General features: G+C 58.0%; 97 protein-coding genes and 10 pseudogenes (1 of these 107 running past the window's edge). 65 read left to right on the top strand and 42 right to left on the bottom strand.

Going from position 1 to position 115,343, the window contains the following annotated elements:
• Positions 1 to 2,666, bottom strand: the 5' portion of a protein-coding gene (locus FIV03_RS28340; protein ID WP_173014025.1) for an AMP-binding protein. 424 nt of this gene lie to the left of the window's left edge; the window shows 2,666 of its 3,090 coding nt (coding positions 1-2,666); its start codon is at positions 2,664 to 2,666; its stop codon lies off the left edge, out of view.
• A gap of 16 nt (positions 2,667 to 2,682) precedes the next feature.
• Positions 2,683 to 4,341, bottom strand: a complete 1,659-nt coding sequence (locus FIV03_RS28335) for a condensation domain-containing protein (RefSeq protein ID WP_152512172.1) — start codon at positions 4,339 to 4,341, stop codon at positions 2,683 to 2,685.
• Positions 4,342 to 4,442: 101 nt separating this feature from the next.
• On the opposite strand from FIV03_RS28335, the gene FIV03_RS28330 reads away from it, so the two are divergent.
• The 5 genes from FIV03_RS28330 to FIV03_RS28310 all read left to right on the top strand — a co-directional run bounded on the left by FIV03_RS28330 (position 4,443) and on the right by FIV03_RS28310 (position 10,037).
• Positions 4,443 to 5,603: an isochorismate synthase gene (locus FIV03_RS28330; protein ID WP_286202351.1), complete on the top strand. Its 1,161-nt coding sequence runs from the start codon at positions 4,443 to 4,445 to the stop codon at positions 5,601 to 5,603.
• Between the two features lie 32 nt (positions 5,604 to 5,635).
• A complete protein-coding gene (locus tag FIV03_RS28325) occupies positions 5,636 to 7,270 on the top strand; it encodes a (2,3-dihydroxybenzoyl)adenylate synthase (RefSeq protein WP_152512170.1) in 1,635 nt (544 codons plus the stop codon).
• 9 nt (positions 7,271 to 7,279) lie between these two features.
• Positions 7,280 to 8,146: an isochorismatase family protein gene (locus FIV03_RS28320; protein ID WP_152512169.1), complete on the top strand. Its 867-nt coding sequence runs from the start codon at positions 7,280 to 7,282 to the stop codon at positions 8,144 to 8,146.
• Between the two features lie 19 nt (positions 8,147 to 8,165).
• Entirely contained in the window at positions 8,166 to 8,921 is a 756-nt protein-coding gene (dhbA, locus tag FIV03_RS28315) for a 2,3-dihydro-2,3-dihydroxybenzoate dehydrogenase (RefSeq protein ID WP_152512168.1), read from the top strand.
• 72 nt (positions 8,922 to 8,993) lie between these two features.
• The gene (locus FIV03_RS28310; protein ID WP_152512167.1) at positions 8,994 to 10,037 is read left to right on the top strand and encodes a methyltransferase; all 1,044 of its coding nucleotides are present in this window, start codon (positions 8,994 to 8,996) and stop codon (positions 10,035 to 10,037) included.
• A gap of 144 nt (positions 10,038 to 10,181) precedes the next feature.
• Here FIV03_RS28310 and FIV03_RS28305 read toward each other — a convergent pair whose 3' ends face one another.
• Complete coding sequence (locus FIV03_RS28305) at positions 10,182 to 12,284, bottom strand: TonB-dependent receptor (protein WP_152512166.1); 2,103 nt, start codon at positions 12,282 to 12,284, stop codon at positions 10,182 to 10,184.
• 372 nt (positions 12,285 to 12,656) lie between these two features.
• Between FIV03_RS28305 and FIV03_RS28300 the strand changes: the two genes are divergently transcribed.
• Positions 12,657 to 13,451 (top strand): IclR family transcriptional regulator, encoded by a 795-nt coding sequence (locus tag FIV03_RS28300; RefSeq protein WP_152512165.1) that lies wholly within the window; start codon positions 12,657 to 12,659, stop codon positions 13,449 to 13,451.
• Positions 13,452 to 15,635: 2,184 nt separating this feature from the next.
• Here the strand turns inward: FIV03_RS28300 and FIV03_RS28295 are convergent.
• Positions 15,636 to 17,204 carry an MFS transporter gene (locus FIV03_RS28295; protein ID WP_152512469.1) on the bottom strand — a complete coding sequence of 523 codons (1,569 nt, stop codon included), beginning with the start codon at positions 17,202 to 17,204 and terminating at the stop codon, positions 15,636 to 15,638.
• Between the two features lie 331 nt (positions 17,205 to 17,535).
• Between FIV03_RS28295 and FIV03_RS28290 the strand changes: the two genes are divergently transcribed.
• Positions 17,536 to 18,114, top strand: a complete 579-nt coding sequence (locus FIV03_RS28290; protein WP_353622192.1) for a transcriptional regulator — start codon at positions 17,536 to 17,538, stop codon at positions 18,112 to 18,114.
• A gap of 33 nt (positions 18,115 to 18,147) precedes the next feature.
• On the opposite strand, the gene FIV03_RS28285 is transcribed toward FIV03_RS28290, so the two are convergent.
• Positions 18,148 to 19,329, bottom strand: a complete 1,182-nt coding sequence (locus FIV03_RS28285) for a tyrosine-type recombinase/integrase (RefSeq protein ID WP_152512164.1) — start codon at positions 19,327 to 19,329, stop codon at positions 18,148 to 18,150.
• A 267-nt stretch (positions 19,330 to 19,596) separates the two neighbouring features.
• On the opposite strand from FIV03_RS28285, the gene FIV03_RS28280 reads away from it, so the two are divergent.
• Complete coding sequence (locus FIV03_RS28280) at positions 19,597 to 20,748, top strand: RHE_PE00001 family protein (protein ID WP_286202335.1); 1,152 nt, start codon at positions 19,597 to 19,599, stop codon at positions 20,746 to 20,748.
• A 95-nt stretch (positions 20,749 to 20,843) separates the two neighbouring features.
• Here FIV03_RS28280 and FIV03_RS28275 read toward each other — a convergent pair whose 3' ends face one another.
• The 8 genes and pseudogenes from FIV03_RS28275 to FIV03_RS28240 all read right to left on the bottom strand — a co-directional run bounded on the left by FIV03_RS28275 (position 20,844) and on the right by FIV03_RS28240 (position 27,424).
• Positions 20,844 to 21,086: a WGR domain-containing protein gene (locus FIV03_RS28275; RefSeq protein WP_055661600.1), complete on the bottom strand. Its 243-nt coding sequence runs from the start codon at positions 21,084 to 21,086 to the stop codon at positions 20,844 to 20,846.
• A gap of 217 nt (positions 21,087 to 21,303) precedes the next feature.
• Positions 21,304 to 21,474 (bottom strand): annotated as a pseudogene (locus FIV03_RS28270) (fumarylacetoacetate hydrolase family protein); the annotation flags it as partial.
• 66 nt (positions 21,475 to 21,540) lie between these two features.
• Positions 21,541 to 22,344 carry a BtpA/SgcQ family protein gene (locus FIV03_RS28265; RefSeq protein WP_152512161.1) on the bottom strand — a complete coding sequence of 268 codons (804 nt, stop codon included), beginning with the start codon at positions 22,342 to 22,344 and terminating at the stop codon, positions 21,541 to 21,543.
• Positions 22,345 to 22,406: 62 nt separating this feature from the next.
• Positions 22,407 to 23,282: a sugar ABC transporter permease gene (locus FIV03_RS28260; RefSeq protein WP_286202334.1), complete on the bottom strand. Its 876-nt coding sequence runs from the start codon at positions 23,280 to 23,282 to the stop codon at positions 22,407 to 22,409.
• A 68-nt stretch (positions 23,283 to 23,350) separates the two neighbouring features.
• A complete protein-coding gene (locus tag FIV03_RS28255) occupies positions 23,351 to 24,622 on the bottom strand; it encodes an extracellular solute-binding protein (RefSeq protein WP_023000261.1) in 1,272 nt (423 codons plus the stop codon).
• A gap of 42 nt (positions 24,623 to 24,664) precedes the next feature.
• Complete coding sequence (locus tag FIV03_RS28250; RefSeq protein ID WP_152512160.1) at positions 24,665 to 25,465, bottom strand: carbohydrate ABC transporter permease; 801 nt, start codon at positions 25,463 to 25,465, stop codon at positions 24,665 to 24,667.
• Between the two features lies 1 nt (position 25,466).
• The gene (locus tag FIV03_RS28245) at positions 25,467 to 26,567 is read right to left on the bottom strand and encodes an ABC transporter ATP-binding protein (RefSeq protein ID WP_152512159.1); all 1,101 of its coding nucleotides are present in this window, start codon (positions 26,565 to 26,567) and stop codon (positions 25,467 to 25,469) included.
• Between the two features lie 56 nt (positions 26,568 to 26,623).
• Complete coding sequence (locus FIV03_RS28240; RefSeq protein WP_152512158.1) at positions 26,624 to 27,424, bottom strand: SDR family NAD(P)-dependent oxidoreductase; 801 nt, start codon at positions 27,422 to 27,424, stop codon at positions 26,624 to 26,626.
• Positions 27,425 to 27,562: 138 nt separating this feature from the next.
• Here FIV03_RS28240 and FIV03_RS28235 point away from each other — a divergent pair, with 138 nt between their 5' ends.
• From FIV03_RS28235 to FIV03_RS28185, 11 genes and pseudogenes are all read left to right on the top strand, one after another.
• Complete coding sequence (locus FIV03_RS28235; protein WP_023000265.1) at positions 27,563 to 28,399, top strand: DeoR/GlpR family DNA-binding transcription regulator; 837 nt, start codon at positions 27,563 to 27,565, stop codon at positions 28,397 to 28,399.
• Positions 28,400 to 28,415: 16 nt separating this feature from the next.
• Positions 28,416 to 29,900 carry an FGGY-family carbohydrate kinase gene (locus FIV03_RS28230; RefSeq protein ID WP_152512157.1) on the top strand — a complete coding sequence of 495 codons (1,485 nt, stop codon included), beginning with the start codon at positions 28,416 to 28,418 and terminating at the stop codon, positions 29,898 to 29,900.
• Positions 29,897 to 30,529 (top strand): HAD family phosphatase, encoded by a 633-nt coding sequence (locus FIV03_RS28225; protein ID WP_023000267.1) that lies wholly within the window; start codon positions 29,897 to 29,899, stop codon positions 30,527 to 30,529. Before FIV03_RS28230 ends, FIV03_RS28225 begins: the two co-directional genes overlap by 4 nt.
• 862 nt (positions 30,530 to 31,391) lie before the next feature.
• Positions 31,392 to 32,092 (top strand): annotated as a pseudogene (locus tag FIV03_RS28220) (IS6 family transposase).
• A 355-nt stretch (positions 32,093 to 32,447) separates the two neighbouring features.
• A complete protein-coding gene (locus FIV03_RS28215) occupies positions 32,448 to 33,197 on the top strand; it encodes a GntR family transcriptional regulator (RefSeq protein ID WP_152512156.1) in 750 nt (249 codons plus the stop codon).
• 7 nt (positions 33,198 to 33,204) lie between these two features.
• The gene (locus FIV03_RS28210; protein ID WP_152512155.1) at positions 33,205 to 34,821 is read left to right on the top strand and encodes an arylsulfatase; all 1,617 of its coding nucleotides are present in this window, start codon (positions 33,205 to 33,207) and stop codon (positions 34,819 to 34,821) included.
• Positions 34,822 to 34,859: 38 nt separating this feature from the next.
• On the top strand, positions 34,860 to 35,924 hold the full coding sequence (locus FIV03_RS28205) for a TRAP transporter substrate-binding protein (protein WP_152512154.1): 1,065 nt from the start codon (positions 34,860 to 34,862) through the stop codon (positions 35,922 to 35,924).
• Between the two features lie 150 nt (positions 35,925 to 36,074).
• On the top strand, positions 36,075 to 36,542 hold the full coding sequence (locus FIV03_RS28200; protein ID WP_173014026.1) for a TRAP transporter small permease subunit: 468 nt from the start codon (positions 36,075 to 36,077) through the stop codon (positions 36,540 to 36,542).
• 3 nt (positions 36,543 to 36,545) lie between these two features.
• The gene (locus FIV03_RS28195; RefSeq protein WP_152512152.1) at positions 36,546 to 37,826 is read left to right on the top strand and encodes a TRAP transporter large permease; all 1,281 of its coding nucleotides are present in this window, start codon (positions 36,546 to 36,548) and stop codon (positions 37,824 to 37,826) included.
• Positions 37,816 to 38,769: a formylglycine-generating enzyme family protein gene (locus tag FIV03_RS28190; RefSeq protein WP_200863768.1), complete on the top strand. Its 954-nt coding sequence runs from the start codon at positions 37,816 to 37,818 to the stop codon at positions 38,767 to 38,769. The genes FIV03_RS28195 and FIV03_RS28190 overlap by 11 nt, the downstream gene beginning before the upstream one ends.
• On the top strand, positions 38,766 to 39,464 hold the full coding sequence (locus FIV03_RS28185; RefSeq protein WP_051990158.1) for a DUF2270 domain-containing protein: 699 nt from the start codon (positions 38,766 to 38,768) through the stop codon (positions 39,462 to 39,464). Before FIV03_RS28190 ends, FIV03_RS28185 begins: the two co-directional genes overlap by 4 nt.
• A 426-nt stretch (positions 39,465 to 39,890) precedes the next feature.
• Here FIV03_RS28185 and FIV03_RS28180 read toward each other — a convergent pair.
• The 6 genes and pseudogenes from FIV03_RS28180 to FIV03_RS28155 all read right to left on the bottom strand — a co-directional run bounded on the left by FIV03_RS28180 (position 39,891) and on the right by FIV03_RS28155 (position 46,283).
• Positions 39,891 to 40,643 (bottom strand): annotated as a pseudogene (locus tag FIV03_RS28180) (IS6 family transposase).
• Positions 40,644 to 40,977: 334 nt separating this feature from the next.
• Positions 40,978 to 41,907, bottom strand: a pseudogene (locus FIV03_RS28175) (IS110 family transposase).
• Positions 41,908 to 42,167: 260 nt separating this feature from the next.
• Entirely contained in the window at positions 42,168 to 43,214 is a 1,047-nt protein-coding gene (gene ugpC / locus FIV03_RS28170; protein WP_023000287.1) for a sn-glycerol-3-phosphate ABC transporter ATP-binding protein UgpC, read from the bottom strand.
• Positions 43,215 to 43,217: 3 nt separating this feature from the next.
• Positions 43,218 to 44,075 carry a carbohydrate ABC transporter permease gene (locus tag FIV03_RS28165; protein ID WP_152512151.1) on the bottom strand — a complete coding sequence of 286 codons (858 nt, stop codon included), beginning with the start codon at positions 44,073 to 44,075 and terminating at the stop codon, positions 43,218 to 43,220.
• Positions 44,068 to 44,949 carry a sugar ABC transporter permease gene (locus FIV03_RS28160; protein ID WP_152512150.1) on the bottom strand — a complete coding sequence of 294 codons (882 nt, stop codon included), beginning with the start codon at positions 44,947 to 44,949 and terminating at the stop codon, positions 44,068 to 44,070. The genes FIV03_RS28165 and FIV03_RS28160 overlap by 8 nt, the downstream gene beginning before the upstream one ends.
• Before the next feature lie 59 nt (positions 44,950 to 45,008).
• Complete coding sequence (locus tag FIV03_RS28155) at positions 45,009 to 46,283, bottom strand: extracellular solute-binding protein (RefSeq protein ID WP_152512149.1); 1,275 nt, start codon at positions 46,281 to 46,283, stop codon at positions 45,009 to 45,011.
• A gap of 228 nt (positions 46,284 to 46,511) precedes the next feature.
• Here FIV03_RS28155 and FIV03_RS28150 point away from each other — a divergent pair, with 228 nt between their 5' ends.
• The 6 genes and pseudogenes from FIV03_RS28150 (at position 46,512) to FIV03_RS28125 (ending at position 55,156) form a co-directional block, all read left to right on the top strand.
• The gene (locus tag FIV03_RS28150) at positions 46,512 to 47,246 is read left to right on the top strand and encodes an IclR family transcriptional regulator (protein ID WP_031269047.1); all 735 of its coding nucleotides are present in this window, start codon (positions 46,512 to 46,514) and stop codon (positions 47,244 to 47,246) included.
• Between the two features lies 1 nt (position 47,247).
• The gene (locus tag FIV03_RS28145; RefSeq protein ID WP_152512148.1) at positions 47,248 to 48,327 is read left to right on the top strand and encodes a Gfo/Idh/MocA family oxidoreductase; all 1,080 of its coding nucleotides are present in this window, start codon (positions 47,248 to 47,250) and stop codon (positions 48,325 to 48,327) included.
• Positions 48,327 to 50,192, top strand: coding sequence for a thiamine pyrophosphate-dependent enzyme (locus FIV03_RS28140; RefSeq protein ID WP_173014027.1), 1,866 nt, complete (start codon positions 48,327 to 48,329; stop codon positions 50,190 to 50,192). The genes FIV03_RS28145 and FIV03_RS28140 overlap by 1 nt, the downstream gene beginning before the upstream one ends.
• 19 nt (positions 50,193 to 50,211) lie before the next feature.
• Positions 50,212 to 51,669 (top strand): NAD-dependent succinate-semialdehyde dehydrogenase, encoded by a 1,458-nt coding sequence (locus FIV03_RS28135; RefSeq protein WP_152512146.1) that lies wholly within the window; start codon positions 50,212 to 50,214, stop codon positions 51,667 to 51,669.
• The gene (locus FIV03_RS28130; protein ID WP_023000295.1) at positions 51,662 to 53,377 is read left to right on the top strand and encodes a dihydroxy-acid dehydratase; all 1,716 of its coding nucleotides are present in this window, start codon (positions 51,662 to 51,664) and stop codon (positions 53,375 to 53,377) included. Before FIV03_RS28135 ends, FIV03_RS28130 begins: the two co-directional genes overlap by 8 nt.
• A 279-nt stretch (positions 53,378 to 53,656) precedes the next feature.
• Positions 53,657 to 55,156: pseudogene (locus FIV03_RS28125) on the top strand (ISL3 family transposase).
• A gap of 99 nt (positions 55,157 to 55,255) precedes the next feature.
• Here the strand turns inward: FIV03_RS28125 and FIV03_RS28120 are convergent.
• Positions 55,256 to 55,498 (bottom strand): annotated as a pseudogene (locus tag FIV03_RS28120) (PIN domain-containing protein); the annotation flags it as partial.
• An 88-nt stretch (positions 55,499 to 55,586) separates the two neighbouring features.
• Here FIV03_RS28120 and FIV03_RS28115 point away from each other — a divergent pair.
• The 7 genes from FIV03_RS28115 (at position 55,587) to FIV03_RS28085 (ending at position 62,791) form a co-directional block, all read left to right on the top strand.
• The gene (locus tag FIV03_RS28115; RefSeq protein WP_152512145.1) at positions 55,587 to 57,071 is read left to right on the top strand and encodes a M81 family metallopeptidase; all 1,485 of its coding nucleotides are present in this window, start codon (positions 55,587 to 55,589) and stop codon (positions 57,069 to 57,071) included.
• The gene (locus tag FIV03_RS28110; RefSeq protein WP_023000301.1) at positions 57,068 to 58,183 is read left to right on the top strand and encodes a C4-dicarboxylate TRAP transporter substrate-binding protein; all 1,116 of its coding nucleotides are present in this window, start codon (positions 57,068 to 57,070) and stop codon (positions 58,181 to 58,183) included. The genes FIV03_RS28115 and FIV03_RS28110 overlap by 4 nt, the downstream gene beginning before the upstream one ends.
• Positions 58,184 to 58,248: 65 nt before the next feature.
• Positions 58,249 to 58,767 (top strand): TRAP transporter small permease, encoded by a 519-nt coding sequence (locus tag FIV03_RS28105; RefSeq protein WP_081713155.1) that lies wholly within the window; start codon positions 58,249 to 58,251, stop codon positions 58,765 to 58,767.
• 9 nt (positions 58,768 to 58,776) lie between these two features.
• On the top strand, positions 58,777 to 60,081 hold the full coding sequence (locus tag FIV03_RS28100) for a TRAP transporter large permease (protein WP_023000303.1): 1,305 nt from the start codon (positions 58,777 to 58,779) through the stop codon (positions 60,079 to 60,081).
• 4 nt (positions 60,082 to 60,085) lie between these two features.
• On the top strand, positions 60,086 to 60,970 hold the full coding sequence (locus tag FIV03_RS28095; RefSeq protein ID WP_023000304.1) for a MurR/RpiR family transcriptional regulator: 885 nt from the start codon (positions 60,086 to 60,088) through the stop codon (positions 60,968 to 60,970).
• Between the two features lie 13 nt (positions 60,971 to 60,983).
• Positions 60,984 to 62,309, top strand: a complete 1,326-nt coding sequence (locus tag FIV03_RS28090; protein ID WP_031269051.1) for an aspartate aminotransferase family protein — start codon at positions 60,984 to 60,986, stop codon at positions 62,307 to 62,309.
• 188 nt (positions 62,310 to 62,497) lie between these two features.
• Complete coding sequence (locus FIV03_RS28085; RefSeq protein WP_023000306.1) at positions 62,498 to 62,791, top strand: hypothetical protein; 294 nt, start codon at positions 62,498 to 62,500, stop codon at positions 62,789 to 62,791.
• A gap of 136 nt (positions 62,792 to 62,927) precedes the next feature.
• Here the strand turns inward: FIV03_RS28085 and FIV03_RS28080 are convergent, their stop codons facing one another.
• Positions 62,928 to 63,131, bottom strand: a complete 204-nt coding sequence (locus FIV03_RS28080) for an integrase core domain-containing protein (RefSeq protein WP_353622327.1) — start codon at positions 63,129 to 63,131, stop codon at positions 62,928 to 62,930.
• A 1-nt stretch (position 63,132) separates the two neighbouring features.
• Positions 63,133 to 63,470: pseudogene (locus FIV03_RS28075) on the bottom strand (hypothetical protein).
• A gap of 65 nt (positions 63,471 to 63,535) precedes the next feature.
• Between FIV03_RS28075 and FIV03_RS31965 the strand changes: the two are divergent.
• Positions 63,536 to 63,744, top strand: a pseudogene (locus FIV03_RS31965) (DDE-type integrase/transposase/recombinase); the annotation flags it as partial.
• Between the two features lie 432 nt (positions 63,745 to 64,176).
• On the opposite strand, the gene FIV03_RS28065 reads toward FIV03_RS31965, so the two are convergent.
• A complete protein-coding gene (locus tag FIV03_RS28065) occupies positions 64,177 to 65,034 on the bottom strand; it encodes a LysR family transcriptional regulator (RefSeq protein ID WP_152512144.1) in 858 nt (285 codons plus the stop codon).
• A 98-nt stretch (positions 65,035 to 65,132) separates the two neighbouring features.
• Between FIV03_RS28065 and FIV03_RS28060 the strand changes: the two genes are divergently transcribed.
• From FIV03_RS28060 to FIV03_RS28050, 3 genes are read left to right on the top strand one after another with little or no spacing between them, the layout of a single operon-like run.
• Positions 65,133 to 66,284, top strand: coding sequence for a TauD/TfdA family dioxygenase (locus tag FIV03_RS28060; protein ID WP_152512143.1), 1,152 nt, complete (start codon positions 65,133 to 65,135; stop codon positions 66,282 to 66,284).
• Positions 66,281 to 66,874: an HD domain-containing protein gene (locus FIV03_RS28055; RefSeq protein WP_152512142.1), complete on the top strand. Its 594-nt coding sequence runs from the start codon at positions 66,281 to 66,283 to the stop codon at positions 66,872 to 66,874. Before FIV03_RS28060 ends, FIV03_RS28055 begins: the two co-directional genes overlap by 4 nt.
• Positions 66,871 to 67,716 (top strand): alkaline phosphatase family protein, encoded by an 846-nt coding sequence (locus tag FIV03_RS28050; RefSeq protein WP_152512141.1) that lies wholly within the window; start codon positions 66,871 to 66,873, stop codon positions 67,714 to 67,716. Before FIV03_RS28055 ends, FIV03_RS28050 begins: the two co-directional genes overlap by 4 nt.
• A gap of 150 nt (positions 67,717 to 67,866) precedes the next feature.
• Here the strand turns inward: FIV03_RS28050 and FIV03_RS28045 are convergent.
• Positions 67,867 to 68,356: pseudogene (locus tag FIV03_RS28045) on the bottom strand (recombinase family protein); the annotation flags it as partial.
• A 169-nt stretch (positions 68,357 to 68,525) separates the two neighbouring features.
• On the opposite strand from FIV03_RS28045, the gene FIV03_RS28040 reads away from it, so the two are divergent.
• Positions 68,526 to 68,756 (top strand): ribbon-helix-helix protein, CopG family, encoded by a 231-nt coding sequence (locus FIV03_RS28040; RefSeq protein ID WP_152512140.1) that lies wholly within the window; start codon positions 68,526 to 68,528, stop codon positions 68,754 to 68,756.
• Positions 68,757 to 68,785: 29 nt separating this feature from the next.
• Positions 68,786 to 69,100, top strand: coding sequence for a type II toxin-antitoxin system RelE/ParE family toxin (locus FIV03_RS28035; RefSeq protein ID WP_081713154.1), 315 nt, complete (start codon positions 68,786 to 68,788; stop codon positions 69,098 to 69,100).
• A gap of 307 nt (positions 69,101 to 69,407) precedes the next feature.
• Here FIV03_RS28035 and FIV03_RS31960 read toward each other — a convergent pair.
• Both FIV03_RS31960 and FIV03_RS28025 read right to left on the bottom strand, forming a co-directional pair.
• A pseudogene (locus FIV03_RS31960) lies at positions 69,408 to 69,578 on the bottom strand (IS6 family transposase); the annotation flags it as partial.
• A 70-nt stretch (positions 69,579 to 69,648) separates the two neighbouring features.
• Complete coding sequence (locus FIV03_RS28025) at positions 69,649 to 70,245, bottom strand: XRE family transcriptional regulator (RefSeq protein WP_051990042.1); 597 nt, start codon at positions 70,243 to 70,245, stop codon at positions 69,649 to 69,651.
• A 281-nt stretch (positions 70,246 to 70,526) separates the two neighbouring features.
• On the opposite strand from FIV03_RS28025, the gene FIV03_RS28020 reads away from it, so the two are divergent.
• The 7 genes from FIV03_RS28020 (at position 70,527) to FIV03_RS27990 (ending at position 78,153) form a co-directional block, all read left to right on the top strand.
• Entirely contained in the window at positions 70,527 to 72,125 is a 1,599-nt protein-coding gene (locus FIV03_RS28020) for an ABC transporter substrate-binding protein (RefSeq protein WP_152512139.1), read from the top strand.
• Between the two features lie 146 nt (positions 72,126 to 72,271).
• Positions 72,272 to 73,213, top strand: a complete 942-nt coding sequence (locus FIV03_RS28015; RefSeq protein WP_152512138.1) for an ABC transporter permease — start codon at positions 72,272 to 72,274, stop codon at positions 73,211 to 73,213.
• On the top strand, positions 73,210 to 74,076 hold the full coding sequence (locus tag FIV03_RS28010; protein ID WP_173014028.1) for an ABC transporter permease: 867 nt from the start codon (positions 73,210 to 73,212) through the stop codon (positions 74,074 to 74,076). The genes FIV03_RS28015 and FIV03_RS28010 overlap by 4 nt, the downstream gene beginning before the upstream one ends.
• A gap of 2 nt (positions 74,077 to 74,078) precedes the next feature.
• Entirely contained in the window at positions 74,079 to 75,074 is a 996-nt protein-coding gene (locus tag FIV03_RS28005) for an ABC transporter ATP-binding protein (protein WP_286202350.1), read from the top strand.
• On the top strand, positions 75,071 to 76,066 hold the full coding sequence (locus tag FIV03_RS28000; protein WP_152512136.1) for an oligopeptide/dipeptide ABC transporter ATP-binding protein: 996 nt from the start codon (positions 75,071 to 75,073) through the stop codon (positions 76,064 to 76,066). Before FIV03_RS28005 ends, FIV03_RS28000 begins: the two co-directional genes overlap by 4 nt.
• Entirely contained in the window at positions 76,059 to 77,906 is a 1,848-nt protein-coding gene (locus FIV03_RS27995) for an aminopeptidase P family protein (protein WP_152512135.1), read from the top strand. Before FIV03_RS28000 ends, FIV03_RS27995 begins: the two co-directional genes overlap by 8 nt.
• A 112-nt stretch (positions 77,907 to 78,018) precedes the next feature.
• Positions 78,019 to 78,153 (top strand): helix-turn-helix domain-containing protein, encoded by a 135-nt coding sequence (locus tag FIV03_RS27990; RefSeq protein ID WP_286202333.1) that lies wholly within the window; start codon positions 78,019 to 78,021, stop codon positions 78,151 to 78,153.
• A gap of 80 nt (positions 78,154 to 78,233) precedes the next feature.
• Here FIV03_RS27990 and FIV03_RS27985 read toward each other — a convergent pair whose 3' ends face one another.
• Together FIV03_RS27985 and hydA are read right to left on the bottom strand one after the other, a co-directional pair.
• The gene (locus FIV03_RS27985) at positions 78,234 to 78,476 is read right to left on the bottom strand and encodes a WGR domain-containing protein (protein ID WP_152512134.1); all 243 of its coding nucleotides are present in this window, start codon (positions 78,474 to 78,476) and stop codon (positions 78,234 to 78,236) included.
• 377 nt (positions 78,477 to 78,853) lie between these two features.
• Positions 78,854 to 80,236, bottom strand: coding sequence for a dihydropyrimidinase (gene hydA / locus FIV03_RS27980; protein WP_152512133.1), 1,383 nt, complete (start codon positions 80,234 to 80,236; stop codon positions 78,854 to 78,856).
• A 3-nt stretch (positions 80,237 to 80,239) separates the two neighbouring features.
• Here hydA and FIV03_RS27975 point away from each other — a divergent pair, with 3 nt between their 5' ends.
• The 15 genes from FIV03_RS27975 (at position 80,240) to FIV03_RS27905 (ending at position 94,948) form a co-directional block, all read left to right on the top strand.
• Complete coding sequence (locus FIV03_RS27975; protein ID WP_286202332.1) at positions 80,240 to 80,983, top strand: GntR family transcriptional regulator; 744 nt, start codon at positions 80,240 to 80,242, stop codon at positions 80,981 to 80,983.
• Between the two features lie 126 nt (positions 80,984 to 81,109).
• Positions 81,110 to 81,499, top strand: a complete 390-nt coding sequence (locus FIV03_RS27970; RefSeq protein ID WP_286202331.1) for a VOC family protein — start codon at positions 81,110 to 81,112, stop codon at positions 81,497 to 81,499.
• A 56-nt stretch (positions 81,500 to 81,555) separates the two neighbouring features.
• The gene (locus tag FIV03_RS27965; RefSeq protein WP_152512131.1) at positions 81,556 to 83,109 is read left to right on the top strand and encodes an ABC transporter substrate-binding protein; all 1,554 of its coding nucleotides are present in this window, start codon (positions 81,556 to 81,558) and stop codon (positions 83,107 to 83,109) included.
• Positions 83,110 to 83,173: 64 nt separating this feature from the next.
• A complete protein-coding gene (locus tag FIV03_RS27960; protein WP_152512130.1) occupies positions 83,174 to 84,139 on the top strand; it encodes an ABC transporter permease in 966 nt (321 codons plus the stop codon).
• A 4-nt stretch (positions 84,140 to 84,143) separates the two neighbouring features.
• Positions 84,144 to 85,016 carry an ABC transporter permease gene (locus FIV03_RS27955; RefSeq protein ID WP_055661077.1) on the top strand — a complete coding sequence of 291 codons (873 nt, stop codon included), beginning with the start codon at positions 84,144 to 84,146 and terminating at the stop codon, positions 85,014 to 85,016.
• Positions 85,016 to 86,005 (top strand): ABC transporter ATP-binding protein, encoded by a 990-nt coding sequence (locus tag FIV03_RS27950; protein WP_152512129.1) that lies wholly within the window; start codon positions 85,016 to 85,018, stop codon positions 86,003 to 86,005. The genes FIV03_RS27955 and FIV03_RS27950 overlap by 1 nt, the downstream gene beginning before the upstream one ends.
• Positions 86,002 to 87,015 (top strand): dipeptide ABC transporter ATP-binding protein, encoded by a 1,014-nt coding sequence (locus tag FIV03_RS27945; RefSeq protein WP_152512128.1) that lies wholly within the window; start codon positions 86,002 to 86,004, stop codon positions 87,013 to 87,015. The genes FIV03_RS27950 and FIV03_RS27945 overlap by 4 nt, the downstream gene beginning before the upstream one ends.
• Complete coding sequence (locus FIV03_RS27940; protein WP_152512127.1) at positions 87,012 to 88,463, top strand: ABC transporter substrate-binding protein; 1,452 nt, start codon at positions 87,012 to 87,014, stop codon at positions 88,461 to 88,463. The genes FIV03_RS27945 and FIV03_RS27940 overlap by 4 nt, the downstream gene beginning before the upstream one ends.
• Positions 88,456 to 89,895 (top strand): amidohydrolase family protein, encoded by a 1,440-nt coding sequence (locus tag FIV03_RS27935; protein ID WP_152512126.1) that lies wholly within the window; start codon positions 88,456 to 88,458, stop codon positions 89,893 to 89,895. Before FIV03_RS27940 ends, FIV03_RS27935 begins: the two co-directional genes overlap by 8 nt.
• The gene (locus tag FIV03_RS27930) at positions 89,892 to 91,316 is read left to right on the top strand and encodes an amidohydrolase family protein (RefSeq protein ID WP_152512125.1); all 1,425 of its coding nucleotides are present in this window, start codon (positions 89,892 to 89,894) and stop codon (positions 91,314 to 91,316) included. The genes FIV03_RS27935 and FIV03_RS27930 overlap by 4 nt, the downstream gene beginning before the upstream one ends.
• Positions 91,313 to 91,993: an aspartate/glutamate racemase family protein gene (locus FIV03_RS27925; protein ID WP_152512124.1), complete on the top strand. Its 681-nt coding sequence runs from the start codon at positions 91,313 to 91,315 to the stop codon at positions 91,991 to 91,993. The genes FIV03_RS27930 and FIV03_RS27925 overlap by 4 nt, the downstream gene beginning before the upstream one ends.
• A complete protein-coding gene (locus FIV03_RS27920) occupies positions 91,990 to 92,913 on the top strand; it encodes a dihydrodipicolinate synthase family protein (RefSeq protein WP_152512123.1) in 924 nt (307 codons plus the stop codon). The genes FIV03_RS27925 and FIV03_RS27920 overlap by 4 nt, the downstream gene beginning before the upstream one ends.
• Positions 92,913 to 93,686: an SDR family oxidoreductase gene (locus FIV03_RS27915; RefSeq protein WP_152512122.1), complete on the top strand. Its 774-nt coding sequence runs from the start codon at positions 92,913 to 92,915 to the stop codon at positions 93,684 to 93,686. Before FIV03_RS27920 ends, FIV03_RS27915 begins: the two co-directional genes overlap by 1 nt.
• Before the next feature lie 543 nt (positions 93,687 to 94,229).
• Complete coding sequence (locus FIV03_RS27910; protein ID WP_152512121.1) at positions 94,230 to 94,508, top strand: hypothetical protein; 279 nt, start codon at positions 94,230 to 94,232, stop codon at positions 94,506 to 94,508.
• Between the two features lie 23 nt (positions 94,509 to 94,531).
• Positions 94,532 to 94,948, top strand: a complete 417-nt coding sequence (locus tag FIV03_RS27905; protein ID WP_152512120.1) for a hypothetical protein — start codon at positions 94,532 to 94,534, stop codon at positions 94,946 to 94,948.
• A gap of 256 nt (positions 94,949 to 95,204) precedes the next feature.
• On the opposite strand, the gene FIV03_RS27900 is transcribed toward FIV03_RS27905, so the two are convergent.
• The 6 genes from FIV03_RS27900 to FIV03_RS27875 form a co-directional block, all read right to left on the bottom strand.
• Positions 95,205 to 96,053, bottom strand: a complete 849-nt coding sequence (locus FIV03_RS27900; protein ID WP_152512119.1) for a fumarylacetoacetate hydrolase family protein — start codon at positions 96,051 to 96,053, stop codon at positions 95,205 to 95,207.
• A gap of 38 nt (positions 96,054 to 96,091) precedes the next feature.
• Positions 96,092 to 97,699 (bottom strand): GMC family oxidoreductase, encoded by a 1,608-nt coding sequence (locus FIV03_RS27895; protein ID WP_152512118.1) that lies wholly within the window; start codon positions 97,697 to 97,699, stop codon positions 96,092 to 96,094.
• 36 nt (positions 97,700 to 97,735) lie between these two features.
• Entirely contained in the window at positions 97,736 to 99,064 is a 1,329-nt protein-coding gene (locus tag FIV03_RS27890; protein WP_152512117.1) for a TRAP transporter large permease subunit, read from the bottom strand.
• Positions 99,057 to 99,653, bottom strand: a complete 597-nt coding sequence (locus tag FIV03_RS27885; RefSeq protein WP_152512116.1) for a TRAP transporter small permease subunit — start codon at positions 99,651 to 99,653, stop codon at positions 99,057 to 99,059. Before FIV03_RS27885 ends, FIV03_RS27890 begins: the two co-directional genes overlap by 8 nt.
• 231 nt (positions 99,654 to 99,884) lie before the next feature.
• Positions 99,885 to 100,901: a TRAP transporter substrate-binding protein gene (locus FIV03_RS27880; protein ID WP_022999513.1), complete on the bottom strand. Its 1,017-nt coding sequence runs from the start codon at positions 100,899 to 100,901 to the stop codon at positions 99,885 to 99,887.
• A gap of 84 nt (positions 100,902 to 100,985) precedes the next feature.
• Positions 100,986 to 102,023 carry a C-terminal binding protein gene (locus FIV03_RS27875; protein WP_152512115.1) on the bottom strand — a complete coding sequence of 346 codons (1,038 nt, stop codon included), beginning with the start codon at positions 102,021 to 102,023 and terminating at the stop codon, positions 100,986 to 100,988.
• A 175-nt stretch (positions 102,024 to 102,198) separates the two neighbouring features.
• Here FIV03_RS27875 and FIV03_RS27870 point away from each other — a divergent pair, with 175 nt between their 5' ends.
• Complete coding sequence (locus FIV03_RS27870) at positions 102,199 to 102,906, top strand: GntR family transcriptional regulator (protein ID WP_152512114.1); 708 nt, start codon at positions 102,199 to 102,201, stop codon at positions 102,904 to 102,906.
• A 107-nt stretch (positions 102,907 to 103,013) separates the two neighbouring features.
• Here the strand turns inward: FIV03_RS27870 and FIV03_RS27865 are convergent, their stop codons facing one another.
• Both FIV03_RS27865 and FIV03_RS27860 read right to left on the bottom strand, forming a co-directional pair.
• Positions 103,014 to 103,658: a glutamine cyclotransferase gene (locus tag FIV03_RS27865; RefSeq protein WP_152512113.1), complete on the bottom strand. Its 645-nt coding sequence runs from the start codon at positions 103,656 to 103,658 to the stop codon at positions 103,014 to 103,016.
• 9 nt (positions 103,659 to 103,667) lie between these two features.
• Entirely contained in the window at positions 103,668 to 104,888 is a 1,221-nt protein-coding gene (locus FIV03_RS27860) for a helix-turn-helix domain-containing protein (protein ID WP_152512112.1), read from the bottom strand.
• A 104-nt stretch (positions 104,889 to 104,992) separates the two neighbouring features.
• On the opposite strand from FIV03_RS27860, the gene FIV03_RS27855 reads away from it, so the two are divergent.
• From FIV03_RS27855 to FIV03_RS27840, 4 genes are all read left to right on the top strand, one after another.
• On the top strand, positions 104,993 to 105,286 hold the full coding sequence (locus tag FIV03_RS27855) for a hypothetical protein (RefSeq protein WP_286202330.1): 294 nt from the start codon (positions 104,993 to 104,995) through the stop codon (positions 105,284 to 105,286).
• A gap of 2 nt (positions 105,287 to 105,288) precedes the next feature.
• Positions 105,289 to 105,996: a thioredoxin family protein gene (locus FIV03_RS27850; protein WP_152512111.1), complete on the top strand. Its 708-nt coding sequence runs from the start codon at positions 105,289 to 105,291 to the stop codon at positions 105,994 to 105,996.
• Between the two features lie 360 nt (positions 105,997 to 106,356).
• Positions 106,357 to 106,839, top strand: coding sequence for a hypothetical protein (locus FIV03_RS27845; protein ID WP_152512110.1), 483 nt, complete (start codon positions 106,357 to 106,359; stop codon positions 106,837 to 106,839).
• Complete coding sequence (locus FIV03_RS27840; protein WP_152512109.1) at positions 106,836 to 108,047, top strand: biotin/lipoyl-binding protein; 1,212 nt, start codon at positions 106,836 to 106,838, stop codon at positions 108,045 to 108,047. The genes FIV03_RS27845 and FIV03_RS27840 overlap by 4 nt, the downstream gene beginning before the upstream one ends.
• A gap of 221 nt (positions 108,048 to 108,268) precedes the next feature.
• On the opposite strand, the gene FIV03_RS27835 is transcribed toward FIV03_RS27840, so the two are convergent.
• From FIV03_RS27835 to FIV03_RS27810, 6 genes are all read right to left on the bottom strand, one after another.
• Positions 108,269 to 109,021, bottom strand: coding sequence for a transcriptional regulator NanR (locus FIV03_RS27835; protein WP_228148160.1), 753 nt, complete (start codon positions 109,019 to 109,021; stop codon positions 108,269 to 108,271).
• A 72-nt stretch (positions 109,022 to 109,093) separates the two neighbouring features.
• Positions 109,094 to 110,923 carry a hypothetical protein gene (locus FIV03_RS27830; protein WP_152512108.1) on the bottom strand — a complete coding sequence of 610 codons (1,830 nt, stop codon included), beginning with the start codon at positions 110,921 to 110,923 and terminating at the stop codon, positions 109,094 to 109,096.
• Position 110,924: 1 nt separating this feature from the next.
• Positions 110,925 to 111,950 carry a Gfo/Idh/MocA family oxidoreductase gene (locus FIV03_RS27825; RefSeq protein ID WP_152512107.1) on the bottom strand — a complete coding sequence of 342 codons (1,026 nt, stop codon included), beginning with the start codon at positions 111,948 to 111,950 and terminating at the stop codon, positions 110,925 to 110,927.
• A 10-nt stretch (positions 111,951 to 111,960) separates the two neighbouring features.
• A complete protein-coding gene (locus tag FIV03_RS27820; protein ID WP_077293981.1) occupies positions 111,961 to 113,025 on the bottom strand; it encodes an ABC transporter permease in 1,065 nt (354 codons plus the stop codon).
• Complete coding sequence (locus FIV03_RS27815) at positions 113,022 to 114,584, bottom strand: sugar ABC transporter ATP-binding protein (protein ID WP_152512106.1); 1,563 nt, start codon at positions 114,582 to 114,584, stop codon at positions 113,022 to 113,024. Before FIV03_RS27815 ends, FIV03_RS27820 begins: the two co-directional genes overlap by 4 nt.
• A complete protein-coding gene (locus tag FIV03_RS27810) occupies positions 114,581 to 115,249 on the bottom strand; it encodes a DUF2291 domain-containing protein (protein ID WP_152512105.1) in 669 nt (222 codons plus the stop codon). Before FIV03_RS27810 ends, FIV03_RS27815 begins: the two co-directional genes overlap by 4 nt.
• Positions 115,250 to 115,343: the final 94 nt, after the last annotated feature.

Raw genomic sequence — 115,343 nt, 5'->3', positions numbered from 1 at the left:
GGAACCGGTTCATAAAGGGCGCCCAATTCGGTTTCCCCACGGCGTTCGTCTCCAAGATCCGTCAGTAGAACGCGGGCGACGTCAGGGTGTTTCACAAGTTCATTCTCGACGTCAGGCATGGAAATGCGGACGCCGCGCACCTTGACGTAGCCCTGAACGCGGCTGTCGAACAGGATCAGGCCGTCGCGCCTGTATCGCCCCCGGTCTCCGGACCGGAATGCGCGAACCGGCTCTCCGTGCTCATCCCGGATCATGACGAAGTCATGCTGCCGCAACTCGCCGCCTTCCAGATATCCGAGCGCCGTGTTCACACCCGAAGAATGGATACGGCCAACAACACCGACAGGGCAGTGCTCGCCTTTCTCGTTGAGCACGAAATACCGGTTTGCCGGCAGCGGGCGGCCATAAGGTATGTTGCCCGTGTCTTCCGGGCAGATCCTGTGCCAGATACTCCAGATCGTGGTTTCGGTCGGTCCGCCGATTGAACTCAGTCGGATGGCCGGGTTGCTGCGCCTGACATCTGCGATCACCGCCGGTTTGAGGTAGTCACCGCCCTGGTTAATCAGGCGCAGGTTGGCAAGTTCCGGCTTTTGGCGGCAGGAAAGCAGCATCTCGAAGATTGTCGGAACCGACGACCAGATCGTTACGCCGTGCGCGTCAATCAGCTGGTTCCACCGAACCGCATCCTTCTCCTCGCCTTCAGCAGGTTGAACCAGCGTTCCGCCAGCGGTCAGACACCCGAAGACCTCATAGACAGACATGTCGTGATGCAATGGACTGACTGAAATGAAGACGTCATCTGAAGTGACTTCCCACTCCGCATTGGTGCTGCCGATGACGTTGTCGGTCGATCGGTTGGACAGCACGACGCATTTCGGTTTCCCGGTCGTACCTGAGGTATAAAGATAGTACGCAGCCTCCGGACTGGACGAAAGCTCCTGAAGCGGTGGCATGAAGTCAAATACGTCGCCGGAGGGGTCTCCCTGCAGCAGCGTCTCGGCAGAAACGACGTCGTAGCCCTCAACCGGCTGCGTTCCGACGACCAGGTCTGGCTTGCAATTGTCGCAGAGAAATTTTCTGCGCTCTTCTGGGGCAGAAGCATCCACTGGAACCCAGATTACCCCACGCAGCGCACAGGCCAGCGTCACCATTGTCTGCTCAGGAGAACGCGGCAGCGCAAGAACCGCAACATTTCCCTTTTGAAGGTTTCGGGCTGCGAGAGACGCCAGCACCTTGTGCACGCCCCTGCCGAGCTCTGCATAGGAGACCCGACGTGCACCGCAGACGAGCGCGTCGTTTTCCGGCGGTGCTGAAAACATGTTGTCGGCAATGCGCCTCAGGAACCCGCAGGCGGCATAAGTCTCCTCCCGCATGTTGAACCGATAGTGGTCGAAATCCAGCACGTTTCGCGCTTCGACCTGAAGCTCATCGCTTTCGCAGATGGCGGTCACGGCCCTGTCGATGGCTGCAAGAATGTCATCAACGACGGTGCGCTCGATAGCTTCGACGGCATGATCGATATCGATCGCCAGGCCTCCGTCGGCCAACGCACCCAGGCGAATGTCCAATGCGACCTGCGGTGTCTGTGTCAGGCCGTCATGCAGGCGAACGTGCGCATCGGAGGAGAGCACTGGCCAGGACAGCCCGTTCGTGAGGACAACCGGCAGGGCGACACCACTTGCACCACCTCCGAGATCCATCAGGAACCGGCTGATGTCGACGCCGGAAAACGACAGGTGATCCAGCCCCTCCAGAACGTCGTCCTGCAAGGCCCTTGCCCTGGCAACAAAATCGTCTGTTCCCTGCCCGTCCCAGGCGACGGCAAAGAACGTCGACCCGTTTTGGTATCCCCCTTCCGTTCGCGGGGCCGCCGGTACTCCGACATGAAGGCTCCCTTCGCTCAACCAGTGCGACAGAACTTCCAGGATTACGGCCGACAGCATCGTATTTCGAAAGAGGCTCGCCTTTGCCCCCATGCGCGTGAGCTTGCGGAATCGCGCTGTATCGATTGTCAAACCGGCGCGCGCATAGCGAGAGGTTCCAATGGTCTCCAGAGATTTCGCCCAGGGAAGCTTCGGCACGCCTTCGTAAGACCGGAGCTTGGCCTTCCAGTAGTTTGCATCAGCCTCGTTCTGGCTCTTGATCGGCTCTATGGCAGAAGGAACAGGCAAGCTTGTCGCGGATTCGATCTGTCGATCCTCAAACAGTTCAACCATCAGCGCAGCTATGGAAAAACCGTCCAGGATCAGCGCATCGAACCGGAAGAAGATTGCACAGTCATCTCCGGTCTCGCCGCCCGTTTCGGGCAGCTGGAACGCGACGACCCGCCAGGGCGGTGCTGTCAGGTCGAACAGCTCATGGGAAAACCCCTGCTTCAACTCGGCGATCTTTTGCTCAGCACTTTCCGGCGTCTGGTCGGACAGATCGATGCGGAGGAAATCGACCTGCGGCGTTGCCAGGACCTGTCTCGATTGGCTTTGGCCGTCGACAACCGTCCGCAGGCTGTCATATCGCTCCGCCAGATGGAGCAGCCGGCGCTCCAGAAGAGCGAGGTTGAAGCGACCGCGATACTCGCGAAACTCCTGCATCGCGACACCGCCGAGAGGCACATATTCGCTTCTGCCAAGGAGGTACGCGCGCTGCAGCGACGTCAGTTCGGATGTCATGATGTCTCCAGCGGATCTATTCGGCAGGTTGAGCTGCAAGCGAAATCCGGCTACTTGCGCCAACCGCCTGCAGAAAAGCTCGTGCGATGCTGTCCGACGCCTTGCCGGAGCGATCATTGATCAGGGATGCCAGGGCAGCAGTTGTGCTCGCAGGCCCAATGTCCTCCGGTGCAATGGCTGCAGACGGAATGTAACGATTGAGAAAGGTGACGAAGTCCGCAAGATCGCCCTCGCCCAGTCCGAAATCTCGGATAGGGAGATACATGTCAGCGTCACTGCCAGTCACCCTGCCCGGCGCCAGCCGGTTCAACAGTTCCAGAAGCATGTCTTCGGTGTATGTGGCGGGCCGTCTTGCAGAGCCGCACGTCATGACGCTGCAAACTGCCTGTTCGCCAAGTGACCGCGGGTCGGCCGCAACTTTCCTCGCGAGCCGCTCATAGCTCTTGAACGCGGCATCGACCCAGGCTTCGGGCAGTGCGTCATATCGGATATCCCAGTTGAGCAGGATACCGCCGTCCAGTTCCGCAACTTGAGCATCCAGGGCAACTTGCGGCCCTTGTGACACGGCCCAGTTCATCGATCCGAAATGCTGGCGGACACGTTCGGAGAAGAGGCCTCCCATAGGCAGACCGAGGCCGGAGGTAAACACGATGGGCGCAGACTGCAGGGACCGTTGATGGCGCGACAGATCACGCATCACGCTGACACCCGGATAGGCAGAATGGGCGAGCAGGTCCAGCATTCTGCCGGCCAGAGATTTGCAAACCTCTTCGTAGGTCTCCCCGGGCCGTAGATCGACCGCCAGAATGAGGGTGTTGGAAAAGTCTCCGACAAGCCGCTCGACACCGGCGGTGTAAGGCGCGCGCCAGAACATTGGCACGTTGAGACGAAAACGGCCGCTGCCGGTGGCCCCTCCCACAACAGCGGCGAACAACCCCAGCATCAATGCCGACACTGTCACGCGCAGCCGGCGTGCGGTCCCTTCCAGTGACCTGCGTTCGCCAGGCGACAGATAGGCGGCGAGCCTGCCGCTTTTGACCCGTTGGCCAGCGGCAACGACCGGCAGATCGGGCGCCGGCGGCATGTCATCCAGACGCTCTTGCCACCAGCGCTTGTCTTCCCGCTGACGCCTGTGCAAATCCACATCATCGGCTTTGGCGTCCAGCCAGTCGAAAAAGCTGCTTTCCCCGGGTTCCACCGGCAATGAGGGCTTTTCGTAGTACCGGGCAAGGTCCTCCATGAGGAGGCAGAAACTCGGCGGGTCGATCGCCGCCATATCCGTGTCGACATGCAAGCGGCCGGCCCCATCGGGCAGCAGGCTAAGTCCGAATGCCGACGTCTCACCGCTGGCAAGGTCCAGCGATCGACTGGTCCAGCTCTCCCGCTTTTCCGCCAATCGATGGGCGAGTGCTTGCGGTTTGAGACGGCTCAGGTCCTCAACCTCGAAAGACAGGCTTTCTTCTGTTTTTCCAATGATTTGCCGGCCATCCGCCGTGATTTGCATGCGAAGCATGGCATGCGTCTCATAGAGTTTGCGAACCGCCTCCTCCAGCCGGGTCGGATCGATGTTGCTGCCATCGAATTCCACATAAAGATGAGCTGATACATTTCCGAGGAAGCTCTTGGCTTCGCGCCCGGTCCAGTAAGCGGCCTGCATGGGTGTAAGATTTTTCATTGCGACTTTTGGTGTTGACAAAACATGAGTATCATACTCAAGTATTGAAGCAGGTCAACCATTCATATAGGAGATGCTCCATGGCAACCGGAGCGAGAGTGATGCGTCACGAAGACGTGGCCATCCAGCCTGATCCCAAGCGAAAATTTCTGTTCACTTCAGGCAGAAACGAACTGCATGCCGACGGAATTCGTGAGCGGATTGCCGTCCCGGCCCGGACCGGAAAAACTTCGGGCGACCTGTTTCAAGCCACGGTTGGCGCAGCCCTGGAACGCGCCCGCAATGCTGGCCAGAAAAACCCGATTGTCGTTGGTGCCATTCCGTTCGATCTCGGTGAGGTGTCCTGCCTCTACGTGCCTGAACGCCATGAATGGCGCACCTGCAAGGAGCCGAACGGAGGCGCCGTCACCAAACGCATCATGCCGGAGCTGCTCGCGCAGCGGAGTTATCCGGATGAGGCCGGCTTCAAACGGGCCGTCCAACACGCCATCGTCAACTTCCAGCACAGTGATGTCCGCAAGGCCGTCCTTTCTGTCATACGGGAACTGCAATTTGCAGAGCCTGTCGATGTCGACCGGCTCATGACAAGCCTGCGGGCCCAGAACACCGACGGCTATCAGTTCCAGGTGCCACTTCCGGATGGCAGCGAGCTGATCGGCGTCAGTCCGGAATTGCTCATTCGCAAGAACGGACGTTCGTTTACGTCAAACCCGCTAGCGGGGTCGACCAGACGCCTGCCCGAACTCTCCGCCGACAAGGACGCCGGCACTGAATTGCTTCGCTCCGAAAAGGATCGCTACGAGCACAGGCTGGTCGTCGAGGACATTCACCGATTGCTGCAACCCTATTGCTCACAGATCGATGTGCCGGATCAGCCGTCGCTTCTTGGCACAGCGGCTTTGTGGCATTTGTCCACCAGGATCGAGGGACAGCTGAACGACCCGTCGATGACCGTGTTGCAGCTAGCATGCCTCCTGCATCCGACGCCGGCTGTCTGCGGATATCCAACCGAGTTGGCTCACCGTCTCATCCGGTTTGTCGAACCGTTCGAGCGCGGGCTTTTCACCGGAATTGTCGGCTGGTGCGACGCCCAGGGCAACGGCGAATGGGCCATCACCATCCGCTGCGGCATCGTAGAGCGTGACGTGGTGCGGCTTTTTGCAGGCGCCGGCATCGTTGAGGCCTCTCAACCGGACTGCGAATGGGCCGAAGTCCAGACCAAACTGGGTACCATGCTCAAGGCTTGCGGCCTCGCCGCCTGAGCCCCTGACCTTACCAAACAATCAGGTTTCCAATGAACGTCGAATTTCAGCGCTGGCCAGAGGATCTGGCAGCGCATTACCGCTCCTGTGCCTACTGGATCGATCAGCCTTTGACCCGAATTCTGGATCAACAAAGGCAAACGCGCCCCTCCGCGCCGGCGATCGTGTGCAGCGAACGAACCCTTTCCTATGACGCACTCGACCGACTGTCCTCCAATCTGGCTGCAAGATTGGCGGCAAAAGGGTTGGGCCACGGTGACACCGCACTGGTACAGCTGCCAAACCTCGCCGAGTTCTACATCGCCTTTTTTGCGTTGCTGAAGGCCGGCATTGCACCGGTCAACGCGCTTTACAGCCATCGGCGTCACGAGATGACGGCCTATGCCCGGCAGATCGAACCGAAACTTCTGATCGCCAGCCGCCAACATGAGCTGTTCAGGACGGAAGACTTCATCGGCACCCTGCAGGAAATGCAGGACGGTGCTCTCACTGTTCTTCTTATGGACGAAGCAGATCCCGCCTCCAGCCTGTCACACTGGATCGAAAGTGCTCCGGACGGCGTTGCCCCCGATTACAGCCAGACACCCCCAGGCGAAGTCGCCTTCTTCCAGCTGTCCGGCGGCAGCACGGGTACACCGAAGCTGATCCCACGCACGCACAACGACTACGACTACAGCGTCAGGGCCAGCGCGGAAATTTGCGACCTGACACCCGAAACGCGGTTTCTTTGCGCGTTGCCGGCCGGGCATAACTTTCCGCTCAGTTCACCTGGCGCACTCGGAGTGTTCCATGCCGGAGGCTGCGTCGTGCTCGCCCCCAATCCGGAACCTCTTGCCTGTTTCGAGCTTATTCGCAAACACAAGGTGACCATGGCCGGTCTTGTGCCTTCCGCCGTCAATCTCTGGCTTCAGGCAGCGCCTGATCATCGCAAGGCGCTGGAGAGCCTGAAACTCCTGCAGGTGGGCGGCGCGCACTTTCCAGAGTCCCATGCGCGTCTGGTCCCTCAGATACTTGGCTGCAAGCTGCAACAGGTCTTCGGAATGGCGGAAGGACTGGTGAATTACACCCGTCTGAATGATCCGGATGAGCTTGTCTTCACGACACAGGGACGCCCGATCAGCCCTGACGACGAAATCAAGATTGTCGGAGAAGACGGGCAACCTGTTCCCGACGGCGAAACGGGCAGACTCGCGACGCGTGGTCCTTACACCTTCCGCGGCTACTTTCGAAGCCCGGAACACAATGCCGATGTCTTCGATGAGGACGGGTTCTACTATTCCGGTGACCTGGTGTGCCGGACCGTTGAAGGCTATCTGCGGGTAGTTGGACGGGTAAAGGACCAGATCAACCGGGGCGGCGAGAAGATAGCCGCGGAAGAAGTGGAAAGCCTGCTTCTGCTTCATCCTGATGTCCGAGAAGCGGCCCTTGTCGCCATCCAGGATCCGGCACTCGGCGAGAAAAGCTGTGCTGTCATCGTCTCGGACAACTCCTGCATCAAGCCGCTTGCTCTTCGCAGGCACCTGATGTCGCTCGGAGTCGCCGACTACAAGCTGCCTGACCGCTTCAGTTTTGCGGACGCCATTCCCCTCACAGCCTTCGGCAAACCCGACAAGAAGAAGCTGCGCATGGATCTCGCGCAGAAATTCACTCCCGCTCTGACACAGTAGAGGTTCCCAATGACCATCCCGACAATTTCCGACTACCCGATGCCGAAGGACTTTCCGGCGAACAAGACCGGCTGGAAACCGGATGCCGCGCGTGCGGTCTTCCTGATCCATGACATGCAGGATTACTTCCTGCGGTATTACAACGCCGATGGTGAACTGATGACGCAGTTGATCGCCAACCTGCAGCGCGTTCGCAACTGGGCCTATGCAAACAATGTCCCGGTCATCTACACGGCTCAGCCTCATGACCAGCCGCCGGAAGACCGGGCACTCCTGAACGACATGTGGGGTCCGGGCCTGACCGTGGCCGACCCGGCCCTGCAGCAGGTGGTCAAGGGACTGGAGCCAGGCGAAAACGACGTGGTTCTGACGAAATGGCGCTACAGTGCATTTCAACGATCCGACCTCAAGGCCCGCATGGCATCCCTTGGCCGCGATCAACTGATCGTCGGTGGCATCTACGCACACATCGGCTGCCTGATGACTGTTGCGGATGCGTTCATGAACGACATTCAGGCCTTCATGATTGGCGATGCGGTTGCCGATTTTTCCGAGGCCGAACACAAGATGGCCCTGAAATATGTCGCCACCCGCTGTGGTGCGGTCACAGATACGGCAAGCCTCACAGGTGCAGCCCAGAGGTCTGAGCCGATGCGGGACTGGCTGCACAGCCGCGTGTTGGAGCTCATCGAAGACGACGCCGATCTCGATCCGGAAGAAAACCTGATTTTCTATGGTCTCGATTCCATTCAGGTCATGAAACTCGCCAGTGAACTGAAGGAACGCGGCATTGTGGTCGGCTTTGACGAACTTGCGCGTGTCCCAACCCTGAACGGCTGGTGGGCACTCATTGAAAGCAAGCGCCTTGCAGCCTGACACAGCAGAGCGCTCCGACATGTCAACTCGGCAGTTCGCAGGCAAGCGCGTGTTCGTAACCGGTGCCGCAAGCGGCATCGGTCGGCGCATCGCAGAAAGGTTTTGTGACGAGGGTGCCATGGTGCTTGGTCTGGACAGACAGGCCGGCGACAACACCCTGCCATTTCGCATTCTTACTGCGGACCTTGCCGATGCCCGTCAGGTTGAAAAGATCTCTACCGGGCTCATGGCGGACCGGTGGTACCCGGACATCCTGGTGAATGCCGCCGGTGTCCTGCGAACCGGGGCGGCGGAGGACCTGTCGCTAGAGGATTGGCAGGCCTGTATGAACGTCAACGTCAGCGGACCGTTCTACCTGCTGCGCCAATGGATACCGGTGTTCAAGGAACGGCAAGGCGGAGCGATCGTGAACATTGCCTCCAACGCGGCGCATGTGCCTCGCACGGGCATGACTGCCTATTGCGCGTCCAAGGCGGCGATGGCGAGCCTCAGCCACTGCATCGGGCTGGAACTCGCGCCCTTCGGCATCCGCTGTAACCTTGTCTCGCCGGGTTCGACCGATACGCCGATGTTGCGCGAAATGGCGGGTGTAGCATCCGGCTACAGGCAGCTCGTTGCAGGCCAACAGGATCGGTTCAAACTCGGCATTCCACTGCAAAAGGTAGCCACGACGGACGATATTGCCGAGACCGTGCTGTTCCTTGCGTCCGACAAGGCCGGGCACATCACGCTGCAGGACATCGTGGTCGATGGAGGCGCGACCCTGGGCGCCTGACAGCCAGCCCCCTCCCCTGCCCTCCATCGAGCCGGACCCTCCGGCAAATTTTCATTTACAAGGATTGCAAAATTGACAGCACCAGCTCCCACACCTTCCGAACACCCGGCAGCCGTTCCGCCCTTCAAGCTGATGGCACAGATCACGGCATATCGTACGTCTCAATGTATTCGTGCTCTTGTCGAACTCGGGATACCCGCCCTTCTGGTCGAGCGGGCGAGATCGCTGGGAGAGCTTGCGGAAATCACAGGAACAAAGCCCCGTCTCCTGGAACGAGTGCTCAGGCACCTGGTCAATGAAGAGGTGATTTCCCTGGATGAGCAGGGGCACTACCTCCCCTCCCCTGTCACCCGCCACCTCGTGCCGGGGCATCCGCAGAGCCTGCGCAACTGGGTGGCTTGTGAACTCGACCCGTTGCTCTGGCGAAGCTGGGAAAACCTGCCCGAACAACTGCGAACCGGCAAGACCGCCTTCGATCTGGCCCATGGCTCCGCGTTTTTCGATTGGCACGCGCAGGATGAGGCAGCGCAAAAACGGTTCGACGACCAGATGAACGGGGCCTCAAAAGGCATCGGTGCTGTCGTCGTCGACAAACTGGCATTCGCACCAGGCACCAGGATTATGGATGTCGGCGGTGGCAACGGGTCGTTTCTGGCGCAAATTCTGGACAGGAACCCTGAAACCACGGGAACTCTGTTCGAGCTTCCGCGCGGTGTCGAAGACCACGACCCGCTGTTCGAGCAGATGCGGTCGAACGGCCGGGCGACTACCCAAAACGGATCCTTCTTCGAGCATGTACCAGGTGGGGCCGATGTTTATCTGTTCAGCCGGGTCTTCCATGACTTTGACGATGAAGCTGCGATCACCATCCTGCAGAACACCAGCCAATCCCTGACGGGAAAAGAGCGCCTTTACCTGATCGACATGATGACCAGCGACGCTGCTGCCGGCGCCCGCGGATCGTCCCAGGATATCTTCATGATGACGCAGCTCGGCGGCAGGGAGCGGACGGCGGACGAGTTTATCGAACTGTTGGCGAAGGCAGGCTTTGAGACTTCTTCCATTACTCCGACGTCTAGCCCCGTCAGCATTCTGGAATTCAGGCTGGCAGGTTGATGCAGCCACTCCCCTCGCCTCTCGCTCGGAAAATCGATTCGCGCCAGGCTGATATTTAGACGGCTAATTTTCTCAAGCAATCAATGTTCTGCCGGCGGCTGGGGAAGCCCGTGCCGCCGGCAGAATTGTGTCGTGGAGCCTGATTTAGAACGTTGCCTTCGCACCAATGCCGAACATGCGCGGTGCCGTCATGGTGGCGAAGGAAGCAACTCCCGGCCGGTTCTCGAGATAGGTCGGAACACGCTCGTCGAAGATATTGTTCACGTAGCCATAGAGCTGGAAATGATCGTGAACCTGGTAGGTCGCCCGTGCATTCGCGATTGTATAGGGATCGACCTGGAAAGCAGGCGTGTTGAGATCGTCCGAAAAGTACCCGTCGAAATGCTCGACATTTGCCGAGAGGGTCAGGTTTTCCAGCACGCTCCAGTCCACACCAAAGCCCAGCATATAGCCCGGCGCCTTGCCGAATTCATTGCCTTCGACCGACGGCAGCGTGTCAAATTCGGAGATTTCGCTCTGAAGCACACCGGCATTGGCATTCACACGCAGATTGTCCAGGACCTGGTAGCTCATCGCCACTTCAAGACCATAAGCGTGGGCCCGTTCTGCGTTCAACGTGAGGAGCTGAGTCACACTGCTGCCAGGCAACACCGTTTGGAAGTAACGCTGGGAGTCGTGATAGTCGGTGTAGAACAGGTTTGCGGACACAAACAGTTTGTCGTCCAGAAGATTGGCACGGCCGAAAATTTCGTAGTTCCAGGACGTCTCCGCCTTGAACGGCAGGGCTTGTCCGTTCAGGAAGTCGAAGGCGACACCACCTGGATTGAAACCCCGATTGACAAGGCCGCCTACGGTAACGTCCGGCGTGATGTTGTAGGCGAGCGCAATCTTCGGCAGAAGCGCGTTGAAGGTCTCGTCGTAATCGAAATCCACGGGCCTGGGCGCAACCGTCGACGACAGGCCCGTACGCTTGATCCGGTCGCTCTCGAACCTCAGACCGCCTGTCAGGGTCCAGGCATCGCTGATCCGGTAATCGATCTCGGTGAATACACCCAGATTGGTCTTGGAATCCTCGAAATCCGGCGAACCATTGAAAGGCAAAAGCAGGGTTTCGTCTGACTGTGTATGAGCTGCATAAAGGCCGGCAACACCACTGAAGGTGCTGTCTTGCGTTCCGAAATTCACCAGGGTTTCGTTCGACCAGTTCTGCTGGTCGATGGTCGCATCGCCGTTGCCGACGGTTTCGACGCTCCGCTTCACTTCCAGATCGGTGTATTGGGTGACGTTGCTGACGACAATTCCGTTTTCGAACTCATAGGAAAGGTCGGCGATCCCGGTGTGTGAACGGGAATAGAAGCTCGGCACGTTTGCCTGGCTGTTTTCAAGCCGGTCGTAGGGCTGGACTGTCGCAGCTTCATATGTCGGCTGATTGTTCTGAGCGGTCGCATAGGTGAGCTTTGCCGTCAGACCCGGAATGGCGTCCGGTGTATAGAGCAACTTAGCCCGTCCATTGAAGGACATGATATCGAGGTTGGTCTCGTCATCCGTGAAGCTTGAATTGATGTAGTCGATGAACGTGTCGCGGCCGTAGTAGTCCAGCGCGACACGGGCGGCGAGCTGGCTGCTCAGCGGTCCGCTTAGCATGCCCGACACACGGTGAGTGTTGTAGCTGCCGTATTCAGCCTGCAGCGCACCTTCCGGCGTGAACGTGGGATCCTTGGTCTTGACGATGATCGCACCGGCGATGCTGTTCGCACCTTGAGACGTTGTCTGTGGGCCCCGGAACACTTCGATCTGGTCCACATCCCAGATCGATGTCGCACCGAACACAGTTTCGAAATAGGTCTGGTAGTGTCCGTCTATGTTGATGGACGCCCGAGGAACGGTACCTGAATAAAACGCGACCGCGCCAGTGTTTGGCCCTTGCGTATCCTGCCCGCGGATAATGGGCGCAACGCCTGCCGTGCCGGGATAGTAGACGTTGGGAACGTCCTGAATGGCACTCTGGACATTCTCCTCATCCGGCCGTGTCGCCAGATCCTCCCCCGTTATGATTTCGACCGAGCTGGCCGTCTCCTGAAGGCTGCGCGAAATCTTCTCGCCGCTCACGAGAATCGTATCGAGGACAGTTACGTCTGCAGCAGTTCCGGTTCCTGCATCTTGAGCCCATGCGATGCTGGTAACCATCTGTGAAACGGTGAACACGGCGGTGCTGCCAAGCATCGTCGCAATACGAGTCGGTTTCATCTCTTGATCCTGATGACTTTGTGACTGCGCGAGCTGGAAAAGCCTTGCCCACGAGCGGTTGGGGAGAGACGACCCTGTCACCGGTTGCGGCTCATGCTTGCCCCAGCCGCCGGTGACCGGATCAACTGAATTTCACTATACAGAACTCGTTACACATTTCAACATGAGTATAAAACTCATAAATAAATGTGGCGAACTGGCAACACCTTCAGTCAACAAACTGAAATTCAACGGAAAATCTGCTGCATTCGCGATTGAACTTGCAACGGTTGCCAAATACCCTGTCGGTGAGACGGGAGGGGTGTGCGTTGTCGAAATATTCAGATTGGTTGCACGACGAATCCAGGCATCAGCCGATTAAGGTGCCAGGCAATGAGTGAAAACGCAGATGGTGAAATGACCGGGCAATCACCCAAACGCTCCGGCAACATTCAATCCGTTTCCATTGCCACGCGATTTTTGAACATCCTGGCCAATGGCTCCGAAGCCATGGCTCTTGGCGTCATCGCCAAACAGGCCGGCACCGGCAGCCCGACTGCACACCGATACCTTCAAAGCCTGGTGAAGGAGGGGCTCGTCATGCAAGACCCCCAGACCGGGCACTACGATCTTGGCCCAACCGCGCTGAGTATCGGCATTGGCGCCTTGAAACGCGTAAACCCTGTAGAGATCGCGGCAAGGCACACGAAGCAACTCGCCAGTGGGTACGCCGCAAGCGCGGGCATTGCCATCTGGACCGAGCGTGGCCCAACAGTCGTGCGCTGGTATCGCAGCGCACTTTTTTCGATCAGCTCCGTCGGGCTTGGTGACGTCCTGCCGGTCGACAATTCCGCGTGCGGTCTGGTCTTCCAGGCATTCCTTCCCGAAAGCCAGATCAACGTTGCCAGGAAATTACAGCCACCTCATTTCCGAGGCAAACCACCCTCGCGCAAGATCCTCGAGACCGTTCGCGCCGAGTGCTGGGCCGAACTGACCGACCACCTGCTGCCAGGTATTACGGGACAGGCTGTACCGGTGTTTGATGCACAGCAGGAGATTGCCTGCGTGATGACAACAGTCACAAATCTTGGCCTCATGCACAAGCCCGAGGACAGAAAGGCTCTATTTGACTGTGCCCGGCAAGCTGCCCGGGAAACTGGTGGCCTGGATGCGTTCACGGGTTTGTAAGCCCCCTCCCCTCTCCGAGCACCCGCAATACAGCAGGCGTGCAAAAAGGCTATTAGCCGGAACGGGTCCAGCCAGAAGGCCAGCGACCATCTAACGACCCGCCAGGCGCTCGCCGCCCCATCAACCAAAAAAGCCTCGGGATTGAGGACAGGCCCTGACATCTGGTGCCCAGCCCTCACAGGTCGCCCACCCAGTTTTTTGTTGCGCATTTTAGCCACAAGGACCGCAGGACTTTTTCGCCTGGAACCCTTGCATTACAAACCATGATCATCGCCGGACAATCGCCAAAATTGGCGTCTGGTTCTTCGCGCCTCTACGAACACTCGGCACGGCACCGCCCCCAATATAGCAATTGCTATAATTTCCAGCGAAGCGACTTTTGTCGCCGAGGGGTCACAACCTACACCCGGAAAAATCAGCTGATATAGCAATTGCTATATTCACAACGTTTTGCCCATGGCAGTGCCTGAAACGTTTACTAACGTTATGAGGCGTCGGCGACTGTGAACCTGAAACTTCCGAAAATTCTGAACAGGCATCACATTGCAGATGGCCATTTAAATCCCCCAGGCCTTGGACAATCCGTAGACAGCACTTTCAAAGAAATACCGCTCAGCTTCCTGAGAGCATTCTCAGAACCAGAACATCGCGCCATCCAACGCTAAAAAAGAAGAGATCAGAAAACACCTCAAATCGGACAAGGTATCGAAAAAAAATTGCTCCCTGACACAACGAGTTCCGGTTCGCACGGGCTGTCGAGATATTCGTTCTTTGAAGCGAGTCAGGACAAAACGGAGCGGGCAGGCAGGTGACACCGAACGAAGAAAGTAGCGAGACCTCTGGTTGGAGACGCAAGCCTCCGCTTCTCACAATGCGTCCAGCCGAAACTAACGGAACATCTGCTCCTCCAGCGCCACCCCGTCTAACGTCTCCTCCACCAATGAGTGCTAAGCAACACCTTCCGCAAACCACGTGACAATACAGAGCTCAATCATTCGGCGGCTTCAATTCAAGGCTAAACGACGAGCCGCCTGTATGACAGCAACCGGACGCCGAACCGGAGATCATTAGACCAACGAAAACTACGTAGCACTTGAAGAAAACGTCTTCACGCCAAGAAGCGCATCGCATTAGGGGAGGGCGCTATAGCCACAGAACCAACCTTACTGCGCTAAAGGTCGTTTCACGCAACTAGCAAAACCGAAAAAGCCATCAATTAACTGGGCTCGATTGCGACCTCTTCCATTTCGAACAAATGCATGCTTTCAGACTGGAAACCAATGCACCGTCAACATCAGCGAAGTCTACGCCAACGCTCCCTTGTTGGCTTCATATTGCTCAACCCGCGTTGGTCAAACCTTCTTCCACGCCGCAACCAAACATAAGCCTCCTGATTGCTGCCTCAAACAGCCGCCCCCATTGGGAATGAAATCCTGAATTGAGTGGAGCAAACGCTAAGTGGACAAAGTTGCCCCGCGAATAAGGGCTGCCAAATCGATGCCCTGCAAACTCTGGCTGATGAAATTGCGCAGCCAGTCAGACAGGAACAGGACGACATTCGTTCATAAAGATGATTGCAGACTTGATGACATCGACCAAACCAGCCGGCCCTTGGACCAGAATCCAACCGATCACCATGAGAGGCACTACGCGCGATGAAGCCCACCAATCATTACATTCAATGATCATGCCGCGCTGAAAAACATTGGGAAATTGCGCGGCAGTCCCGAGCAACGCAAAACGCCGGCCCCAAGAACGACCTCTTTGCAGATGGATCCTGCCAAAGTCAGCACAACACGATATGGATGCACCTTGACCATGGCAACAACCTCTCGTCGCTTGTACGCCGCAAGGGAGTATGAGACTTTATTAACTGTTTTTTAAGGAGTTCAACTCGACTGATGGATCAGCTAATGATTGAGGAGAAGTGATCCGGACGGGCCACAATCAAGACCTGCCCGGATCTCCCTCATGAGCTTCCTTCGCGTTGAACAACACCCCAACATCCTTGTAGAACGTGCGCGGAAAAGACTTGCGGGGCCAGACAGGAAGCCGCGTAGGAGACCTTTACGACGGCTTTCATCGATTGCGGGGTGAGGGCGGATTCAGTGGTTGGCCGACAGATCTCTCTTCAGCAAATCAAAACTGCTCACTGAAGAGATAAATTAGAACGGCCATGCCCACCTAAGCGTCTCTTTGCGAACTTATGTTTCGCAAAGTCACAGTCGCGAGAACCGCCAGAACGATGACCACGACAGCGCTAACAAGCGACGCAACCCCGAGACCTTCAACGAAACTGGATTTTGCCTGCTCAATCAGACCCGGTGGTAGTTCTGAGGCATTCGACATTGCAGCCCATAGGCTGTCATTTACGGCGTCACGTATTTTCGCTGGTAGGTCCAAGGGCGCGAGGGACGCAATGTCTTGCCGATAGACGACGGCAGACACACTGCCCAGAATGGCAATGCCCAATGAAACGCCAAGATCCTGTACGGTTTCCGACATCGCAGATGCCGACCCTGACTTCTCGGCTGGTGCAGAACCAACCACAAGATCGGTTCCAAGTGCGGCAATGGTACCAAGACCAAGATAAGCCAATGAAAATCCGGCAATAACCAAAAATAGCTCGTTAGAGCCGCCATCAAGCTGACTTAGCAAAAAGTATCCAAACGCTGACAACACCAGCGCAGCAGCGACAACAAAGCCAGGCCGGACACGTCGCGCTATCAGAGGCGCACCAATGCCCGCAATTATCATGGCAAGCGCCGGGGGCCCCATCCAAAGACCTGCAACCACAGGAGAGTAGCCCTTGACCAACTGCAGGTACTGCGTGACCAAAAGCATCGTCCCACCGACAGCTACCAAGCCAAAAAGCAAAATGACCAAGGCAATAGAAAAGGCCTTGCTTGCGAATAGACTCAGATCAAGCAACGGATCTTCCAGTCGCTGTTGACGCCGGATAAACAGCACAGCAAACAATATTCCTACTGCCACCGCCCCCAATTCGTCCGGCCCGACGCCAATCTTGGCGATTTGCTTAACCCCATAAACAGCAGGAAACAGCGCAGCGAGCAATAGGGCCACACTGGTCAAATCAATAGGTCCGCTACTCGACGCACGGTTCTCAGGCAAGAGAAAAGGAGAGAGAATCAACAACAAGACAACGACAGGAACAGCAATCAGGAATGCCGCACCCCACCAGAAAAAAGTCAGCATTACTCCGCCGACAATTGGACCTAGAGCCATGCCAAGTGCAAACATCGTCGTCCAGATACCGAAACCAAGCATCCGTTGACGTGGTTCGACAAAAAGATCGCCAATCAAAGCAAGCGTAGAGGGCATGAGCGTAGCAGCTGAAATCCCCAACGCCGCACGCGCAGCGATCAGAAACCCGGCCGTAGGTGCAAAGGCGGCTGCCACCGAGGCGATAGCAAACACGGCCGCACCAATCATCAATAGCTTACGACGTCCGATGCGGTCGCCAAGTGTACCCATTGTAATCAGGAACCCGGCGATCATAAAACCATAGGAATCCATAATCCAAAGAGCCTGGGTGCTGGAAGCCTGCAAATCCGAGGCAAGCACGGGCAAGGCGAGGTGCAACAAAGTTAAATCCAGTCCGAGAAGCGCTGTTGGCAAGGCCAATAGTGTCAGACCCAGCCATTCACGTGGCCCCGCAACCGCCGCAGAACTGTTAGTCAGCTGCGGTGCTGAGCGATCCTCAACAGGACAGGTTTCGCTATGAGATGTCATGATGCCTCCTTGATAGAGGCCGAAAATCAGACCAAGCTTACCCTGATACAAGATTGCATTTTATCCTATTACAAAAGGTAATGGCATGCCCGCTCAGCGCTTTATACGTACCAAGGAAGACCTATCGAATTTCCTTATCCACCACCGGGCGAAGCTCTCTCCTGCGCGCGTTGGCTTGCCCACCACAGAACGTCGTCGAACACCCGGACTACGCAGAGAGGAAGTTGCGCAACTGGCAGGAGTTGGTCTCACCTAGTACACTTGGTTCGAGCAGGGACGAGACATTAAAGTCTCAGAGAGCTTCCTACTGAACATTGCGAAAGCACTGAGGTTGGACGACGCTGATTGTAGCCGTCTTTTCCTATTGGCCCATGGTCGTCCACCGCCACCAGAAGCGTATCAGTGGGTCACTGTTTCACCTGCAATTCAGCAACTGCTGGATGATCTGGTCACGCGGCCTGCCTACGTTCTGAACATGAGATGGGATGTTATTGCCTGGAACCAGGCAGCGAACAGGTTATTCGGCTTTTCGCGGTTCGAAGCCAATTTTCGAAATCTGATGCGACTTGTATTCGTCGATTCCGGGATGCGAGAGCGTATGCCCGACTGGAAACAGGAGGCGCCAAAACTACTTGCACAGTTCCGCAGCGATCTGGTTGTCGCCCCTGACGATCCAAGCATAATATCCCTGATTGAAGATTTGAAAGCACTGTCTCCGGACTTTCGCCGGGGGATGGAGCAGGCGATGTTGGCTGGATACAGCAGAGCGATAAGCGCCGTTCTTGACGATCAAGGGAATCGATTGGACTTCACTCATGAAGCACTACTGGTCGATGAGCATCGGCACCTGAGGATGATCGTCTGCTTTCAAAAGTTGAAAGCCGAAGGACAATCAGATCAATTGCTGTGAGCGGAAAATCGAACATTCTACTCCGCTCCGGTATCACCCCAACAATCTGGCAGACCGCCGTCTGCTGCGCCCGGCATCGCTGTAATAGCTGGACGCCTGGGCGAGGGACCTGTGCCGGGACTGCAGCATGGCATCCTGGATCGGAATGTCCCTGTTGGCCGCTTCCGTCAGAAAGCCTGAGCGCAAGCCATGCGCGGAAAAGTCCTGCGGGTCCAGTCCGGCAAGTGCACAGCGTTTCTTGACAATGGCATTCACCGATTGCGGGGTAAGGGCGCGGGTTTTCAGGTTGCCCCACTGATCGATCGCGCGGAAGACGGCCCCTTCCTGAATCCGGGCCGCTTCCAGCCAGGCCTTCAGCGCATAGACACTCCGTCCGATCAAAAGAACCGAATTGTCGTCCGAAGATTCTTCCGTCTTGGTGCGCCCCAGCCGCAAGCTGGCGGCAGGCAGCAGATCGCTCTCCGGGTCACTCGGATCCAGAGGCAAAAACGCCTCCCAGGTGATCTGACCAAACCGCATTCCGGACAACTCGGAGCGCCGGCGGCCACCGGAGGCAAACCCGACCAGCAGCAAGGCCCTGTCGCGAATGTCCATCAGGCTTGGTGCGGCGTAATCCGTGCCGTTACATGTCGCGAGCAGCAGCTCGAGACAATCGGCCGTGATGGCTTTGCGGCTTTTCCGCGCCCGCGGCCGGTCGGCCACACGGGACGCAAGTCGCATGGCCGAGCGCACGTCCGGATCCGAGAAGTGTCCCTGCAGGGAACGCCAGCGATGCAGCGTCGACCAGGAGGCAAGGCGCCGCTGCACAGTCGCCGGTGCATGCGGGGGCCGTAGGCCCGCCGTATTTTTCGCGCTGCGGAGCAATCCTTGCGCCTCAAGCTGCCTCGCAATGTCTTCAGGCATCCCGTGACCGGGATCAGACATCTTCTTGTCCGAATCCCACAGGTGATGGGCGATGAACTTGAGAATGAGCGGCGCCGGTGCGGGCCAGGGCAGGGGGCTTCCGGTTGCCGCCAGGCACCAGCCTTCCAGATAGGAAAAATCGGAGGTCAGAGCTCGCAGCGAATTCTCGCCCATGCCTTCCCTGGCAAGGTGGCGCAGGGTGTCGATGTCCTCATCGGTCAGAAGCCGGGCCAGCTGCTCCGCCCGGTCTGAACCGGCAAGGGCCGGCAGAATGGCGGACAACGTGTCGAGGGTTTCTATCTTGTCGCGCATTGCCTGGTCCGCGGTCTCGTTCCGTGCAGCCTCGTTCCGTGCGGACTGCGACAAGAGACGGGAAGCGGGGAGGGGGCTTTCGGGCATGGCTGACAGGCTTTTGCGGGTGGGGAACAGGGGCCAATGTCTAGCATGAGGACGCTGAAAAGTCTAACTATCGATAAGCTATAATTATCACTGTTTATAATCCTGAGTTGACAGATATCCATGTGATGATACTTTTTTGCTTGTTGATTATCGTTAATGAAATATTATCAGCCGATGTCAATGAGTTACGATCTCCGCAAGTCCCTGAAATCACTGGATTGGCTCGATCTGGCCGACCCGCTCGATCGCGCCGGCCGGTCCCTGACCCGAGCCGACGAGAGATTGCGACGGACACCAGCGCTGGAAGACGGCGTGCGCAGCCGGTCTCACCTGTTTGACACCTGTGCCTCCATGGCCCTCGATGGAGACCTTGTTCATCTCGAGGACCTTGTCCTGCACGACGCGGGCACCGACAGACGCGCGCCCACCCACGAGTTGACCCGGGCCGCCAGGTTCCTGGCGCTCCGCAGACGGGTCGACCGGCAAACCCCGGACACTGTCTTGAGCCGCGACGGTCTTCTGACACTTGTGGGCCGGCCCTCAGATGACGCCGAGTTCGAGACAACGACGATCAGAAGCTCGGGAGAGGGGAGGGGACGTGCCGCTTCACCCTCGGTGCAACAGGACACTGCCGACACGGAAAAAAATCTTTTTGCCGAGATCGACGCCGTTCTGGAACGCTCCAGACACCTGGCGCAGGGAACCGTCCCGGAAAGACCTGTCTCTTCCCGCCAAACCGGAGACATACCTTCCGCGCACTTCTCTCGGTTTACCGAACGGGGCGATCGACTGGACGACTGGCTGAATATCAAAAAGGAAGCTGAAGCCCTGAAATTGCCGCCGGTTCTGTCGGCTGTCCTTTTGCTTGATGCATGGCAGGTGCTGCAGCCGCTGGACGGATGGCCGGAACTTGGCCGCCTGCTGTCGGCGGTCTTCCTGAAAGCGCAGGTGACCACGTCTCATTTGCCGAGCCTGTCAGCGGGATTGCGAAAGTCGCCTTTTCGCTGGCGCCGCAAGGACACGTTCCAGGTCCGTATCGCCGGCCTCCTGTCCGGTTTTGAAAAAGCCGCCCAGGAAACCATGGATCAGCTGGACCGGCTCTCGATTGCCCAGGAGCAATTGGCACGTCATTGCCAGTCTTGCCGAAGCCACTCCAGGCTGCCGGAGTTTGCCCGGATGTTCCTGTCCCGGCCCCTGGTGACCATTCCCATGGCTCGCCAGGACCTGGGTGTCACCGCCGCCGCGGTCGACCGCATGATCCGTCAACTCGGCCCCGCGCTTCCCCGCGAGCTTACAGGCCGAGACAGATACAGGGCCTGGGGTATCTTGTGACGTTTGCCTAAGTGACCTGTCAGAGGAAGATCCCATGGAACATGGGGGCAGGGATTAGGGATTAGGGATTAGGGATCAGGCACAACGCCACAGTCTCATTCCGGGCGATACCCGCGCCTGTGCTTTTGTGCCGCCAGCTTCTGCTGATGCGCCAGAGCCGATGACACATCCGCAAACAGATCAAGCCGCGTTCGCCCCCAGGTGCCCAGGCGTCCCCATGTCCGGCGAACGGCAAATCCGCCGAACAGGGTGGGCTCAACCGACAGGTGGTAGAACCGGTTCATGTTCCGGCCCGGGTCCACGCGCTTGAGGAGAAGGAGATCGTCATCTGGTTCCATGACCGCAGTGTCGAAGATCTCCGAACAGCGGTCCAATGAATGATTGGAATCGATGCGAAGGAACGGATTCAAATGGATGATGTGTGGCGGGGAAGAACAGTGCCAAAGGCGGAGGCTTCTCAGCCACAGTCGGACGGCGTCCAACATGCCTTAATCTGGCCAAGGGTGACACCTCAACAGGATTGCCCCTGGCAAGACTTGATAGGCGGCCGGTCAATCAAGTCGGCTGGGAGACAACGGTTTGTCGCTGTGTCCCAAGGCCGGAGATGCTTAGATCGACAACGTCACCAAGCTTGAGAAACTGCGGCGGCTCGAGCCCAAGGCCTACGCCCTCCGGCGTTCCAGTGGCAATGACATCAACGGGCATCAGACGCATGAAATTGGCAATGCCGATTCTTTTACTAGGTAAGAAAAAGCGACCGGATGGGGGCGGAGCCCCCATCCCATCAAACGCTCAGGCGCGGGTGGCCTTCACAATGTCCATAAACTCGCGCGCACGCGTAGCATCAACCGCATTCCAGGTGTGTCCGTCAACTTTCAGCGACGATCCCACGATGCAACCATCGGCGATCTTAAGGATATCGGCTACTGTTGCATGCTTGACGCCCGTGTTAGCTAGCACTGGTGTTTCAGGAAGCATTTTTTTTACCGCTTCAAGATCATTCATCCTAGCAGCCTCGCCTGTGATCGCGCCCGAGACCAACACTGCGTCGGGAATGGAAGAGAACACAGCAGATCGCGCGCGGTCCGGTAGCGGGCGGGTGTCGAGTGAATGGGCGAATTCAGCCGAAACGTTGTTCAGGATCACCAGGTCCTTGCGATCGAGCCGGCGCGCTTCGCGCAGTGCCCGACCGGCGTTCGGTGTCCACGGCCCCATGTCTGAGGCGTAGGTTCCGGTAAAGATCTCGCGGACGAACGAGGCTCCTGTCGCCGCGGCCAGAGCAACAGTCGCGTCTGGATCCCAAAGTACGTTGACGCCATAGGGCTTGCGGATCTTTTCGCGCAAGCGTCCGATCACGAAAGCCATCGAAGCAGTGGTAGCGACATTCACGGCAAGTTCGTACGGGCGATCATTCTCGTTGCCGAACATCACGGCATCGACATCTGCGGCCTGGAGCGCTTCCAGATCCCTGAGCGCAGCCTGATAAATTCCCTCGATGCCTGCATCGGCATCGTAAAGAGGTGTACCGGGCATTGGGTTGAGGTGAACCATCGCGATAACGGGTTTGACACCCGGGAAAAGCGACCCGAATTTCATGGCAAGTCTCTCCTTTGTCCCCGCCTGGTGCGGGATTCGTTTGAAGCCAAATGGAAGCAATCTCAGGTCTTTCTGCGTTCGAGCAGAAAGAAGAAGACCACTGTGATGAGAAGAACAATCAGGAGCAGCACGAAGGCGGCTGCGCTGCCTTCGTTCAAGGCAAGGCCCTGGAAGGCGCGTTTGTAGGCAAAGAAGGACAACAGCTCGGTCGAGACACCAGGGCCACCCTTGGTCAGGATGTAGATCAAGTCGTACGTCCGGAATTCGTTGATCAGCTGAATGACCACCGCGATCATCGCGACCGGCCGCAGGAGCGGCAGGGTGATGTACCAGAATTGCTGCAGTGGGCCTGCGCCATCAACCTCGGCCGCTTCATAAGGATCCTTTGGCAGCGAAGCCAGTCCGGCAGACAGCAACAGGATCACGAAGGAGGTCTGTTGCCAGATGTCGATAAAGATCATCGTCTTTAGTGCCAGATCCGAATCGCCGAGCCAGTCGATTATCGGCAGGCCAAGCCCCGCCAGGGTCTGATTGACAATCCCCAGATTGGGCTGCAACAGCATTCGCCAGATCAGCGCGACGGCGACTGGTGACATTGCCATCGGCAGGGTAAGCACTGCGAAATAGACACCGCGCATCACGATTACCTGTCGAAGCATAAGCGCGATCGCCAGCCCGACAACGAACTCACCCATCACCGTGGCAACCGAATAGCGCAGGGTTATGCCGAGGGAGTTCCAGAACAGCGGTTCGGACATGATCGACAGGAAATTTCCGAATCCGGTTATGTTCAGCTCGGGACGAACAAGCGTCATGGACGAGAGAGAGATAGCCGCGGCATACAGCACCGGCAGGCCCATGACGACGCTCAGCATCGTCAGACCCGGGCCGGCGAAGCCCCAGCCCGCGCGCATCATTTCGGTTGTTCTCGTGCTCATCAAGTGTCTTTCGGTCAGCAGGAAACGGGAGGCAGGCACGGGTTCGCCGCCTGCCTCCTTGACGTGCGTTACTTGTTCATCAGATCAGTAAGACCAGAGGCAGCCGCCTGAAGCGCCTCAGTAACGGTGGTGTCTCCGCTGGCAGCCAGGGAAACCTGAGTTCCCAGAGTGTCCTCGTATTGCGCCGAGTACGTGAAGATCGGGAAGGACTTTGCGCTTTCAACCACGGCCATGGCGTCCTTGTAGAACGGGTATTTCGCCAGCACTTCCGGATTGGTGTAGACATCCGCGCGCACCGGAGCATGGCCTTCCAGTGCCCGCGCGACCGCAATCTCCTTGCTCTGGACCCAGGTAATGAACGTCCAGGCAGCGTCCTTTTCTTCCTGCGGGACATTCTTGGCAATGCCCCAGCCCCAGCCGCCACTTTCACCGTGCCCCCCCGGCATGACCGAGAGCGCCACCTTGCCTGCAACATTCGGGCAGCTTTCCGCGTTGTCGATCTGCGGCAGCATCCACCAGTAGGTGACCATCGAGAACGCTTCGCCCGAACACATCAGCCGCATCGTGTCATCGAGCGTGGCTGACAGGGCGCCGGTCTGTGCAGCGTTTTTGATCGCATCGACGTAATGGTTCAGAGCCGTTTCGCCAGCTTCGGACGCAAGCACGACATTGCCGTCGGAATCGAGGTAACTGCCGCCCGCGGAGAACAGGTAATTGGAGAATTCCATTGCGTTCGGGTCACCTTTTTGACCCTGCATCGCGGCGCCGTTGACGTTGCCCTGCGCCTTCATGAATTTGGCAATCCGCACATATTCCTCGAGCGTCTTGGGGGCTTCCAGCTCCTGACTGGTTTCGGACTTGTAGGCCGACTTCAACTCCGGGTCGCTCAACAGGTCGGTGCGATAGATCAGACCCATCGAATAATTGTACATGGGCACCAACGGCATGAAGTCTTCGCGATTTCCCAGAAGATCCATGGTCGAGGGAATGAAGGCCGCCATGTCGAACCCGGATTTCTCGGCATAGGGCTTGAGATCTTCAAGCCATCCCGCTGCCGGGAACTCGCCCGCCCAAAGGAAGTCAACTTCGAGCAGATTGTAGTCGCTCTCGCCACTGACCAGCTGGGCGACCAGCTTGTCGTGCATATCACCGTATCCGACCTTCTCGAACTCAACCTTGATGCCGGTCTCTTTCTCGAACTGAGGGAGCATCTTTTCGATGATCGACGTTTCCGGGACGTCTTCCATCAGCGCGCGCAGTGTCACACCGTCGGCAAGAGCCGTGCCGGCCCAAAGAGACGCCCCAAGGCCAAATGTCAGCGAATAAATAGTCTTTCTCATTTCGTAGTCCTCGTCTGTAAGGTTTGACTGTTTTTATTGTTGTTATTTCACCGACCCGAAGGAGAGCCCTTCGACCAGGTATTTCTGAATGAATTTGGCCGCGATCATCAGCGGCAGGATCGCAAGCGAAACGCCCGCTGCGACATTGGAGATCTGCACGCCATTCGAGGTTTGCAGACTTGCCAGAGCGACCGGAACGGTCGCGGTTTTCGACCCGCCCAGGATCAGGGCGAACAGAAACTCGTTCCACGACAGGATGAAACCGAGGACTGCCGCCGCCAAGATGCCGGGCGCTGCGACCGGCAGCACAACGCGCCAGAATGCTCCCCACCGGGTTGCCCCATCGGTCATCGCCGCGCCTTCAAGATCCTCGGGAACCGCTTCGAAGAAACCCATCAGAATCCAGGTGAGAAAAGGCAGATTGACGGCGGCGTAGACGATCGTCAGACCGGTCAGCGAATTGGTCAGGCCGAAGTTCCGAAACAGCATGAAGGTCGGCAGGGCGAGTGCGACCGGCGGCAGCATCTGGCTGGCAAGCGTCGCGAAACGTGCCAGCCGCCCGCCGGTGCGAAACCGCGCGAAGGCGTATCCTGTCATCGCAGCCAGCGGCATCGTGACGAGCACCGACAGGCTCGCAACAATCAGCGAATTCATGTAGTTGCGCCCAAAATTCTTTTCCGCGAACAGTGCACGGTAATTGTCGAGCGTCACCGACGGGAGGATTACCGAACTGTAGCTGTCTTGCGCGGGAACTAGCGATGTGCGGAGCACCCACAGGATGGGAAAAAGCACGATTGCGACCGCCAGGATCAGGCCGATATGCGATAGGATCCGCCTCCCCATCTCAGGCCTCCCTGCCGATTACATCGCCGCTTGCGGCGTCGAACAGATGCATGTGGCCGAGATCCGCATAAAGCGTGATGGTCTCACCGATCCGTGGCAGGAAGTGACGATCAACCCTAGCTGAAATGGACAGGCCCTCGGCCTCCACGACAATCAGGTTTTCAGGGCCCAGAGCCTCCAGCACCGTCACGGTTCCCTGGAAGGCTTGCGCGCCGGGTCTGGGTTGGGTCAGGATGTCCTCGGCCCGCAATCCGAACAAAAGCCCGGTCCCGGCGGCCGCCCGGTAGAGAGCCGCCTCCCGCTCGGGCAACGGCCCGGCAATGGGACCCGCGCTGAGTTCCACCCTCTCGCCCACGACGGTCAGGTGCGCCTCTATCAGGTTCATTGCCGGAGCGGCGAGGAACTGCGCCACGAAGGTGTTTCGCGGCCTGGCATAAACCTCAAGCGGCGCGCCCACCTGCTCGATCCGGCCGTCGCGCATGATGCAGATCCTGTCGCCCATCGTCATTGCTTCAACATGATCGTGGGTAACGAAAACCGTGGTCTTGCCGACACGTCTGTGAAGCTTCACCAGCTCCTGGCGCATTTCGCCGCGCAGCTTGGCGTCAAGGTTTGACAGCGGCTCATCCATCAGGAAGACATCCGGCTCACGCACGATCGCCCTTCCGAGCGCCACACGCTGCCGCTGACCTCCGGAAAGGGCCGTCGGCTTGCGATCCAGATAGGGCTGGAGGCCAAGCACCGATGCTGCCTGTACAATCCGCCGATCCTGCTCGTCCCTTGGCGTCTTGCGCATCTTCATGCCGAACCGCATGTTTTCGCGAACGCTCATATGCGGATAAAGCGCATAGGACTGAAACACCACCGCCACATTACGGTGGCGCGGCGCCAAACGTGTCACGTCCCGCCCGGCAATACTGATCTGTCCACCCGTCGTCTGCTCGAGACCGGCGATCATCCTCAATGTTGTGGACTTGCCGCAACCGGACGGACCGAGGAGCACCATGAACTCGCTTTCCTCGATGTCGAGAGAGACGTCCCTCACTCCGAAATTGCCGAGGCCATAATCTCTGCTGATCTTGTTGAGCTTGATCTCTGACACGTTGCGTCCCGTAAGGTAGAAGATATGACTTGGGTGACTATGCGCTGACCGCGGCGTTAGGTCATGTAAACGCCGCCAGTCACATTGATTGCCTGACCGGTCATGAAGCGCGCTGCATCCGAACAAAGAAAGACGACCACACCAGCGACGTCTTCAGGGGTTTCGATTCGTCCAAGGGGCGTTTGCGAGACATAGTCCTGCTGCACCTCTTCAGGTGACATGCCGCGCAGTTCGGCCTCCCAGGCTATCTCGCGTTCCTGCATCGACGTGCGCACGAAACCCGGGCAGACCGCATTCACGCGAATGCCTGAAGGCGCCAGTTCGCGCGCCAGTCCCTGCGTCCAGCCGACCACGGCAAATTTGCTGGCCGAATAGTGAGCGAGCAACGGCGCCCCGACCTTGGCAGCGAGCGAGGCGGTGTTCACGATTGTCCCGCACCCCCGGTCCAGGAAGTAACGGGCCGCAATCTGGTTGGTTAGAAACACGCCGCGCGCGTTTACATCCATGTTGAAGTCCCAGTCGCGATCAGTCAGGTCGACTGCGCGCCGCATGCTGGAGACACCTGCGTTGGCAATGCAAATGTCGATGTTGCCCATCGCTTCAAGCGCCGATGAAAATGCCTTCTCGACAGAAACCCGCTCGCTGACGTCAACCTGAACCGCATGGTGCCTCGCACCCAGACGCCTGGCCGCGGCCTCCGCCCTACCTATATCCAGATCTGCCACGGTCACCGTTATATCCTGGGCCGCAAGCGCCTGTGCGATCGCCCAGCCGATGCCGTTTGCAGCACCGGTGACAAAAGCGGATTTTCCTGCGAGCCCCGGATGCGCCTGGAGGGCTATTTGGTGTTCGTTCATGTTTCACTTCTCCAAAATTGATCAAAAGCAAACATACGTTCACGGATTTGACAAGAAAAATGTTTGATTTTGTTCGATTGAAATCTCATGTATGTTCTGATTTGATTGTTTTGTTGATTTTATGAAGAGACTGCCGAGATGACAGACACCACGATCCATCCGACGCAAGACCCATCGGTCAAACGGGGCCGGACACCTGCCCAGGCGCGGCTAGCGGCAATCCTCGATCGTCTCAATCAGGGCGGGTCGGTTTCTGTTGCCGAGATTGCCCAGGAATTCGGTGTTTCGGATATGACCGTTCGACGGGATCTTGCCGAACTGGAAGGACAGGGCTTGCTTGAACGCGTGCATGGCGGCGCCGTCAGCCTGCAGCACGGCCCCCTGACGGTGATCGATGATGTCGAACCTTTGTTCGATGCCCGCCGGCGCCTCAACAGCGATGCAAAATCCAGGATCGCGCACGCGGCTGCGCGGCTGGTGGCGGACAATCAGACGCTGGCATTCGATCTTGGAACGACCGTGCTAGCCGGCGCACGAGCGCTGATCTCTTCCGAGCCCGCACCGGGGCTGCGCATCTTCACCAACAGCTTGCGGGTGGCTCAACTGGCGGCCGCGGCGTCGGTGCCGACCTACGTCCCGGGGGGGCTGGTCCAGCCGGGAGAGCTGTCCGTAACCGGACAAGCCGCTGTTGAGAATTTCTCCCGCTATTACTTCGATGCGGCGCTAATAGGGGCGTCTGGACTGACCCCCGACGGAGTGTTCGATTATTCGCCTGAGGAAGCCGCGATGAAGTCGGTTTACATTCAACGTTCTTCCCGGCGCATCCTGATGGTCGACAGTTCGAAGTTCCGCCGTATCTCCACCGTTCGCGTGGCTGACCTGGCGCAAATCTCTATCCTGGTCACCGACGCCGCCCCGCCGCACGAACTGGCACAGGCGCTCGAAGAAGCCAACGTCTCGATCATGATCGCCTGACTTTCCGAGGATTCACATGTCACTTTTTCTGGGTCTCGATATCGGGACAACTTCAACTATTGGTCTGCTCATCGAGTTGCCGGACCGGATCCTCGCCAAGGCTTCGCGGCCGGTCGCCTTGCAGTCGGCCCATCCCGGCTGGGCGGAAGAGGACCCGGCGCAATGGTGGGCCAATTGCTGCGCGGTAATCCCAGAACTGCTGAAGATGTCCGGACGCAAGGCATCCGAGATCGCCGGCATCGGTGTGGCCGGAATGCTACCAGCAACGATCCTGCTGGACGAGAATGGCCAACCGCTGCGACCCTCAATCCAGCAAAGCGATGGCCGCGCCGGTGCCGAGGTCGAGGAGATGCGCCGGGAAATAGATGAGCCATCCTTTTTGACCGCTGCCGGAAATGGCGTAAACCAGCAGCTTGTCGGTGCCAAGATGCGCTGGTTGAAACGCCATGAACCCGAGGTGGTGAAAAGGGCCCAAACCCTGCTCGGCTCTTATGACTACATCAACTATTGCCTGACTGGTGTCGCCCGTGTCGAACAGAACTGGGCGCTTGAAGCCGGGATCGTGAATGTCGCGACCAACCGGATCGACCTCGATCAGGCTGCGATGACGGGGATCGATCCCGGCCTGCTGCCACCACTTGCGCTCTCGTCCGAGGTAATGGGCATCGTCACCGCCGAGGCAGCTATGGAAACAGGCCTTGCCGCTGGGACACCCGTTGTTGGTGGAGCGGCGGACATGATTGCCTCTTGTCTGGGAGCCGGGGTCGTCGCGAATGGCGATGTCCTGCTGAAGTTCGGCGGCGCGGTGGACATCCTGACCGCGACCGACAAGGCTTTCCCCGACAAGCGGTTGTTTCTCGACTACCATCTCGTGCCCGGGCTCTGGATGCCCAATGGCTGCATGTCCACCGGAGGATCGGTGCTCAATTGGTTTGTGGATACCTTTGCAGCCGGGATCGAGCCGCTCCACGGTTCACGCCATGCCGCTCTCGACGCATTGGCGGCGGACCGCCCGGCCGGAGCACTCGGGCTAACTTTCCTGCCCTACCTGCTTGGAGAGAAAACTCCCCTTCACGATCCATCTGCGCGCGGTGCACTGAACGGGCTGACCCTTTCGCACGATCTTGGTCATGTTTGGCGAGCCGTGCTTGAATCCTACGCTTATGCAATCCGTCATCACATCGAGACATTCAACGAGATTGGTTACGAGACCACACGCTTTTTCGTCTCCGACGGCGGAGCCTGCAGCGATGTCTGGATGGGTATCGTCGCGGATGTGCTGGACGTTCCCCTGCAACGGCTCGGCGGCCACCCCGGCTCATGCCTGGGGGCAGCCTGGACCGCGGCTGTAGGCTGCGGACGCGCTGACTGGACCGGTATTTCCGCCCTGACCGAGCGCGATGCGCTGATTTCGCCGAACCCGTCAAATCGTCAAATCTATGACAGTGGGTATGCTCGTTTCAGAAATCTGTACGAGCGACTGGAAGGAAGCTCCGCATGACTCTTCGTGCAATAGCCTGGGATATTGATGGAACCCTGATCGACAGCGAACCGTTGCATCACCGTGCCCTCGTGGCGGTCTGCTCCCGCTATGGTCTGGAAATCGATCCAGAGGATCAGAGCTTCATCGGCGTTCACATCGGCCATGTCTGGGACCAGCTGCGCCCACGATTTCCGGTCGCGGTAGAAGAGCAGCAGTGGCATGAACAGATCCGCAACTACTACGCCGACCACAGCGATAGCCTGGTCGCGATTTCAGGGGCGGTTGAAGCGATCAAGGCACTCGCCGCGGCCGGTGTTGCGCAGATTTGTGTTTCGAATTCAGACCGGGGGGTCGTCGATGTGAACCTTCGCAGTCTAGGGATCTCGGAGTTGCTGGTCGGGTCGATCAGCCTTGACGACGTGCCCGCCGGCAAGCCCGACCCTGCACCTTACCGGATGGCCGCCGAAGCACTGAACCTGCCGCCGCAGAACATTCTGGCCGTCGAGGATAGCGTCACGGGAATGCGATCGGCCCTTGCCGCCGGTCTGAAGGTTGCGCTGCTGGGAGAAGCTGCACCCGGCAATCCGCCAGATGCGCATTTTCATCCGGCTGCCGTCTCCGAGATTCCGGAGCTCTTGAAACGGTGAGGGCGGTATCCGTTCTCTCAAAAGACACGACTGTCGGCGTCAAGAAATCCGGGGAGCAGCCAAGCCGCGGTTGCTCTCATGATCCAGGAGGTATTGGCACGTTTTTCGTAGGTCACCGCGTTTTGGTTTTTTGCCTGCCTGATCGCTCGGCGGAGCGCGAATGAGGCGTATCGTGTCCAGCCGGTCTGAAGCCGAGAGCAAGACCCACAGGCGGTGGATCTTCGGTTCGTGTCAGGGCTCACCTAGCTTAGCCTGATAAGCGCCGCATTTAGAAGCACCTTGTCTTCTAGGTTCAGACAAACCTGGCGGGTGCAGCAGTGGGTAATTCACGAGCAATCCGGTTCAGCAAATTGAGGATAGACACCTTACCGACGACGATGCCCCGTACTGCCGTAAGATCTTTAGAACCTGCCGAACTCCACGCAAAGCGATGGTGAACTCAAACCGCGTCGTTTACGACCGTTCCAGGCAACTGAAAGCCTTTCACTCGGAGGCGACCAGCCGCCGATAAAATAGCCATGCACTTCAACTTCCGCGCCAACACAACAAGCTAAAATGGCTACACCCGGTTGCTTGTTTCTAAAGCGACTTCACCAGGATTGGGGGATATGTGAGGGGATAAAATCTGTTCAGCTTAGAAGTGGCACTATATTTCATTACAGTCGCTCCCATTCCTACCTCTCCCGCAACGCATGAGCTATCTGGTCGCGGATTGGTTTCACCAGGCAACTTTTTGGTGATGACTGCGAGATTGGCGCCGGTCACCGTGTCGTCCAGTCTGAACAAAAGATCCCCGGCTTCAACAACGTCACCGGGCTTGTCACGTTAACGACGAGGCAGGTGTTTGCGAGATAGGTTGGCTATGAAGACCGTAACTGCCAGCTACAAGCGCCACAGTTTCCCCTCCGAGATCATCGCACACGCCGTCTGGCTGTATGATCGGTTCCCACTGAAGCCCCGTCTGATCGAGGAAGTGCTGTTGGAGCCAGCATGTCGGTTTCCTAGGAAACGGTCCGACGCTGGGGCAGGAAGTTCGGCCCTGCCTATTCGCGTGACCTACACCGCAAGCAGCCACTCCCCAGTGATGTCTGGTCTCTTGATGAGATCCGCATCGTTATTACTGGCAAGAAACACTGGTTCTGGCGAGCCATCGATCTGGATCGATACGTGCTGGACGAAATCGTTCAAACTCGGCGCAATACCAAGGTCGCCAGGCGATTGCTAACCCGGCTTCTGAAGAAGCAGGCTATCGCGCTAAAACGGATGATCACCGACAAGTTGCGTTCTTATGGGGCCGCCGGGCGACAGACGATGCCCACCGTCGAACACCGCTCGCACAAGGGATTGAATAACCGTGCAGAGAATTCGCACGTGCCGCTGAGAAAACGGGAACGTTCAATGCAGGAATTTCGTTTAGCAGGAAGCCTGCAGCGTTTCATCTCGATCTTCTCCGCCGTCCGCAACCTTTTCGTCCCGCTTCGCTCACTTCGCTCCGCTCTTTGCATTCGCAGTCATCTCCTGCGTGCCATGGCCGAATGTAACGCTGTAACCATCGGCCGCTGACAACAGCGTCATAAATCCAATCGCGTCCCGATGTCGTGAACGTGACATCGCCGAAGAAGGAGATCGTTACCGGGCTCCACGATCTCATTCTCGAGGATCCCGAACAGCGGTCCAATGAATGATTGGAATCAGAGCGTGGGAACGGATTCACGAGGGTGATTGGTGCCGAACATGATCCAGAAGGCCAGCTAACGCCCCAACTCTTGCAGAACCGGGGCTGTCCACAAATGGCAATACCCCGGCGTCCTCTCAGGACGTGTGCTTTCAGTTAGCCGGTCAAAAAAACATGTTGCCACAAGCAAGAAAAGTTACTACAAATGCGCAACAATGATCAAAAGTAGTAACTTTTAAAGCTATGCAATATACAAGCGACGAGCCACTACATGCTCAAATTAGAGAACTGATCCGACGTCAGGCAATCGCCGGCGAAATAGTGGATACAGACGGACGTCTGATGACTGAGGCTGAGCTGATAAGCCACTTTGGCGTTAGTCGAGTCACAATTCGCAACGCTATTGCTCCACTAGTGGCGGAAGGTTTGTTCGATCGTACGAGGGGGAAGGGGACATTCCTGAGAAACAACAGCTCGGAGCGATGGGTAGGGCGCCTGCTCGGCTATCAAGAGCTGCTGGAAGAGGCCGGGTTCCAACCAGGCGCTAAAATCACACATCAAGGAATGGTTGAGTGTCCGGATGTATCAGTTCAACAAGCCTTGGGTGAGCGCGTTGTATGGCAACTTCGACGTGTTCGGTATGCGGACGATAACCCGGTAGCTATTGAGCATGCTTTCTATCCACCCGATGTTGGTCTGAAACTTCAACAAAAAGATCTCACAACGATCCGTATGTATGAAGTGTTTGAGCTTGATTTTGGGATAACAATCAAGGAAGGAACGCAGACTATTGGGGCCTGCATTTCAAATGAAGTAGAAAAAAACGATCTACGTCTTCAAAAACCAACAGCACTAGTTTCCATGGAACGAGCAACTATTGCTGATGATGGGCGTGCCGTCGAATTTCTTCGTTCAGTTTATCAACCCGAAAAATTTCAATTCACCATAAACCTTACTCGCGGCAATAGCAGTCAGAGCAACACTAGGGGATAAGCCTGCAATGAAACGGCCCAACATTATTGTCATTCTAAACGACGACATGGGTTTTTCCGATATCGGCTGCTATGGCGGAGAGATCGATACGCCTAATCTGGACTGTCTCGCCCTGAAGGGCCTGCGGTATTCCCAGTTCTATAACACAGCGCGGTGTAGCCCATCTAGAGCTTCCCTGCTGACAGGCCTTCATCCGCATCAGACCGGCATTGGTATACTCACCTATTCAACCGGGCCTGAGGGTTATGTTGGTAACCTAACAGAGAATTGTGTCACAATTCCAGAAGTTCTGAAGTCCGCCGAATACCGCACCTACATGAGTGGGAAATGGCATGTTTCTTCGAACTTAAAAGAGCCTAACGGCACGTGGCCAACTGAGCGCGGCTTTGACGAATTTTATGGCACAGTCATCGGGGCTGGAAGTTTCTACCTCCCAAACACTTTAACGCGTGGCTGTGAAAACATAGAGCAGGAAGCGATCGACGACCCAGAATTTTTCTACACCGATGCAATCTCCAACCAAGCGGCCGCTTACATTAAGACTCATTGTGAGCAGCATCCGGAAGAGCCATTCTTCATGTACGTCGCTTATACAGCACCTCATTGGCCGTTGCACGCGCACGAAAAAGATATCGAGAAGTACCGGGGCCGATTTGACGAAGGCTGGGATTTACTGCGCGAACAAAGACTTGCTCGTCTCGTTAATGCAGGTTTGATCGATGCATCCTGGCAGTTGACGGATCGCGATCCGTCCCAGCCTCCGTTCAAGGAAGCTAACGAAAAAGCTTGGTTGACTCGGCTTATGGAGGTCTATGCAGCCCAGATCGACCGTATGGACCAAGGAATCGGCGAGATACTTACAGCGCTCGAAGAAGCAGGCCAGTATGAAGATACAATGATCGTGTTTTTGTCAGACAACGGCGGCTGTGCTGAGGACATACCGAAGGATGTGGAACCGCGGCAATTAGTCGAAGAATTAATGATCGCCCAATATCAGACACGAGATGGCCGGCCTGTAAAGATCGGGAACGACCCGAGTATCATGCCTGGCGGTGAGGATACCTACCAAAGCTACGGTACGGCCTGGGCGAACCTCTCCAATACACCATTCCGCCTTTATAAGCACTGGGTTCATGAAGGTGGAATTTCAACACCGTTGATTATCCATTGGCCAAATGGAATTCAGCAGGCTGGGATCCGACATGTTCCCGGACAGCTTCCTGATCTGATGGCAACTATTTTAGAAGTGTCCGGAGCGAGTTATCCAAAGAGCAGACGCGGTCACGCTATTCCACCGTGTGAAGGGATCAGCCTGGTTCAGTCCTTTCAAGCAGACTGCGATCGCGAAAACCCTCTTTTTTGGGAGCATGAAGGCAACGCCGCAATACGTCACGGCAAGTGGAAACTTGTGCGCAAATATCCAGACTCTTGGGAACTCTACGATATGGATGCAGACCGGACCGAAATGCACAATTTGGCTGGCCAGAACGAAAACTTGGTAGCGGAAATGGCTGCACGTTACCAGGCTTGGGCAGACCGCTGTGGTGTTATTCCAAGAGAAAAAATTCTCGAATTTCTGCATGAAAGCAATGAAGCAGCTTTCTGGGAGGAAGAAGGCTCCTGAAACAGGGCCACATCATCAGTGAACTTAGGGAGGAATAGATGAAAAAAGATTACAGAAAACCGGGGAGTTTTCTTGGGCCGATTTCAGTTGTATTGGCTCTCACCTTCGGCACACCATCCGTTCAGGCAACAGAGTATAGTTTCCGATTGGCAAATGTATTGTCCAACACGGATGTTACGGCATACGGCCTCAACAAGTTTGCCGAGCTTGTCTCTGAAAAATCAAATGGCGATATCGAAGTAAAGGTTTTTCATGGCGGCCAACTCGGCTCGGGTGTCGAAACATTCGAGGCAGTAAAAAACGGTCATCTGGACTTTGCCGCCGACAGCTTCGCGAATCTTGCAACGATTACACCAGCGTTCGAGGTGTTTCATTTCCCTTTCTTGTTCGAGTCACGGACCCAGTTGCTAAACACAATGAGCAGTGAGAAAGTTCAAAAGCAAGTAAATTTGGAACTCGAGCCAGTCGGGTTGCGTTGGTTCAAGACTTTTGAGATCGGCGGACCACGTGAAGTCGGAACTTCTAAAAAGAAGATTGAAACTGCAGCCGACCTAGAAGGCATGAAGTTCCGTGCCTCGCGCTCTCCACTCGAAATAGCTGCTCACCAAAGCTGGGGGGCAGCGGGCGTGACCGTGGATTGGCCTGAGACACCGGAAGCCGTTCGATTGGGAATGGTAGACGGGTTAACGGTTCCCTTTGCGAGCTTCTACTCGGCGAAGTTCCACGAAGGAGATTTAATCAACTACATCCTGGATTTGAACTTTCAAAACTATGCGCTCGTCCTTGTTGTAAACGATGCGAAATACGCTGAACTCCCCGAAAACGTTCGTAAAGTGTTGGAAGAAGCAGCAGAGGAAGCCAGTCAGTGGCACATCGCCTTTGTGAGTGACTTCATTACCGAAAACATCACAGCGATGAAAAAAGAAGGCGTCGAGGTCTACAGCTTGCCGGAAGCGGAATACAGGAAAGTTCGGGAAAAAACTATCGAAACTGTTTGGCCACAATTCGTTGGAAATGAAGGCATGAGTCAGGAAAAGATTGATTTGATCCGTCAAGAGTCGGGCGAGATTGGTGATGATGGTTGGGGCTACAAAGTAAACTGATCTCGAACATGAATTTAAACACCGTGGGCCCGCTACTTTCAATAGCGGGCCAATCGACATCATTTTATAGTTGGTGTTCCTATGCCAAGTCCAGCTTTCAGAAGTAAAATTCAGTCCCTAGACAGTTGTCTTGCATTCAGTGTGACGGCCTTGTGCGTTGCATTCCTTGCTGTAATTGTCATTACTATCAGCGCGTCGGTGTTTTCACGTTTCGTAATTTTCACGCCGCTGAATTTCGCCGATACGATGTCCAAGTATCTGATGCAATGGATGGCTTTTTTAGGGGTCGGGCTTGCGATCCGCGAAGGAGAGCACGTTTTAGTCGACATCATTCATCATGTCATGCCGTCACGCTGGTATAGATGGATTGTGATATCTATGGCGATTTTGTTGTCCATTCTGTTTGCAACGGTCTGTTACAACGGCTTGATCAATGCTTGGAGCGCCCGCAATTCTTCAAATCCGTTCGTCTTTGGGATCAGTATGATGATTCCGTATTTATCGGTTCCCGCAGGGGCCCTTTATGCCCTGGTTCAAACCGTTATTTCTGCATATCTCCTCTTAACAGACATAACCCGTCCGTTGAATAAATTACACTTGCCGGTAACGGGGGCCTAAGAAATGCTTGCACTTTACCTCGCGACCTTCTTACTGCTGATCGCTGCTTCTGTTCCAATAGCCTTCGCTCTAGGCCTTTCAACACTTGTGGTATTCTGGATAGGAGGCGAACCACTACCACTTTTTGCGCAACGGTTGTGGACAGGTTTAGACAAGTTCACGCTGGTGGCAATTCCGTTGTTTATCCTAGCCGGTGAACTGATGGGCGGTTCTGGCATTCTGCAAAGGCTGCTGGATTTTGCTAGGTTGTTGGTTGGCCGTATCAAAGGTAGTTTGCTTTACATCAATATTCTTGTGAGCATGTTTTTTGGTGGCATTAACGGATCTGCTATAGCCGACACAAGTGCAGTCGGTTCAATGATGATAAAGGCCACTGAAAAGGAATATGGAGACGCAGAGCTTGCTGCAGCGACGACGGCTGTCAGTTCTGTTGTCGGGCCAATCATTCCTCCAAGTCTGACGATGTTGATCTTCGCTTTTGCAGCGGGAAACGTATCCATCGCAGCACTCTTTTTGGCCGGCATCGTGCCAGGGATCCTGCTAGGCACGTCTCTATTAGCCGCAACTGCATTCATAGTTAGGCGAAAAAACTATCCAGTAAACCAGGAAACATACCGCCTTCGCGATGTCCTCCGAATTCTTGGTAGATTCATGATAGCAGCCGTTCTTCCTATCATTATGGTGGGAGGAATTGTAGGAGGCATAGCAACACCTACAGAAGCTGGCTGCCTTGCCATAGTCTATGCTGTCTTGATCGGTTTTTTCGTTACCCGTGAACTTACGCCCGGCCGTGTTTATGAAGCTATGAAACGAACCGTTATTGTGTCAGCAGTCGTTATGGTAATCATCGCATTTGGCAATGTTTCTACATGGTGGCTAACAATTGAGGGGGTTCCCAAAACTATCAGCATGTTCGTGCAAGGATTCACCGAAAACCCGCATGTTTTCATGGCTTTGATGCTTGTGATTTTTCTCTTGATAGGTCTTTTCGTCGAACAGGCTGCCGCGATTGTAATGCTGGTACCAATCTTCGCGCCCTTGGCTGTCTCATATGGTATTGACCCGGTTCACTTCGGCTTGTTCACATGCCTATGTCTTGCATTGGGACTGGTTACACCACCAGTAGGATTATGTCTGTTCGTATCCAGCGGCATAGCGGGCGTACCAGTGCACAAAGTATTCAGCGCTTCTATTCCATACCTTGTAGCCATGGCGATCGTTTTGCTTCTTGTGACGTTCGTACCGCAAATTTTTCTCTGGCTGCCGAGATTGTTTGGCTTCTGAAATGGCATTTTGTTGTCCAAGGCTGGGAAGCGCCTCTGCACTTCAAACCCAACCTCGGTTGGAACGTGGTTCACCAATCGTAGTAGAAATCGACTGGATTGAGTTGACTGGTGGTGCCTTCACCATGGGCGGCCCTATCGAGGAGGGCTATCCAGAGGATGGAGAGGGGCCGCCAAGAAAGGTAACCATCGATCCATACAGCATCAGTCAGACACCGATACTCAATAGGGAATTCGCAAAGTTTGCTATCGAAACAGGTTATCTGACAGATGCTGAGAGGCGCGGCACATCATTCGTGTTCCATCTCCTTCTATCACCGCGTGAAAAGATAAATGTCAGAAATATAGCTCAAGAAACGCCCTGGTGGTATCTGGTTGAAGGAGCATATTGGATGAAACCGGAAGGTCCCGATAGCAGCATTTGCAACCGTGGCAATCACCCAGTGACGCACATCAGTTGGAACGATGCGTTAGCATACGCGGACTGGGCCGGAGGTGCCTTGCCGACGGAAGCGCAATGGGAGTTTGCCGCCAGGGGGGGGCGTCAAAGCCTTCGATATCCTTGGGGCAATGATCTTGAGCCCGGAGGCGTTCACATGTGCAACGTCTGGCAGGGAAGATTCCCGGGTTTGAACACCGCCGCAGATGGTTTCGTCGGAACTTCACCGGCAGGTTCCTATCCGCCCAATGCATTTGGCTTACACGACATTGTCGGTAATGTCTGGGAGTGGTGCCGAGATGATTTCTCTTCCGACTATCACGCCGTAACTAAAGGACACGAACCATTTTTTGCCAACGGAAGCAACTGGAAGTCCCAGCGCGGCGGTTCGTTCCTTTGCCATGAAAGCTATTGTTCGCGCTATAGAACTGCTGCGCGTCACGCAAATTCGGCCGATGCGTCCGCGTCAAACACCGGGTTTCGCATCGTGAAAGAGAAGAAATGATAAACGTTTCGTTGGCAAGTGACACTCGGAATAAACCTAATCGCGAATTTACTGCTGCCGAAATTGGAGCATTGGCTCATTTGTACCGAGGCGAGGTCTATCGCAGTACCATTTGGAGAACTCGGCTCGATACGACGACCAACTGGGCTGTTGTAACGTTAGGAGTGGCTCTTTCAGTTACCTACGCCTCCGCAGAAGCATCAGCATTACCCTTACTCCTTGTTGGAATATTGATCTGGCTGTTTCTGATATTGGAAGCGCGGCGTTATCGTTACTTCAATGTTTGGCGCGCGCGCGCTCGGTGGATGGAAACACACTTCTATGCACCTATGCTTATTGATGGAATACTTATAACAGAAAAAAACTGGGAGCATACTCTTGCACACGACTACATCAAACCTCAGTATCATGTGTCGTTTTTCATCGCTATGGGTAGACGGATACGAAGAAATTATCTTTGGATCCTAACGATTCAGGCAATTGCTTACTTGGGAAAAATTTTTGTACACCCTCTGCCTGTTTCGACATTGGATGAATTTATTCAGCGTGCAGATATTGGTCCGATTCCAGGAGAGTTCGTTTTGATTGGCGGTATTTTTTACATCGGGTGTTGTGGGATTATCGCCAACTACGCAATATGCATGGATGTGAAGCGGGCAAAATTGCGGGGCACGCGTGATGCTCCCATCGGCTAAACGCGCAAATAGAGCATGATTTGGCTCGACCAACCTGCAGCAGTGTCTCTCTTGCGTATCCGTTCAAATAGTGATTTTCTTAGACTGAGAATGAAAACCTCGCGTCGAATAATGGCTAGTGGATTAGCTAATCCCCCGTATCCGGAACAACTTACAAAATACGTATCAAGAAGAAATTAAATCATGCGGCTCTTTCAACAACTCTACCTCAGCGTCGCAATTTTCTCATTGGCTTTAGTTCTTCATGCAGTGTTATCTTATGACGCGATGCAAGAAGTAGAGCGCCTGTCTCAAGAAAAGATTTACCCTCCATTTGCTTTTTAAGCCTTTCCATCAATATTGGTGTAATCAAGCAAATGTTGCTAATCAGGCGGGCGTGTCGCAACTTTTTCCTTCGGGCAAGTTTCTCCCGTTTTGGGAGCCCTTTCAGGTTTCGTTAACTTTTTCAATTCCGAAGAGAACCGCAAGCAGATCGTTCTGTTCGCGGACGCTTCACTGACTGACAAAGCCGAAGCCCTTCCTGAGCCACAGCATGGCTTCGAAACCGGCGATGGATTTTCTGGCTGAGTTGAACGAGCAGAACCCACCGACCCTGGGCATGTTCTTTTTCACCCTGAAATGATCGCTCTCGATACCCTGTTGCAAATGTTTGGTCACATAGTGCACCGGATCCGGAGCAAGCAGGCCGCCGTCAACCGCATCCCCGATAGCCGGAGGAAAAGTGTTGGCACCATCTGTGCCGATTTTGCACGGTGACAGCAGCGGGGCATCCTTCAATATTTTTCGAAAGAACCGCTTGGCCGCATTCAGATAGCGCTTCGCCGTGAGCAGGAAATCGACTGGATTTCCATGCTTGTCGAAGGCCCGATACAGAAAGCGCCATTGGCCCTTGATGCGCACATAGGTCTAATCGACGCGGACCAAGCCGCAATGCGGTTTGCGGAAACGCCGCAACCGTTTCTCCATCAGGGGAGCGTAGGTCAGAACCCACCGGTTGATGGTGCTGTGATCGACTTCAAAGCCATGTTCCAGGAACATTTCTTCCAAGTCATGATGGCTCAGCAGATCACGCAAGTAGCAGGAGACTGTTTGGATGATCAGCCAGGCCTCGCACTGTCTGCCTTTGAAGTCATCCTTCGATTGGCGTTTCAGCTTTTCTACGATGGCACTCAAAATCATGATGCGGAACTCCAAATACTGGAGCGCCCTTTCAACAGCCAAATCTCAAGGCGTGGCTAACGCGAAAAACTTTGCGACATGTGTAGACGCCCGAATTTCAAGAGAATTTTTTTGGATTTTTCTGGCACGGTCGGGTTCTGACATGTGTCCGGCCTGTAATGCGGCCTTTCAACTGCCGCTGGCCCGTATGGTGTTCGAAGGTCGAGTCCAAATCAAGCCCACGTGCTCAAAGGCACTGTGTCGCAAATTGGTTTTCCCGACCCCATCCCACGATTGTTGCGCCAAACTTCCAAAAACCTCTCTTGCGCCGCCGCCTCCGCAGTCGCTTGCTTTATTATGTTTGAGCAACCGGAGCCTGGTATGTCTGATTGCCTGGCATGATCGCCCAGACAATACGTGCCATCTTGTTCGCTAGCGCCACTCTCACCAGCGTAGCTGGCTTGCGCGCGAGCATCCCCTCAAGCCATGTTCCCGGCGCAACTCCTTTCTTTGAGCACCACAAAACCACACTGTTTGCACCAATAATCAGGAGACGACGCAGGGAGCGTTCTCCCATCTTTGTCGTGGCCCCCAGCCCCTGTTTCCCACCTGTTGAGTTTTGCCTCGGAGTCAGTCATAACCAAGCTGCAAAGTCCCGTCCTCGCCGGAAAGTTTCTGGCGGAGGAGCCAGGGCCGCCATGGCAACGGCAATCAAAGGACCAATCCCAGGAATTGTCATCAACCGCTGCGCCGTTTCATCCGCCTTGGCGAGATCGGCAATCTTACGATCCAGTTCCCGCACCTGATCTTCCAATCGCAACAAGCTGTCTGTTGAATAACTCAGGGCTGCTCGTGCCACTTCGGGAAGAGAGGTTTCAGGAGAGGCAATACGCTCTATCAACTTTGCAACATTGCTTGCACCTTTAGGAACAATCACACCAAATTCCGCCAAATGACCGCGCAATGCATTGATGGTCTGCGTGGGCTGCCGGATCAGTATTTCTCGCGTGCGTAACAAAACCACAATGCCCTGACGTTCTTCACTCTTCACCGGCACAAAGCGCATTGTCGGACGGTTGGCTGCTTCACAGATCGCTTCGGCATCCGCAGCATCGTTCTTTTGGCGCTTTACGAACGGCTTTACGTAGATTGGTGGTATCAACTTCATTTTATGGCCGAGCCGAGCAAGCTCACGCCCCCAGTAATGGGCGCTACCGCAAGCCTCCATTGCAACCAAACAGCGCGGCTGATCAGCGAAAAAGGCCAAAACCTATTTCCGCCGCAGTCGCTAGCGAAAAACAACCTCGCCTGATCCATCAGCTCCGTGGGCCTGGAAAACAGACTTCGCAAGATCAAAGCCGATTATGTGAACTTCAGACATTGACGCCTCCTGGAGGATCGAGGAAATCCCACCTTCCCACAGCAAGGCAGCGGTGGACGTCTACATCATCAAGCCCGTCCAAAACGGGGAACAACGCTCGCCAACCAGAATAAGTTGGCAATGCCAAAAGTTCTATTCTATTCTTGTCAGGTTTTCGCCTTATATCAATTTGCGAAAGTGTGAACCGCGTTCCGGTTGACCGCAAGATACACTGTGTCGCCTTCCTCGATCGAAAGCGTTCCGTCGACACGTGCAGTTAGAACGTTACGGGTGAAAGGCACACCGAGATAGAGCAGGGTCTCTGCGCCGAGTTTCTCGATCATGCTGACCTTTGCCGTGAAGTCCGATCTTGCGGACGACACGAGATCAAGATGTTCCGGACGGATGCCCACGGTCACCGAACCGCGCAGACCGGTGGGTCTGGTCGGGGTCAGTACCAGGTCTCCAACCGTCACCTTGCCGTTGTCACCAGCAGTCCCGTCTAGGAAGTTCATGGCTGGAGCCCCGATGAAGCCGGCAACGAAGGTGTTGATCGGGTTGTGGTAGAGCTCCATGGGTGTGCCTACCTGTTCGATCTTTCCACCATTGAAGACGACAATCCGATCCGCAAGCGTAAGTGCTTCAACTTGATCGTGGGTCACATAGATCATCGTAACGTTCTTAAGGTCCTTGTGCAGCCGGGCAATCTCCAGTCTCATCTGCACGCGCAAGGCAGCGTCCAGATTAGACAGCGGTTCATCGAACAGGAAGACGCGTGGGTCACGAATGATGGACCGTCCAATGGCAACACGCTGGCGCTGGCCGCCCGATAGCTGCCGGGGTGTCCGATCCAGCAACATTTCCAGCTGCAGGGTTTCAGCTACCTTGCGCACACGCTGTTCGATTTCTGCTTTTGGGACCTTGTTCAGCTTGAGGCCGAAGCCGATGTTTTCCGCCACAGTCAGATGTGGAAACAGGGCGTAGGACTGGAATACCATGGCAAGCTTGCGCTTGGACGGCGCGACATGCGTGACGTCGACACCATCAATTTGAATGAATCCTGAGGATACATCCTCAAGCCCGGAAATCATTCGTAGCATGGTGGATTTGCCGCAACCGGACGGCCCGACGAAGACGACGAACTCGCCCTGTCCGATTTCGAGATCAACGCCTTTGATGACCTCGACCGAGCCAAAGGACTTGCGGATGTTTTTTAAAGTGACTTCAGCCATGGCTTATCCTTTGACCGCGCCCATTGTCATACCTTTGATGAAGTAGCGCTGGAAGAAGAGGAAGATGAGCAGGGTCGGGAGGCTGGCGATCAGCGAAAGCGCTCCCTGGACTCCCCAGGCAACGGTGTATTGACCGCGCAGATTGACGATGCCGACCATGATCGTGCGCATGTCGTCGGACTGCGTGAAGATCAGCGGCCAGAGGAAATCGTTCCAGATCCAGGTGAATTGCAGCGTGGCGAGCACAGCCAGCGCGGGCAGGCTGAGCGGCAGGGCGACGCGAGTCAGGACTTGCCATTCGTTCGCACCTTCCAGGATGGCTGCTTCCCGCAGGGCATTGGGAACAGTGGCGAAGAAATTGCGCATCAGCAGGGTGCAGATGGGGATCCCGAGCGCGGTGTGCACCAGACCGATAGGCCAGAGCGTGTCGATGAGCCCGAGGCCGTTGAACAGCCGGAACAGCGGCACGAGAATGACCTGCGGCGGAAAGAACATGCCGGCGACGATCAGAAGAAACAGGAGGTTCGATCCGCGGAACGGCAGTTTCGCGAAGGTATATCCCGCTAGAACCCCGAGAGCGGTCGAGGCGATGGTCGCGGGCACCGTGACCAGCAGGGTGTTGAGGAAATACCGATGCACCGCCGGATTGTTCAGCACCTCTACATAGTTGCCCAGAAAAAGCGTGTCGGGGAGGGACCACAGGTCTCCGAGGGCAATCGCCCGCGTGGTCTTGACCGAGGACAGCACCACGCCGAGCGTCGGGGCCAGGAACAGGACGGCAAGGCAACACAGGATCAGGAAGATCGTCACCGGCCACGGATTGAAACGACGCGGAACCGAAGAGGTGGCAAGCTCAGCCATAGATTTCGTCCACCTTCTTCAACTGGCGGAAATATAGGCCGATGATCGTCAGGGCGATCAGAAAGAGCACCACCGAAATCGCGCTGCCATAACCCATGAAGTATTTCCGGAAGCTCTCGTTGTACATGTGCATTGCAAGGGTGTCGGAACTGTTGAACGGGCCGCCGCCGGTCATGATGAACAGGATGTCGAAGCCCTTGAGGGAGTTGATCACGGACAGCGCGACCACGACGACGGTCGATGGGGTGAGAAGCGGGATGAGCACATGGCGGACACGCTGCCAGACCGAAGCGCCCTCGATCTCGCAGACTTCGAGAAGATCAGAGGGCACTGCCGTCAGTCCGGCGAGATAGATCACCATGGAAAGGCCGGTCTGCTGCCAGGACCAGGCGACGATGACGGAATAGAGCGCGCTGTCAGGCCGGGCGAGCCAGGCATAGTTGAAGCGGCCGCCGGTAATCTGCTCGATCACGGTGTTCAGAAGGCCCCAGTCCGGCTGATAGATCCAGACCCAGATCTGCCCGACGACGATGGCCGAGAGGCAGATGGGCAGATAGAAGATGGTCTTGAAAACCTTGGCGCCCCGGACCTTGGAATCCAGCAGCAGCGCCAGCCCCAGACCGAGAACGGTCGGCAAAAGGATTGCCGCGACCATCCAGATGGCGGTGTTCACGATGGCGTTGAAGAACAGCCGGTCCGTCCAGATCCGGATGAAATTCTCAAAACCGACATAGTCATAGTCGCTGTTGAACCCGTTCCAGTTGGTGAAACTGTAATAAAACGAACTCAACAACGGCCAGATTACGAGAACGGAGAAGACAAGCAGAGGAAGCGCCAGAAGGATCAGGCGCCAGATTCGGTTTTCTCGTTCCATTGACCTCTCCAGAGTTGCGGGCTGGCAGCGGTGCCGCAGTCAGCCCGCAAATATTATTGTTATTGTTGTTCGAATGCCGCTTTTGCGTCGGTCGCAGCCTGCGACAGGATATCCGTCACCTTGTTGGGATCGTCCATAAAACGGGCAAACATGGACAAGCCGACTTCGGCGACCGGCGGCGGCGTGGCAAGGTCGTAGTTGAAGGCGAAGACCTCTGATTTGTCGACCGTGTTGAATGCCTTGAGCATGACCGGATTGTAGTTGGAAGGATCGACATTCACGTTGGCTGAAAGCGCACCCTGGGCCTTGCTCCAGTCGGCCTGAACGTCCGTGTTCGATACCATGAACTCCAGAAACGCTTCGGCGCCTTCCGGATTGGCCGCGTTGGCGGCAATGACGAGCCCGTCGACAGGTCCGACCGACGTTACCGGAAGACCGTCGTCGATGACCGGGAACGCGAAGAAATCGTAGTCTTCGCCCGGAACGAGGCCGAGGCCGTTCCAGTAGCCGGTGATCCACGTTCCCATAAGGGTCATGGCGGCGTCGCCGCGCGCAACCTTGTCCGAAGCATCAGTCCAGGTGTCGGCATTGGCGTTTTCGGTGAAGTAGCCCTTGTCCGTCAGGTCCTTCCACATGCCCATGGCACGCTGGACTTCGGGATCGTCATAGGAAGCTTCGCCCGCCATCAGCCGGGCGCGGTATTCGGGGCCGGCGGTGCGTAGCAGCAGATAGTCGAACCAGAACTGCGCTGGCCAGCGGTTTGCCGAACCGAGGGCGATCGGCGCGACGCCAGCAGCTTTCAGTTTTTCGCACAGGGCCAGGAAGCCGTTCCAGTCGGTCGGCATGTCGCTGACGCCGGCATTTTCGAGAACCGCCTTGTTATAGAAGACACCGGCATAGTGATAGTTGAACGGCACCAGGTAGCGGTGATCGTTGTATTTCGTTGCGCTGGCGGCGATGGCGCCGGCGATGACATCGCTCAGGCCCGCACGGTCCCACATGTCGTCAATCGGATGCAAAGCACCTGAATCGGCAATGAACTGAACCCTCGCCCCCGCCCAGTAGCTGAAGACGTCCGGCAGGCTGTTGCCCGACGCCCGCACGAGAATGTCCGTTTTGTAGTCCTCGTGGCCAACCGGGCTGTCCTTGAGTGTGTAGCCGGACGCCTCTTCGTAACGCTTGATCTGCTCGCCGAAGGCCTTCAGGCCGAGTTCGCCGGTGAAATAGTGGCTGATCGTGACGTCCCCGGACTGCGCATGCAGCGGGGAGACGAAACCGGCCGCGGATACCGCCATTGCGGACGCGAGCAAGGTACGGCGAGTAATGCGTATCATCGGAACTCCTCCCAGAAGTTTACATATGCTGAACTATTTTGCCAACAACTTCGCCATACGTACAAAAGATTTCGCCTATGTCAACAAAAAGTGTTGCATATTTCAATTTCAACCGCGATAACTAAGAAAAATCGGCTCACGGACCAAATAAGTTTGACTATGTTAAACAATAAGTACAGCATAAGTGAACTTTCTCCACGCGATGCGTTTCCCAAAGGAGTGAAATCCGTGCGCCTGCTTCAATCCCTTACCCGCGGCCTGCGAACCCTCGACCTGCTCCACGCGTCCGATCAGCCAATGCGGCTGACCGAGATCGCAGACGAACTGAGCGTCGACAAATCGAATGCCTCACATGTTCTGAAGACCCTGGTCGCGTCCGGATATGCGGCCCAGGACGGATCCCGCCGCTATGTGGCTTCCGACCGTCACAATGGCGGCGGCCACGAGCATTCGCTGTCCGATGTGGTTGCCTGCAAGGAACGCTGCCGGCCCGCGCTGGAAGCGCTGGTGCGAGAGACGGGTGAATGCGCTCATCTGGCCGTGTTGGTCGATACGCGGGTCTGGTACATCGACAAGGTGGATTCCATCCTGCCACTGAAGGTCGATCACCCGATAGGATCCCTTTCCCCGCTTCACTGTACGGCGCTGGGGAAGGCGTTCCTGTCCTTCGGCAATGCCACCTTGCCGGCGGATCGTCCCCGCTACACGCCGAAAACCATCACGGACGAAGACGCGCTTTTGGCGGAACTCGCCCAAACCCGGAGCCGCGGCTTCGCAATCGACGATGAAGAATTTGCACCCGGCATTCGCTGTGCCGCCAGGCCTGTTTTCGATGTCCGGGACCGCATGATCGCGGCGCTCGGTGTCTCGGGTCCGTCGGTCAGGGTCGATGACGACCGCCTGAAAGAACTCGGCGAGCTGGTGCGCGCCACTCCACTTACCCCATTCAGAGAGCCTAGATGATATGAGCAAGACGCCTCTTCGCGTTGGCATTGTTGGCACAGGTCGCATTTCCGATCTCCACGCCATCGAATACACGCAGAACCCGCGCGGACGCATAACCGCCCTGTGCGACAGGGACCCGGCGCTGGCCCGCTCGCGCGCGGCGGCCTGGGGATGCACCGATGCGGCAATCGAAGAGGATTACGAAGCCCTTCTGGCACGGGACGACGTCGATCTGGTCGAACTGCTCCTGCCGCATCATCTGCATCTTTCTGCGGCGCTGAAGGCAATCGAAGCCGGCAAGATCGTCTCCCTGCAAAAGCCTATGTGCATGAACCTCGCGGAGGCGGACCAGCTGGTTGCCGCGGCCGAAGCCCACGACCGGCCGTTCAAGATTTTCGAGAACTTCATTTTCCATCCGCCGGTCATGAAGGCGAAGGAGCTGATCGGCCAGGGGGCAATCGGTGAGCCGCTCTCGATCCGCATCAAGTCTAATCCGGGGAAAAGCAAGACCGCCTGGGAAGTTCCGAAGGAAGCCGATGCCTGGCGCCAGCAGCTGGAAATGGCGGGCGGTGGCCCGCTTGTTTTCGACGATGGCCATCACAAGTTTGCCCTTGCCTGGCATTTCATGGGCATGCCTTCGGAAGTGCACGCGTTCATCCACCATACCGAACGTCCCGATGGCGGTCTGTTCGATGCGCCGTCCATCATCTCGTTCCGCTTCCCCGGCAACCGGATCGGCAATCTGGAAATCGTCTATTCGCCGGAACTCGAAATCGCCGGGAAATATTATGCCCAGGACGACCGGGTCGAGATTACCGGCACCCACGGCGTTCTCTGGATCAATTGCGGCCACGGCAGCATCGGCAACAGCGCGCCGCTGGTTCACTTCCGGGATGGCAAGGTGACGGAATACACCGACATTCCTTCCGGCTGGGAGCAGAGTTTCATTCATTCGACCCGCCACTTCCTCCATGTCCTGCATGAAGGCGGCGACCCGGTGCTGACCGCCCGCCAGGGCCGGTCCGTGCTGCGCTTCGCCCTTGCGGCGGAACAGTCCGCCCGTGAAGGCCGGACGGTCAGCCTCGGGGGGGATGTCTGATGAGCGCCTTTCCGGACACGCGGGAAAAACGGGCCGCATGGCTGGCGGCAGCCGGCGGGCTGAACGCGGCAATCGAGAGCGGCGTGCTGTCGGATGTCGTTTCTCTGCCCCTTACGGAGGCACTGGTGCTCGGGCTGCTGCGGCAAGGGGTCAGCAAGTATCTGATGATCCTCGGACACGGCTCGACCGAACTCGGCGAAACCCTGCGGATCTATGAGGCCGCAGGGCTGGTCAAGGGGTTCCAGTTCCGCAACGAGGTTGAAATGGCTCATGCGGGTACGGCGCTGCGGTGGTTCTACGACGAACCCTGCGCCGTGATCACGTCCATCGGACCCGGTGCGCTGCAGGCTCTCGCCGGATCTCTGGCGGCCGCGTCCAACGGTGTCGGTCTCTATCACATCTATGGGGACGAGACGACGCATGGCGAAGGCTACAACATGCAGCAGGTGCCCAAGCCCGAACAGGGACTGTTCGCGCAGATCACCGGCGCGATGGGAACCTCCTATACGCTGCATGCACCCGAGGCCCTGCGCGATGCCTTGAGGCGCGGTGCCGGGACTGTCTTCCATCCCTGGAAAGCGGGACCCTTCTATCTGAACCTGCCGTTGAACACGCAGCCCGAAACGGTCTCGCTGCGGCTCGATGCCCTTCCGGCACGGCCTGTCTTCGGGGCAGCGGCAATTCCGAACGAGGACGTGCTCGACAGGGCCGCAGCGCTCATCGGGTCTTTTGAAAAGGTCGCGATCAAGGCAGGGGGAGGGGCGCGCGGCGCGGCGCAGGAACTTTGCCGCTTTGCGGAAGCCGCAGGTGCAGCCGTCGTCCTCAGCCCGGGGTCGACCGGGGTCCTGCCGGACGATCATCCGCAAAACATGCATGTCGGCGGGTCCAAGGGCTCGATCAGCGGCAACTATGCCATGGAGGAAGCGGAGCTGGTGGTGTTCGTCGGCAGCCGCGGCGTCTGCCAGTCAGACTGTTCCGGCATCGGCTGGCCGAAGGCGAAGGCCGTCATCAACATCAATGCCGATCCCGTCGACGTTCAGCACTACAACAACACCCTGGCGCTGGCGGGAAATGCGGGCGTGATCCTGGCGGCGCTGGCGACCCGGCTTCGAGCAGAGGACAACAAGGCCGGTTGGCTGAAGGCCTGCGCCGCGAGGAAAGCCGAGTGGCAGGCCTTCAAGACCGCCCGCTACACGTCCGGCCCGCTTTCGGACGATGTCTGGCCGGAGACCTGCCTGTCTCAGCCGCAGGCAATCCATGTGGCGGATCTTTTTGCGCGCGATGTCGGGGCCTTGAAGATATTCGATGCCGGCGACGTCCAGGCCAACGGCTTTCAGGTTGTCGAGGACAACCGTCCGGGCGAGACCTTCACCGAATCCGGAGCCTCCTACATGGGCTTTGCCGTCTCGGCCCTCCTGGCCGGCGGGCTTGCGGATGAGGGCCGGTATGCCATCGCCTTTACCGGCGACGGATCTTTCATGATGAACCCGCAAGTGCTGATTGACGGCGTCGAGCATGGGGTCCACGGCACCATTCTGCTGATGGACAACCGCCGGATGGCGGCAATAAGCCATCTGCAGCTTTCGCAGTATGGCACGGACTACCGCACCAATGACGGCGTCGCCGTGGACTATGTCCGGATGGCGTCCTCCGTGCAGGGTCTCAAAGCCCTTTGGGGTGGTTACACTGGCGAAACGCTGAAGGCGGCGCTGGCGGAAGCGCATGCCCATAAGGGACTGAGCCTTATTCACCTGCCTGTCTATTACGGTCCGGACCCGCTCGGGGGCATGGGCGCCTATGGAAGCTGGAATGTCGGCAACTGGTGTGCCGACGTGCAGGCAAAATACGCCAAAACGCTGATCTGACGGCGAGGGAGTTTTCAAGATGTTCGAGAAGTATGGCCTTCTGGTCGAAGGCGAATGGCGCCCTGCGGCCGATGGCGGGACCCTTGCCGTGATCAGCCCCGTCAGCGAGATGGAAATCGGGCGGATCCCGGCAGCAGGGCGGAAGGATATCGATCTTGCCCTGTCGGTCTGCGCCTCGATCGCACCGGCCTGGGCGCGTGTGCCTGCCTGGGAAAGGGCCGCCATCCTGAGAAAGGCGGCGGAAAATCTCAAGGACGATGCCGAGACCTATGCCCGCATCATGTCCACCGAAACCGGCAAGCCGCTAGCCGAAGCCCGTGCAGAGGTGCAGGCAAGCGCCGATCAGTTCGAGTGGTATGGCGAAGAAGCAAAGCGGATCTACGGCCAGATCATTCCGGGGCGGAATCCAGACGAGCGCCTGTCCGTGTCCTATCAGCCGGTCGGCCCGTGCCTGGCGCTGTCGGCCTGGAACTTCCCGATGCTGCTGCCGTCCAGGAAGATCGCAGCAGCACTGGCGGCTGGCAACCCCGTCATCGCGCGCCCGGCCTCCGAAGCACCAGGGTCCTGTTTCGCCATAGGCGAAGCCCTGATGAAAGCAGGCCTGCCGGCAGGTGTCCTGTCGATCCTGACCGGATCGGCCGTGCCGATGGTGGGAGACCTGATCGCTTCACCGGTTATCCGGAAGGTATCGCTGACCGGATCTGTTGAGGTGGGACGAAGCATTCTTCGTCAGGCGGCTGAAGGCATCAAGAAGGTGACGATGGAACTTGGCGGTCATGCGCCGGTGATCGTCTATCCCGACAGCGACCCGGTGGCGGCAGCGCATAAGCTGGCCGCAACCAAGTTCCGCAATTGCGGTCAGGTCTGCATTTCGCCGACCCGCTTCTACATTCACCGGGACATCTACGCCTCCTTCGCCGAAACCTTTACGGAGTATGCGCAAGGCCTGAAGGTGGGCGATGGCCTCGAAGAAACCGTGACAACCGGGCCGATGATCCGGGCGCGGGGACTGAAGACCGCCCTGTCGCTCGTCGAGGATGCGATCGATTGCGGTGCCGAACTCCTGACCGGCGGCCGAAGGCCTCCCGAACATAACACCGGCCATTTCCTGCAGCCGACCGTTCTCGGCAACGTCCCGGACAAGGCCCGCATCATGTCGGATGAACCCTTTGCGCCGGTGGCGCCGCTAACCGCCTTCGACAGCTTCAACGAGGTTATCGAGCGAGCCAATTCCACCGAGTTCGGCCTTGCCTCCTATGTCTTTACCCGTGACAGCGACCTGGCGGCGCGCACGTCGGAGGCGCTTGAAGCCGGTATGGTCGGTATCAACGAGACCCTGCTTGCGACCGCGGAGGCGCCTTTCGGCGGTATCAAGGAAAGCGGTTTCGGGCGGGAAGGCGGCAGCCTCGGCATTCTCGATTACCTGACGCCCAAATACACACGGCACAAATTCCTGAAAGGGACGCTCGATGTCTGATCAGCCAAAGGGGCCGCAGGGGATCACCGGCGGTCTGACCAATTACGGCGATCCGGAATTTGCCCGCTACTTGCGCCGTTCCTTCGCCAAGTCGATGGGTTATACGGGCAAGTCTCTCGACAAGCCGATTGTCGGAATCTGCTACACTGAAAGCGGGTTCAACAACTGCCACCGGCATTTTCCAGAAATGCTGGAAGCGGTGAAGCGCGGCATTCTCGCTGAGGGGGGGTTGCCAGTTCCCTTTCCGGTTATCTCGCTCGGCGAGGTGTTTCTCAACCCGACTTCACTCGTCTATCGCAACCTGATGGCCATGGCGACTGAAGAGATGATCCGCGCCCAGCCGATGGATTCCGTCGTCCTGATGGGCGGCTGCGACAAAACCGTTCCTGCGCTTCTGATGGGGGCGGCCTCCGCCGGAAAGCCTGCGGTCATGCTTGTTGCAGGCCCCATGATGACGGGCAGGCACCGAGGCGAGCGGCTGGGGGCTTGTACCGATTGTCGACGTTTCTGGGGGCAATACCGGGCAGGCAACATCGACGAACAGGAGATCAACCAGATCGAGGGCCGGCTAGCCGTGACTGCCGGAACATGTGCCGTCATGGGGACTGCTTCGACCATGGCGCTGATCGCCGAAACCTTGGGCTTTGCCTTGCCGGGTTCAGCCGCAATTCCGGCGGTTCATGCAGACCGTTTGCGCGCTTCAGAGGAAAGTGGAACGCTGGCCGTCAAGATGGCCCTTACTGGCGGGCCTACGCCAAACAAGCTGATCACACGGGCTTCGGTCGAAAATGCCATCCGGGTGCTGCTGGCTATCTCCGGATCGACGAATGCAGTCATTCACTTGGCCGCGATCGCAGGCCGCATGGGGATCGACATTGACTTCGACCGTTTCAACAGCCTTTCCGATGAAACGCCGGTTCTGGTCGACCTAAAGCCGGTTGGTGCGAGCTACATGGAAGATTTCTACGCAGCAGGGGCGCTTGACGGCGTTCTGCAGGGACTCGCCGCCGATCTCGACAAGACACCGATCGACGTCACCAGTCGGAGCCTTGGCGACAGGCTGACAGCACCACTAGCCGACCCGATCGATCATGCAGTTATTCGCAAAGCTGACGATCCGATCCATCCTAAGGGCGGCTTAATCGCGCTGAAGGGAACACTGGCACCAGATGGAGCCATCCTGAAACGTGCCGCAGCAACGCCAGAGCTTCTTGAACACGAAGGCCGAGCGGTCGTTTTCAGCTCGCTTGAAGATTTGGCAAATAGGATCGACGACCCCGATCTGGACGTGGCAGCCGACGACGTTCTGGTGTTGCAGAACGCAGGGCCTCGCAGCGCTTCCGGCATGCCGGAAGCGGGTTACCTGCCCATTCCGAAAAAACTGGCCCGCCAGGGCGTAAAGGACATGGTGCGCATTTCAGATGCGCGAATGTCCGGCACAGCGTTCGGTACCATTGTGCTGCACGTTGCGCCCGAGGCAGAACTCGGCGGACCGCTCGCATTAGTTCGGGATGGTGACAGGATTCGTTTGTCGGCGTCTTCGAAATCCATCGACATTCTGGTAACGCCGGAAGAACTCGATCGACGCCGATCCGATTTGGTCCGGAGCCCAGACGGCTGGGACCGCGGTTACCGCAAGCTTTATAGAGACAGTGTTCTGCCGGCTCCTGCCGGGTGCGATTTCGATTTTCTTAGGCAGAAACCGTGAAGTGATCGTCCAAGAGGTTGCCGCGCGGTCCTCTGCTATGGCAGAGCGGCATCTAGCTGGTTCTCCCCCACAGAGTTCATTGTACGCGAAAAATCGGTCGGGTTGATGGCACTTGGCGACGTTTTGAGATGCATGATGTTGATTTCCAGAGAGAATTGGCTCTGCATCATATTTGCTACTGTTGGAAGGCAGGCTTTTGCTGATTCACCGGAGGATCAGCTTATGTAACATCGATTTCCGCGCGCAAGCCTCGCGCCTGATGGCTTTTCAGTAGATGAAGTGAAGGTTGTAGCGGATAGCGTTCAAATCCAGTTGCGATCGCGCCAGCGCTCGGGAAAATGTCCGGACTGTGGGCGACCGAGCTGAAGAGTTCAAAGCCGATATTTGCGCCGACCTTCTGACCTTCCGCTTTGTGGTCCGCGTGTACAGTTAACGATAGTAGTGCGTCGCTTCTGGTGTGATTCAGTTTTGTGCAGTCGGCGCATCTTCTGCGAACAATTCGATGGTGGCGTATTGGCTCGCTATGGTCGGCGTACCCAACTGCTGGAAACAATCGTCCACCATCTCGGCCTGGCCCTCGGCGGAAGACCGGCTGCCGCCTTTGCCAACCGCCTCATGATGCCAGTGAGCAACGACACACTGTTGCGCGTGGTTCGCCGGCGTATTGCCGATCACAGCGATGAACTCACTGTCATAGGTATTGATGACTTTGCCTTTTGACGCGTCCAGACCTACGGCGCAATCGTTTGCGATCTGGAACGGCGGAGGCCTGTTACCCTCTTACCAGATCGAGCGCTGGATACGTCTCGATCATGGCTTGCCCAACATCAGTCGATATCGATCGTCGCTGGTGACCGGGGTGGCGGCTACGGCGACGCCATCACGAAGGCCCTGCCTGATGCAGAGCAGGTCGCCGACCGTTGGCATCTGATGGAGAATTCCAGCCGGGCGTTTCTTGACGCTGTCGGCAGGTCAATGCGCCAGATCAGGCAGGCGGTCGGCAGCAATGTCATTGACCCCAAGCTTTTGACTTATGCGGAAAAGTTGCAATACGAGAGTTATCTACGCCGCCAGGAAACGAATGAAGCGATTCGAGAGCTGTCGAAAATGGGCAACCCAATTCGGCAGATCGTGCGGCAAACCGGTCATAGCCAGAAGCTTGTCCGCGACGTATTACGCGGCCAGCGCCTCGATGTCTTTCGAACACGGCCAAGTTCGCTCGATAGCTGACTAGCGTGGTTTAACAACCGCTGGGACGAAAGGGCTCGAAATGCCTTGGCACTTTGGCGCGAGATGCGGGAGGAGGGCTTTCCAGGGCAAAGTGGCGTCGTCTCACAATGGGCGCAGCGCCGCCGGCTGGCAGAGAAGGCCAACCAAAGTGGATTTGCCCGAACCCCATCAGTAAGGGTTATCGCTCGATTGATGACTGCCACACGCGATGAATTGGCGAAGACCGAGGTAGTCTTGGTGGCGGCGATTGAAATGAGTGTTCCGGAACTAGTGGCCGCGCGCGATGCCATTGGCGACTTTCAATCCATGATCCGCTCGAAGACAGCATGCAGGCTTGATGACTGGCTTGCAGCAGCCAAGAACAGCTTAGTCGCATCTTTCGCCAACGGCGTCGAAAAGGATATCGACGCCGTTCGGAACGCTTTCATCTCTCATTGGTCGAATGGGCAAACGGAGGGACAGATCACGCGTCTGAAGCTCAACAAACGCCAAATGTACGGGCGAGCAAAACTCGATCTATTGCAGGCGCGATTGATTGGCGCATCCTAATAGCTACACGTCAGCAAAAGTGGGTCAGAGCCAGTTCTCAGTGAAAATCAACAGGCGTCCCTTGCGGGCGGCCTCGACTATGAGGTCGCCATATGCCTATGCGGCAGCTTCAGTCAGTCCAATGATCCGATCTGCAAATCTGCGCCACCAATCCGAAAGCCCTTATTCCAGGCGATCGGCGCGCTGATTCGGACGGATTTTCTGAATCCCGAACGCGATCTCGGCGATGACAACCGTCAACAACGCCAGCTCCGCGTCATGACGTACCAACCACGCCACTACACCTGGTTCTGGCGCTTTATTTAGCGTTTCCGAGATCATACTGGTGTCGAGGAAAATCAAAGTTCAAGCCTTCGGCTAAACTTGACAAAACAAATGCGCTATTTTAACAACAATAAAACAATTGTTTCAATTTTTCATTGGGAACGATATGCGTATTGGCGTCGCCCGGCTCTGGCACGAGGCAAACTCATTCTCCGTCTGCGAGACCCGCCTGGAGCAATTTCAGGCCCGCGAATGGGTGCGCGGTGAAGAAGCCCGCGAACTGTACCGGGGCACCTCCACGGAATTGGGCGGTGCGCTCGCCTGGTCCGAGCAGCGTGGTAACATCGAGTTGGTGTTCTCCCGTTGTGCTTCGGCAGCGCCCGCCGGCCCGGTCGACCAGGCGCTGCTCGAGCGGCTGACGCAGGAACTCATTGACGATGCATCGCTTGACGACATCGACGGACTTTATCTTTCGCTTCATGGCGCATGCATCGGAACGACAGATCTCGATCCAGAGCTGTCGCTTGTCAAAGCCCTGCGCCAGCGATTTCCCGATCTACCGATTGCTGCATCCTTCGACATGCATGCCTGCATCGCACCTGAACTGGCGGACATGTTGAACGCGGCAACTATCTACCGCACGTACCCCCATGTGGACATGGTCGAGACGGCGCAGGCAGCACTCGATATGCTCGCCCGCATGGTGACAGGCGGACTGAAACCGCGCGTGATCCTTCGCCGGATCGGACGCATTTTGCCGAGCTTCAACATGCGCACAGACGGGCCGGGCCCGATGCGCGACATTGAGGCGAAGGCGCAAACCCTTGCGCCGGACGCCGTCGCAGCGTCGTTCCCCGCCGCCTACCCCTACGCAAGCTTTGCCTATGCGGATGTGCCCGTTGCCGATGCCGGCGTGCTGGTAACCTGTCTGGACGAAGCCGAAGGCGCAGCGCTGGCGGATGAGATTGCGGATTTTATGCTATCGCAGCAGGCCCGGTTTCGGCCGGACCTGCCGTCGGCGCACGAGGCGCTCGCGGCCCGTCCATGGGCGAGCGGCGAGCGCATCGCGTTTCTCGAACCTTCTGACAATCCCCTGTCCGGCGGCATTGGCGACACGCCGGGCCTGTGCACCGAAGCTCTTCGAGCCGACCTGCCGGAAGGTAGCGTTTTGGCCTTCTTCTGCGATCCGGATCTGGTGGCGAAAGCCCATGCTATGGGCGTCGGCGCGATGCTTAAAGTCTCGTTGGGCGGACGGCTCGACGACCGGTTCGGCGAACCACTATGCTGCATGGCCAAGGTGCTCTGTGTCACCGATGGCAGATTCCGGAACGAAGACGCGATGGAACGCGGTATGCCGGTAGATCTCGGCCCCACCGCGCTGATCGGCGTCAATGGCCTGAGGGTCATCATCACTACGGGTTGCCAGTCGCCCAACGACACGGCCTATTTCCGCCTCCACGGCATCGATATCGACACGGTGCCCGTACTTCTCGCCAAGGCGAAAAACCATTTCCGCGCTGCCTTTGGCAGCCGGTTCGACGTCATCCAGTCTTGCGAAACGCTGGGGCCAGCCATGGCTGACGTTTCACAACTGACCTTCCGAAATGTGCCTCGGGAGCGCTTCAACCTGACAGAACAGAGGGAAACATGAAGAAGACAATTACTGCCGCCCTGCTCGGCCTTGCAGCAAGCACCGTCAGCGCGGCCGCCATTGAACTGACCGTCAGCTCATGGGTCGCGCCGTCGCATCCGACGATCTTTGCCGGCTATGAAACCTACTTTTCGGCCGTGTCCAAGGCCTCCGGTGGTGACGTAACTTTCAAACTTGTTTCCGGTGGCGCGCTGCTGGGTGGAAAGGAAACGCTGACGGGCCTTGGCGACGGTGTTGCCGATGCTTCCGTTCTGGCACTCACCTACAACCCGGCCCAGCTGCCCACCAGCCAGCTAGTTGCAGAACTCGCCATGATGAGCGGCGATTCACTGGCCGTTGCTGCTGCCGTGACCGAGTTCACGCTGCTCAATTGTGCGCCCTGCATTGACGAATTTGCCAAGCAGAACGTCGTATACACCGGTAGCTACGCGACTGCGCCCTATGCGCTGATCAGCAAGGAACACGTGACCGAAACCAGCGATGTGGCTGGCAAGCGCATCCGTTCGCCCGGTGGCGCCTGGGATCGCTGGATCGGCGAGGCTGGCGCGACCGTCGTGCATACCTCCAGCTCAGAGATGTACGAAGCTCTGGACAAGGGCATGATCGACATCGCCATGCAGCCTGCCGCATCGCTGAAGACGCATTCGCTCTGGGATGTGGCCGACACTATCACGCTCGGCAGCTTCGGCGTCTACAATTCCGGTCCGCTTCTTGCCTTCAACAAGAACGCTTGGATAGAGCTTAGCGCTGAAAACCGTCGCGTACTGCTCGACGAGATGGCGGACGCAATCGTGGCGACCACCAACGCCTATGTGGCCCAGAACGAAGACGCCAAGGCGGAAGCTGCCGACCATGGCATGAAGGTTTTCGACAAGCCGGGAGTGCTGGAGACGGAAATTGCCGCTTTCAACAGTCAGGACATCGCCTCCATCGTCAAGAAGGCGCAGGACGTCTACGGCGCCAAGAATGCAGAAGCGCTGATTGAGAGCTATCAGGCTTCGCTTACCAAATGGGAAGAGATCACGGCTTCCGGTCTTTCCGGCGAGGCGTTTGCCGAGCGCATGAAGACCGAGATCTTCGACAAGCTTTCGGAAAACGAATACGGCCTTTGAGCCGGTCGCGGCGGAGCTTCATGAGCGCCGCCCCCTCTCTCTCTCTCTGAAACTCCGGATTATTCATGCAACAAATCGATGTCTTTTTGGGCAGGTTGGGGTGCATTCTCGCGTCGGCAGCGAGCTCTTGCCTCGTCGTCATGATGTTCCAGATATGCCTTGATGTCGGCGGGCGTTACCTCTTCGGAACGCCGATGCCCTCAACGCTGGAGATTGTTTCGGACTGGTGGATGCCGGCGCTGATTTTCCTGCCGCTGCTCAATGTGGAATGGCGCAACGAAAACATTGCAGTCGACTTGCTCTACCAGGGGCTCGGTCCCCGTGCGCAGGCCGTACTCGACGCGATTGCACTCGTATGTTTCGGTGTATTCCTCGCGCTCATTGCCTATGCCGGTTTCGAGCAGGCCATGCGCGCTTATCGGCAGGGCGAGTTTATCATCGGTATGATCCCCGTTATCACTTGGCCGCCCCGTTTCTTCCTACCGGTAGCGGGCTTCCTGACGGCCGTTCTTTGCTTTGTCAGGGCCGTGCGCTTCGTTGGCCGTGCCGCCACGGCCAAAGTCGAAACCAGCGACGACATCTAGGAGCCTACCGTGGATAGCATCACACTCGTCTACTGGGCGCTTGGAGCCCTCCTGTTCCTTCTGGCGTTGCGCGTTCCCGTTGCAGCATCGCTTGGCCTTGTTGCCATTGTCGGCATGTTTGTCCTGGTCGGCGATCGGGCAACCTGGGGGGTTCTTCGCTCGGTCCCGCATGCGTTTGCCGCGCACTGGAGCCTGAGCGCCATCCCCATGTTCCTTTTCATGGGTTATGTCTGCTTCTCGGCTGGCCTGACCGACGGCCTGTTCCGCGTGGCGCGGGCCTGGCTGAACTTCCTGCCGGGCGGCCTTGCAATCTCGTCCGTTGGCGGTGCTGCGCTCTTTTCTTCCGTTACCGGCTCCTCCGTCGCCTGTGCGGCGGCCATGGGCAAGATTGCCGTGCCCGCCATGCTCGACCGTGGTTATGACGCAAAGCTCGCAGTTGGCACCATCGCAGCTGCCGGCACCATGGGCTCGCTCATTCCACCGAGCACGATCCTGCTGCTTTACGCCGTTTTTGCCGAAGTGCCGGTCAGCGAACTGTTCATTGGCGCGGTCATTCCGGGTCTGCTCACCGCACTCATGTACGGTCTGATGATCCTGATGCGGGTCAAGTACAATCCACTGCTAGCTCCGCGCGAGATGAGTGTCGACTGGCGTGAGCGTTTCATGGCACTCGGCGAGACCTGGCCGCTATTCCTGCTGGTCATCACCGTTTTCGGCGGCATCTTTGCCGGCCTTTTTTCAGCAACGGAAGCAGGCGCAATTGGTGCGCTGGCGGCTATCGTCATCGGTCTTGCAAAGCGCACGCTCTCCTGGCAGGCGCTGAAAGACGCTGCCTTCGAGACCATCCGCTCCACCTCGGCCATCTTCCTGATCGCCGTGGCCGCAGCGCTGCTGACGCGCCTCTTCGCCTTCGCCGGCTTCCCTGACTACGTTCAGGGACTGATTGGCGAGGACATGTCGCCGCTGCTCATAATCATCTCCGTTTCGCTGATCTATCTCGTTCTGGGAATGTTCCTCGACCCGATCGGCGTGATGCTTTTGACGCTGCCCGTTCTGCTGCCGATCTTCGAGACCGCAGACATCAGCCTCATCTATGCGGGCGTGATGATCACCAAATATTTGGAGATCGGCCTCATCACACCGCCTGTCGGGCTCAATGTGTTCGTCATCAAAAATGTCATTGCGGACAGGGTGTCGGTCAGCGACGTCTTCCGTGGCGTAGGCTGGTTCCTGTTTGCCGATTTGGTGACGGTGGCCATACTCATAGTCTTCCCCGCGACCATTCTGTGGTTGCCCAGCCTGATAAGCGGGTGACATCATGACCGAGACTCCTACCCTTGAAACCCTGAACCAGCGAATGATTGCTGAGATGGAAGCCTTGCCGCGTCGACTTGCCGATGGCGCACGCTATCTGCTTGATCATCCCGATGATGTGGTGCTCCTTTCGATGCGAGAAATCGCCACGCGCGCCGGCATCGCGCCGGCAACGCTGGTGCGGTTGGCGCGCACGCTGGAGTTTGCCGATTGGACGGAATTGCGGGCGGTCTATGCCGACAGTTTTCGCACCGGCCCGGCCCGCTATGCCGACAAGGCGGTGGCGGCGGTACAGCAAGACAGGGGAGCGGGGCTTCTGGCCGAAACGTTTCGCGCGCAGGAGGCGTGCCTCGCCTTTGCGCTTGAAAGTAATACGCTTGAGGACATCACGGCGGCGGCGCGCACTCTTTCCTACGCCGAGCGCATATATGTGGCCGCTTTCATGAGCTGCAGGGGACCGGGCCTCACCTTCACCTATCTGTGCAAGATGCTGCGCCCGAATGTGGAGTTTCTCGGCAGCGAAGGTTCATCGTTGGTGGCCGACCTTTCCATGCTTACCGGGGGTGATGCGGTTCTCTCGATCAACTTTCAGCCCTATGCGCGCGAGATCGACATGGTGGCTGAAGCTGTCGGGAAGTCTGGGGCGAGCCTGATCAGTCTGAGCGACAGCCGCGCCACACCTCTTCAGCCGCACGCCTCCACCTGCCTGCTGTTCTCCGCAGAGAGCCCCTCCTTCTTCCCCTCCGTCATATCTGCGGTCGGTGTTGTCGAGGGGCTTGCAGCGGCCATGCTGACCGAGCTGCAGGAAACGGCCACTGAGCGGATCGGCCGCATCGAAGAACAACTTTATGCGTCCGGTTCCTACCACGCGCACCGCCGTGTGCGATAACAGAGACGTCCCAATGACCCACGTGTTTCATCGCTCCCCTAAAAACCCGCTGCCACTCGCAGTGAAAGGGGCTGGCGCCTATATCACCGACGAGAACGGCAAGCGTTATATCGATGCCTGCGGCGGTGCGGCCGTTTCTTGCATAGGACATGGGGACGTGCGCGTTCTCGAGGCTGTTCAGCGTCAGATGAGTGAAATCAGCTATGCCCATACGGGCTTCTTCTCGTCGGCACCTGCCGAGGCGCTTGCAGACCATCTGTGCGCGGCAAGCTCCGTGCCACTCGACAAAGTCTATCTTGTGGGCTCCGGTTCAGAGGCCGTTGAAGCGGCCATCAAGCTGGCGCGCCAGTATCACCTGGAGCACGGAGAAGCGTCACGCAAGCTCGTGATATCCCGCCACCAGAGCTATCACGGTAACACGCTGGGAGCGCTTTCCGTTGGAGGCAACCCACCACGGCGCAAGCCCTATGGCCCCTTACTTCTGGAAGAGCCGAAGATTGAGCCCTGCTTTGCCTATCGCTATGCGAAGGAAGGCGAGAGCGTGGAAGACTACGCCCTGCGCGCGGCGAACCTTTTGGAAGACAAGATCCTTGAGCTCGGTTCGGAAAATGTCGTGGCGTTTCTGGCGGAGACTGTGGTGGGGGCAACGGCCGGCGCAGTGGTAGCAGAAGTCGGTTACTTCCGCCGCATACGCGAAATCTGCGACCGCTACGGCGTGCTTCTCATCCTTGATGAAGTGATGTGTGGCTCTGGCCGGACGGGCACATTCTTCGCCTGCGAAGAGGAGAATGTCATGCCGGACATCCTGACGCTCGCCAAGGGACTGGGCGGCGGATATCAGCCCATCGCGGCTGTGATGTGCACAGCGAATGTCTATGACACCATCGTCAAGGGCAGCGGCGGTTTCGTACATGGGCACACCTACTCGGCCCATCCACTCGCATGCGCGGCAGCGCTTGCGGTTCAGCAGGTCATTCGCGACGATGACCTGCTTGCCAATGTGCGTGCGCGTGGCGCGCAACTGCAGGAGCGGCTTCAGGCGCGTTTCGGCAGCTGTCCCCATGTGGGCGATGTGCGCGGGCGCGGACTTCTGCAGGCCGTCGAACTAGTTGAGCATCGCGATGCCAAGACGCCGTTTCCGCCCGAGCGACGGATCGGCGCGGCGATCAAGAAGGAAGCGATGGCCGCTGGCCTTATGGTCTATCCAGGAGCCGGCACTATCGATGGCGTCTCGGGCGATCACGTGTTGCTCGCGCCGCCTTACAATGTCGACGCAGAGACCATTGACCTGATTGTCGACAAGCTGGGACTGGCGGTGGACTCGGTCCTCTCCCGTTGAGGTTGGCTTAAAGCGACGAACGTTGGGTTTCAGCTGGCCGTGGAGTTCGAATGCCCGATCACCGACCAAAACCCGTTCCGAGAGAACAAAAGAACGATCAAATTGCCGCACAATCCGAACGGGTGTTTGGGTATAGAATAAGGTTAGCGAAATGAATTGGTGAACTTTTATTCGAGGAGCTGCTCTTGATGGATAGTCTCCGCTTTTTGAGCGTTTGGGACCACATTTCGAAAATTAGATTGGCTTTTGATAGTGGTCAACGACGATATTGGATTCACGGATACTCTACGGCCGAGATACGGGCGTTAAAAACAAAATTAAAGAAAGAATTTCCGGCGATGGAAATGAGAGAGATGTCGGAGCTCGATATTGCTGTGTTTTGCGCGAATCCGGAAGAATACCACGCTCCGAACTTGTGGAACATAGCCTATGAAAGGCAAAAGCTCCTCGAAACAGGAAAGACAAAAGATTTACCTACATGAATCTTGATCAATAGTTACGAGGCTAAGTACCCTTAGTAAGGTCTAATTACTATCAAAACACTCACAATTTTGACATAGAACCTCAAACACGCGTCAGAATTTTGATCAACCCCACCTGAGTGGTCCATTTTGATTGTTAGTGCACGACTGGGCTTTGGTCCATCCGGGCGATAGTTTCTGCTGCCGGTGGTCGGTAGCCCAAGGCGCTGTGTGGACGCTTGGTATTGTAATGTTTTCTCCATTGTTCAGTCAGGATCTGTGCTTCCTTCAAGCTGTAGAAGAATTCACGGCATTGCCAAGTTGTTTTGGGCAGCCAGTACGAGTCCCGTCTTGGACGGATTTCAGGCGTTCATTTCGACGGCGTATTCCTCCCATATGTCGAACGCATCAGCTCTTGCATGCCGGTATGAGGGCGCGGACAGTTTGTATCGGCCCGGCCGGAAGATCGTGTTGATCTGATCGTGGGCGGACAGAAACCGTTGATCTTGGCGGGGCGATTTGAACCGGCCAAAAATCTTCTCCCGCTTGCGTGTCGGACGATTACGCCCCGCTCGGCGAGCAGATCCTCTACATCCGCCGTGCTCAGCTCAAACCGGTGGTAGACCCAAACAGCGTAAGCGACGACTTCGCGAGGGAACCGGTAGTCTTTCAAGCGTAGCATCTCAGATGATATCTTCATGAAGACCGCCTAAACTCCACTGCAGGCGACGACAAGTTGGCAATGCCGACCAAGCATTTGCAACAGGTATCGAGAGCGATCATTTCAGGGTGAAGAAGAACATGCCGAAGGTCGGCGATTTCCGTTCGTTCAATTCAGCCAGAAAATCCATCGCCGGTTTGAAGCCATGCTGAGACTCAGGAAGGGCTTCGAATTTGCCGTTCAGTGGAGCGTCGGTGAACAGAACGATCTGCTTACGATGTTCTTCGGAATTGAAAAATTATTCAAGCCTTAGAGCCGCTCCCAAATTGGGACAGATCTGCCTTTTGGGGAGTGCCCTTCAGGCGGCGAATGCTTGGCCATGACACCTGGAGATCGGGAATTAAGCAGCCTTTGCGAACTCCCGACACCAAGGTTTCATGATCTGGATGCGATATCTGCTTCTAGCGTTTCCTTGGCTAAGCAAAATCACACACACCTTTTCGGCGACTGGCAGAAGTGTTCGCAGCTCCGACCTCGACACCGTGCAAAGGCGTGAGACGGGTGAATGGCCGGTTCAGCAAGGCAGCACTGCGACGAGATCCAACACAACGAATGGTGGCTATGGGTCGTTCGTGTGGCCACCCGTAGCTAAAATTCAGCTGATGCTGCGGAGCATCGGAGGTCGGCTCTGAGCCCAAACCAATTGATGCTGCTAGCCGACGAATGACTGCTCAATTCCGATTTCTCAATCAGAATTGATGATTGCAGTTGTAATCGCCTTCCATTGGTCGCGTGTCACCGCTTGGGGGCTGGCGAGCAGCCAATAGCTTCGGTGATGAGAAAGAGCCCCGGGGTCCAAGCGGACCAACGCACCCGATGACAAGGCCTCCGCGCACAAAGGCAGCGATGCCAGAAAAACGCCCAGCCCCGCCTTCGCCGCGCCAAGAGCCGAAAGATGGGTGTCAAAGCGTAGGTCGGGCAATGGGGTAGTCAGGATGGCGAACTCAGTAGCCCAGTCATGCCAGCCGGGTCGTTGACCGGCGCAGGAGATGCGCGGCCACGTCGTCCAATGCCCGGTGCTGGCCATCAGGGACGGAGCGGCCACCGGGGAGATTTCCTCGGCATAAAGCCGGGCGCGATACGTGTGCGGCCAGTCGCCCGTTCCATAGCGGATGCGAATGACGTCGTCCTGCGGGGCGTCATGTGTACCAATAACCATCGACTGGATCGAGATTTCTGCCTTCGTAAGGGTTTGCAAACGACCCAGCCTTGGAAGCAACCACAGGTCGATGATGGTCTGGCTGGCGGACAGTGTCAGGCGTCGATGTCCCGTGCCGAAAACCGCCTCGGTGCTGTCGCGCAACCCTTCCAGCGCAAGCCGGACATGGGGCAACCACGCTTCGCCCTCAACAGTCAGAGAGATTGCCCGCGCCTGACGGTGGAACAGGGGGATGCCAAGTTGTTTCTCCAGCTGTCCGATCCGCTGACTGACTGCTGCCTGCGTCAGTCCAACGTCTCCGGCGGCGGCGGTAAAACTGCCAAGCCGCGCCGCCGCTTCGAAAGCGCGGATCCATTCCAGTGGTGGAAGACGATCCCTTTTCATAAGTAAAACGATGCCTCAGGCTATAGATTCCTGATTTGAAATTATCTGTTGAGCTTGAGAAACTCCAGCCCAGTCGAAATTAACCTTTGGGGACTCCCATGCCGTCAGTCGCTATAGATCCGTCCGGAACCTTTCTGACCCTTGAAATCGCCACTGGCCCGCACCGTTTTCATGCGATCTGGCTGCGTGACAACGCGCAAGATTCAGTAACACGTGCTCCTGGGAACGGGCAGCGATTGATTGCCTTGCGCGAAATCCCGGCCGAGACCCGTATTGCAACGGCCGAGATCACGCCGGACGGCGCGCTTCATGTCCGTTTTGTGCCGGAGGAAAAAACCGTTCGCTTCGATCCCGCTTGGCTTGCAGCAAATGCGTATGACCGGCACCCAAGGTCAGTTGCGCGGGGCTGGCTTCCCGATGGGGTCGAGCCTTGGGATGCTGGATTGATGGACGCCGTGCCGTGCGGCGACTTTGCCCAATTGCAACAAGGCGGCGCGCCGTTGCGCGACTGGCTGGGGCAGATTGTCCGCCGTGGTTTCGCCAAGGTCGTGAACGCGCCAGTTGAAACAGGGGCGCTTTTTCGGATCGTCGATCTTTTCGGCTACGTGCGCGAAACGAACTATGGCCGCCACTTCGAGGTGCGGACTGAGGTAAACCCGACCAACCTCGCCTTCACGGGCCTCGAGCTTCAGGCGCATACCGACAATCCATATCGCGACCCGGTGCCGACGATTCAGGTTCTCTACTGCCTCGAAAGCTCTGCCGCCGGAGGCGAGAACATGGTGGTCGACGGGTTCGCCGCGGCACTGCGCCTGCGTGAGGAAAACCCTGAGGGGTTTGACCTGCTGGCCAATCATTGCGCGCGGTTCGAGTATGCTGGTGAGGCAGGCGTTTGCTTGACCTCGCGTCGCCCGATGATCGAATTGGCACCAGACGGTGAACTTATCGGTATCCGCTTCAACAACCGCTCTTTCGCTGCGGTGACGGATGTGCCCTTCGACAAGATGGAGGTCTATTATGCCGCCTATCGCCGGCTGGGCGAGATCATCGACGATACGGCTATGGAAGTGACTTTCCGATTGGAACCGGGCGAGGCCTTTGTCGTTGACAACACGCGCGTGCTCCACGCACGCAAGGGCTATTCCGGTGAGGGAACGCGCTGGCTGCAAGGCTGCTACGCCGACAAGGACGGTCTGCGGTCCGCCTATGACGCGATGTGCCGCGAGGACGTGCTGGAGGCCGCGGAATGAGACCTGATATCAACAACCTAACCGCCGAAACCATTGTCGCCTTCATCGGCTCGATATTTGATCGGCGCGGCGGTGAGGAATACCTGGGGGAGCCCGTGACAATGGGCGAACACATGCTGCAGGGCGCCACGATCGCCGAGCGCAGCGGCAAATCCGAAGAAATCATCGTCGGCGCGCTACTGCATGACATCGGCCATTTCACCAGCGAATTCGGGACCTTCACGATGGACGACACCGAGGATCGGCATCATGAAGACGCAGGCGCCGAGGTGTTAGAGCGGTACTTTCCTTCTGTCGTGACCGATTGCTGCCGATACCACGTCGCGGCAAAGCGTTACCTCTGCGCGACCCGCCCAGAGTATTTCAAGCGCCTGTCTGAAGCCTCGATCCATTCGTTGAACCTGCAAGGTGGCCCGATGTCGCCCGAGGAAGTGGCCGAGTTCGAGAAGAACCCGAACCTCAAGGAGATCATCGGAGTTCGCTATCTTGACGAGGCAGGGAAGGTCGCGGGGATGGAAACGCCCGACTTCTGGTATTTTGCACCGATGGTGCAGCGGCTGGTCGACAGACATTGCGGGCGCGTTGCATGACCCGCGTTCTACTCGTCATCATGGACGGTGCCGGCTACAACGCGGCCCTTTCCGAATGCGGCTGGCTCGAAGGAGCTGTCGCGCTTGGGCAGGCACGTCGGTGGAAGATGCGCACAGCACTGCCCAGCCTTTCTGGGCCAATGTACGAAACCATACACACCGGCCTTTGGCCGCATCATCATGGTATCGTCTCGAATGATGGGATGCGCGCATCCTCCTCACCCAACGTTTTTTCTCTGACCCGCGCGGCCGGCAAGCGCACGGGCGCGGTGGCGCAATCCTACTTTCACCAACTCTACGTCGGACAACCGTGGGATTCGTTGCGCTCCATCGAGCATCTGGATGACAATGCAGATATCCAAGCCGCCCGGTTCTATTCTATGGAGGGCTACGGCCCCTTGAACGCCTGTGCCCCCGCCGAAATCGATCTTTGCGCACAAACGACGCTGATGATGGAACGGCACGCGCCCGATTACATGTTGCTGCATTCCTGCTCCGCCGACACGCTGGGACATACGTTTGGCGGTGACAGCAAAGAATATCGCCGCCAGATTTGGCACATCGACAATGCGCTGTCGCGATCGATACCTGTGTGGCGCGATCTCGGCTACGATGTCATCATCACCGCAGACCACGGTATGACATCAGACCACTGGCACGGTGGAACGGCACTGGCTGCAACCGAAGTTCCGTTCTATTTGTTTTCGGATGCTGAAGGCCCTGAAAAGGGGGCGGAGCTGTCCCAACTGGGAATCGCCGCCTCGGTTCTGGCGCTGATGGATGTCCAGCCAGCGGAGGGCATGGGCGATGCTTTTCTCATGCCACTACCACATGCCAAGTGACTTCCCAAACTTTTCCCGACCGAATTTTTCGCATCCGTTCCAATAAGACGAGCTGCGGTCGTCACAGACTTCTTCGAGTTTTGGGCAAACGCAGCGAACACGCGCTGCTCGTCATTGTTGCTTTTCAACACAAACAAAAAAGGACTGACAGCGGACGTTCAGCCCATTGGCGAGGTGTTCCTTAGCTCGTTGCAGCTTGCCAGCTTTGACGACCGGTTTGCGGCCACCTTTTCGTCCGCGCGCAGTGGCAGCAGTCAACCCAGCCTTGCTGCGCTCCAAAATCAGGCCGCGCTCGAACTAGCGCAGTGCACCGAATACATGGAAGGTGAGCCGTCCGCCCGGGGTTGTGGAGTCGATGTTTTCGGCCAGAGACCGGAAACCGACACCGTTCGACTCAAGCGCGCTTAGCGTCTCGATCTGGTGATGCATCGAGCGGCTGAGCCGATCCAACCGCCAGACTCCCAGCACGCCGCCTTCGCGCAGGTAAGACAGTGCATCGTCCAAACCAGGCAGATCGGCCCTGGCCGAAGAGGCAATGTCCTCGAATACCCGCGGGCAACCTGCTTTTGGGCAGCGCATCCGTCTGAAGGGCTGTTTCCCGTCCCGCCGTCGATATCCGCGCGTAACCGATCAGAGCCATTTCCACGGTCTTTGTCCGTCGTCCCGTCCGCCTAGTTTATTGTCCGAACATCCGTCGTTCAAACAGGTTGCCGGACTATGTTCTGTATCACCGGCTAACGGACACTTGACGGACTGCAATGAACGGGCAAGTTAATCACTAGGGATCACCAAGTAATAGGAGGGTTGTAATGGCAACGTCGCTCAAGATCGACGATGTGCTGAAAGGCCGTGTCCAATACCTCGCTGTTAAGCGCCGCCGCTCGCCGCACTGGATCATGCTTGAAGCCATCCGGCAATTCTTCGAGAGGGAAGAGGCTTGTGAGTGCCTCAAGCAGGAAGCCTTAGCTTCCCGGTCGACTTATCAGGAAACCGGACGGCATCTGACCGGACAGGAAGTGCGCACCAGGTTGAACACCTAGGGCAACGAAGAGGAAAAGACGGTGCCTGAGTGCCACGAGTAATCGTTACCGAAGGCGCGGCGCTCGGCTTGGAACGATGTCGACGGTTTCTTGCAGTCAAGTCTTCGGAAGCTGGCAGGCGAGCGGGTCAGGCCATCGAGCGCCAATTCTTGCTACTGGAAACGCCCCCCGACTTTGGCCGACCTAACCCTGATTTGCCTGAGCTGCGTGAGTTGCTGATTACCTTTGGGGATTCAGGCTATGTGTCCCTCTACCGCTATGAACCGGCGGTCGATGTGCTCTATGTCCTGGCATTCCGACACCAGAAAAAGCAGGCTACTGAGGAAAGAGTAAGCGTGGTTTAGCTGAAGCCTGTATCGGAGCGACCCCAGTCCCTGTAGGGAGAGAACCGGGGCCTGAAGCGAGCTTGCGGACATGCCTTTCTCCAAACTCAGTTCACTCTTGGAGAAGTTGGAAACTGAGTGGTGGTATCATAGTAAGTGCAATCAGAAGATGCCAGTGGATTATGCACTCGTATGCTGCCGCTCCTGCTGACACAGTCTTGATGTTTGTCTTGGAGAAAAAGATGGCGGCGTTACGGCAGTGGGTTGAAGGCGACGCAGCCGCGGATTTGGATCTGGCACAGGGAAGAGGTCGGTTCCTGGAGTAGAAGACGGCTTTCGAATGTGCGATGGCGCCGATCCGATGCAGATGGATGGTGAGGGATGAAGATTTCGAGCGAGGTGGAACGAAGAGATTTCGAACCGCGGAGAAGACATACAGGAAACGTTGCAATCCGCTCGGCGACCGAAATCCCTGCATACCCCGTTCTCGTTTTCGCAAAGACCGCTATTCGTCACACGCAAAATTTTTGCGACAGAACCTGCGAACACGCGTCATCCGTACTTGAATATCAACTCTTTGAATAGTTGATTGGTGTAGAGCTAACCCAAAGCTCCGACGACGTTTCATTACCCAAAACTTTCGAATAATGCGGTTTAGATGTGTCGTGGTGAATGCTGTCGCCGGGTCTCATGATGAAGACTTTGTCACCGAGGTGGTATTCTAGGCTACCTTCCAACAAATAACAGAAGACTTCGCCTTCGTGCTTCATATGTTCGGAAATGTGCCCAGGTGGGCGATGAATGATGCACGGATATGTAAGTGCACCGGGAAAACCGGGCCCGAGTTTTTCATAGAGCCGTTTGGATTTTCCGAGAACATAAGTTTGACGATTGTCCTTCGAAACGAACTCTGAATAAGGTTCGGGCAACTTGATCAGTTGTTCCAGGCTAGTTTGAAGAGCGCCAGCTATCCTCTGAAACGAGGAAAGCGACGGCGATGAAATGCCTCGTTCCACCTGTGACAGGAACCCGATCGTCAGATTGGTTGCTTTGGCGACGTCGTCCAGAGTCATGCCGAGAGCCTTTCGCCGCTGCCGTATTATGGGACCGTAGTTAGGCGTGTCCTGGTCCGCTTGTCCTGTGGCTGTTGGTTCGCTCAGCGTCATTGCTTTTCTCCATTTCGGCAGCGTCTTATACCCGCCGGAGACAGTAAACACCAGTCGTATCGGAAAGTGACTTTAACTATGCTAAAAATTTTTTAAGCACAAAATTATCTCCCTTAAATTCCAATTACTCCATAATTTCATATACTTGAGCAAAAATCGAAGTTTAATATTGGTTCAAAAAAGCTGCAAAAACAAAAGTCTGACTAAAAAATGTCTTGCGGCGGCATTCCGTTTGGATAAGCTCCGGAGCCTCATGACATGTGCATCTGGGAGGACACACCATGAAGGCGGCAGCATTTGCCACCGTGCTGGCAATGAGCACGGCTCTGAGCGTATTCACATATGAGGCCGCAAGCGCGGTCGAACGCGGCGGCACCCTCGAATTCGCCCGCTACGACGGGTCGAAGCTTGTCGATCCGATCTATGCAGACCGCAATCCGGATATCTGGATGGTGGGCAGCCTGTTCTCGACGCTGCTGGAAAGCGATCCGGAAAGCGGTGCGATCACCGGCGCGCTGGCGGAAAGCCATGAAGTCTCCGCCGACGGCAAGACGATCACACTGGGCCTGCGCGACGGCCTGAAATTCTCCGACGGCAGCCCGCTGACGGGTGAGGATGTGGTGTTTTCCCTGGACCGGGCGAGGAACCCGGATCTCGGGCCCTGGTCGGATCTCTTCTCGGCGATTTCCTCTGTGACGGCAGACGGCAAGACCATCACCATCTCGCTTGCCAATCCCGACCCGGCGCTGCTCTCCATGCTGGCGACGTTCAATTCGGCGGTCGTCTCCAAAAAGGCCTTTGAGGCCGCTCCGGGTGCGACCGACCAGGAAAAGTCCGCGGCGCTCTTCGCAGCCGGTGGTCCCGGCGTCGGTTCCGGCCCGTTCTATCTCAGCGGCTTCGAGCAGGGATCGTCGATGACGTTCTCCGCCAATCCGCACTACTGGAAGATGGGTGAGGACGGCAAGCCGCTGCCCTATCTGGACAAGGTGCATTTCCAGGACATTCCGGACGATGCCACCCGCATTCTCAAGCTGACGGCAGGCGAGGTTGATATCGCCGAGTTCATCCCGTTCTCGCGCGTTGCCGAGCTGGATGCGGATCCCGCGGTCAACATGTATCTGTTTCCGTCGACCCGGATCATCTATTCGCCGATCAACACCCGCGAGACCCGCGCCGACGGCTCGCCGAACCCGCTTGCCGACAAGCGCGTACGCCAGGCACTCAACTACGCCACCCACAAGGACGCGTTGATCCAGCTCGTCCTGCAGGGTGCCGGCAAGCCTATGTCCTCGCCTCTGATGTCGTCGTCCACACCGCTGGCGATCGACATGAACCCGCTCTACGGCTTCGACATCGAGAAAGCCAAGGCGCTGGTCGCCGAGGCGGGACTTGCGCCGGGAACGGAAATCACCCTGACAACGCTGGCGGGGTCCGCGGACGACGCCACCATCTTCGCAGCCCTGCAGCAGATGTGGGCGCCGCTCGGCATCAATCTCGTCGCTGAACAGGTGGACGGGCCGACACGCGGCGCCAAGAACCGCTCGGGCGAGTTCGACATCCACACCTATGGCTGGGTGGATGACGTCGCCGACCCGAGCCAGGTGACCGGCTGGCTCGGTTATTTCCCGACGCGCAAGGCGGTAGGGACCGGCTGGGACAATGCCGACTTCAATGCCCTTTACGAAGCCTCTTCCACCGAGATGGATCCGGAAAAGCGCGCCGACCAGTACCGTCAGATGCAGGAACTCTACGCGGATGCAGCTCCGCTCCTGTTCATGTACGAGACGCCGTTTGCGGTCGCCGTGTCCGGAAAGGTCTCCGGTTACGTCCAGACGCCGCTCGGCGCGAACATCTTCGAAAAGGCTTCGCTGGAACGCTAGAGCATCCTCCGTTCGGCAGAACTTCAAACAGGTTCGATTGAAGTTCTGCCGATCACGCGTTCCTCCCAAGAGCGGAAGGCCCGGACGTCCGTCCCACTGGCACCCGGGCCTTCCGAACCCTTCTCGGCAAATGACGGCAAAACAATATGGCTGGTGTGCAATACACCCTGAACCGGCTGGTTCTGATGATCCCGACCTTCCTTCTGGTGATGATCATCATTTTTCTTCTTGTCCGCCTTCTTCCCGGCGATCCGGCCATCGCGATCGCGGGTGACAAGGCGTCCGACGCCGATATCGCCGCGATCCGCGAGAAGCTCGGCCTGACCGCCCCGCTCTGGACCCAGTTCTGGCTGTTTCTGAAGAACACGCTGCAGGGCGATCTCGGGCGGTCCATTCTGTTGCGCGCGCCGGTGCTCGACGTGATCCTGGCTCGGCTGCCGACAACGATCTTCCTGACCCTCTATGCGGTGACGCTGTCGATCCTGATCGCCGGACCGCTCGCCTTTCTGGCAGCGGTCAATCGCGGCAAATGGCAGGACAACCTCATCCGGGCCGTGTTCCAGGTCGGCCTTTCCATGCCGGTCTTCTATATCGGACTGATCCTGCTGACGTTCCTGGCGGCGCAGCTGCGGCTTTTTCCAGTCGGCGGCTATGGCGAGACCTTCGCGGACCGGCTTTATCACCTGTTTCTGCCGGCCGTGACCGTGGCGCTCTACACCTCCGCGATCCTGATGCGGAACCTGCGCTCTGCCATCATCGAAGTGCTGGATGCCGAATATGTGCAGTTCGCCCGGGCGAAGGGCCTGCCAAACCGGCTGATCCTTGGCCGGCATGTCCTGAAAAACGCGCTGATCTCGACCGTGACGCTGCTCGGCCTTTCCATCGGTCAGCTGATGAGCGGCACGCTTGTCACCGAGACGGTCTTTGCCGTGCCCGGTGTCGGCCGGTCGATGCTCGAGGCGATCTTCGCGCGCGACTATCCGCTGATCCAGGGTCTGACCCTGACCTTTGCGGTGCTGGTTTCGCTGGTCTTTCTTATGACCGACCTCTTCCAGAGCTGGCTTGACCCGAGGATGCGCCTGACATGAGCGATATCACTCTTGCCCCGGGTGCGGCCCCGATGAAAAAGCCGGGCCTGTTGAAGCAGGCCCTGTCGAAACCCGGCTTCATGACCGGTGTCGGCATCATCGGCTTTTCCACCCTGCTTGCCCTCTTTCCGGGTCTCTTTGCGCCCTACGATCCTAATCAGATCGACTATGTCGCGGTGCGCCAGACGCCAAGCTGGGAACATATCTTCGGCACGGACCTGCTGGGGCGGGATACCTTTTCCCGCGTCATCTGGGCCTATTCCGTCGACATGCGCATGGCGTTTTTTGCCACCGTCTTCGCCCTTGTCATCGGCGTCGTCGTCGGGGCGCTGGTCGGCTATTACCGCGGTGTCGCGGATCTCGTTTTCGGCCGCGTCGTCGATGCGGTCATCACCTTTCCGTTTCTGGTTCTGGTGATCGCCATCGTCGCAGTGCTCGGGCCGGGGCTCACCAACATGTATATCGCGATCACGCTGGTGAACTGGGTCTATTACGCCCGGCTGATGCGGGCGGAAGTGATCTCGCAAAAGGCCAACGACTATGCGTCGGCGGGCATCGTCATGGGCTATTCCGACCGGCGTATCATTTTCCGGCATCTGCTGCCGAACGCGATCACGCCGATCATCGTCTACTGGATGACCGACATGGCGCTCGCCATCCTGCTCGGCTCGTCCCTCGGCTATCTCGGCCTCGGGGCGCAGCCGCCCCAGGCCGAATGGGGTGTACTCATCGCCGAAGGGCGCAATTTCATCACCACCGCCTGGTGGCTGAGCCTGATGCCGGGCATTGCTATCGTCATGACCGGGCTCGGCTTTTCGCTGATCGGCGACGGTCTGGCGGATCTGTTGAGGCCTCGCGGATGATCCTGACCTCTGTTCACACCCCCCTTCTGGAGGTGGAAAGCCTCTCAACCACCTTCAAGGCCGGTAGCCTGTCGATCCCAGCCGTCCGCGACGTCGGCTTCAAGCTCGGCAAGGGCGAAGTCCTCGGCCTTGTCGGCGAAAGCGGATCGGGCAAGAGCGTGACGCTGCGTTCGATCCTCGGCCTCACCCGGCGCTACGGCAGCACGACGGGCAAGGTTCAGTGGCGCGGCGACAATCTGGTCGAGCTGCCGGAGACAAAACTGCGGAAGATCCGCGGCGGCGAGATCGCGATGATCTTCCAGGAACCGATGACCTCGCTCAACCCGCTGCTGACGGTCGGACTTCAGATCGACGAGACCCTGAAGGCTCACACAAGGATGCCGGCAACCGAGCGCCGCAAGCGGGCCATCGAGATGCTGGATCTGGTCGGCATTCCGGCGGCCTCCTCACGGCTCCACGAATATCCGCACCAGTTTTCCGGCGGCATGCGCCAGCGGGTGATGATTGCGATTGCGCTCGCCGCCCGGCCGAAGCTGCTCCTGGCGGACGAACCAACCACGGCGCTCGACGTCACCATCCAGGCGCAGATCCTCGACCTGATCCTGTCGCTGGCGAAGGATTTCGACATGGGTGTCATCCTGGTGACCCACGATCTTGGTGTTGTCGCCCAGACCTGCGATCAGGTGGCGGTGATGTATGCCGGGCGGATCGTGGAGGAAGGCACGGTGCACTCCGTCCTGAAGACACCGCAGCATCCCTATACGGTCGGGTTGATGCGCTCGGTGCCGCAGGATGTCCCGCCGCGAACGCCGCTCTATTCGATCCCCGGAACGCCGCCGAGCCTTCTGGCGCTGCCTGAGGGCTGCGCCTTCGCACCGCGCTGCCCCAACCGGACGAAAGAATGCGAAGCAACCCGGCCGGAGCTTCTTCCGACCGGAAACGGCCGGGCGCTTGCCTGTTTCAACAGGATCGAAAAACGCGATGGAGCGGCGGCATGAGCGATACGGTTCTGGAAATTCGCGATGTCAGCCTGACCTTCAAGGGCAAGTGTGGCGTGCTTGACGTTGTCGCGGGGCGACCGCCGCGGGATGTCAACGCGCTGAACGGGGTTTCGCTTGAATTGCACCGGGGAGAAACCCTTGGCGTTGTCGGCGAATCCGGTTGCGGCAAGTCGACCCTCGCGCGCTGTATCGTGCGGCTTTACCAGCCGAAGAACGGCGAGATCCGGTTCAACGGCACGGATATTTTTGCAGCCGGAGTGCCGCGGGACCGGAGCTACAATCGCCGGGTTCAGATGATGTTCCAGGACCCCTATTCTTCGCTCAATCCCCGCATGACCACCGGGCAGATCCTGAAAGAAGCCCTGCTGGTGCACAGGATGTGCGGCGAGGCGGAGGTCCCGGCGCGACTGGAACGCCTTATGGATCTGGTGCAGCTGCCGCACGACGCGCTGGAGAAACTGCCGCATGAGTTCTCCGGCGGCCAGCGCCAGCGTATTGCCATCGCCCGGGCGCTTGCCGTCGAGCCGGAGGTGTTGATCGCCGACGAGCTGGTCTCCGCGCTTGATGTCTCCGTGCAGGCGCAGATCGTCAATCTGCTGCTGGAGCTGCAGGAACGTCTCGGCCTGACGATCCTGTTCGTCGCCCATGATCTGCGCCTGGTGCGCCACGTTTCCAACCGGGTCGCCGTCATTTATCTCGGCCGGATAGTCGAGATCGGTGACAGCGAGACCCTGTTCGCAAGGCCGATGCATCCCTACAGCCAGGCGCTGCTCAGCGCCGCGCCTTCGCTTGATCCGGACGACAAGGGCAGGAAAATCCATCTCGAAGGGGAATTGCCCTCGCCGATGGATATTCCTCCCGGCTGCCCGTTCCATGTCCGCTGCCGCCACATGACCCCGAAATGCACCACGGATTTGCCGTTGCTGCGTACCGTTGAGGGCCGCGGCTCGGTTGCCTGTCACCATGCCGAAGAGATCGAGAATGCCTGAAACGACCCGTGCCGTGATTGCCGGCCGTCTTACCGACCTGCGTGCGGAAATGTCTTCCCGCGGCCTGAACGCCCTGATCGTTCCGCGCTTCGATGCACATCAGGGCGAATATATCGCTCCACATGACATGCGCCTTGCCTTCGTTACCGGCTTCACCGGCTCGGCGGGTGTTGCCATCGTCACCGTGGACGGCGTGCGCCTCTTCGTCGATGGCCGCTATACGGTACAGGCGCAGAACCAGTGTCCGGCTGGGCTGATCGACCGGGATCATCTCCATGAGAGCCCGCCGGAAAGCTGGCTCGGCGTCGTGGCCGACCCCGGCTGGAGCATCGGCTATGACGCCATGCTGCTGCCTCCCGCCTGGGTGGCACGATTCGAGACTGCAGCAGCTCGCGCCGGGGCGAAGCTGATGCCGGTCGACTGCAATCCGGTCGATGCCGTCTGGCACGACCAGCCCGCGGAGCCCGCAGGCCTCATCAGCGCCTTTCCGATGCAGTTCGCGGGGCTCTCGGCGACCGAAAAGCGCGCCGGGCTGATCGCTGTTTTGGAGAAGGACGGTATCGATCTGCTGGTAGACTCCCAGCCGGACAACATTTGCTGGCTTCTAAACGTGCGCGGCGACGACGTTGCCTTCAATCCGATGCCGCTGTCGTTTTTTTTGCTGGAGCGTGAGGGTAAGGGGCACTGGTTTGTCAACGCGGACAATTTCGTGGGTGGTCTCAGAGATACGCTGCCCGGCTGGCTGACTGTGCATTCGAAAGACGCCTTTCTGAATGTACTGAACGAGAAATTACGCGCCGGCGCGAGAGTATTGGTTGACCCGGATTTCTCGCCGGCTGCCGTTAGTCAGGCCGTTATTGCGGCTAAGGCCGAGCCCGTGGCGCGGCGTAGCCCGATGACTTTGACCAAAGCGCGCAAGAACGGCGCCGAGCTTGAGGGCATCCGAGCATGCCATATTGAGGACGGTGTTGCCTGGGTCGAGTTTGGAGCCTGGCTGAAGAAAGCAGTCCCGAACAGGGCAGCAGCCGGCAATCCAGTGAGCGAGTATGAAGCAGAAAAAAGAATCCTGAATTGTCGCAAATCGCGTTCCAGCTTCCTGTCGGAGAGTTTTCAAACAATTTCTTGCGCCGGTGGTAACGCCGCTATGTGTCATTACTCAGCTGATCCGGTCGCATCTGCGCCGATCCTTCCTTCATCGTGTTATCTGATTGACAGTGGCGGTCAGTACGAGACCGGAACCACAGATGCCACACGTACTTTCACCTTTGGGACCTTACCGAAGGGCTACGCGGTAGCATATACCGCTGTATTCAAGGCATTCGTTGCGTTGGCGACACTACGATTCCCTAAAGGGACTCAAGGACACCATATCGATGCTATTGCCCGCCGTCCACTCTGGGACCTTGGACTTGATTACGATCACGGCACCGGCCACGGCATCGGTCATCGCCTTTCTGTACACGAACAGCCGCAGCGCATCGGCAAACCGCACAACCCGGTAGATCTTGCACATGGAATGATAATGTCCATCGAGCCAGGGCATTACGAGCCCGGTCATTATGGCATCCGCATTGAGAACCTGTTCGAGATCATCGAAGCCGAAGACGGGTTCCTAGAATTTGCTAACCTTACCTGGGTTCCAATACAGACGGAAGCACTGCGTCTAGATCGGCTGACTGCGGGCGAAATAGCTTGGCTGAACAGATATCATGAACAGGTGGAACAGGCACTTGGGCCGTATTGTACGGCGGACACAGCAAATTGGCTGCACGAAGCCTGCAGCCCCTTACCTTTGCAAACCGCTGAAGTCGCACTTCAAGTATCGCTCACACCACAATAAGAGCGATCGGAAGCGGTCCGGAAACAAACAGATACTTGTTTGACCGGGACAGCTTCCGAGCGGAACCTGCAGCACGCTCCACTTCCTCAGTACAAATTGTGACAGTACCCTGGTGACCATTCCCATGGCCCGCCAGGACCTGGGTGTCACCGCCGCCGCCGTCGACCGCATGATCCGCCAACTCGGCCCCGCGCTCCCCCGCGAGCTCACAGGCCGAGACAGATACAGGGCCTGGGGGATTCTGTGACGTCTGATTGAGTGATCTGCCCGAGGAAGCCCCCATGGAATAGGGGGCAGGGATCAGGGATCGGGCACAACGCCACCGCCTCATTCCGGGCGATACCCGCGCCTGTGCTTTTGTGCCGCCAGCTTCTGCTGATGGACCAGAGCCGATGACACATCCGCAAACAGATCAAGCCGCGTTCGACCCCAGGTGCCCAGGCGTCCCCATGTCCGGCGAACCGCAAACCCGCCGAAAAGGGTGGGTTCGACCGACAGGTGGTAGAACCGGTTCATGTTCCGGCCGGGATCCACGCGTCTGAGGAGAAGGAGATCGTCATCAGGTTCCATGACCGCAGTGTCGAAGATCTCCGAACAGCGGTCCAATGAATGATTGGAATCGATGCGAAGGAACGGATTCAAATGGATGATAAGTGGCTGGGAAGAACAGCACCAAAGGCGGAGACTTCTCAGCCGGATTCGGACGGATCCGTCGCAAACTTTTCATGGACCGATGTGGAGGTATCGACGTGTCGTTGATTTTTCGATGTTCTGGAGGCGTGCGATGGCAATTATAGTAGAGCTGCGCAAGGGCGACGCCGAGGGCGCCCGGTCCGCTATGCGCAGCCATGTCACCGATACAGCGCTGCGTGCAGGGTTCGAGATCGGCTGACCTGCCTCCCTGTTCTGTCTCTCTTTCCTGGCATCAAGCCTGTGCGGGCTTGCTCTTATCCCGGTGAACTCATATTGAGCCAGCGACCGCTTCCCGGTTGTGCCTCAAGCCGGCCGTCCCGAACGACGATTTCCCCCCGGCGCACGACCGTGTGCGGGAAGCCTCTCAGCTCCTGACCGGCAAAGGGATTGTAGCCGACATTGTCATGAAGGGCGTCGGGGAGCGTATGACACCGCTCCGGATCCCAGATCACGAGATCTGCGTCTTTTCCTGTGATCAGGTCGCCCTTCGTCTTCAGGCCGAATATACGTGCCGGGCCAGACGATGTCAGTTCGACGAACTGCGCGATGCCCTTTCGTCCATCGGAGACCATCGCATCGAACAGGAGCGGCAACCGAAGCTCCAGCCCGGGTTGCCCGTTGGCGATCTTGGGAAATGGCGCGTCGCGGCCGTGGCGGAACTTCCCGCTTTCGTCCATCCGGTATGGGGCATGGTCCGACGTCACGATTTCAAGCTCCCGGCCGAGGGCGACCCAGAGGGCGTCCTGGTCGGCTTGTGTCCGCTGCGGCGGGCTGCAGAGGAATTTGGCCCCGTCCGCGCGATCCAGAATGTCCTCCGTCTGGAAAAGATAATGCGTGCAGGTTTCCGCGTGAATGTTCACACCGCGTGCGCGCGCATTGCGCACGATTGCGATGCCTTCGATGGTTGAGATGTGGAAGATCATCACCCTTGCGCCGGTCAGTTCGGAAAACCGGCACATGCGCTCCACAGCCTCGATTTCGGCGAGGCGCGGGTGCGATGCTGCATGGTCTTTCGGTGCCGTGCGGCCTTCTGCAAGAAGCCGGGCTGTGGCTTCGCGGATCATGGCATCGTTTTCGGCGTGAACGCAGACAAGGGCTCCCATTTCTTTCGCCGTACGCAGTGTGGCGAGGATCTCCATGTCCTGCAGACGAACTTTGTCGTAAGTGGTGAAGATCTTGATGGAGCGATGCCCTTCGGAAATGGCCTGATTCAGATCTTCGATATTCTCACCGGAAGTGTCCGCAACGATCATGTGGAACGCGTAGTCGGTCATGGCTCCTGCAGCAGCCAGCGCACTATAGTCCGAAAGCACGTCGCGAATGCGCATGCCCGGATGTTGGGCCGCGAATGAAACAGTGCTGGTGGTGCCGCCGAAAAGCGCGGATCGCGTCGCAGTTTCAAAGGTGTCTGCGTTCATGATACCTGCGCCCGACATCTGTTCGATGTGGCAGTGTGTATCGACCCCTCCCGGCAGAACAATCTGTCCTTTTGCGTCGATTTCTTCTTTCCCTTTGGGTAGGTTGAGGCCGATTGCGGCGATCCGTCCATTCTGGACAGCAATGTCGCCTTCGGCGAGGTCTCGGGCATCGCCAAGGGTGCCATTTCGAATGACGAAATCGTAAGCGGGTGGGGTCATGCTATGCTCCTCTTTGCATTGCAGGATACTATTGGTATACCATGGATGCAAACTGGACGTGTCGCAGGCACTAGCAGGTGTGGGAAATCGATGTCTTTACAGCAGGGTGCAGAGCCGAACTTAACAGAAAACACGCTCGAGCGTCTGCGCAAGATGATCTTGAGGGGAGAGCTGGCGGCCGGAACGCACCTGCAGGAACGAGCGTTTGCGGAGCAGCTTGGAGTGTCCCGGACACCTTTGCGGGAAGCCATCACGCGTCTGATAACAGAAGGCCTCGTCACGCGCAGCACCCGGGGAACGCCGATGGTCTCGCGTATCTCGGTTTCCGAAATTGTCGAGATCCTGCATGTCCGCCGATTGCTCGAATGTGAAGCGGCGCGACAGGCGGCCAACGTCAATTCCTCACCGGAGGAATGGCTTCAATTCAAGGCGACGATCCAGAATTTCCTTAAAAACGATAGGCCTGACCGGGTGACGCATGCGGATTTCGATTTTGATCTGCATATGCATATTGCCCGGACTGCTGGATCGAAGCTGCTTATGGAATTGATCCAGGGGCTTAAACTGAAGACCCGAATTTACGACCAAGGCGAAATTCCCTCACGCTTCGAACCGGGTGCGCGTGAGCATCTGGAAATTATCGATGCGATCCTGGCGCGCGATCCGGAAGCGGCCGAAAACGCCATGCGCCGGCACATAGACAACGCACGAGAAGCGATCTTGGCGCATATTCACAGGCTCTCCTGATCCGAACCCCGATGACCTTCCCTTAGATCCGCGTGAGTTCGCTTGCGCGGATTTTCTGTGTGTTGACACTTGGAGTTCCGTTGGTATACCAATGGTTCCTGAAAGGATCTGAGGATGACATCTCGCTTGGATAGACCGGCCGCGCCGGAGTTGCAGATAACGTTCCTGTATTTCCATGACGTGCCGCGCGCGCAGGAGTTTTACGAGCGGGTGCTGGGCGCTCGTCTCGCCATCGATCAGGGCTGGTCGAAGATCTATGCCCTTGCCGGTGCGGCCCATGTCGGCCTCGTTGATGAAAGCCGTGGCGCGAAGCGGGCCAGTGAACACAAACCCGTTCAGCTGTGCTTGCGGGTGCCTGATGTCGATGCCTGGCATGCCTGGGCGAGCGCACAGAACGTCTCGAATCTGACGGCGCCGCGCGACAGTGCCCAGCTGGGGATCCGGGCGTTCGTGTTCGATGATCCCGAAGGTTACCAGATAGAAATTCAGTCCGTCCTGGAAACGACGACTGCATAACCAGAAGGGCGGCCAACGCCTGTCATCCCAACATAATCCAGAGGGAGACATTTCACATGTCCAGAATAGCTACAGTGCTTCGTGCGCTGACGGCATCGGTTTGCCTGTCGGCTCTTACTACAGGGGCGGCGCTGGCTGAGAAAAGCCTGACGATCGGCCTCACGGCGGATGCGACGCACCTGGATCCGCAGGCAGGCGAGGAGCTGTCCTCCAATATCATGTACTACCATATCTACGATCCGCTGGTCCGTAGATCGCCTGACCTGACCTTCGAGCCAGGTCTGGCCGAAAGCTGGGAGCTGATTGACGACACGACATGGCACTTCAAGCTTCGCGATGGCGTCAAGTTTCATGACGGCGATGTACTGAAGGCATCCGACGTCGTGTTCACGCTCAACCGGCTCAAGGAATCGCTGATGTTGAACCTTGCAGCCAACATCGAAAGCTTCCGCGCCGTTGACGACCGGACGGTCGAGATCAAGACCCCGGCGCCCTATGCCGCTCTCCCGAATGATCTTGCGGCTATCCTGATCCTGTCGGAAGACCACGTGAACAAGGTCGGCAACGACGGGCTTGAGAAGAACCCGATGGGGACGGGGCCTTACAAGCTGGTCGACTGGGTGCGTGAGGACAAGATCGAGCTGGAGGCCTTTGACGACTACTACCTCGGCGAAGCCGGAATCGAGAATGTTACCTTCCGCCCCATTACCAACCCGGCGACCCGCACGGCCGCGCTTTTGACCGGTGAAGTCGACATCGTTCAGGATCTGGCGGTTCGCGACGTGGATCGGGTCAAGAACGAAGGTGGGTTCGAGGTCGTCACGCGTCCGTCGTTGCTGAACCTCGTCCTTGCGCTCGACATGCGCTCGGAAAGCCCGACCATCGAAGGCGATAACCCGATGGTCGACCGCCGGGTGCGGGAAGCTATGGCACGTGCGATCGATGTGAGCGCCATTCAGCGGGCCATCATGGGCGGATTGTCGACACCTTCCGACCAGTATGTCCCGGCCAGCCATGTCGGATATGTCGAAGGAATGAGTTTCCGGGACATGTACCCCTATGACATTGAAAAGGCGAAGGAACTCATGGCGGAAGCCGGTGTCGATGGCTTCACGCTGACGCTAGACGCAACCAACAACCGCTATGTGAACGACGCGCAGATCGCGCAGGCACTGGCCGGCATGCTGGCCAAGATCGGCATCACCGTCGAACTCAACGTGATGCCGAAGTCCAACTTTTGGGGTTACATCCGCGTACCAACCCCGAATTCCAGCTTCATCATGTCCGGTTGGGATGTTCCCTCCGGAGATGCCGGCCCGATGTACGGTGCACTGTTCTACAGCCGTGACAAGCGCGAAGGCTATGGCCAGGTCAACCGTGGCAGCTACTCCAACGCCGACGTCGACGCCCTCATCGACAAGGCGGACAGCACAGCAAAAGTGGAAGAACGGGATGCCTATCTTCAGGACGCAACCAAAATCCTCCTGAATGACATCCCGATGATCCCGGTTCACTACGAGCAGGACATCTACGGGTCTCGTGACGGCGTCAAGTTCACGCCGCGCACCGACAAGTTCCTGTGGGCCTACGACATGGACGTGGCCGAATAACGCGCAGCTGCGGGGCGCTGCCGGCGTCCCGCAACTCTTGTGGTGAACGGGGGAGAACAGCCAGGTGCTGGGCTATATAATCAAGCGGCTTATCCAGATGACCATCGTGCTCTGGGCCGTATCGGTCATCGTCTTTCTGATGATGAGCTTTACCGGTGATCCGGTCTTCATGGTCGTTCCGATCGACGCGACCGATGCCGAAATCGCGCAAGCCCGGCGTATCCTGGGTCTCGACCGGTCGTTACCGGAGCAATATCTGATTTTCGTCAAGAACATGCTGCAGGGTGATTTCGGCCGCTCCTACGTGTTCCGGGAACCAGCCCTCGATCTCATCCTGGAACGACTGCCTGCCACGTTGGAACTCGTTCTGGTGGCGATGGCGATGTCTGCTCTGGTGGCCATACCGCTCGGCGTTTATGCCGGCGCCAATCCGAAGACCTTCTCATGCCGCTCGATCATGTCCGGTTCGCTTCTGGGCATTTCCCTGCCGAGTTTCTGGGTCGGCATGATGCTTATCTTCCTGTTTGCCGTGAAGTGGCGGATCTTTCCGTCGTCCGGGCGCGGCGAGACCGAAGCCTTCCTGGGGGTGCAGTGGTCGATCCTGACTGCCGATGGCTGGAGCCATGTCATCCTGCCGGCCCTGACCTTGTCTCTCGCAACCATGGCAATGCTGCTTCGCATCACCCGTGCGGGCATGATGGAGGTTACCCGACAGGACTACATGAAATTTGCCAGAGCCAAAGGCGTCTCACGGCGCGGTGTCCTTTTCGGTCATGGATTGCGCAACGCGCTTATTCCCGTCGTGACCATCTTCGGGCTGCAGCTCGGCGATCTGATTGCCTTTGCAACGATCACGGAAACCATCTTCGCCTGGCCCGGTCTCGGCAAACTGCTGATCGATTCCATCTACCGCGCAGACCGTCCGGTGATCGTCGTCTACCTGATGCTGGTGGCGCTGATCTTCGTGGTGATCAATCTGGTCGTCGACATCGTCTATACGTTGATCGACCCCCGCATCACGGTGAAATGACATGATGACGGCGTTCTTCTCTTCCGAGTTCTTTGCAAACTATCGCCGAAACGGATCTGCCATCGCGGGCAGTATCATCCTGGTGTTCTTTGCAATCATCGTCCTGGCGGGTCCGCTGCTGGTCTCCCAGGACCCCTACGACATTGCGTCTCTCGACCTGATGGACAGCTACAAGCCTCCTGCATGGCTGGAGGGAGGTGACCCGCGCTTTCTCCTCGGTACCGACGGGCAGGGGCGGGACGTTCTGGCCGCCATTTTCTACGGCACCAGAATTTCGGTCATGATCGGTGTGACCGCGATGGTGTGCTCGCTCCTGCTGGGCACCTTTGTTGGTCTGCTGGCAGGTTATTTCGGCGGCCGGATCGACGCGTTCATCATGCGCATCGCCGACATCCAGCTTTCCTTTCCCTCCATGCTAATCGCCCTTTTCCTGATGTCTGCTTTCGGAACCGGCATCGACAAGGTTCTGATTGCGCTGACGGCGGTCGGCTGGGTTGTCTACGCCCGAACCGTTCGCGGCCAGACCCTTTCCGAGGTGGGTCGCGAATACGTGCAGGCGGCCCGCGTGTCCGGCCTGCGGGACGGGAAAATCATCCGCCGGCATATCCTGCCGAACGTGACGACACCGCTGATTGTCGTGGCGACCGTTCAGGTGGGCACCTTCATTCTGATCGAGGCCAGTCTGTCGTTCCTCGGGGTCGGTGTGCCGATTACCCAACCCTCGCTCGGACTGCTGATCAAAAACGGCTTCGATGTCCTGTTTTCCGGACTCTGGTGGGTCTCCGTCTTTCCGGGGCTGTTCATCATGGCTCTTGTCTTCGGGATCAACCTGTTCGGCGATTTCCTGCGCGATGAACTCAATCCGAGGCTGAAGTGATGCAGTCCAAGTCAGAAAGCCTTCTGCAGGTCGAAGATCTGCGCACCCACTTCCATACATTCGCTGGAACCGTCAGGGCGGTGGACGGGGTCAGCTTCGAAATCGGCAAAGGCGAAATCATGGGTCTTGTCGGCGAATCCGGTGGTGGCAAATCGGTTGTCGGGTTTTCCGTGCTCGGCCTCATCGATCCGCCTGGCCGGATCGAGAGCGGCCGGATCTTGTTTGACGGAGAAGACATAGCGGGCGCTTCGGAAGACCGGCTACGCAAGATCAGGGGCAAGGAGATTGCCATGATCTTCCAGGACCCGATGACGTCGCTCAATCCGGTGCAGACCATCGGCCGGCAGATGGACGAGATGCTGCGTCTGCATACCGATCTCGACAAGAAGGCGCGGCGCGCACGCTGCATCCAGATGCTCGAAGATGTCGGTATCAGCCAGGCGGCCGACCGCCTGTCCTCTTATCCGCATCAGTTTTCCGGCGGCATGCGCCAACGTGTGGTGATTGCCATCGCCATGCTGGCCGAACCGCGCCTGATCGTGGCCGATGAACCGACGACGGCGCTCGACGTGACCATCCAGGCGCAGATCCTGAAGCTGATCAACAGGCAGGTGCGCGAGCATGGCGCGTCCATGGTTCTTGTGACCCATGATCTGGCCGTTGTCGCGGAAATGGCGGACCACGTGACCGTGCTCTATTGCGGCAAGGTGGTGGAGCGCGGCCCGACGCGCGAGGTCATCGACGACCCGCGTCATCCCTATACGGCCGGGCTGATTGCCTCGATCCCGGATCCGTCCGAACGCAAACATCGCCTGGATCAGATCCCCGGCGCGGTGCCCGACATTCGCAAGCTGCCGAAGGGCTGCAATTTCCAGGCCCGTTGTCCAAGAGCCCAGGCGCTGTGCTCCGAGGTCGAGCCCGCATTGTCCCGGCAGGGCGAGGGGCGTCTGGCGGCCTGCCATTTTCCCGTTGAAGGAGACCCGGCATGACGGCGATGCTTGAAGTCGATAAACTCGAACAGCGGTTCAATATCGGCGGTGGTTTCCTGGATCGGCTGAAATTCGAAAAGGGCCGTCTGCGCGCGCCCAGGCGTGTCGTGCGGGCCGTCAACGGTGTTTCCTTCAAGGTCAAGGAAGGCGAGGTGCTTGCGCTTGTGGGCGAGTCAGGATGCGGCAAGTCGACGGTCGCCAAAACCATTGCGCGGATCCACAATCCCACGGGCGGCAGCGTCCGCATTCAAGGTGAGGAAATACAGGACCTGACACCGCGGCAGCTGCTTCCGGTTCGATCCAAGATGCAGATGATCTTTCAGGATCCCTATGCCTCCTTGAACCCGCGCCAGAAGGTGCGTGACATTGTGGCGGAACCGCTGGCCGAACAGACGGGTAGTTGGTCGCAGGCACATGAGAAGACCGAAGCCCTGCTAGCGCGTGTCGGCCTGAGTGCCGAGCAGGGCGGACGGTATCCGCACCAGTTTTCCGGTGGCCAGCGTCAGCGCATCGGCATCGCTCGGGCGCTGTCGGTCAATCCCAAGCTGATCATCGCGGATGAGCCGGTCTCGGCCCTTGATGTGTCGATCCAGGCGCAGATCCTCAACCTGATGATGGATCTGCGAGACGAATTCGGTCTTGCGTATCTCTTCATCAGCCATGACCTCAGCGTTGTGCATCACATCGCCGACAGGGTTGCGGTCATGTATCTGGGCTCGATCGTCGAAACCGCGCCACGCGACAGGATCTTCGCCAAACCGCGCCATCCTTATACGCGCGCGCTGCTGTCAGCTGCGCCCTCTCTCGACCCAAAGAAAAAGCCGAAGCAGCTTGAGCTGAGCGGCGAAGTTCCCTCGGCGCTGAACCTGCCGTCGGGATGCTGTTTTCACACCAGATGTCCATTCGCCTGGGAGCGCTGTGCGGCTGAGCGTCCAGTGTTGCAGGACACAGGAGGCGGCCAGGAGGTTGCTTGCCATCTCTTGGACGAGCCTCAGCGGGAGATCGCATGAGCATTCGTATTCTTCAGCCGCGCATCATGCTCGGTGATCCGCATGACTGTACCGACGCAGCCGATGAATTGTGCGTGCAGGGCGCGATCTACGACACGTTGATACGCAGAGAGGGGACGCGTTTCGTCCCCGCGCTCGCCGAGGCCTGGACCGTTGCAGACGAAGGGCGAACCTGGCGTTTTTCCATTCGCCCGGGGGTGGTTTTTCACGACGGGTCACCCTGCGATGCGAAGGCCCTTCAGGCTTCTCTGGAACGGATGGCTCGGGCGGACAAGGGCTACACCCTCGGCTCTCCCGCTGTCTGGAGGCAATATCTCGGCGGGGCAGACTATCAGTCCGACGGCCTTGATCTGACCATCCATCTGGCTGAACCGATGGCCGATTTCGCAGACGTGCTGGTGCAGGGTTTGATCGTTGCTCCAAGTGCCTTCGAGGCTCTGGATAAGGGTGAGGCGATGGCACATTGCGGCACCGGCCCGTACAAGTTGGTGGCGCGAGACGACGACAGTATTCAGGTATCCGCATCCGGTGTTGCGCACTGGCCGCGCCCGGCCAACAACGAACTGACATGGGTGCGCGAACCGGATGCAGGAAAGCGCCTGTGCGCGGTTGCCGAAGGTCACGCCCAGGTCGCGGCCAACGTCGATCCAGCGGCGGTGACAACGCCAGACATGACGGTGCTGCGGTACCGTGCACCTGTCGCAATCATCTATCTTCTGAACGCGGCGAAAGGGCCGCTTCGCGATGCCCGGGTCCGCAAGGCGCTGACACTCGCCGTGGACCGGGAGGCCATTGTCCGAGACGTGCTCGACGGCAAAGGCGAACCGCTGTGTGGGTTTGTCAGCCCTGCCCATTTTGGTGCCGGCGTAGGAGCCGAAAACGGGGACGGTATTTCCTATGATCCGGAGGCAGCCCGGCAGCTTCTTGCAGAGGCGGGGCATGCCGGTGGCCTGACCCTTGACGTCGATTGCCCGACCCGGCTTCCCGATGAAGCGGAGCGCTTGACAGAGGTGCTTGCCCGCCAACTGGCTTTGGTTGGCGTGACGTTAAAGGTGCATATTCACGAAGAACGCGAAGAATACGCCCATATGGTGCGCCGAAAGGACATACGGGATCTTTGCGTCTTCGACTCCAGTCCGATGTCAACGTTCCGGGTTCTTTTCGAAAAGATCGACAGCCGGGTCGCCGGAGCATGGTGGCAAGGGTATCGCAACGAGAACGTTGAAGCCTTGATCGACAAAGGCCGGAGAACTGTCGACACGCAGGAGCGCGAGGCGCTTTACCGCGACTCCTATCACTTGCTGCAGCAGGATCCGCCCTGGCTGACGCTCTACAATCCCATGCGAGCCATTGCTTTTGCCGGAGATCATCCCGGGGTTTCCATGCCTGTTGACGGGGTGCCGGACATGCGTGGCCTGCCCAAATTCGAAGGGACACAAAATGGCTGATCTCCTGATCGTCGGCGGCACCATCATCCCCATGGATCCGGACCGCCGCATCATCGAAGATGGTGCGATTGCGATTGAAGACGGCCGGATACTGGCGGTTGGCCCATCGTCTGAAATCCTTAAGGATCATGATGCGCCTCGGCGAATTGACGGCACCGGCAAGGCCATCATTCCGGGTCTTGTCGACGTTCACGCCCATGCCGGGCATGCGCTTATCAAGACCATGTTCATGCATGACGGCGACGCGTGGGAAGCGCTCTGCGGTGAAGTCTATACCACCGGTTCGACACCGGAATTCTGGAAGGCGGAAGCAAGCCTTGCCGCATTGGAGCGCATCAGGTTCGGCGTGACCTGCGGTGTGTCGCTGCTTGGCGGCGGCGACACCATCATGCGCACGGACGATCCCGTTTACGGCGATGCGCATATGGACGGGGTGCGGGCCCTTGGCGGACGCACAGTCATGGCGGTGGGCCCAACGCGCGCGCCGCATCCGCGGACCTATGCCGATGGCGGTAAATCTCCACGCAAGGTCGACTTCCAAACCCAGCTCTCCACATGCCTGGATCTTCTTGGACGCTGGCACGGCCAGGACGAAGGCCGTCTGAATATTGCTCTGCTCTATCCGGTGCTGCGTGACGAGCATGAAGACACCATGTCCGCAAACGACTATGACGCGGCCTGTACCCAGGCGCGCCGTCTTGCGGAGGAAGCGCGGGCTGCGCAAGTGGTGTTTACCCAGGATGGCCACCAGGGCGGGTCTATTCGCAGGGCAGAAAAGCTGGGCCTTCTGGGGCCGAACGCGCTTCTGTCCCATGCCATCAATCTGCATGATGACGAAATCGATATCTGTGCGCAGACCGGCACAAGGATCGCCCACAATCCATCCGCGGTTGCTTCGATCAACGGCTATTGTCCGGCAATCGAGCTGATGGACAGGGGCGTAACGGTTGCGCTCGGTTCGGACGCAACGGCGCCGGACAGGTCGGTCGACATGTTCCGCCACATGCAGCAGGCCATGCATTATCACCGCCGGCACTATCGCAACCCGGGGATATTGCCACCGGGCCGGACGCTGGAGATGGCGACCATCGAGGGAGCGCGCGCACTTGGCATGGACCGGACCATCGGCTCGCTTGAGCCGGACAAAGACGCGGATATCGTTCTGGTCGACATGATGCGACCCCACCTTTATCCACCCAACATGACGGCGCACCGCCTGGTCTGTTTCGCCAACGGCAACGATGTCGATACGGTTCTGGTTCGCGGGGATGTTGTTCTGGAAGGCGGCAAGGCAAAGAAGGCCAGCGAAGAGGCTATCCTGCGGGAGGCCGCACTGGAGAGCGAACGCATGATCGAGCGGACGGGTAGCGCGGCTGGCCTGGAGGTGCCTGAAAACTTCTGGAACGCACAGCGGTACGGGAGCCGCGCATGAGCGTTACCGTTATCCGCCGCGCGTCCTGGGTCATCCACTGGGAGGGCGGTAGGCATGTTTATTCGCGCGACATCGATGTGGCCTTCGATCACGACGGCATTTTGCATGTGGGACCGGATTGGCAGGGCCAGGCCGATCAGGAGGTAGACGGGCGAAACTGGCTGGTCATGCCCGGTCTGGTGAACATCCATTGCCATTCCGGAGATGAACCGCTTGCAAAGGGCCTGTTCGACGATGTCGGCACGCCCGAACTCTGGGGCAACGCGCTTTACGAGTTTTCGACACTGATCGACTCCGATGCGGATGCCAAAGCAGCCTGCCAAACCCTGATGCTGTCGGAGTTGCTGAAGTCCGGTGTCACCTCGTGTCTGGACATTGCAGGCGACCACGAACACTGGCTGGGTGTCGCTACGCAAAGTGGCATGCGGGTCTGGCTTGCCCCCGGTTTCCGACAGGCCAGATGGCGGCTCAGCCCGCAAAAGGCTCTTGAATACGACTGGAACGAGGCTGCGGGCGAAGCGGCAAGAGAAGCAGCCTTATCGGTTCTCGACCGGGTTGCCGCCGACACGACAGGTCGGCTGACCGGGGTGGTTGCCCCCTCCCAGATCGATACCTGCCATCCCGATTTTCTAGCCGCTGCACTGGATGACGCAAGATCGCGCAAGGTGCCGATGACCGTTCATGCGGCGCAGACCATGGCGGAAGTGACCGAACTTCATCGCCGGCACGGCAAGGGCGCGGTCGCGCTGTTGAAGGACATCGGCGTTCTCGGGCCGGAGGTGATCCTGGGGCACGGCATTTGCCTGGATCACCATCCGTTGACGCGCGAGCGAACGGCCATGGACCTCGAAACACTGGCAACGAGCGGGACGAATGTCGCCCATTGTCCGGTGACCTTCGCCCGGTCCGGCCAGGGCATGGAGAGCCTCGGTCGCTACCTGCGCGCGGGCGTTAACGTCGGCATCGGGACGGACACCATTCCCTTCAACATGCTGGAGGAGATGCGTGAAGCGATTGTCCAGTCCCGTTGCCGGTCGGGGGATTTTGCCGACATCGACACGGCGGCAATCTTTCATGCGGCGACCGTTCGCGGCGCGCAGGCATTGGGGCGGCCTGATCTTGGTCGGCTGTTCCCCGGTGCCCGGTCCGATGTGGTCTGCGTGGATCTGACCGCGCCATCGATGCGTCCCGTGCACGATCCTCTGCGCAGCCTGATCTATGCGGCCGCCGAACGGGCTGTTCGCGATGTCTGGGTTGCCGGGCGCAAGGTGCTGGCAGAAGGCAAGGCGCTGGGGCTTGATACGGACGGAGCTCTTGCAGAAATCGATGCCGCCCAGGCGCGGGCCATCAAGGTTGCGGAAAGCGCGCGTGGTCAGGCGTTCAGCGTCATCGCACCGCGCAGTCTGGAGATGCCGGAATGACCATACACATCATCAATCCGAACAGCTCGGCGCATGTGACGGCCCATATGGCGGAAGCGATTGCGCCGATCGCGGCAATGTCGCCGGTCGCGCTGGCCTGCCACACTCTGAGCGATGGCCCGCCAGGCATTGAAACGCAGGCCCATGTCGACGGTGTGATCCAGCCGCTTCTGGCCTTTTCGGACACGCTCAAGGACGAGGCCTCTGCCTTCGTCGTTGCCTGCTTTTCCGATCCGGGCCTTGCCGCGATGCGAGAAGCCCATGACGTGCCGGTGCTTGGTATCGCCGAAAGCGCCTACATGCAGGCAATGCTGATGGGCCAGCGTTTCGGCATTCTGTCGCTCGGCAGGGCGTCCATCCAAAGACATATCCGTTACCTGGGCGCCCTGGGGATTTCAGACCGGCTGGCTGCGGATCTGCCGCTTGGGCTGGGCGTGCTGGAACTGGCCGATGAAGAGCGGACGCTGGAGCGGCTGGGCGAAGTCGGCACCACCCTGCGCGACCGGTTCGGGGCGGATGTTCTCATCACCGGTTGCGCGGGCATGGCGCAATACCGGGCACGACTGGAAAACATGACGGGCCTGCCAGTCGTCGATCCGTGTCAGGCCGCGGCTGCCGCTGCCATCGGCCAGGTGATGCTTTCGGCCTGCAACAATAAAAGGGAGAAACGGGTATGACCCGACTGACGGAAGAGGCGCGGGGCGTCTATGTGATTGCCGTGACGCCGTTTGCGGAAGACGGCGCGCTGGACCTGCAAAGCATCGACAAAATGGTGGACTTCTATCTTGAGGCCGGCGCCACTGGTCTGACAGCGCTTGGCATGATGGGCGAGGCGCCCAAGCTCACAGGCGCGGAATCCCTTCAGGTCGTCAAGCGGATCCTGGCGCGGCTGGGTGGCCGCATACCGATGGTCGTCGGTGTGTCAGCACCCGGCTTTGCACAGATGGCCGAACTCACCAGGGCTTCCATGGATCTTGGCGCAGGCGGTGTCATGATCGCCCCGCCGGGCAGCCTCAAGACCGACGAGCAAGTCGTCAATTATTATCGGCAGGCGGCAGAGTTCATCGGCAACGTACCTTTCGTGCTTCAGGATTTCCCGCTTGCGACCGGCGTTCACATTCCCGTTTCGGCAATTGCCAGGATTGTGGAAGAGGTGCCGACCTGCGTCTGCCTGAAGCACGAAGACTGGCCGGGGCTGGAAAAAATCACCGCCCTGCGCGCAGCGGGGACGTTGAATCGCCGGATTTCAATCCTGTGTGGCAATGGCGGAGTGTTTCTGCCGGAAGAAATGGATCGGGGCGCTGATGGCGCAATGACCGGTTTCTGCTATCCGGAAATGATGCGCGATATCGTCCACCACTGTTCGAAGGGCGAGGGCGACCGTGCGCGCGATCTCTTCAATGCCTATCTGCCCCTGGCCCGCTATGAACAGCAGCCCGGGCTTGGGTTGGCCGTGCGCAAATACGTGCTGGCCAAACGCGGCGTGATTGCCAGTGCCGCATTGCGGCGGCCGGGCGCAGGCCTGACACAGGCGGCGCAACGGGAAGTGGATATGCTGCTTGCGCGGCAGGAACAACGTTTGAAGGAGCTTGACTGATGGATCTGGGGATCAAGGGAAAACGCGCGCTGGCGCTCGGGGCAAGCCGCGGCCTTGGCGCTGCAATTGCCAAAAGCCTTGCAGCGGAGGGAGCCGAGGTCATCGCGGCAGCGCGCAATGAAGGTGCAATTGCCGATTGGGCGAAGGACGCCGAAGGTTCGATTACCGCCCGGAAACTCGATGTGTCGGATGCGGATGCTATTGACCGGTTTCTCGATACGCTTCTGGCGGAAGGCCCCATCGACATTCTGGTCAATAATGCCGGCGGACCGCCTCCCGGGAAGGCGACGGATCCGGCAAGGAGCGACTGGACGGCGCATTTCGAAACCATGGTGGCCAACCTGATCCATATCGCCAACCGCTGCCTGCCGGGCATGGAAAAGGCGGGCTGGGGACGGATCGTGACAATCTCGTCTTCCGGCGTTGAACAGCCGATCCCCAATCTGGCGCTTTCCAATGGTTTGAGGGCCGCTCTGGTCGGGTGGTCGAAGACGCTTTCAAGCGAAGTCGCATCCAAGGGCATCACGGTCAACATTGCAATGCCGGGCCGTATCCACACGGCACGTGTAGACGAGCTGGACGCAGCCGCCGCCAAACGTCTCGGCAAACCGGTGGATGAGGTTGCGGCACAGTCTGCTGCCGGAATTCCTGCTGGCCGCTATGGCCGCCCGGACGAATTCGCCGACGTCGTGACCTTCCTGTGCTCGGCGCGCGCGTCCTATGTTACCGGAAGCAAGATCCGCATAGACGGTGGCAGCATCCGGTCAATATAGGCGTCAGCCCCTTAAAATGAGTATGCAAATCAGTTGAAGTCTGTTTCAAGCTCCAAAGCAGGAGTCTGGTCATGTCCGACGGTTGGTTCTGTCGCGAAGATTTGCCCAGAACGAGAAGCGGCCATTGCATTTCTCGGATCAGACGGCGAAGTTCGCAAAGACCGCTAATCGTAACCCGCAAATATTTTTGCGACAGAAACGTGTCGAAGATCTCCGATCAGTGGTCCAATGAATGATTGGAATTGATGCCTACGGACGGCTTCATATCGATGATCAGTGGCTGGGAAGAACACCGCCAAAGGCGGAGGATCTCAGCCACATCCGGACTGCTTCCAACTTGCTTTAATCCGGCCAAGCATGGCACTGCGGTGCGCGTTGGTTAGGGACATTCAAGAGAGGGAAGAAGATACTCTTTTCGCTCATGTCGAAGATTACTCGGCAAATCGGCAAGGCATCCCGTCCGAGCAAGGGCCTGATGGTCGTACGGGTAAGGCCGCGGACGCGAGTGATATCCCTCAAGAGTGAACGAGCATCAAACGCCGGTTGGCGATCGGCTCGGGAACCGATTGCCGCACCGGCATACACCTGGCGCGTGAGGCGCATCTCAGGACGATCTTTCGCGATTTTCGGTTTTCTGAATTCAAGGCAAGAGCAATCTTTGACAAGGCCATGGTCGCACCGGAGCGTGTCGGGCTGATATCTATGCTGTGCCGGGGGGTGGACGAGCCGCTGGCCGAGGAGGGGCTGTACGACTTTGCCTCGGTGCAGGCGGGGGAATTTGATAATCAATTCGCAAGTGCTGTTAAGTGCAGAAGACTATAAACTTAATCAGAAATAGGTGCCCCATGAAGAAGGTTTTATTACTTGGTTTTTTGATTTGCATGACTTGGACTAGCCCTACGCTTGCTTGCACCGTGAACGGGAAAGATTGGGCCGGTGCAGTCAACGGGGTACTGGAGGCCTTCAAGAATGGGAAATATCAAGACGTCAAAGAAATCATCAAAGAGAATATTAGAGTTGAAAATGGCCAAGAATTTCAAAAATTGGTATCGGATCTAGAGGAATACGAGCCAGATGGATTTGATAAGTGCAGAATATTCATGAGAGAAGAGCGGCCTCCAATAGTTGAAAATTTATTTTTCAATTTATGGGAACAGATGGCAACGGAATTTTTGCCTATTTACTTGTTGTTGACGGAGGACGTGAATTTAAGAGTGGAATTCAAATTCTTCGCGTTTCTACAGACATTGAAGATATTTTGAAGATTTGGAGTAATTCATAATGGGTGAGCAAAGGATAACTTTTACTGCAGCAATATCAAATGGCACCGCAAAAACGGCTCTCGACAAATCACTCGGAGGACTAGGGGCCGAAGTATCGGATAAGTGGCTGGGAGAACACCGCCAAAGGCGGAGGCTTCTCAGCCACATTCGGACGGCGTCCAATATGCTTTAGTCTGGCCAAGAGTGACACCGCGACGGGATTGCGCCTGGCAAGACTTGATAGGTGGCCGGTCAATCAAGCCGGCTGGCTGACAACGGTTTGTCGCTGTGTCCCAAGGCCGGAGATGCTTAGATCGACAACGTCACCAAGCTTGAGAAACTGCGGCGGATCGAGTCCAAGGCCTACGCCTTCCGGCGTTCCAGTGGCAATGACATCACCGGGCATCAGACGCATGAAATTGGACATGTAGGAGATGATTTTCGCCACTGTGAAAATCATGTCGTCGGTTGAGCTGTCCTGGCGTATCACTCCGTTCACCGAGAGCGTCAATCGAAGGTCCTGCGGATCCCGGATCTCGTCCCGTGTAACCAGCCAGGGACCAATCGGGCCAAAGTTTGGTGCGGATTTGCCTTTGATCCACTGGCCACCGCGCTCGATCTGATAGGACCGCTCACTGACGTCGTTGATGAGGCAATAGCCGGCGACCATTTCCAGCGCGTCCTGCTCTGGAACGTATTGGCATTCGCTGCCGATCACGACACCCAGTTCGACTTCCCAGTCGGTTTTTTCCGATCCCTTCGGCAAAATGATCGGATCGTTCGGACCGCTGATGCATGAGGTGGATTTGGAAAACAGCACAGGTTCGGAGGGATTTGGATTACCTGTTTCCTTTGCGTGCCGGGCATAGTTCAGCCCTACTGCGTAGAAATTCCGGACACCCCCCACACAAGCGCCAAGGCGCACGTCCGGATCCACGACCGGCAGCTTTGCAGTGTCCAGGGCACCCAGGGCAGCAAGGGTGTTTTTTGTGAGTGTTTCGGGCGTCAGGTCGCTTATGTGCGCGGACAGGTCCCGAATGCGGCCTCCGGCATCAACACAGCCAGGTTTTTCCTGGCCCAACGGGCCAAAGCGAAGAAACTTCATGTGAAATCCTCGTGGTTCTGTTTCTTGGGGAATTTTTGTCAGGCAGAGAGCAGGATCATGTCTGCGGCCTTCTCGGCGATCATCACGACGGGTGATGCCGTGTTGCCGGAAACAATGCGCGGCATGATCGAAGCATCCACGACACGCAGTCCATCAATGCCCCGCACCCGCAGTTCCGGGTCGACGACGGTTTTGTCATCGACACCCATCCTGCAGGTTCCGACAGGATGAAAAATGGTTGTCCCGATGTCGCCCGCAGCACGTATGAGCGCCTCATCGGACCGGACGTCGGGGCCGGGCAGAGCTTCCTCCGGCTCGTATTTGTTCAAGGAAGGCATGGACAGCAACGCGCGTGCATGACGCAGGGATCTGAGTGCAACCGTCCTGTCACCAGGAGCGGACAGATAGCGCGGTGTTATTTTCGGTGGGCTTTCAGGGCTGTCGGAAGCGATATGCACAGTGCCGCGGCTTTCCGGCCGGAGATTGCAAACCGAAACGGTGACGGCCGGATAGGGATGCAGAGGCTCGCTGAGCCGGTCAGTCGACAGGGGTTGAATGTGATACTCCAGATCGGGCGTCGCCACGTCCGGACTGCTGCGGGTGAAAATGCCGAATTGGCTGGGCGCCATGGAAAGCGGGCCTGACCGCGACCAAAGATATTGGGCAGCCATCGACACTTTGCCTGAGAGCGAATTGACGACCTGGTTCAAGGTCCGGGCATTGCGGACTCGAAAAACCATGCGCAGTTGAAGGTGGTCCTGGAGGTTCTCACCGACGTCATCCAGGGCATGCACCACATCTATGCCGGCTTTCCTGATGACCTCCGGCCGGCCGATGCCTGACAGTTCAAGCAGCGCGGGAGAATGAACGGCCCCCGCCGAAAGAAGGACTTCTTTTCCGGCCGTGGATATAAGCTCCTGTCCTGCGCAACTGAAGGCAACGCCCGTGGCGCGGCGGCCGTCCAGGATGATCCGCTCGACTGTGGCGCCGGTCAAAAGCCGCAGATTGCCGCGTTTCAGCGCCGGTTTCAGGAAGCCCCGTGCCGAACTCCAGCGGCGGCCGCCTTTCTGGTTGACCTCGAAATAGCCTGCGCCTTCGTTGTCTCCTGCGTTGAAATCGGTCGTTCGGGGAATGCCCATTTCGCTTGCGGCACTCTGGAAATCATCCAGGAGGTCCCATCTCAACCGCTGCCGCGCGACCTTCCACTCTCCGCCCGCACCATGCAGCCTGCCATCCGCGTCCGGTCTGTCCTCGGACCGCACGAAGTAGGGCAGCACGTCCTGCCAGCTCCAGCCGGTGTTTCCCATCTGCGCCCAGCCGTCGTAGTCGGCTGCCTGACCGCGCATGTAGATCATGCCGTTGATGGAGCTGCATCCGCCGAGAACTTTCCCCCGCGGGTAGGCGAGGGACCTGCCGTTCAGCCCCGGATCGGCTTCCGTGCGAAGCATCCAGTCCGTGCGCGGATTGCCCATGCAGTAGAGATACCCGACCGGAACATGGATCCAGGGGTAGCTATCCTTGCCGCCCGCTTCCAGAAGCAGAACACTGTTGGCCGGATCTGCCGAAAGGCGATTGGCAAGCACGCATCCGGCCGTTCCGGCTCCTATGATGATGTAGTCGTATTCGCCGTCTAACCTGCGTCTCATGAGGTCGTCTCGATTGCCATTCTTGAGGGAAGTGCGTCAGTGCAGTGCGAGGGCCGGGAACATCACCAAAAGCCCTACCGCAATGACCTGAAGAACGATGAACGGAACCAGGGACCGGAAGATCTCTCCGAGGGAAATCTCGGGTGGTGTCACGCTCTTCAGATAGAAGGCGGCTGGCCCGAAAGGTGGCGTCAGGAAAGACACCTGCATGTTCATGGCAAACAATACGCCGAACCAGACGGGGTCATAGCCAAGTTCCTTGATGATCGGCACGAAGATCGGCATCGTCAGAAGTGCGATCCCGACCCAATCCAGAAACATTCCGAGTATGAAGAGAATGAGCATCATGAACAGGATGATGACTGTCGGATTGTCGGATATGCCCGTGATGAGCTGGGAAATGAAACGGATGCCGCCCATCAGGTTGTAGACGCCCACCAGGGCGCTGGCACCGATGCCGATCCACATGATCATGCCGACGGTTGCCAATGTGTGCATCGACGCATCCAGCAACATGGAGAAGGAAAATTCCCGCCGCAGGATGGTCGAAACGATCACGCCGGCGACCCCGATGGCCGAGGCTTCCGTCACCGAGGCGATGCCGCCATAGATCGAACCCAGGACCACGAACACCACCGCCATCGGCAAGACCAGGCCGCGCAGCAGGGGCAGATGTTCTGAAAGCGAAATCCGATTTTCAGGCGGGGGAGGCGCGACCTTGGGATCGGTGTACGAACGGAACAGGATATAGGCGATATAAAGCCCCGCCAGCATGAAGCCCGGGACGAATGCCGCGGTGAACAGGTCCCCGACAGAGACGTTAGCCGTCAGTCCGTAGATGATGAGAACGATGGACGGAGGAACCATTGTGCCGAGCGCACCGCCAGCGCAGACAACACCGATGGCCAGGCGGCGGTCATAGCCAAGTCTCAGCATCTGCGGCAGGGCGACGAGACCCAGGAGCACGATTTCCCCGCCGATAATGCCGCTCATTGCAGCCAGGATAACAGCCACGAATATGGTCTGGACCGCCACGCCCCCACGCAGCCGTCCGCCGACGAGTTTCATCGCATCGAACAGATCCCTGGCGATGCCGGACCGATCGAGGATCGCCGCCATCAGTACGAACATGGGCACTGAAATGAAGACGAAGGATGAGACAAAGCTGTAGACGCGGCTGGTGATCAACGGAACGGCCATCGGTCCGAACCAGCCAACCGCAAAAAGAAGAGCAACCAGCAAGGTCACCATGGCAAGAGGCATGCCGGTCAGAAGAAGACCGACCAGAAGGGCGAACATCACCAATGTGCCCCAACCGATGCCGAGTGCCTTGAGGTTCAGGCCGAAATCGAGAAGGTCAAGCATCGCTGTCTCCCCCTGTCCGGAGTGGTCGGCGCAGGTAATTCACCGTCAGGATCAGGAACTGGATGCTCATGGTGACCATCACCACGAGCAGGAAGATCTTCAGGAGGGCCGGCGCGGGCGAGTTCCAGGCGCTGCCGCTGGTTTCCAGAAAGAAGGACCCATCCGGACGGAACATCGCCTTCTTGACCATGAGCCAGGATGCCCAGGCAAAGAACAGGCACGCCAGCAGACTGGCCATGGAAATCAGCACATCCAGAACCCTGCGTGCGCGCCGGCTGACCACGTCGTAAATCAGCACGACCCGGATGTGCGAATTGCGAGCGACACAGAAAAGACCACCGAAGATGAAGGTGACGGCACTGAGGAAGGTGGTAGTTTCATGCGCCCAGATAGTGGGCGAGTTGAAGACATATCGAAGGAAGATTTCGACGACCAGCACCGCCATGGCGATGATGATTCCAACCGCGAACAATCGGGCAAGGCGGGTGATGGCCCAACCCAATCGTCCAGATTCAGGCAAATATTCCTGAGCCGGCACAAGAAGTTCGGCCTGATCCGGCACTGGGGCACGTTCTGGCGGCAGAGGCATGGACAGCCACTCCAGTCTGAGAATGGGGGATCAACCACAACGACCAGGAGCGTTACCGATCGTTCCGTGAAACCGGTCGGCAGACGGCAGCGTGTCGGGGCCAGACGCGGTTGCCCGGTTCTCGGACGCATTTGTCCGAGCCAACGCCTTCAAAAGGCTGCTTGCCGGTTGTGGCTTATCAAAAGTTCGAAGGAGGAATTCGGGCGCTGAGGCAGCGCCCGAAAACATGTGTCACTTCAACATGCCCTGACTGTCGAGATAGGAGGTCAGGGTCTCATAGACGTTCTGGGCATTGTCGGAGCGCGCTGCCACCTTGGCCCACTGGTCCATCGCGATCCTGCGGAACTTCGCCCGTTCTTCTGCCGACCAGTTGTGAACGGTGATGTTCGGGTCTGCGGTCGCTTCCGCATAGGTCTTCAGGTCGTTCATCGACAAGATGGCAACCGCATCCTGCGCAAAGTCACGAACGGAGACTGTCAGGATTTCCTGAAGATCGGAGGGAAGCGCGTTCCATTTGTCGAGGTTCATGGAAACTTCCACCAGAGGCATGGAATGGAACCCCGGATAGACCGGATGTTCGGCAACCTTGTGCAGGCCCTGCTGGTGATTGGTTGAAAAGACGGTGGAATCCGCAGCGTCGATAACGCCCTTGTCGAGCGCTGTGTAAACCTCGGAATAGGGCAAGTTGACCGGAACCGCGCCGGCGGCCGCGAAGACTTCCTGAATGAGGCCTTCCGGGGCCCGTACCTTCAGGCCTTTCAGGTCATCGACCCCGTCCAGAGGACGTTTGGAAACGAAACCTTCAAGACCCGTGGTGGTGGCGCCGATGAAATGAAGACCATACGGCTCCTCAAGCGCGTTCATCAGCTCATAGCCACCGCCGTAGTTGATGAAGCGGAACATTTCGTCGGGTGCCGCCCAGGCACCGATGGGGTTTGCAATCAGCCCGAACGCAGGATCCTTGCCGGAGAAATAGCTGACGTCGGTAATGTGGCCGTCCAGAATGCCATTGCCGACTGCGTCCTGGGTTTCATTGTATTCGACAACCGAACCAACCGGCAGAAGCTCAATCGACAACCGGCCGCCGGACATCAGTTTTACACGTTCTGTCCAGGCCTGCTGGATGGCGAAGTTCGGGTTTCCAGCCGGATCGACCGACTGGAATGTCAATTCGAAATCCTGTGCGACGACCGAGGTGCTGCTGAGCATGCACGCTGCGATGAACGTCTTGAAAAACGTCACTTTCATACTTTCCTCCCTGAATTGGACATGTTTGGTGATCCCATGTCCTCGGATCATGTTGCGGGTTGCTGGTCCCGCAGGAGCTTTGCGTCAGGCTGCCCCGCTGAGAGCTGGCGTGACCGGTGAATTGACGAGGTTGCGAAGGCGGCCCTCGCGCAGGAACTGCATGGCCGTTTCCACCGAAAGGCGCCGCGCGTCGGCGACGCTTTCCGGGCTGGACCAGGCCGCATGGGGCGTCACGAACAAGCGCTCACCGACGATCGGATCGGCGCCATTTGCATAAGCAAGGGCGATTTCATCGGATTTGGAAGGCGGCTCGACCGGAAGCACGTCGATCCCGGCACCTGCGATCGTTTGCTGTCGCAAGGCGTCCAGAAGCGCGTTCACGTCGATGATCGCACCGCGTGCCGTGTTGATCAGAATTGCGTGCGGCTGCATCATCGACAGTCGCTCGGCGTTGATCATGTTCCGGGTTTCCGCTGTCAGCGGACAATGCAGGCTGACAACATCGCTTTGGGACAGCAGCTCTTCGAGATGGTCGCACCGGTCCACGCCTGCGGCGATCTCGGTACCGCGCGACACCAACGGATCATATGCCAGAACGCGCATGCCGAAGGCCTTGGCCCGAAGCGCTGTGGCAATGCCGATCCGTCCGAGGCCGATCACGCCGAACGTCTTGCCGCGCAATCGTGCCAGCAGTGGCGCCCGGGCATGGTCAAAGCCGTCTTGGGGCGATTGCATGAGGTTGCGATGATAGCTGGCGATACCGCGCCGCATGGTGAGCATCAGGGCAATGGCATGATCGGCAACTTCGCTGGTGCCGTAGTCCGGTGTATTGCACACCGGAATGCCTGCATTGGCGGCTGCCTGAAGGTCGATGTGGTCAAATCCGACACCGGCTCTCACAATGATCTTGCATCGATCCAGCTTTGAAATGAGCTGGGGTGAAACTGGCATTTCATGCCAGACCACCATCGCATCACACGACCGCAGAACCTCTTCAGGCAACTGCTCGGGAGAGCGCTCGCGGTAAATATCCCAGTCCACATTGTCACCCGCCGTGGCCCGTTCGATCAAGGCATCGTCTGGGTATTGGGCATCAGGGGTCAGGAGACGCAGGCGGGACATGAAATACCTCTTGAACTTCAAAGTGCATTTTGTGTTTGCATTGGACCTTCTAGAATTCTAGAATTTACTCGAATGTCAAACAAATTTTTGAAACTATGAAAAAAGCAAGGTTTTTGGCGATTACAGGTCTGCTAGACCGTGGTGTAGTGAGCCAGGTGGATGCGAGGAGAACAGAGTGTCGCTAACCCAGGAAGCCAGCGAGCGCATTCGTGATGCGATCGTGTCCGGTAAATTTGAATTCGGTGAGCGTCTCTCGGAAGAGCAAATCGCAAGAGCGCTCGGGATGAGCAAGGCACCGGTTCGAGCCGCCTTCATGGAATTGCGTGACATGGGTCTGGTGACCATTGTCCCACAGGCTGGAACCTACGTGTTTACACCATCGCGAAAAGACGTCGAGGAAATGAGCCAATTCCGGGCCATGCTTGAAAAGGAAGCTCTCCAGATGGCTCTGGAGCGGAACCGAAGTGGGCTGGTGCAACAGTTGTCCGCCGCCATTTCGCAGATGGACCACGCAATAGAAATTGGCGACCGGCTGCGCTACAGCACGGCCGACAGCGCGTTTCATCGGGTCATTCTTCAGATTGCCGGAAACAGGTATCTTGAAAAGGCCTATGATCTGACTGCAACTGCTCTGGCCGCGCTGAGAGCACGCCTTCAGTCAGGCGAAGGCGACTACTGGCACCGCTCCTACGCCGAGCACACCCGCATGCGCGACCTGATCGATCAAGGCGAATTCGAAGCCGCTCACGCACTCCTGCAAGAGCATATCCTGATCATCAATCGATCCCTGGCCCTGCCGGATACCAACACCCAGATCCGCCAGAAAGCACAGCTGCGCTCGGACCAGGAGTGTCAGGAATTGCTTCTTCAAAGTCAGGGCTGACTGTTTTGGGTGAGTTGCCGCAAATTTTTGCGGTTAAGCGCTTGCAACAAGCCCTGCGATACTCTCGGCTCCATGACCTTAATGCGAGGGTCTTTTTGGGAATCAGATCACTCGGAATCTGATCCCGGCCGTCGGACGACCAACAGTTTTCCGGCTCCTCCGCTGCCGCAGAAAAAGCGATCACCGCCATCGGATTCAAGTCCCGAGACGCCGGAACCCGATGGCATTTGCAAACACTCCAGCACATCTCCAGTTGCGGCATTGATGTGCCGGATATCGCTTTCGCCGTCCTGCCAGGTGCCATGCCAAAGCTCGCCATCCACCCATGTGACGCCGGTTACGAAGCGATCCGATTCAATTGTACGATGAACCTTGCCGCTTTCTGGATCCACCTGGTGGATCCTGCGGCCGCGATGCTGTCCAACCCAAAGGAACCCCTCGGCCCAAGCCAGTCCCGAATGCCCCCCGTCGCCGGGTGTCGGTATCGTGGCCAGCACTTCTCCGGTTGTGGGGTCGATCCTGTTGATTGCGTCATCGGCAATCTGGAAAAGATGAGTTCCATCAAAGGCGGTGCCGGCATCGGCGGCAGTCGCGATCGATCCCGTAATCTCTCCACTTTCCGGATCAAGAGCATTTAGCCTGTCTCCGGACGCGAACCAGACCCGCTCGCTATCAAAGCTGACCCCGGCAATGTCATCGATGCCGGGAAAGGGCCCGAACTCCCGGATGATCTCTGCTGTTCTGTGTTTCATGTGGCAATTCTAACCGGTGGCGATTGCGAGGGGGAGTAACAAACTTGTCGGGAATCCGGGAACACTCGATAGGGTCCAGCGGCAGGCCCGCCCTCGTCCAAAGGATCGAACCTTCCCGGCAAGGGCAAGGTCTTCAAGCTTCCTTTGAACCGTACGCGAACTTACGTCGAGTGCCATGGCCAGTGCAGAACTCGACCAGGCCTCTCCGTCCGCGAGCAGCGCCAGCACCTCCGGGTGGTCGCTTTCCACCGGCGGCGCCAGCACGGCGACCTGGTGAGCGCCGTACAGCTTCAGAGCAAAACCCAGGCTCGTTGCCCTTACCGCGGCGACGGGTTTGATGACCTTGCGAAGTCGGGCAATCTCGACACGCAACCTAGCCCGGTGCGAGTCGTCCACATGCTTTGCCCCGAAGGCGTGCATGAGAAGGTTTTCGCGCGAAACATCTTCCGGCCAGACCTCTGCCAACGCCCGGGCCAGAGCAAGCAGGACAGGACGGCGGTCGAGTGAGATCAACTTTTCCCCAAGCCGCACAGCATTTCGGCAGGTATCTACAATAAACGTATCGGAGGCGACCAGAGCCTCGACCCCGTCAAGCTGCAGCAAGTCTTGCCTGTCGCGAGAGACAAGACGGGCGGCCGGTGCCTCCAGCGCATGCCTTGCCTTTTCAACCTCGGCCTTGAGGGAAGGAATACCGGCATCCCGGGCAGCACGTGCTGCCTGCTCGAGCGCGGCTCGTGCAGGCCCCGTCCGGATTTGCCGCATGGCTATACCGGCGACCACAAGACAGTAGCCGGCGCGAGACGCAGGCGGCAAGACGCCGATGTCGATGCTGTCGAGTGTCCTGTGAGCATCTTCGAGCCTGCCGATGAGCAGAAGCTGACGGGCTTCGAGATAGCCGGCATGTGCAGCATTCACCTGATCACCACCAGTTTCGAGCGTCGTCCGTGCCGCACCAAGGGTTTGAAAGGAGCGGCCGAGGTCGCGGCAGACCAAAGCGATCTCGGCTTCGGCAACCATGCAGCGTGCACGCGCCATCGGCTCATCCGGCCCGAAGGCGTGGGCCGCATCCTTCAGCAGCTCTCTGGCGCGCGCAAGGTCGCCGAGCTGGGCCATGGCAATGCCGCGCAACGCCAATGCCGGCGCGTCGTTGCGCAGTGCCACCCGTTTCAATACCGCCAGGGGATCTCCGGACGAAAGGGCGCGCGCCGCCGCGGCGATCAGCATGTCCATGGAAATCCCGTCAAACTTGTAACTCTCACCCGCCCCGTCTCCGCATCTATGTCTTTGCTCACCGGGCGATGGTCGCAAACGCCGGATCATACGGAGGACCGATAATGACGATGTTTGCAGGTACAGGGAAGACACAAGGACCCTCTGGGCACTGCCGCGACACAGCAGCATGCCTTCGGCTGGCCGCCGCGCCAACCTTTGGCTCAATGGCGTGGATTTCCGCAACCGGAGTGCAGGGGTGGGAGATCTGTTCATCCGTTCCAGGCTTCCTGCCTGTGAATGACATGACCCTGATGTACGTCCTGATGGGCCTGTTCCACCTGCCGCCCTGGCTCAGGCTGATGTCCGCCCGCTCGCGGCGCTTCGATATCCCCACCACCCAAACTGAAGGAGAATGATCATGCAACACGCTGTTGTTTCACATGAAGACTGGCTCGCCGCGCGGCGGGCCTTGCTGCAAAAGGAAAAGGAACTCACGCACCTGCGTGACAGTGTCGCCAGTGAGCGTCTCGCCTTGCCGTGGGAACGCATCGAGAAGGACTATGTCTTCGATACACTTGACGGCCCGCGCTCTCTTGCCGGTCTCTTCGAAGGGCGGTCCCAGCTCGTGGTGCAGCATTTCATGTTGGCGCCGGGATGGAAGGAAGGCTGTCCGAGCTGTTCTTTCATGGCCGACCACACCGACGGCATGAACCTGCATCTTGCCAACCATGACGTGACCATGATTGCGGTCTCCCGCGCACCGCTTGCCGATATCGAGCGCTACCGCAAGCGCATGGGCTGGACGTTCGGATGGGTCTCGTCCTTCGGCAGCGACTTCAACTACGATTTTCGGGTCAGTTTCACCCCCGAGGAGGTCGCCAGCGGGCACATCGACTACAATTTCGGCGGCTGGAACATGACGGGCGAGGAATGGCCCGGCGTCAGCGCCTTCATCAAGAACGAGGCCGGCGAAGTTTTTCGCACATATTCGACCTACGGACGCGGTGTCGAAGTGATGATGGGCACTTATGCCATGCTCGACCTGACGCCCAAGGGGCGCAATGAGGCGAGGGGCATGGACTGGGTGCGCCGACACGATCGCTACGAAGAAGCACCTGGGAATTGAGTGCGCAATGCATGCCGGCAGCGCCGGTAACGGAAAGCTCGCCGGGCCTGCAAAGGCCCGGCAAATTGCAAATTTGCCTCTAGGCCCGCCGGAACCTTTTCGGACGGCAGCGACCAGGACGAACAGCTATCTGAGACTGCTCGCTCGGGACGTCTACTCCAACCATCTCGTCATTCCGGAAAGACATTGCCTGAAACACGTCGCTTCGGCCTCGGAAGGTGCGTGTCATTCCGACTGCGGATCAGACCGACCTAACGTGTCCTCGGCCAGAAACGCAATTTCCTGTTTCAATCGGTAATTCCTGCAGACATTATGTTCCTGGTGACGTTGGGTCACAGCACATTGGGTGGGGGAACATTCATGAGCACGACGGCAACCACGGCGCAGACGCTGGACCCACCGCCGGATTCCTGGGTCGCGCCCGGCGCCAGCGACGGCTTTGCCACAGCCGGGTTGATTACACTGCTGCTGCTCCTTTTCCTGGTGATCTACCTCTATGCCGTTTTCGACCGCTACGCAGAGCACAAGGGATCGAGGACGCCGATCCGCACCACGATCCCGACCATGCTGGTGATCGGCCTTGCCTATGACCTGGTGCCGCCCTTGCGGGACGTGAGCCTTCTGTTGCCGTTGACCCTGATTTTCGCCGCCTTCGCCTATGACGTCGTTCTCTGGATGAAGCCGGAACCGGTCGCGGACGAGACGTTGCAGGAAGAGGAAACAGCAGCCGTCGAGAACGCGTCGCCTGCCAATGGAACGCCCCCTGCCAAAGAACAACCGATAGCAGAGCAGTCAGTAGCGGATCTGCAGGCACCGGTCGAAGGAAAAGGAGCCAACGCATGATCGAGCTCCTCATCACCTGCTTTCCGCTGTTGCTGCGCATGGCCTATCTGCGCTGGCGGGGCCGCCCCGTGACGCTCTACAACGTCCACCGCGCGCTGTTCGTCTGGATTGTATTGTTCGTCGCACTGATCTTCACGGTCGAGTATTATCATCCGGACACTCCAAATGCGCTGATCCCCTACCGTGTCGTGCCGATCGTCACCGAACGCGGTGGCACGGTCACCGAGGTGCCGGTCAAGGCCGGTCAAACCGTCAAGGTCGGCGATCTGCTTTTCACGGTCGACGACAGCAGCGAAAAGGCGGCGGTCGCGACCGCCCAGACCGCGGTCGGCGAGGTCAACAGCCAGATCGATGTCATCAAGGCACAGATCAAGGCAGCCGCGGCCGACCTCGCCCGGACGAAAGCGGTTCTCGACACGGCCAATCTGACCCTGTCGGAGCAGCAGGACCTCAAGGACAAGAACTCGCCCGCCTATACGCTGAACAGGTATGAAAATGCAAAGGCTGCGCAGGAGCAGGCGGCCGCCAATGTGAACGCCGCCAACTCCAAGATGGAAGCGCTGCAAGTGCAGCTTGATCAGGTCCTGCCTGCAGAACTGAAGTCCGCGGAAGCCGCCCTTGAACAGGCCAAGGTCAATCTTGCCAAGACCAAGGTGTATTCGTCGGTTTCCGGCAAGATCGAGCAACTAACGCTGAATGTCGGCGCTCGCGCCGCGCAGTTCTCGGTTAATCCGGCGATGGTCATCGTGCCGGATCGCGACGAGTCCGATCCCATCGAAATCGTCGCTGGTTTCAGCCAGACAAACAGCGCGGTTCTGCATGTCGGCATGCCTGCGGAGGTCGCCTGTGAGAACAACATCAACAGCGGCATGGCGAACACGGTGCTGGCAGCGCGCATCGTCCGCATCCAGGACGTTATCGCGACCGGCCAGCTCGGTCCTACCGGCGTCCTGATGCAGCCGTCAGACCGTCGCGGCCCCGGTGATCTGGTCGTACATGTTCGGCTCGAATATCCCGAACAGAACGCTTTGCTGGTTGATGGTGCCCGATGCCTGGTCCAGGCCTATACCACCCATATTTCCGGCTCTCTCCAGGGCACCTTCATGGGTGGCATCATCCAGGCCTGGGCGCTGGAAAAGGCGTTGATCATGCGGATGAAGGTCTGGATCATGCTCTTCGCTGGAACGGGACTGATCGGCGGAGACTGAGTTGGCAGAAATACGTCCGATCCTTGACGCGATGCTCGATGTCATCCGCAAGGACGGCGCAAATTCGACTTGTTGACCAGCTGCGGGCATTGCCCGTTAATGATTACGTCCGGTTTCCGGATCCTGACGAGAGCCGCCGAAAGACTGAAATGGGGACGCTTTGCCGGCTGGCAGGCACCGATGGCACCAACCGCGCGCGCAACGAAACCGTTAGTGCGGTGTCAAATGTGATGCCGGTAAAGGTCCTGGGATCTGTTCAGGTGCGAGCGCATTGCGCTTTCGGCCTCTTCAGCGACGCCGCCTTCGATGCACTCGACGATTTTCGAATGCTCGGCAAGCGTGACGTTCTCCCGTCCCGACCAGATCAACAGGTCCGTATGATAGTTGAACAGCCAGTTGAGCATGGCGTCACTTACTGCTGCAAAAATCGGATTGCCCGAGATCGAGGCAATCTTGCTATGAAACGCGATGTCGGCCTTGATGAAGTCGGACGGACTGTCGAGCATGTCCTCTTGATGGCTGATGAGGTGCTTGAGCTCGGAAATGTCTTCGGGCGTTGCCATTTCCGTCGCGATCCTGACCATGCCGACTTCAAACAGCCTACGCGCCTGCTTCAGGTGCTCCAGATTGTCCGAAGACGCAGACAGCAGCATGCGAGCCACCATATCCATCTGCCGAAACGCAAGATCGGCCGAAAGCTCACTGACCCTGGAGCGCTCACCCTGCGAGATCGAAATGAGACCCTGGGTGTGCATCGTCTGCATGGCCTCGCGCACCGCGGGCCGGCCGACGCCGAAACGTTGCATCAGTTCACGCTCAGACGGCATGGGGTCACCGGGTCCAAGCTCGCCCCGTACAATCATTTCACGCAATCGATCGAAAACCTGATCGGAGAGTTTTCGCCGGACAATCTTGTCGTCACCGGCCCCCAAGCCGTTCCAGTTTTCCATGACCCGCCAATCTGATCTCTTCATTGTTGGGGTGTCTGAACGTCGCGACAAGCACGGCGTCAAATTCGCCAGCCGCTTCAACACCCTTGGGAAGACTTATAGCCGGATAACTTCAAATGGGCCAAACGTCCTGCGTTCCCCAAAGCCGATTTCCAGTTCCCGATTTGTCAGATTTGCAGCAAACCGCAAGACCTCACCTTCCTTCTCCACACAAAGAGCAGCTACGTTGGCTGGTGTTTCATCGTTGCAATCGATGACAGCCCCTTCGCTTAGCCCAGCAAGGAGCGAGACAACTTCACCGACAGGCAGAAGAGATCCGCTTTCTGTGTCCACGATTCCTCTCGGGCCTGTGAAACTGGCCGGGATCCATTGGTGGATATCAGCGTTGGCAATTGCGGACGCATACCCCATGGCCCAGGCAGCGGCGAAAAGGCCGCGCTGACGCGGATCCTCGTGGGTCATGCAGATGCGCTCGTTCCCGGGATTGGCGAATGTCTGCGAACCGTAGGGATTCTGACGCATGCCGATGGTTGTCGGTCCCAGTCTGTATTCCTTGTCCTTGCCGATGATTGCACGGGCAGTACGCGTGATGTGCGGCAGGGTCTCAAGTGTTTCGAGAACACTCTCGTCATCAGCAGCATGGACAATCGGATTGGTCGCGTGGGTCACGAAATCAAGCAACGACACCGGAGGTCGCTTGCGGTTCAACTCGGTGAAATAGCTGAACATGCCGCCCCCGAGCCTCATGCCGGGGAAGCAGTGCCTTGCGGCCGTATAGATGTCCGCCAGGGGAGGGCATTGCGGCCATTCGCTTCCAGGCGGTGTCGATTGTCGATCAACGGAAGGACAGACCGCAATGGAAGCCAACTCGAGCCCGCTTCGATCAATCATGTCGGCAAGGTTTTGAAACTCGGCCAAGAGGTCTCCCTTGCAGGAAACCACATATTCAAGTTCATAGGACGCCGGGAAACGAACTTGCAGCTCCCTGAAACCCTCGAGCGCCTCCTGCCCATGCAAAGCAGTTGGATCAAGGTGACACAGGATCGCTGGAGGGTTCACTTTCCTCAGGAGGTCAATGTGACTGATGGCGGACTTCAGGTCTTCCGGGCTGATCAACAAACCGATGCGCGGAAACCGGCTTTTTGTTTTCTTTCCCGCTTTAAGTTCGACACCCCTGGTGGAGGTGCTTAGCGGTGATCTGGTCGATGGGGCAGTCTCGTTTGCAAGATTTTCAATCTGAAGGGTAATCGACTGTTCGACCTCCTTGCCCGCTTCAATGACATATGGCCACGGAAGCGCCAGGGGTCTCACATAGGTCTTGTAGGAAGCGTCTGACCAGTTGCGCTGGTCCTCCATTTCGAACGTGTCGCCGTCCATCTGGCATCGGGCCTTCAAGTGCGGCGCAGGTGCGTGGGTCAGCGACCGGATCGACTTGAACGGTTGCCAGGGATCTATGAGGTCTGGAAACCTGGTTTGGACGACCGAACCATCACAATGCTCCACTTCGACAGGTTCACCGGCTACTCCATTGATCGGATGCAGCACCGTGAAACCACAGCGGTTGGTTTCGAAGGCGCTGTCGGCAACAGCCGAGGAGTCAAATCTCAAGGAACCGGTTTCCGTGCCGGTGATGCGTGCCGTGACGCTGAGACCCGCCCCCTGGTTTTTGTAGCGGGAAACATAGGAAATCTCGAAATTCCCGGGCTCTTCCAGGATAACGAGATCAGAGATGGCTCCGGAAAGCGTGCCCCAGTCCTTGTCACGCACCACGTAGGAAATAGCGCGCAGCACTTCGTGGCCCTCGAAACGGACGTAGCGCAGGTTTCCGTTTTCCAGCCGTACTTCCAACGGTCCTGCGCGCAATATCCGGAAAGACTCCGGCGCACTTTCCGTTCCGTATAGGCGCATGCGGCTCACGGTACTCATCTCAGGCGCTGCCCAGTATGATTGTTCGGCTGTTTCCGGCGGCGGAAAGATACGCAGCCTCGACCAGTTCCAGCGTCTTCAGGTTGTCCGTTCCGGATGTCTCTGGCGTGCTGGCAGCATTCAGGCAATCGATGAAGTGCCGTTGAATGTTGTAGACACTTTCCTGAATGTTGTGCCAGGGGCGCTCCGCCCAGGAAAGCAATGGGGGCGAAACGTCCAGTTCCCTGGTGCCGGAGGCATTGTGCAGCACCAGCCTGTAATCAGGCATCAGCCTCAGCGTTCCTTCACTGCCATCCACTTCAAGAAGGCTTTCCGGAAAGCTTTCCCGGGACAGCCGTGATGCGTAGCTGCAGTCGACAACACTGGTGACGCCGCTTTCGTGAACCAGCATCATAGTGGCAACGTCTTCCGCCTTTATTGCCGGATTGACCCGCTTGGTGCTTGCCGAGATGGTACGCGCGTCACCGAACAGGAAACGGGCGATGTCCAGGATATGAATCCCGAGGTCCTGGATGATGAAACGGTCATCCGTCGCAAGATACGGCTGGCTGGAATAGACATCATAGGCCGAGCGGAAACTGACCCGCCCCCAGAACGGCGTTCCGATACTGCCCTTTTCGATTTCGGCTTTCGCCGCACGGATTGCCGACTGCCAGCGGAAGTTCTCATGCACCATCAGGGTCACGCCGGCCGCTGCAGTAGCATCTACCATTGCAGTGGCGTCTTCCAGTGTGTCCGCAAAAGGCTTCTGGCAGATGATGTGCACTTTCGACCTCGCCGCGAGTTCCACCAGCGGCCGGTGGGTCTGAACTGTCGTCGCGATGTCGACAAAGTCGAGATCTTCCAACTTCATGAGCTCGACCGCGTCGGAATAGGTCCTTTCAATGCCAAAGCGTTCGGTCGTTTCCTTCAGGCGTTTGTCGTCGCGATCACACAGCGCGATGATGGCTGCTCCATTGACATCGGCCCATGCATGCATGTGATTTTGGGCGAAAAAACCACAGCCGATCAATGCGCCTTTCTTCATGAAATTCTCCTCAAGCTGCCGCGGCCTGCTGCTGTAGTGCCACACGGGCCTGCAGCTTTTGCTGCGCCTGGTCGACAACTACGGCAGCGATAATCACCAGGCCCTTGATAACGGTCTGCCAGAAGGAACTGACCCCCATCATCACGAGTCCGTCGGACAGAACGCCTATCACGAATGCACCGACAATCGTTCCACCGATCCGTCCGCGTCCCCCCGACATGGATGTGCCGCCGAGGACCGCCGCCGCAATCGCATTGAGTTCGAAGGTCTCTCCAGTTGCCGGATGCGAAGCCACCAGCTGTGAAGAGATGACAAGGCCGACAATGGCCGCGCAAAAGCCCGAGAACATGTAGACGAACATCTTGACGCGATTGACCTTCACACCCGAGAGGGCGGCTGCCTTCTCGTTGCCGCCAACCGCATAGATGTGCCGTCCCAGTGGCGTTCGGCCTGCTATATACGCGGCGATCAATCCGACAGCTATCAAGAGCCAGATGGACACCGGGATACCGAGAAAGCTACCAGTGCCGAGGATGTCGAAACCCGTAGATCCATAGGCCTCCTTGCCGACGAGGTTTGGAAACGTCGCCCCGTCAGAGGAAAGCAGCGCCAGCCCGCGTGCCACGTAAAGCGTTCCGAGTGTCGCGATGAAAGGTGCCACATTGAGACGCGTTATCAGAACCCCATTTATCGCTCCCACGAAAACACCGACGGCGAGCGTGATGAGAATGATCTCGAAGATATTGAAATAGAGCGAGTACCCAATCCCCAGATCGACACCGTTGAGAATGAGATAGCCGGCCACCATTCCGCAAAGGCCGACAATCGACCCGACCGAGAGATCGATCCCGCCGGTTATGATGACGAAGGTCATGCCGATCGCCAGAAACGCGTTCAGCGCCACGTGCTTGGACATGATGACGAAATTCGCGGTGCTGAGGAAATTCGGAGCCGCAAACGAGAAGAACGCAAACACCGCAATCAGGGCGATGAATGTCCTGAGCTTCAAGAGCAGCAGGATCATCGGTTGTCCGCCGGAGGTGCCTGAAGGCTGCATGGTGGTGACTGATGTCATCCGTTACTACTCCCAATGAAATGACCTGCTTCGGAGGCAGGAGCGTGCCCGATCGCAGACGCCGCGATTATCTGTTCTTCCCGCACGTCGGCGCCCTCGAACTCGCCCGTAATGCTGCCGTTCGACATCACGATGATCCGGTCGGACAGGGACATGACCTCCTCAAGATCCGAGGTGACGAACAGAATTCCCAGTCCTTCAGCCGCAAGCCGCCGCATGGTGCGAAAGACCTCGGCCTTTGCGCCAATGTCGATGCCGCGGCTCGGCTCGTCCATGAGCAGGACCTTTGGCGAGGTCATCAGCGCCTTGCCGATCACGACTTTCTGCTGGTTGCCTCCCGAAAGAGAGCTGACGGGGTTTTCCATGCTGGCAATCTTGATGGCGAGGTCCTTCACGAACCGCTTCACCGTCTCCCGCTCTGCTTTCAGGCTGAGGTGAATGCCCTTCACGAACCTGCCGAGGCTCGACAAAGACATGTTCTCCCGGATCGGCAGGATCTGGATCAGACCTTCCGACTTCCTGTCTTCGGGGATTAGCGCCAGCCCGCGTCCGATACGCCCAGCAACGTCCGGTTCGTTCAGATGGCGTCCCTCGACGTAGAAGTCCCCCGTGCAATGGGGATGCTGAGCCATGATGCACTCGAACAATTCGGAGCGCCCCGCGCCCATGAGGCCGTAGATGCCGACAATCTCGCCAGCTCGCAGGGACATTGACACGTCATCGACAACGAACTTTCCCGTCCGGCCCATCAGGCTGATGTTCTCGCAGCGAAACACTTCGTCGCCGAAGTCATGATCGACCGTCTTGGCGAAGTCCTTTGAGGCTGCACCGATCATGTTCTGCACGATCCAGGGCACATCGACGCCGTCCATGCTCCTGGCACCGGTTCGTGCACCGTCCCTCAGCACCGTGATGTAGTCGCCTATCCGGATCAGTTCCTCCAGGCGGTGCGAAATGTAGACGATGCCGACACCGCGTTTCTTGAGGTCCGCGATGACCCGGAAGAGGATTTCGACTTCTGCCGCACTGAGGGCGGATGTCGGCTCGTCCATGATCAGGATCCGGGCATCCTGGGCCAGTGCCTTGGCGATCTCGACAATCTGCTGCTCCCCGATGCGAAGGTCGGACACCATCGCGTCCGGCGAAATGTCGTGCTCGAGACGCTGCATCAACGCTGCGGCTTCCGACCTCTGGTCGCTGGCGGCGATATCCACCCCGGCGCGGGTCTTTTCCCGTGCGATAAAGATATTGTCGGCAACCGACATGTTGGGAAACAGGTTGAGTTCCTGGAAGACAATGCCGATCCCGTGTGCCGCGGCCGTGCGCGTATCGGGGAAAGAGACCTTTTTCTCTCCCATCAGAATATCACCCGAGGTCAGCTGCTCGACGCCGGCGATCACTTTCATCAAGGTGGATTTGCCAGCGCCGTTTTCGCCAACGAGCACATTCACTGCGCCAAGCCGGACATCGAAGTCCACGTCCTTCAGCGCGTGTGTACCTGGATAGACCTTGTTGGCGGCGCGCACGGACAAGCCGATCTGGTGCTTTGCTTCTGTCATGACCCACCAATTTTTGTCTCAACGGGTGTGATCAGGTACGGCGGACCATCACCGCGCACCGTAAAGGCACCAAGCACGTCAACCGTCTTGCCCACGAGATCGTCGCGGGGCAAATCTTTCAGAGCGCTTTCGTAAGCGCGTGTATTCAGGGAACGGGAGAGCTGGGCAAACTCTATCTGATCGGTAAATGAGGAGAAATCTACAAAGGGAAGGATGTCCCGGAGTGCTGTTCCGCGGATCACCGGACCGAGCTGCAGGATAACGTCTGCCTTGCCATCAGCGGTGACGTCCACTTCCGCAGTGGCGGCACGCGTGTCCGTCTTGGCTGCCAAGATTGTGCCCTGTACCCGGGCTGCGAAATTCCAGGGACTTCCCTCGCTGGACGGACGATAACCATGTGCTTCGCCGGCGACGTCAACATCTCCTGCGATCGCATCGCCGAGAACGACCATGTCGGTCGCCGTTTGCTGAAGATGTGGCAAAACCTGTTTGGCCCAGATGTCGGCGACAAGGGCATCCATGTCGCCGCCCTGATCGCTTGAAACGACTTGCTGGGCCTGACCGTCACCGTCATTCGTGGCAACGTGCTTTTCGAGTTTGCAGCCGCCCAGGCCGGCGGCAACTGCAAAAACTAACAACAGGGAAGGAACTGCGCCGCGATCCACTGTGCAACCTCCTTGAACAGAACCCTTCCGGCGGTATCCGGCAGGACTTTTTCAGGTTTTCGTGGGAAAGATCACACCGCGGCGGGGCATCCGC

Origin of the sequence: Labrenzia sp. THAF187b, from assembly GCF_009363375.1 — a bacterium.
Classification (GTDB): Bacteria; Pseudomonadota; Alphaproteobacteria; order Rhizobiales; family Stappiaceae; genus Roseibium; species Roseibium algicola.
This window is presented reverse-complemented; position numbering and strand designations above follow the sequence as displayed.

Excerpts from the sequence above, each read along its gene's own strand:
- FIV03_RS28335 (WP_152512172.1), bottom strand. The coding sequence starts at position 4,341 with ATGAAAAATCTTACACCCATGCAGGCCGCTTACTGGACCGGGCGCGAA.
- FIV03_RS28330 (WP_286202351.1), top strand. The coding sequence starts at position 4,443 with ATGCGTCACGAAGACGTGGCCATCCAGCCTGATCCCAAGCGAAAATTT.
- FIV03_RS28325 (WP_152512170.1), top strand. The coding sequence starts at position 5,636 with ATGAACGTCGAATTTCAGCGCTGGCCAGAGGATCTGGCAGCGCATTAC.
- FIV03_RS28320 (WP_152512169.1), top strand. The coding sequence starts at position 7,280 with ATGACCATCCCGACAATTTCCGACTACCCGATGCCGAAGGACTTTCCG.
- dhbA (WP_152512168.1), top strand. The coding sequence starts at position 8,166 with ATGTCAACTCGGCAGTTCGCAGGCAAGCGCGTGTTCGTAACCGGTGCC.
- FIV03_RS28305 (WP_152512166.1), bottom strand. The coding sequence starts at position 12,284 with ATGAAACCGACTCGTATTGCGACGATGCTTGGCAGCACCGCCGTGTTC.
- FIV03_RS28300 (WP_152512165.1), top strand. The coding sequence starts at position 12,657 with ATGAGTGAAAACGCAGATGGTGAAATGACCGGGCAATCACCCAAACGC.
- FIV03_RS28295 (WP_152512469.1), bottom strand. The coding sequence starts at position 17,204 with ATGACATCTCATAGCGAAACCTGTCCTGTTGAGGATCGCTCAGCACCG.
- FIV03_RS28285 (WP_152512164.1), bottom strand. The coding sequence starts at position 19,329 with ATGCGCGACAAGATAGAAACCCTCGACACGTTGTCCGCCATTCTGCCG.
- FIV03_RS28280 (WP_286202335.1), top strand. The coding sequence starts at position 19,597 with ATGAGTTACGATCTCCGCAAGTCCCTGAAATCACTGGATTGGCTCGAT.
- FIV03_RS28275 (WP_055661600.1), bottom strand. The coding sequence starts at position 21,086 with ATGGAACCAGATGACGATCTCCTTCTCCTCAAGCGCGTGGACCCGGGC.
- FIV03_RS28265 (WP_152512161.1), bottom strand. The coding sequence starts at position 22,344 with ATGAAATTCGGGTCGCTTTTCCCGGGTGTCAAACCCGTTATCGCGATG.
- FIV03_RS28260 (WP_286202334.1), bottom strand. The coding sequence starts at position 23,282 with ATGAGCACGAGAACAACCGAAATGATGCGCGCGGGCTGGGGCTTCGCC.
- FIV03_RS28255 (WP_023000261.1), bottom strand. The coding sequence starts at position 24,622 with ATGAGAAAGACTATTTATTCGCTGACATTTGGCCTTGGGGCGTCTCTT.
- FIV03_RS28250 (WP_152512160.1), bottom strand. The coding sequence starts at position 25,465 with ATGGGGAGGCGGATCCTATCGCATATCGGCCTGATCCTGGCGGTCGCA.
- FIV03_RS28240 (WP_152512158.1), bottom strand. The coding sequence starts at position 27,424 with ATGAACGAACACCAAATAGCCCTCCAGGCGCATCCGGGGCTCGCAGGA.
- FIV03_RS28235 (WP_023000265.1), top strand. The coding sequence starts at position 27,563 with ATGACAGACACCACGATCCATCCGACGCAAGACCCATCGGTCAAACGG.
- FIV03_RS28230 (WP_152512157.1), top strand. The coding sequence starts at position 28,416 with ATGTCACTTTTTCTGGGTCTCGATATCGGGACAACTTCAACTATTGGT.
- FIV03_RS28225 (WP_023000267.1), top strand. The coding sequence starts at position 29,897 with ATGACTCTTCGTGCAATAGCCTGGGATATTGATGGAACCCTGATCGAC.
- FIV03_RS28215 (WP_152512156.1), top strand. The coding sequence starts at position 32,448 with ATGCAATATACAAGCGACGAGCCACTACATGCTCAAATTAGAGAACTG.
- FIV03_RS28210 (WP_152512155.1), top strand. The coding sequence starts at position 33,205 with ATGAAACGGCCCAACATTATTGTCATTCTAAACGACGACATGGGTTTT.
- FIV03_RS28205 (WP_152512154.1), top strand. The coding sequence starts at position 34,860 with ATGAAAAAAGATTACAGAAAACCGGGGAGTTTTCTTGGGCCGATTTCA.
- FIV03_RS28195 (WP_152512152.1), top strand. The coding sequence starts at position 36,546 with ATGCTTGCACTTTACCTCGCGACCTTCTTACTGCTGATCGCTGCTTCT.
- FIV03_RS28185 (WP_051990158.1), top strand. The coding sequence starts at position 38,766 with ATGATAAACGTTTCGTTGGCAAGTGACACTCGGAATAAACCTAATCGC.
- ugpC (WP_023000287.1), bottom strand. The coding sequence starts at position 43,214 with ATGGCTGAAGTCACTTTAAAAAACATCCGCAAGTCCTTTGGCTCGGTC.
- FIV03_RS28165 (WP_152512151.1), bottom strand. The coding sequence starts at position 44,075 with ATGGCTGAGCTTGCCACCTCTTCGGTTCCGCGTCGTTTCAATCCGTGG.
- FIV03_RS28160 (WP_152512150.1), bottom strand. The coding sequence starts at position 44,949 with ATGGAACGAGAAAACCGAATCTGGCGCCTGATCCTTCTGGCGCTTCCT.
- FIV03_RS28155 (WP_152512149.1), bottom strand. The coding sequence starts at position 46,283 with ATGATACGCATTACTCGCCGTACCTTGCTCGCGTCCGCAATGGCGGTA.
- FIV03_RS28145 (WP_152512148.1), top strand. The coding sequence starts at position 47,248 with ATGAGCAAGACGCCTCTTCGCGTTGGCATTGTTGGCACAGGTCGCATT.
- FIV03_RS28140 (WP_173014027.1), top strand. The coding sequence starts at position 48,327 with ATGAGCGCCTTTCCGGACACGCGGGAAAAACGGGCCGCATGGCTGGCG.
- FIV03_RS28135 (WP_152512146.1), top strand. The coding sequence starts at position 50,212 with ATGTTCGAGAAGTATGGCCTTCTGGTCGAAGGCGAATGGCGCCCTGCG.
- FIV03_RS28130 (WP_023000295.1), top strand. The coding sequence starts at position 51,662 with ATGTCTGATCAGCCAAAGGGGCCGCAGGGGATCACCGGCGGTCTGACC.
- FIV03_RS28115 (WP_152512145.1), top strand. The coding sequence starts at position 55,587 with ATGCGTATTGGCGTCGCCCGGCTCTGGCACGAGGCAAACTCATTCTCC.
- FIV03_RS28110 (WP_023000301.1), top strand. The coding sequence starts at position 57,068 with ATGAAGAAGACAATTACTGCCGCCCTGCTCGGCCTTGCAGCAAGCACC.
- FIV03_RS28105 (WP_081713155.1), top strand. The coding sequence starts at position 58,249 with ATGCAACAAATCGATGTCTTTTTGGGCAGGTTGGGGTGCATTCTCGCG.
- FIV03_RS28095 (WP_023000304.1), top strand. The coding sequence starts at position 60,086 with ATGACCGAGACTCCTACCCTTGAAACCCTGAACCAGCGAATGATTGCT.
- FIV03_RS28090 (WP_031269051.1), top strand. The coding sequence starts at position 60,984 with ATGACCCACGTGTTTCATCGCTCCCCTAAAAACCCGCTGCCACTCGCA.
- FIV03_RS28085 (WP_023000306.1), top strand. The coding sequence starts at position 62,498 with ATGGATAGTCTCCGCTTTTTGAGCGTTTGGGACCACATTTCGAAAATT.
- FIV03_RS28065 (WP_152512144.1), bottom strand. The coding sequence starts at position 65,034 with ATGAAAAGGGATCGTCTTCCACCACTGGAATGGATCCGCGCTTTCGAA.
- FIV03_RS28060 (WP_152512143.1), top strand. The coding sequence starts at position 65,133 with ATGCCGTCAGTCGCTATAGATCCGTCCGGAACCTTTCTGACCCTTGAA.
- FIV03_RS28055 (WP_152512142.1), top strand. The coding sequence starts at position 66,281 with ATGAGACCTGATATCAACAACCTAACCGCCGAAACCATTGTCGCCTTC.
- FIV03_RS28050 (WP_152512141.1), top strand. The coding sequence starts at position 66,871 with ATGACCCGCGTTCTACTCGTCATCATGGACGGTGCCGGCTACAACGCG.
- FIV03_RS28040 (WP_152512140.1), top strand. The coding sequence starts at position 68,526 with ATGGCAACGTCGCTCAAGATCGACGATGTGCTGAAAGGCCGTGTCCAA.
- FIV03_RS28025 (WP_051990042.1), bottom strand. The coding sequence starts at position 70,245 with ATGACGCTGAGCGAACCAACAGCCACAGGACAAGCGGACCAGGACACG.
- FIV03_RS28020 (WP_152512139.1), top strand. The coding sequence starts at position 70,527 with ATGAAGGCGGCAGCATTTGCCACCGTGCTGGCAATGAGCACGGCTCTG.
- FIV03_RS28015 (WP_152512138.1), top strand. The coding sequence starts at position 72,272 with ATGGCTGGTGTGCAATACACCCTGAACCGGCTGGTTCTGATGATCCCG.
- FIV03_RS28010 (WP_173014028.1), top strand. The coding sequence starts at position 73,210 with ATGAGCGATATCACTCTTGCCCCGGGTGCGGCCCCGATGAAAAAGCCG.
- FIV03_RS28000 (WP_152512136.1), top strand. The coding sequence starts at position 75,071 with ATGAGCGATACGGTTCTGGAAATTCGCGATGTCAGCCTGACCTTCAAG.
- FIV03_RS27995 (WP_152512135.1), top strand. The coding sequence starts at position 76,059 with ATGCCTGAAACGACCCGTGCCGTGATTGCCGGCCGTCTTACCGACCTG.
- FIV03_RS27985 (WP_152512134.1), bottom strand. The coding sequence starts at position 78,476 with ATGGAACCTGATGACGATCTCCTTCTCCTCAGACGCGTGGATCCCGGC.
- hydA (WP_152512133.1), bottom strand. The coding sequence starts at position 80,236 with ATGACCCCACCCGCTTACGATTTCGTCATTCGAAATGGCACCCTTGGC.
- FIV03_RS27975 (WP_286202332.1), top strand. The coding sequence starts at position 80,240 with ATGCTCCTCTTTGCATTGCAGGATACTATTGGTATACCATGGATGCAA.
- FIV03_RS27965 (WP_152512131.1), top strand. The coding sequence starts at position 81,556 with ATGTCCAGAATAGCTACAGTGCTTCGTGCGCTGACGGCATCGGTTTGC.
- FIV03_RS27955 (WP_055661077.1), top strand. The coding sequence starts at position 84,144 with ATGACGGCGTTCTTCTCTTCCGAGTTCTTTGCAAACTATCGCCGAAAC.
- FIV03_RS27950 (WP_152512129.1), top strand. The coding sequence starts at position 85,016 with ATGCAGTCCAAGTCAGAAAGCCTTCTGCAGGTCGAAGATCTGCGCACC.
- FIV03_RS27945 (WP_152512128.1), top strand. The coding sequence starts at position 86,002 with ATGACGGCGATGCTTGAAGTCGATAAACTCGAACAGCGGTTCAATATC.
- FIV03_RS27940 (WP_152512127.1), top strand. The coding sequence starts at position 87,012 with ATGAGCATTCGTATTCTTCAGCCGCGCATCATGCTCGGTGATCCGCAT.
- FIV03_RS27935 (WP_152512126.1), top strand. The coding sequence starts at position 88,456 with ATGGCTGATCTCCTGATCGTCGGCGGCACCATCATCCCCATGGATCCG.
- FIV03_RS27930 (WP_152512125.1), top strand. The coding sequence starts at position 89,892 with ATGAGCGTTACCGTTATCCGCCGCGCGTCCTGGGTCATCCACTGGGAG.
- FIV03_RS27925 (WP_152512124.1), top strand. The coding sequence starts at position 91,313 with ATGACCATACACATCATCAATCCGAACAGCTCGGCGCATGTGACGGCC.
- FIV03_RS27920 (WP_152512123.1), top strand. The coding sequence starts at position 91,990 with ATGACCCGACTGACGGAAGAGGCGCGGGGCGTCTATGTGATTGCCGTG.
- FIV03_RS27915 (WP_152512122.1), top strand. The coding sequence starts at position 92,913 with ATGGATCTGGGGATCAAGGGAAAACGCGCGCTGGCGCTCGGGGCAAGC.
- FIV03_RS27905 (WP_152512120.1), top strand. The coding sequence starts at position 94,532 with ATGAAGAAGGTTTTATTACTTGGTTTTTTGATTTGCATGACTTGGACT.
- FIV03_RS27900 (WP_152512119.1), bottom strand. The coding sequence starts at position 96,053 with ATGAAGTTTCTTCGCTTTGGCCCGTTGGGCCAGGAAAAACCTGGCTGT.
- FIV03_RS27895 (WP_152512118.1), bottom strand. The coding sequence starts at position 97,699 with ATGAGACGCAGGTTAGACGGCGAATACGACTACATCATCATAGGAGCC.
- FIV03_RS27890 (WP_152512117.1), bottom strand. The coding sequence starts at position 99,064 with ATGCTTGACCTTCTCGATTTCGGCCTGAACCTCAAGGCACTCGGCATC.
- FIV03_RS27885 (WP_152512116.1), bottom strand. The coding sequence starts at position 99,653 with ATGCCTCTGCCGCCAGAACGTGCCCCAGTGCCGGATCAGGCCGAACTT.
- FIV03_RS27880 (WP_022999513.1), bottom strand. The coding sequence starts at position 100,901 with ATGAAAGTGACGTTTTTCAAGACGTTCATCGCAGCGTGCATGCTCAGC.
- FIV03_RS27875 (WP_152512115.1), bottom strand. The coding sequence starts at position 102,023 with ATGTCCCGCCTGCGTCTCCTGACCCCTGATGCCCAATACCCAGACGAT.
- FIV03_RS27865 (WP_152512113.1), bottom strand. The coding sequence starts at position 103,658 with ATGAAACACAGAACAGCAGAGATCATCCGGGAGTTCGGGCCCTTTCCC.
- FIV03_RS27860 (WP_152512112.1), bottom strand. The coding sequence starts at position 104,888 with ATGGACATGCTGATCGCCGCGGCGGCGCGCGCCCTTTCGTCCGGAGAT.
- FIV03_RS27855 (WP_286202330.1), top strand. The coding sequence starts at position 104,993 with ATGACGATGTTTGCAGGTACAGGGAAGACACAAGGACCCTCTGGGCAC.
- FIV03_RS27850 (WP_152512111.1), top strand. The coding sequence starts at position 105,289 with ATGCAACACGCTGTTGTTTCACATGAAGACTGGCTCGCCGCGCGGCGG.
- FIV03_RS27845 (WP_152512110.1), top strand. The coding sequence starts at position 106,357 with ATGAGCACGACGGCAACCACGGCGCAGACGCTGGACCCACCGCCGGAT.
- FIV03_RS27840 (WP_152512109.1), top strand. The coding sequence starts at position 106,836 with ATGATCGAGCTCCTCATCACCTGCTTTCCGCTGTTGCTGCGCATGGCC.
- FIV03_RS27835 (WP_228148160.1), bottom strand. The coding sequence starts at position 109,021 with ATGAAGAGATCAGATTGGCGGGTCATGGAAAACTGGAACGGCTTGGGG.
- FIV03_RS27830 (WP_152512108.1), bottom strand. The coding sequence starts at position 110,923 with ATGAGTACCGTGAGCCGCATGCGCCTATACGGAACGGAAAGTGCGCCG.
- FIV03_RS27825 (WP_152512107.1), bottom strand. The coding sequence starts at position 111,950 with ATGAAGAAAGGCGCATTGATCGGCTGTGGTTTTTTCGCCCAAAATCAC.
- FIV03_RS27820 (WP_077293981.1), bottom strand. The coding sequence starts at position 113,025 with ATGACATCAGTCACCACCATGCAGCCTTCAGGCACCTCCGGCGGACAA.
- FIV03_RS27815 (WP_152512106.1), bottom strand. The coding sequence starts at position 114,584 with ATGACAGAAGCAAAGCACCAGATCGGCTTGTCCGTGCGCGCCGCCAAC.